The 88,776-nt window shown below is 52.8% G+C and carries 98 protein-coding genes and 1 tRNA gene; 68 read left to right on the forward strand and 31 right to left on the reverse strand.

Translation table 11 applies throughout. The features are described 5' to 3' along the window. The first annotated feature begins 292 nt into the window (after positions 1-292). Positions 293-1,234: an AEC family transporter gene (locus BLR50_RS03620; protein WP_092638663.1), complete on the forward strand. Its 942-nt coding sequence runs from the start codon at positions 293-295 to the stop codon at positions 1,232-1,234. A 52-nt stretch (positions 1,235-1,286) separates the two neighbouring features. Here the strand turns inward: BLR50_RS03620 and BLR50_RS03625 are convergent, their stop codons facing one another. The 3 genes from BLR50_RS03625 to BLR50_RS03635 all read right to left on the reverse strand — a co-directional run bounded on the left by BLR50_RS03625 (position 1,287) and on the right by BLR50_RS03635 (position 4,429). Then, positions 1,287-1,916 carry a class I SAM-dependent methyltransferase gene (locus tag BLR50_RS03625; RefSeq protein WP_092638664.1) on the reverse strand — a complete coding sequence of 210 codons (630 nt, stop codon included), beginning with the start codon at positions 1,914-1,916 and terminating at the stop codon, positions 1,287-1,289. A gap of 26 nt (positions 1,917-1,942) precedes the next feature. Further along, positions 1,943-2,791: a CPBP family intramembrane glutamic endopeptidase gene (locus BLR50_RS03630; protein WP_092638665.1), complete on the reverse strand. Its 849-nt coding sequence runs from the start codon at positions 2,789-2,791 to the stop codon at positions 1,943-1,945. Positions 2,792-2,929: 138 nt separating this feature from the next. Next, positions 2,930-4,429: a hypothetical protein gene (locus tag BLR50_RS03635; protein ID WP_092638666.1), complete on the reverse strand. Its 1,500-nt coding sequence runs from the start codon at positions 4,427-4,429 to the stop codon at positions 2,930-2,932. Positions 4,430-4,759: 330 nt separating this feature from the next. On the opposite strand from BLR50_RS03635, the gene BLR50_RS03640 reads away from it, so the two are divergent. Further along, complete coding sequence (locus BLR50_RS03640) at positions 4,760-5,320, forward strand: RNA polymerase sigma factor (RefSeq protein WP_092638667.1); 561 nt, start codon at positions 4,760-4,762, stop codon at positions 5,318-5,320. Continuing rightward, on the forward strand, positions 5,317-5,901 hold the full coding sequence (locus BLR50_RS03645) for a hypothetical protein (RefSeq protein ID WP_092638668.1): 585 nt from the start codon (positions 5,317-5,319) through the stop codon (positions 5,899-5,901). The genes BLR50_RS03640 and BLR50_RS03645 overlap by 4 nt, the downstream gene beginning before the upstream one ends. A gap of 42 nt (positions 5,902-5,943) precedes the next feature. On the opposite strand, the gene tsaA is transcribed toward BLR50_RS03645, so the two are convergent. Continuing rightward, a complete protein-coding gene (tsaA, locus tag BLR50_RS03650; RefSeq protein ID WP_092638669.1) occupies positions 5,944-6,399 on the reverse strand; it encodes a tRNA (N6-threonylcarbamoyladenosine(37)-N6)-methyltransferase TrmO in 456 nt (151 codons plus the stop codon). A 201-nt stretch (positions 6,400-6,600) separates the two neighbouring features. Here tsaA and BLR50_RS03655 point away from each other — a divergent pair, with 201 nt between their 5' ends. Further along, complete coding sequence (locus BLR50_RS03655) at positions 6,601-7,101, forward strand: flavodoxin domain-containing protein (RefSeq protein WP_092638675.1); 501 nt, start codon at positions 6,601-6,603, stop codon at positions 7,099-7,101. Between the two features lie 155 nt (positions 7,102-7,256). On the opposite strand, the gene BLR50_RS03660 is transcribed toward BLR50_RS03655, so the two are convergent. The 3 genes from BLR50_RS03660 to BLR50_RS03670 form a co-directional block, all read right to left on the reverse strand. Further along, complete coding sequence (locus BLR50_RS03660; protein WP_092638677.1) at positions 7,257-7,523, reverse strand: DUF2935 domain-containing protein; 267 nt, start codon at positions 7,521-7,523, stop codon at positions 7,257-7,259. Positions 7,524-7,681: 158 nt separating this feature from the next. Then, the gene (locus BLR50_RS03665; protein ID WP_143008035.1) at positions 7,682-8,542 is read right to left on the reverse strand and encodes a transglutaminase-like domain-containing protein; all 861 of its coding nucleotides are present in this window, start codon (positions 8,540-8,542) and stop codon (positions 7,682-7,684) included. A gap of 107 nt (positions 8,543-8,649) precedes the next feature. Further along, positions 8,650-8,725, reverse strand: a tRNA-Pro gene (locus tag BLR50_RS03670). Between the two features lie 432 nt (positions 8,726-9,157). Here BLR50_RS03670 and BLR50_RS03675 point away from each other — a divergent pair. The 3 genes from BLR50_RS03675 to BLR50_RS03685 all read left to right on the forward strand — a co-directional run bounded on the left by BLR50_RS03675 (position 9,158) and on the right by BLR50_RS03685 (position 10,709). Then, entirely contained in the window at positions 9,158-9,577 is a 420-nt protein-coding gene (locus tag BLR50_RS03675; protein ID WP_242871686.1) for a MarR family winged helix-turn-helix transcriptional regulator, read from the forward strand. A 15-nt stretch (positions 9,578-9,592) separates the two neighbouring features. Further along, positions 9,593-10,015, forward strand: coding sequence for a pyridoxamine 5'-phosphate oxidase family protein (locus BLR50_RS03680; protein ID WP_092638689.1), 423 nt, complete (start codon positions 9,593-9,595; stop codon positions 10,013-10,015). A 154-nt stretch (positions 10,016-10,169) separates the two neighbouring features. Further along, positions 10,170-10,709, forward strand: coding sequence for a nitroreductase family protein (locus tag BLR50_RS03685; protein ID WP_092638691.1), 540 nt, complete (start codon positions 10,170-10,172; stop codon positions 10,707-10,709). A gap of 73 nt (positions 10,710-10,782) precedes the next feature. Here the strand turns inward: BLR50_RS03685 and BLR50_RS03690 are convergent, their stop codons facing one another. Together BLR50_RS03690 and BLR50_RS03695 are read right to left on the reverse strand one after the other, a co-directional pair. Then, positions 10,783-11,964: an acyltransferase family protein gene (locus BLR50_RS03690; protein WP_092638693.1), complete on the reverse strand. Its 1,182-nt coding sequence runs from the start codon at positions 11,962-11,964 to the stop codon at positions 10,783-10,785. Positions 11,965-12,120: 156 nt separating this feature from the next. After that, positions 12,121-12,402 carry a hypothetical protein gene (locus tag BLR50_RS03695; protein WP_092638695.1) on the reverse strand — a complete coding sequence of 94 codons (282 nt, stop codon included), beginning with the start codon at positions 12,400-12,402 and terminating at the stop codon, positions 12,121-12,123. Positions 12,403-12,615: 213 nt separating this feature from the next. Between BLR50_RS03695 and BLR50_RS03700 the strand changes: the two genes are divergently transcribed. Continuing rightward, positions 12,616-13,995 (forward strand): glycine--tRNA ligase, encoded by a 1,380-nt coding sequence (locus BLR50_RS03700; RefSeq protein WP_092638697.1) that lies wholly within the window; start codon positions 12,616-12,618, stop codon positions 13,993-13,995. Positions 13,996-14,083: 88 nt separating this feature from the next. On the opposite strand, the gene BLR50_RS03705 is transcribed toward BLR50_RS03700, so the two are convergent. Further along, positions 14,084-14,899, reverse strand: a complete 816-nt coding sequence (locus BLR50_RS03705) for a hypothetical protein (RefSeq protein WP_143008036.1) — start codon at positions 14,897-14,899, stop codon at positions 14,084-14,086. Positions 14,900-14,927: 28 nt separating this feature from the next. Further along, positions 14,928-15,719, reverse strand: coding sequence for a hypothetical protein (locus BLR50_RS03710; RefSeq protein ID WP_092638701.1), 792 nt, complete (start codon positions 15,717-15,719; stop codon positions 14,928-14,930). Between the two features lie 237 nt (positions 15,720-15,956). Between BLR50_RS03710 and BLR50_RS03715 the strand changes: the two genes are divergently transcribed. The 14 genes from BLR50_RS03715 to BLR50_RS03775 all read left to right on the forward strand — a co-directional run bounded on the left by BLR50_RS03715 (position 15,957) and on the right by BLR50_RS03775 (position 28,297). Further along, positions 15,957-16,949, forward strand: coding sequence for a hypothetical protein (locus BLR50_RS03715; RefSeq protein ID WP_092638703.1), 993 nt, complete (start codon positions 15,957-15,959; stop codon positions 16,947-16,949). A gap of 439 nt (positions 16,950-17,388) precedes the next feature. Then, a complete protein-coding gene (locus BLR50_RS03720; RefSeq protein ID WP_242871687.1) occupies positions 17,389-17,826 on the forward strand; it encodes a NusG domain II-containing protein in 438 nt (145 codons plus the stop codon). A 109-nt stretch (positions 17,827-17,935) separates the two neighbouring features. After that, positions 17,936-19,402, forward strand: a complete 1,467-nt coding sequence (gene rsxC, locus BLR50_RS03725) for an electron transport complex subunit RsxC (protein WP_092638706.1) — start codon at positions 17,936-17,938, stop codon at positions 19,400-19,402. Beyond that, positions 19,392-20,321, forward strand: a complete 930-nt coding sequence (locus BLR50_RS03730) for an RnfABCDGE type electron transport complex subunit D (protein WP_092638708.1) — start codon at positions 19,392-19,394, stop codon at positions 20,319-20,321. The genes rsxC and BLR50_RS03730 overlap by 11 nt, the downstream gene beginning before the upstream one ends. Continuing rightward, positions 20,318-20,455 (forward strand): hypothetical protein, encoded by a 138-nt coding sequence (locus BLR50_RS14405; protein WP_162840308.1) that lies wholly within the window; start codon positions 20,318-20,320, stop codon positions 20,453-20,455. The genes BLR50_RS03730 and BLR50_RS14405 overlap by 4 nt, the downstream gene beginning before the upstream one ends. Further along, positions 20,452-21,030, forward strand: coding sequence for an RnfABCDGE type electron transport complex subunit G (locus tag BLR50_RS03735; protein WP_162840309.1), 579 nt, complete (start codon positions 20,452-20,454; stop codon positions 21,028-21,030). Before BLR50_RS14405 ends, BLR50_RS03735 begins: the two co-directional genes overlap by 4 nt. A gap of 1 nt (position 21,031) precedes the next feature. Continuing rightward, on the forward strand, positions 21,032-21,727 hold the full coding sequence (gene rsxE / locus BLR50_RS03740; RefSeq protein ID WP_092638712.1) for an electron transport complex subunit RsxE: 696 nt from the start codon (positions 21,032-21,034) through the stop codon (positions 21,725-21,727). A gap of 3 nt (positions 21,728-21,730) precedes the next feature. After that, the gene (locus tag BLR50_RS03745) at positions 21,731-22,321 is read left to right on the forward strand and encodes an electron transport complex protein RnfA (protein WP_092638714.1); all 591 of its coding nucleotides are present in this window, start codon (positions 21,731-21,733) and stop codon (positions 22,319-22,321) included. A 77-nt stretch (positions 22,322-22,398) separates the two neighbouring features. Then, positions 22,399-23,268 carry an RnfABCDGE type electron transport complex subunit B gene (locus tag BLR50_RS03750; RefSeq protein ID WP_162840310.1) on the forward strand — a complete coding sequence of 290 codons (870 nt, stop codon included), beginning with the start codon at positions 22,399-22,401 and terminating at the stop codon, positions 23,266-23,268. 114 nt (positions 23,269-23,382) lie between these two features. Next, on the forward strand, positions 23,383-23,574 hold the full coding sequence (locus tag BLR50_RS03755) for a hypothetical protein (RefSeq protein WP_092638718.1): 192 nt from the start codon (positions 23,383-23,385) through the stop codon (positions 23,572-23,574). 503 nt (positions 23,575-24,077) lie between these two features. Continuing rightward, the gene (gene alr / locus BLR50_RS03760) at positions 24,078-25,265 is read left to right on the forward strand and encodes an alanine racemase (protein WP_092638720.1); all 1,188 of its coding nucleotides are present in this window, start codon (positions 24,078-24,080) and stop codon (positions 25,263-25,265) included. A gap of 733 nt (positions 25,266-25,998) precedes the next feature. Then, positions 25,999-26,736, forward strand: a complete 738-nt coding sequence (locus BLR50_RS03765) for a MerR family transcriptional regulator (RefSeq protein ID WP_092638722.1) — start codon at positions 25,999-26,001, stop codon at positions 26,734-26,736. 125 nt (positions 26,737-26,861) lie between these two features. Continuing rightward, complete coding sequence (locus BLR50_RS03770) at positions 26,862-27,065, forward strand: hypothetical protein (RefSeq protein WP_092638724.1); 204 nt, start codon at positions 26,862-26,864, stop codon at positions 27,063-27,065. A gap of 377 nt (positions 27,066-27,442) precedes the next feature. Next, on the forward strand, positions 27,443-28,297 hold the full coding sequence (locus tag BLR50_RS03775; RefSeq protein WP_092638726.1) for a radical SAM protein: 855 nt from the start codon (positions 27,443-27,445) through the stop codon (positions 28,295-28,297). A 74-nt stretch (positions 28,298-28,371) separates the two neighbouring features. On the opposite strand, the gene BLR50_RS03780 is transcribed toward BLR50_RS03775, so the two are convergent. The 10 genes from BLR50_RS03780 to BLR50_RS03825 all read right to left on the reverse strand — a co-directional run bounded on the left by BLR50_RS03780 (position 28,372) and on the right by BLR50_RS03825 (position 36,640). Continuing rightward, the gene (locus BLR50_RS03780) at positions 28,372-29,694 is read right to left on the reverse strand and encodes a hypothetical protein (protein WP_092638728.1); all 1,323 of its coding nucleotides are present in this window, start codon (positions 29,692-29,694) and stop codon (positions 28,372-28,374) included. Between the two features lie 31 nt (positions 29,695-29,725). Further along, complete coding sequence (locus BLR50_RS03785) at positions 29,726-31,003, reverse strand: glycosyltransferase (RefSeq protein ID WP_092638735.1); 1,278 nt, start codon at positions 31,001-31,003, stop codon at positions 29,726-29,728. Between the two features lie 197 nt (positions 31,004-31,200). After that, on the reverse strand, positions 31,201-31,482 hold the full coding sequence (locus tag BLR50_RS03790; protein ID WP_092638738.1) for a DUF503 domain-containing protein: 282 nt from the start codon (positions 31,480-31,482) through the stop codon (positions 31,201-31,203). Between the two features lie 42 nt (positions 31,483-31,524). Then, positions 31,525-32,583 carry an ACR3 family arsenite efflux transporter gene (gene arsB / locus BLR50_RS03795; RefSeq protein WP_092638740.1) on the reverse strand — a complete coding sequence of 353 codons (1,059 nt, stop codon included), beginning with the start codon at positions 32,581-32,583 and terminating at the stop codon, positions 31,525-31,527. 24 nt (positions 32,584-32,607) lie between these two features. Further along, positions 32,608-33,309: a cytochrome c biogenesis CcdA family protein gene (locus BLR50_RS03800; RefSeq protein WP_092638744.1), complete on the reverse strand. Its 702-nt coding sequence runs from the start codon at positions 33,307-33,309 to the stop codon at positions 32,608-32,610. Next, positions 33,306-33,926, reverse strand: coding sequence for a thioredoxin family protein (locus BLR50_RS03805; RefSeq protein WP_092638746.1), 621 nt, complete (start codon positions 33,924-33,926; stop codon positions 33,306-33,308). The genes BLR50_RS03800 and BLR50_RS03805 overlap by 4 nt, the downstream gene beginning before the upstream one ends. An 18-nt stretch (positions 33,927-33,944) precedes the next feature. Then, positions 33,945-34,238 carry a 4Fe-4S binding protein gene (locus tag BLR50_RS03810; protein ID WP_092638752.1) on the reverse strand — a complete coding sequence of 98 codons (294 nt, stop codon included), beginning with the start codon at positions 34,236-34,238 and terminating at the stop codon, positions 33,945-33,947. 20 nt (positions 34,239-34,258) lie between these two features. After that, positions 34,259-35,263: a permease gene (locus tag BLR50_RS03815; protein WP_092638753.1), complete on the reverse strand. Its 1,005-nt coding sequence runs from the start codon at positions 35,261-35,263 to the stop codon at positions 34,259-34,261. Between the two features lie 44 nt (positions 35,264-35,307). Then, positions 35,308-35,682, reverse strand: a complete 375-nt coding sequence (locus BLR50_RS03820) for an ArsR/SmtB family transcription factor (RefSeq protein WP_092638754.1) — start codon at positions 35,680-35,682, stop codon at positions 35,308-35,310. A gap of 532 nt (positions 35,683-36,214) precedes the next feature. Beyond that, positions 36,215-36,640 (reverse strand): cytidine deaminase, encoded by a 426-nt coding sequence (locus BLR50_RS03825; protein WP_092638758.1) that lies wholly within the window; start codon positions 36,638-36,640, stop codon positions 36,215-36,217. A 122-nt stretch (positions 36,641-36,762) separates the two neighbouring features. On the opposite strand from BLR50_RS03825, the gene BLR50_RS03830 reads away from it, so the two are divergent. Then, the gene (locus tag BLR50_RS03830) at positions 36,763-37,185 is read left to right on the forward strand and encodes a DUF3237 domain-containing protein (protein WP_092638759.1); all 423 of its coding nucleotides are present in this window, start codon (positions 36,763-36,765) and stop codon (positions 37,183-37,185) included. A 697-nt stretch (positions 37,186-37,882) separates the two neighbouring features. On the opposite strand, the gene BLR50_RS03835 is transcribed toward BLR50_RS03830, so the two are convergent. The 8 genes from BLR50_RS03835 to BLR50_RS14670 all read right to left on the reverse strand — a co-directional run bounded on the left by BLR50_RS03835 (position 37,883) and on the right by BLR50_RS14670 (position 57,510). Further along, a complete protein-coding gene (locus BLR50_RS03835; RefSeq protein WP_092638862.1) occupies positions 37,883-39,049 on the reverse strand; it encodes a phosphopentomutase in 1,167 nt (388 codons plus the stop codon). Between the two features lie 36 nt (positions 39,050-39,085). Next, positions 39,086-39,799 carry a purine-nucleoside phosphorylase gene (deoD, locus tag BLR50_RS03840; protein ID WP_092638760.1) on the reverse strand — a complete coding sequence of 238 codons (714 nt, stop codon included), beginning with the start codon at positions 39,797-39,799 and terminating at the stop codon, positions 39,086-39,088. Positions 39,800-39,841: 42 nt separating this feature from the next. Continuing rightward, on the reverse strand, positions 39,842-40,507 hold the full coding sequence (gene deoC / locus BLR50_RS03845) for a deoxyribose-phosphate aldolase (RefSeq protein ID WP_092638761.1): 666 nt from the start codon (positions 40,505-40,507) through the stop codon (positions 39,842-39,844). Between the two features lie 70 nt (positions 40,508-40,577). Then, positions 40,578-41,546 (reverse strand): PLC family EF-hand domain-containing protein, encoded by a 969-nt coding sequence (locus tag BLR50_RS03850; protein WP_092638762.1) that lies wholly within the window; start codon positions 41,544-41,546, stop codon positions 40,578-40,580. Positions 41,547-41,584: 38 nt separating this feature from the next. Further along, complete coding sequence (locus tag BLR50_RS03855) at positions 41,585-42,649, reverse strand: hypothetical protein (RefSeq protein WP_092638763.1); 1,065 nt, start codon at positions 42,647-42,649, stop codon at positions 41,585-41,587. Positions 42,650-43,039: 390 nt separating this feature from the next. Next, positions 43,040-46,747: a lectin like domain-containing protein gene (locus BLR50_RS03865; protein WP_092638765.1), complete on the reverse strand. Its 3,708-nt coding sequence runs from the start codon at positions 46,745-46,747 to the stop codon at positions 43,040-43,042. A 167-nt stretch (positions 46,748-46,914) separates the two neighbouring features. Continuing rightward, positions 46,915-50,760 (reverse strand): lectin like domain-containing protein, encoded by a 3,846-nt coding sequence (locus BLR50_RS14245; protein WP_143008038.1) that lies wholly within the window; start codon positions 50,758-50,760, stop codon positions 46,915-46,917. 117 nt (positions 50,761-50,877) lie between these two features. Then, positions 50,878-57,510, reverse strand: coding sequence for an Ig-like domain-containing protein (locus tag BLR50_RS14670; RefSeq protein ID WP_092638767.1), 6,633 nt, complete (start codon positions 57,508-57,510; stop codon positions 50,878-50,880). Between the two features lie 679 nt (positions 57,511-58,189). Between BLR50_RS14670 and BLR50_RS03880 the strand changes: the two genes are divergently transcribed. The 13 genes from BLR50_RS03880 (at position 58,190) to BLR50_RS03940 (ending at position 69,914) form a co-directional block, all read left to right on the forward strand. After that, positions 58,190-59,263 carry an ABC transporter substrate-binding protein gene (locus BLR50_RS03880; RefSeq protein ID WP_092638769.1) on the forward strand — a complete coding sequence of 358 codons (1,074 nt, stop codon included), beginning with the start codon at positions 58,190-58,192 and terminating at the stop codon, positions 59,261-59,263. A gap of 800 nt (positions 59,264-60,063) precedes the next feature. Continuing rightward, positions 60,064-61,005 carry an ABC transporter permease gene (locus tag BLR50_RS03885; protein ID WP_092638771.1) on the forward strand — a complete coding sequence of 314 codons (942 nt, stop codon included), beginning with the start codon at positions 60,064-60,066 and terminating at the stop codon, positions 61,003-61,005. Beyond that, entirely contained in the window at positions 60,998-61,771 is a 774-nt protein-coding gene (locus BLR50_RS03890) for an ABC transporter ATP-binding protein (RefSeq protein ID WP_092638773.1), read from the forward strand. Before BLR50_RS03885 ends, BLR50_RS03890 begins: the two co-directional genes overlap by 8 nt. A 249-nt stretch (positions 61,772-62,020) precedes the next feature. Next, a complete protein-coding gene (locus tag BLR50_RS03895; RefSeq protein ID WP_092638775.1) occupies positions 62,021-62,731 on the forward strand; it encodes a LytR/AlgR family response regulator transcription factor in 711 nt (236 codons plus the stop codon). Between the two features lie 61 nt (positions 62,732-62,792). Further along, the gene (locus BLR50_RS03900; RefSeq protein ID WP_092638777.1) at positions 62,793-64,076 is read left to right on the forward strand and encodes an ATP-binding protein; all 1,284 of its coding nucleotides are present in this window, start codon (positions 62,793-62,795) and stop codon (positions 64,074-64,076) included. A 581-nt stretch (positions 64,077-64,657) separates the two neighbouring features. Beyond that, on the forward strand, positions 64,658-64,903 hold the full coding sequence (locus BLR50_RS03905; RefSeq protein ID WP_092638779.1) for a hypothetical protein: 246 nt from the start codon (positions 64,658-64,660) through the stop codon (positions 64,901-64,903). Positions 64,904-64,948: 45 nt separating this feature from the next. Then, positions 64,949-65,476, forward strand: a complete 528-nt coding sequence (locus tag BLR50_RS03910; RefSeq protein ID WP_092638781.1) for a DUF6512 family protein — start codon at positions 64,949-64,951, stop codon at positions 65,474-65,476. Between the two features lie 72 nt (positions 65,477-65,548). After that, on the forward strand, positions 65,549-66,142 hold the full coding sequence (locus BLR50_RS03915; RefSeq protein ID WP_092638783.1) for a TetR/AcrR family transcriptional regulator: 594 nt from the start codon (positions 65,549-65,551) through the stop codon (positions 66,140-66,142). A gap of 79 nt (positions 66,143-66,221) precedes the next feature. After that, the gene (locus BLR50_RS03920) at positions 66,222-67,076 is read left to right on the forward strand and encodes an ABC transporter ATP-binding protein (RefSeq protein WP_092638785.1); all 855 of its coding nucleotides are present in this window, start codon (positions 66,222-66,224) and stop codon (positions 67,074-67,076) included. Continuing rightward, on the forward strand, positions 67,073-67,774 hold the full coding sequence (locus tag BLR50_RS03925) for an ABC transporter permease (protein WP_092638787.1): 702 nt from the start codon (positions 67,073-67,075) through the stop codon (positions 67,772-67,774). Before BLR50_RS03920 ends, BLR50_RS03925 begins: the two co-directional genes overlap by 4 nt. Then, a complete protein-coding gene (locus BLR50_RS03930; protein WP_092638789.1) occupies positions 67,771-68,472 on the forward strand; it encodes a hypothetical protein in 702 nt (233 codons plus the stop codon). The genes BLR50_RS03925 and BLR50_RS03930 overlap by 4 nt, the downstream gene beginning before the upstream one ends. Before the next feature lie 30 nt (positions 68,473-68,502). Beyond that, positions 68,503-68,877, forward strand: a complete 375-nt coding sequence (locus BLR50_RS03935; RefSeq protein WP_092638791.1) for a hypothetical protein — start codon at positions 68,503-68,505, stop codon at positions 68,875-68,877. An 83-nt stretch (positions 68,878-68,960) separates the two neighbouring features. After that, a complete protein-coding gene (locus BLR50_RS03940; RefSeq protein ID WP_162840311.1) occupies positions 68,961-69,914 on the forward strand; it encodes an alpha/beta hydrolase in 954 nt (317 codons plus the stop codon). 98 nt (positions 69,915-70,012) lie between these two features. Here BLR50_RS03940 and BLR50_RS03945 read toward each other — a convergent pair whose 3' ends face one another. Next, positions 70,013-70,840, reverse strand: coding sequence for a DNA-formamidopyrimidine glycosylase family protein (locus tag BLR50_RS03945; protein ID WP_092638795.1), 828 nt, complete (start codon positions 70,838-70,840; stop codon positions 70,013-70,015). 220 nt (positions 70,841-71,060) lie between these two features. Continuing rightward, a complete protein-coding gene (locus BLR50_RS03950) occupies positions 71,061-72,179 on the reverse strand; it encodes a DUF4349 domain-containing protein (protein WP_092638797.1) in 1,119 nt (372 codons plus the stop codon). A 752-nt stretch (positions 72,180-72,931) separates the two neighbouring features. On the opposite strand from BLR50_RS03950, the gene rpsJ reads away from it, so the two are divergent. The 32 genes from rpsJ (at position 72,932) to rplQ (ending at position 88,646) form a co-directional block, all read left to right on the forward strand. Next, on the forward strand, positions 72,932-73,243 hold the full coding sequence (gene rpsJ, locus BLR50_RS03955; protein ID WP_092638799.1) for a 30S ribosomal protein S10: 312 nt from the start codon (positions 72,932-72,934) through the stop codon (positions 73,241-73,243). Positions 73,244-73,337: 94 nt separating this feature from the next. Continuing rightward, a complete protein-coding gene (rplC, locus tag BLR50_RS03960) occupies positions 73,338-73,973 on the forward strand; it encodes a 50S ribosomal protein L3 (protein WP_092638801.1) in 636 nt (211 codons plus the stop codon). A gap of 15 nt (positions 73,974-73,988) precedes the next feature. Continuing rightward, a complete protein-coding gene (rplD, locus tag BLR50_RS03965; RefSeq protein WP_092638803.1) occupies positions 73,989-74,612 on the forward strand; it encodes a 50S ribosomal protein L4 in 624 nt (207 codons plus the stop codon). Continuing rightward, a complete protein-coding gene (gene rplW, locus BLR50_RS03970) occupies positions 74,612-74,908 on the forward strand; it encodes a 50S ribosomal protein L23 (protein WP_092638805.1) in 297 nt (98 codons plus the stop codon). Before rplD ends, rplW begins: the two co-directional genes overlap by 1 nt. A gap of 260 nt (positions 74,909-75,168) precedes the next feature. Next, positions 75,169-76,002 (forward strand): 50S ribosomal protein L2, encoded by an 834-nt coding sequence (gene rplB / locus BLR50_RS03975; protein WP_092638807.1) that lies wholly within the window; start codon positions 75,169-75,171, stop codon positions 76,000-76,002. A 26-nt stretch (positions 76,003-76,028) separates the two neighbouring features. Beyond that, positions 76,029-76,310 (forward strand): 30S ribosomal protein S19, encoded by a 282-nt coding sequence (gene rpsS, locus BLR50_RS03980; RefSeq protein ID WP_092638809.1) that lies wholly within the window; start codon positions 76,029-76,031, stop codon positions 76,308-76,310. Between the two features lie 22 nt (positions 76,311-76,332). After that, positions 76,333-76,668, forward strand: coding sequence for a 50S ribosomal protein L22 (gene rplV / locus BLR50_RS03985; protein ID WP_092638811.1), 336 nt, complete (start codon positions 76,333-76,335; stop codon positions 76,666-76,668). A gap of 20 nt (positions 76,669-76,688) precedes the next feature. After that, complete coding sequence (rpsC, locus tag BLR50_RS03990; RefSeq protein WP_092638813.1) at positions 76,689-77,372, forward strand: 30S ribosomal protein S3; 684 nt, start codon at positions 76,689-76,691, stop codon at positions 77,370-77,372. After that, positions 77,372-77,797 (forward strand): 50S ribosomal protein L16, encoded by a 426-nt coding sequence (rplP, locus tag BLR50_RS03995; RefSeq protein ID WP_092638815.1) that lies wholly within the window; start codon positions 77,372-77,374, stop codon positions 77,795-77,797. The genes rpsC and rplP overlap by 1 nt, the downstream gene beginning before the upstream one ends. Further along, entirely contained in the window at positions 77,797-77,997 is a 201-nt protein-coding gene (rpmC, locus tag BLR50_RS04000) for a 50S ribosomal protein L29 (RefSeq protein ID WP_092638817.1), read from the forward strand. The genes rplP and rpmC overlap by 1 nt, the downstream gene beginning before the upstream one ends. 19 nt (positions 77,998-78,016) lie before the next feature. Next, the gene (rpsQ, locus tag BLR50_RS04005; protein ID WP_092638819.1) at positions 78,017-78,274 is read left to right on the forward strand and encodes a 30S ribosomal protein S17; all 258 of its coding nucleotides are present in this window, start codon (positions 78,017-78,019) and stop codon (positions 78,272-78,274) included. 51 nt (positions 78,275-78,325) lie between these two features. Continuing rightward, positions 78,326-78,694 carry a 50S ribosomal protein L14 gene (gene rplN / locus BLR50_RS04010; RefSeq protein WP_092638821.1) on the forward strand — a complete coding sequence of 123 codons (369 nt, stop codon included), beginning with the start codon at positions 78,326-78,328 and terminating at the stop codon, positions 78,692-78,694. 17 nt (positions 78,695-78,711) lie between these two features. Continuing rightward, a complete protein-coding gene (gene rplX / locus BLR50_RS04015) occupies positions 78,712-79,029 on the forward strand; it encodes a 50S ribosomal protein L24 (RefSeq protein ID WP_092638823.1) in 318 nt (105 codons plus the stop codon). A 16-nt stretch (positions 79,030-79,045) separates the two neighbouring features. Further along, positions 79,046-79,585, forward strand: a complete 540-nt coding sequence (gene rplE, locus BLR50_RS04020) for a 50S ribosomal protein L5 (protein WP_092638825.1) — start codon at positions 79,046-79,048, stop codon at positions 79,583-79,585. 15 nt (positions 79,586-79,600) lie between these two features. Next, positions 79,601-79,786, forward strand: a complete 186-nt coding sequence (locus tag BLR50_RS04025) for a type Z 30S ribosomal protein S14 (RefSeq protein WP_092638827.1) — start codon at positions 79,601-79,603, stop codon at positions 79,784-79,786. Between the two features lie 18 nt (positions 79,787-79,804). Further along, positions 79,805-80,203 carry a 30S ribosomal protein S8 gene (gene rpsH, locus BLR50_RS04030; RefSeq protein WP_092638829.1) on the forward strand — a complete coding sequence of 133 codons (399 nt, stop codon included), beginning with the start codon at positions 79,805-79,807 and terminating at the stop codon, positions 80,201-80,203. A 15-nt stretch (positions 80,204-80,218) separates the two neighbouring features. Beyond that, positions 80,219-80,767, forward strand: a complete 549-nt coding sequence (gene rplF / locus BLR50_RS04035; RefSeq protein WP_092638831.1) for a 50S ribosomal protein L6 — start codon at positions 80,219-80,221, stop codon at positions 80,765-80,767. Positions 80,768-80,784: 17 nt separating this feature from the next. Continuing rightward, the gene (gene rplR, locus BLR50_RS04040; protein WP_092638833.1) at positions 80,785-81,144 is read left to right on the forward strand and encodes a 50S ribosomal protein L18; all 360 of its coding nucleotides are present in this window, start codon (positions 80,785-80,787) and stop codon (positions 81,142-81,144) included. A gap of 18 nt (positions 81,145-81,162) precedes the next feature. Further along, a complete protein-coding gene (gene rpsE / locus BLR50_RS04045) occupies positions 81,163-81,663 on the forward strand; it encodes a 30S ribosomal protein S5 (protein ID WP_092638835.1) in 501 nt (166 codons plus the stop codon). Between the two features lie 16 nt (positions 81,664-81,679). Beyond that, complete coding sequence (rpmD, locus tag BLR50_RS04050; protein WP_092638837.1) at positions 81,680-81,859, forward strand: 50S ribosomal protein L30; 180 nt, start codon at positions 81,680-81,682, stop codon at positions 81,857-81,859. A gap of 20 nt (positions 81,860-81,879) precedes the next feature. After that, positions 81,880-82,320: a 50S ribosomal protein L15 gene (gene rplO / locus BLR50_RS04055; RefSeq protein WP_092638839.1), complete on the forward strand. Its 441-nt coding sequence runs from the start codon at positions 81,880-81,882 to the stop codon at positions 82,318-82,320. A 1-nt stretch (position 82,321) separates the two neighbouring features. Next, entirely contained in the window at positions 82,322-83,617 is a 1,296-nt protein-coding gene (secY, locus tag BLR50_RS04060; RefSeq protein WP_092638841.1) for a preprotein translocase subunit SecY, read from the forward strand. A 39-nt stretch (positions 83,618-83,656) separates the two neighbouring features. After that, complete coding sequence (locus BLR50_RS04065; protein ID WP_092638843.1) at positions 83,657-84,289, forward strand: adenylate kinase; 633 nt, start codon at positions 83,657-83,659, stop codon at positions 84,287-84,289. A gap of 3 nt (positions 84,290-84,292) precedes the next feature. Then, positions 84,293-85,039: a type I methionyl aminopeptidase gene (gene map / locus BLR50_RS04070; protein WP_092638845.1), complete on the forward strand. Its 747-nt coding sequence runs from the start codon at positions 84,293-84,295 to the stop codon at positions 85,037-85,039. A gap of 15 nt (positions 85,040-85,054) precedes the next feature. After that, the gene (locus BLR50_RS04075) at positions 85,055-85,318 is read left to right on the forward strand and encodes a KOW domain-containing RNA-binding protein (protein WP_092638847.1); all 264 of its coding nucleotides are present in this window, start codon (positions 85,055-85,057) and stop codon (positions 85,316-85,318) included. A gap of 12 nt (positions 85,319-85,330) precedes the next feature. Beyond that, positions 85,331-85,549 carry a translation initiation factor IF-1 gene (infA, locus tag BLR50_RS04080; protein WP_092638849.1) on the forward strand — a complete coding sequence of 73 codons (219 nt, stop codon included), beginning with the start codon at positions 85,331-85,333 and terminating at the stop codon, positions 85,547-85,549. Positions 85,550-85,637: 88 nt separating this feature from the next. Continuing rightward, positions 85,638-85,751 carry a 50S ribosomal protein L36 gene (rpmJ, locus tag BLR50_RS04085; protein ID WP_092638851.1) on the forward strand — a complete coding sequence of 38 codons (114 nt, stop codon included), beginning with the start codon at positions 85,638-85,640 and terminating at the stop codon, positions 85,749-85,751. Between the two features lie 34 nt (positions 85,752-85,785). Next, a complete protein-coding gene (gene rpsM / locus BLR50_RS04090) occupies positions 85,786-86,154 on the forward strand; it encodes a 30S ribosomal protein S13 (RefSeq protein WP_092638853.1) in 369 nt (122 codons plus the stop codon). Between the two features lie 19 nt (positions 86,155-86,173). Further along, positions 86,174-86,578 (forward strand): 30S ribosomal protein S11, encoded by a 405-nt coding sequence (gene rpsK / locus BLR50_RS04095; RefSeq protein ID WP_092638855.1) that lies wholly within the window; start codon positions 86,174-86,176, stop codon positions 86,576-86,578. Between the two features lie 24 nt (positions 86,579-86,602). Continuing rightward, on the forward strand, positions 86,603-87,229 hold the full coding sequence (rpsD, locus tag BLR50_RS04100) for a 30S ribosomal protein S4 (RefSeq protein WP_092638857.1): 627 nt from the start codon (positions 86,603-86,605) through the stop codon (positions 87,227-87,229). Positions 87,230-87,301: 72 nt separating this feature from the next. Next, positions 87,302-88,252 carry a DNA-directed RNA polymerase subunit alpha gene (locus BLR50_RS04105; protein ID WP_092638859.1) on the forward strand — a complete coding sequence of 317 codons (951 nt, stop codon included), beginning with the start codon at positions 87,302-87,304 and terminating at the stop codon, positions 88,250-88,252. 52 nt (positions 88,253-88,304) lie between these two features. Further along, a complete protein-coding gene (gene rplQ / locus BLR50_RS04110; RefSeq protein ID WP_092638861.1) occupies positions 88,305-88,646 on the forward strand; it encodes a 50S ribosomal protein L17 in 342 nt (113 codons plus the stop codon). Positions 88,647-88,776: the final 130 nt, after the last annotated feature.

The raw sequence follows: 88,776 nt of genomic DNA on the forward strand, positions 1-88,776 counted from the left end.
ATACCGCGGGCGATTGATAATCGCCCCTACAACCCACCTAAGGCATGGCGCATAAACCGCGGGAGACCGCAGGTCTTTCCTACAGCAAAACCCTTCAACGCGCGGGTTGACTGCGGGGCGTAGGGGACGCCGCCCCCTACGCTTCTTTGTAGGGCGCACATTGCGCGTCCGCGGCTTTATCCGGCGGCTGTTTGGATACTGCGGACGGCCGATGGCCGCACCCTGCATAAAACGGCAGCTGTGCGCTGCCGTTTTTAGTACCCGAATATTTAAAGATAGGTATGGTAAACCGATGAACCAAACACTCGCAGTTATACAGATGGTTCTGCCGGTGCTGCTGATGATCGGCCTTGGGCTTTTGTGCCGCAGAACGGGGCTTGTCAGCATGCAGGGGCTTTCGGGCATCAAGGCGGTGGTGGCGAACATCACGCTGCCGGTGGTGCTGTTTAAGGCGTTCTACTCCGCACAGTATAACCTTAACTCGCTGCTAACCTTTGCGGTAATCTTTATCTCCTGCTCGGTGGCGCTGGCGCTGGGCTTTGTGCTGCGCAGGCTGGTGGGCGAAAGGTATAAGAAGTTCATGCCCTTTCTGCTCTCGGGCTTTGAGGTGGGCATGCTGGGCTACGCGCTGTTCTCGATGCTGGCGGGGGATGAAAACCTGCATGTGCTCGCCTCGCTTGACCTTGGGCAGGTGCTGTTTGCCTACACCGTTTACCTGTCGCTGCTCGGTATTACCTCGGGCAACAAGCCAACGCCCAAGGGGGTTGTGCTGAACATCTTTAAAAACCCCGCCTGCATTGGCATGCTGCTGGGCATTATCGTGGGTGCTACGGGCTTGGGAAGCGTGATAACCGGCTCGGCAATCGGGGGCATCTTTACCCAGGCAATATCCTTTATTGCCGCGCCCACCGCGGGCATGATTCTGATTATCGTAGGCTACGAGCTGTCGCTTTCTAAAAAACTGTTAAAGCCCGTATTCATCACCATCGGCCTGCGCCTTGCGGTGATGGCCTTGCTGCTGCTGGCGGCAAGCGCCCTGCTGTTTGCGATACTGCCCTTTGACAAAACGCTGTTTATGGCACTGCTGCTGATCTTCTCGCTGCCAGCACCCTTTGTCATCCCCATCTTTGCCGACGTACAGGAGCACGGCGAGTATATCTCCACCACCGTATCGGTGAACACGCTGGTGACGGTGCTGATCTTTGCGGGGATTGCGGTTTACGCGATCAGCTAAAGGCGCTCCCCTAGTCAATGATATAGTGAAATAGGAAAGCACCCGCGCGGCTTTAGGGCTGTGCGGGTGCTTTTTTGCACGCATGGCACAGAAACAGCGAATACAAAACCTGCTTCTCCCCCATCGGCTTTACACCGGAATAGATGGTTTGAAAGGCTGCCGCGGGAAAGCCGCACTGCGCAAGCAGAAGGCCCAGCTCCTGACGGTCAAAGCCGTGGTGGCCGTTGAAGGTGGGGTCGTCACTGTGAAAGGTGCCGTCGTCGGTATCCAGGTCGATGATAATCAGGTGCCCGCCTGGTTTAAGCATTTTACGCAGCAGCAAAAGTTCCTCTTTAATATCCACGATATGGTGGAACACCATCGCGCTGTATGCAACGTCAAAGGTGCCGAAATACTCCTGTTGTGAAAGCAGGGAGGTATCATTGGGAAGGATGTTTTGTATGCCGCTTTGCCGAAGCTTTTCGTTGAGCACGGCCCGCATCCCCTCGGAGGGCTCGGCACAATAGATTTTGCTGAAATAATCCTTCAGCTCAAAGGCCAGCAGCCCTGTGCCGCAGCCGATCTCCAGCGCGGTAAGATTATCGGGGCGGCCAAGCTCCTTCTTTATAAAGCCTGCCTGAGCCTTGGCGCGTTCGATACGCCGGGGGGTATCCCACTGCGCGGATTTTTCATCGAAATACATACCGCTTCACCTTTTTTCTTTTATGGTTAAACCGCTTCGGCGGTTCTTTTGGTTTTCTTTTTGCGAAGGTATAAAACCGTTACCAGCGCAAGTGCCAGCAGCTGTGCAATCAGTGTGCGGACAATCTGCAGCTCGTCGGTGCCCGAGGCGGTGGTAACGTGCAGGGTGTTGAGGATGGTGTTGTTAAAGAAGTGGTCGGCAAGGCCGATCCAGAGAACACCCGACATCTCAAACAGCATGCCCCACAAAAGGCTGATACTTCCCGAAAGGAGGATATAGCCCAAAGCGTAGAGTAACATAACCCCAAGCGGCATGGCGCCGTCAAGATAGCTGCGGATGGGCATGGCGATATGCCACAGGCCGAAAAACAGCGCGGCAATCAGGTTTGCGGCGGCGAAGCGGTGCTTTCTTTGGGCAAGCCGGATAAACAGGCCGCGGAAGATGCCCTCCTCCATGATGGCGTTGAGGATATTAAAGCCGATAATCAGCAGAAAAGCGTAGGCGGGCAGGCGCAGCTGCTCCCCCGTAAGGGAGAAGCCGCTGGCATAAAACTCGAAGGACGGGCTTTTGCCCTGTGCGGCAAGGATAAGGCATTCGGCGCCGTAGCCGACGGCAAAGCGCCCCGCCCCCAAGGCTAAGCCCAGCAGGGTGGGCAGAAAAAAGCGGCTGAAGTCAAAGCCGATATCCTTTTGTGAGAGCGAGAACCAGCGCAACGCGGCGGCCAGTATGGCGATACCCAGCAGCTTATGGATAAAGTTTTCGTTGATAAAGGTTTCATCCAGGCGCAGGCCCAAAACCTCGATAAGCCGTATAACGAAGCAGAGGAGGAATAGTACAGCGATGAGGGCAACCGGTTGCTGTTTGGTTGTTTTCATAGTCGTTTCTCCAAAAGCAGCTTTAATTCTTTTAACCCTATTATACTACCACAATTATACACATAAGTCGATTGGTTAGCCCCCGCCCTCGGCGTGAAGCTTCGGGCGGGGGCTGCCTTATGTTTAGGCTGCCAAGCCTTAATAAATCTGAACGGTAACATTGGTAAGGCCCTTTACTACCTGCACAAGATGTACCTGCAGCGTGTAGCGGCCCATGGTGAAGACGAACGCGCCCTCCAAGGCGTCGGAGTTAATGTGTTCCTTGAAGTTGTCGTAGCCGGAAAGCGCTTTGCGGTAGGGGGGAATCAGCTCGTCGAAGTCTTCCAGTTCTGCATATTCCGTGGTATAGAGCTTAAAGAACTGGGTACCCGCGGTTGGGGTGGTAAGGTAGCCGTCGTCTGCCGAGAAATTGACGGTGGGGATTAAGCCCTCGGGGTACCACGCGGGGACCGCTCGATCGGCATCGACGTTACCTTTCAGCTTCTCGGCAAGTGCCATGATCTTTTCCATATCCTCTGGGTTTTTAGGGTCCAGGCCCTTGAACGCGGAATAGTCTTCCGCAGTACCAACCTTTTGGCGGCTGATGCAGGAGAATATCCGCATGGTTTTATCCGCCTCGTTCTGCAAAGCGGCCGGGGCATCGCTGCACAGCCTGCCGAAGAAGACAACCCCCTGGCCCGCCGGCTCTAATAGGGCCTGCTGACCGTCGAGCAGCACAATATAGTTTTCGCCGCCCGCCTTGATAACGCCCATCTGCGTAAAGGTATCGCTGAGCTTGCCGCCTGCCTCTTTGTACGCCGCGGCGTCGAATGCATTGAGGGTGAAGGTGACCGTTTCATCGGCGGCTTTGAGAGTATCTCCGCTGCCCATAACGGTGAGCTTGCCAAAGTAGCTCTTATCCGTTTTCTGCGAGGCTAACAGGATGGCGGTATAGTCGCCGCTACCGCCGCTTACGGCATCCGACCACAGGCTGTTGATGTAGAGGGTGCCCGCCGGGGCTGCGGTATCGGCAGAAGGCGGTACGGTATTTGTTACGCTGCCCTCGAACACAAGGGTTGCTTTATCGTGCAGCTTTACCGTAAGGGTGGCCTTCTCCCCCATAAGCTGCAGCAGCACGGGGGTATCCTTGAGTTGGGCGGAGCCCTCCTTGTGGTTTACCATGCGTATGGGGGCATCTGTTCCCATTAGGGTTTGCATATCCTTATCCTCGAGCAATTCGCAGGTGAGGGTGAGCTTCTGCTCCTTTCCCGGCTCGGCGCGCAGCAGACCGGTGCGGTATATATACTGCTGGTTCAGGATGCAGGATTTATCGGGGATGCTGATGTTTCGCGTAATGGTGCCGTGCCCCTCGTAGACATTCGGCGCGGTTTGGATAAGGGTGAGGTCGATGACATCGGTGGAGCCCTTGGCATTCATCGTGGCCGCCTGCGGGTCGTCGATGGTCTGCTTAAAGACAATGCCTTTCACCGCTGCCGTGGTTTCGGGTGCAGAGGAGCTTTCAGCCGCAAAGGAGGCGCTGCTTACCGCGGTGCTCTGCGCGGAGGACGGGCTGCTGACCGCCCTGCTGCCGCCGCAGGAGGCGCACAGGATACAAATGCTCAGTATCAGCGAAAGGGAAAGAATAGACTTTTGCTTCATGATTTTTAGCCTTCTTTGATAAGTGTTTGTTTTTGAGACACAACGAACCTATTTTACAGGTCTATTTTCTTACCATAGGGGGAAAAAGTCTATTCATTAGTTTAAATTAATGGGCGGGGATGGGGGGGGTAAGACGGGAAATTTGCGAGCCGAATATTGTTTCGGCTAAACTGATATTATCTTCTAAAATGTACTTCTTGTAACAATCTGGTATAATAAAATCGTCTCTTTTGAATGATGATTCTAGAAAATTTTAATAATCCCTGCAACTTTAAATCATTTTTGTGGTGTATTAGGGTGAAAGGCCTTATCAAGGAAGGAGTGATGTAAGTGGAAGACAGCGAAATTGTTGAGCTGTACTGGGAGCGTTGCGAAACGGCGATTACCCAAACCGCCAGCAAATACGGGGAATACTGCCGGTACATATCCTACAGTATACTGCATAACCGCGAGGATGCCGAGGAATGTGTAAGCGACACCTACCTGCGGGCATGGAATGCGATGCCTCAGCACAGGCCGAACTGTTTGTCTGCTTTTTTAGGAAAGATAACACGCAACCTAGCGTTTAACAGGTATAAGGGCTATTCAGCCGAAAAACGCGGGAAAGGCCAAATACCGCTGGTGCTATCGGAACTGGAGGACTGCCTGCCGTCGCTTTCCGGTATGGAACAGGCAATTGACGAAAGGGCTTTGTCGGAGGCTATAAACCGTTTTCTTTCTGTTATGCCGCAGCGCAATCGAATGCTGTTCATACGCCGCTACTGGTATACCAGCCCGTTAAAGGAGATAGCACAGGAATACGGCATGAACGAGAACAGCGTAAAATCCATCCTGTTTCGGGAGAGGTACAGGCTGAAGTCGTTTCTTGAGAAAGAAGGTATTGAATTATGAAAACCGAAAAGCTCTTTCAGGCGATAGGAACGGTAAATGATGAATACATCCTTGAAGCGGCACCGAAGGCGCGTGAAAACAAACCGCCCCAAAAGAGATGGGTAAGGTGGCAGATAGCGGCGGCATTGATTGCGTGCCTGATTGTGGGAACCGCGATTACCGCCTATGCCGTTGAGACCCACCGGTTTAATGCCGCGGTGACATACTTAACATCGCTTGGTATTAAGGCCGAGGACCTGAGCGATTACTCGCGGCAGCAGATCTATCAGGCCGTGGAGGTGCTAAAGGCAGGCACTTATAATGAGCTGACGCAGAAAATGCTGGCCAATGCAAGCCAGTCTACCGCAGCCGAAGCACCGGCGCAGGTTACTTCAGAACAGATTAGGAAGCTAACCCCGACCATGACCTACAAAGAGGTTATCAGCAGTTTAGGTGTAACGCAGGATATCGGCTCGGGGATTTACATTTTAGTCTATGAGGTAGACGGAAAATACCTAGTGAATATCCCCTTTGCATCACAAGACGCACAGCTGGGGGTTACAGGGGATAAACTGCTAAAGGCATTAAAGCCGAAGCAATAGGGATATCTGTGGGCGTGAACTCTGTAACAATCACTGTATACCCTAAAAATACTCCCTCATAATAACCTCCACCCATTCCGGGGTTTTGGCATTTCCCCGGCAATCAAACTGCGGGAAATAGGGCTTGATATCTAATATGGGCGTGCCGTCGATGGCGTCTAGCCCCTTGACGGTGACGATGTTTTTCTCAACACTCAGAATTTCCACCGCTGTAATACCGATGGGGTTGGGGCGGTCTTTGGCTCTTTGAGAGAAGATGCCCACCATGGGGAGCTCTTCCCTTCCCTGCGGGTGCCTTACAAGATGGCGCTGCGGCTCAAACTTAGCCTCGTTTAGATAGGTGAGGACGATGAGGTGCGAAAACCCGTCCAGACCGGTTAAGCCCCTGCTGAGCTCTTGGTTGATGACAAGGCGGGAGATATCCTCACCCCAGCGGGTGTCTTTCTTTTCGGTAACCTTATTTTCAACATAGCCGATGGGTTCAAAGCTGATCGTCATGTGCAACACTGTCCTTCTTGTTAATATGGTATAAAAAACGGGATAACAGCCGTACTGGCTTTGTTTTTGACTATTATACTACGGACCGATTTTCTTATTGATGACGGTTTACGATTGTACAGCAGATAAAAACGGCCTCATAGATTTGGTCATCGCGCATGTGGAGCAATTCGGCCGGCAATATGCCACGGAGGGGTTAAAATGAACACATTGATTTTATACGCTACGAAATACGGGGCGACAAAGCAGATCGCTGATCAGTTGGCGAGGGAATTAGGCGGTAATGTTACCATAAATAATATTCATGATGGTAAACCCGGCATTGAAGCATTTGATACTGTCATCGTCGGCGGGTCTGTTTACATGAACAAAATCCAGCATGGCATCACCTCTTTTTTAAAGGCGAACGAAAAACAGCTAATCAAAAAGCGCCTTGGTCTGTTCATCGGCTGCTATACACCGCCGGAAACGGAAGGCTATCTGGAGCAGTTCTTTTCAACGGCCCTGCTGGCCCATGCTCAGGCAAAGGATATGCTGGGCGGCCTGATGCAATATGACAAGATGAACCCCGTCTACCGAAAAATTTTCATGTCGCTTAAAAAAATTGACGACTTTAATAAGAATTTCATTGAGCCGAAAATTGAAACCGAACGCATCCGCGCTTTTGCCGAACGGATGCAAACGGAGACAATGCGATGTTAACACAGAAAGCTTAACCATGTGACTTGAAGCACATTCTTGATTTGCAGTTTATTGCTGCTCTATATTGTTATGGCAGACAGCAAATAGAGCTAAAAAGAGTAAAAAAGAGAGCATATTTGTGGAAAAACCGATAGAATGGAATTGCTTAGAAACCATCATCGGAGGTACACAATATGCTCTCTACTACTATTACAGAAAAACTGCCGGGATTCCAGGGTTTCCTTTGGAAGAACACCGCCCGCAAGGCGAACAGCCTCGCTTAAAAAGCGGGTGAACTGCCGCCTGAAGTCCTCCGCCTGTGCCGCAAGGGCGGCCTGCGGTGGCGGGAGGGCGCTTTGGATGAAAATGGCATGCTCCTTCATAATCCTTGCCCAAAACAGATAGGTGCTAACCGATTCGGAAACAACCTGTTCAACTGTCACCCTTACCCCACCCTTTTGCTTTACTTAATTCATTCTATGAGGCAGGAGCGGGGTTCATGATGGGTAGGATGAATAATACTAATAATCGCATGATTACGGGGCAATCAGGGTAGAAAAACAGAACTTACACTCGCTAGGTAAACGTTCTAACCGTAAATCTATTCTTTCCAAAAATCATGTTCAGAGGTCATAAAACACTTTTGTGTTTGTTCTTCGAAATTCTTCGCTTCGTTTTGACTATATTTCTTAGGAATTAGTATGACTAATCCATCGTCTTCATCGCTGCCATATCGCTCAACTGTTCCGCGTTCCAGCCTGATAAGATTTTTCGCCATATACTCACGGTATTCGCTGAGGTTCATTTTTTGATTATGATAACCCGCTTCATCATTTGCGATTAGCTCTTCGCCCTTGATTAAAATATCACGAAGCTCTTTTATTCCTATTATTTCGTTCGACTTGTTCTTTAAATAAAGGTTGTATGTCGGGTCAAGCATGATCCACCTGTTTAAACTGGCGCAAAAAACGCTTACAACGACATGGCAATCATCAAAAGGTTCTTCATAAGGCATACATGTTATGTGAAACGCCTTTATATTGTATGCCCGTATCAACTGTGACAAGATAAGCGAAAGCCCTCGGCAATTTGTGGTTTGATCGTTATTGTCGGCAAACTCCATTAATGCCTGTGGCGTTCTGGTTTTTGCCAACCCTCCGGGGGGATTACCATGTTTATAGCGCTCGCACAACCAATTCATTAAAGCGATAGAAGTTTCGACATCACTTTTCCCCTCAACTAACTTGTCGAGGTTATTTGCCTTAATAATATCAAGCATATTTTCGCGCTCATCAAATTTATATTCAAACTCTACATTATAGTTATCTGTGCTGTATTGAGAGTATTCTTTTAAAAGCTCTACCTTGCTTGAGCTTTTCGGCTCTACTATGTATTGAGGTTGATTGCACCCGGTAAAAATAAAAGCGGCAATGATGAATAAGAGCGTTTGTTTTAGCTTCACAAATTGTCCCCCCTTTATTCTAACTGTGTGCATCTCTGGCAGTATAAATAATGTTATATATAACAAAAAAGCATATCCTTCCCTTGGCGGAACGATATGTTTTTTGATGGTCGAGGTGACAGGATTCGAACCTGCGGCATCTTGCTCCCAAAGCAAGCGCGCTACCATCTGCGCTACACCTCGATATTCACTTTATCCTATGCCGCTCGTTTTGCGCGCAACACAACCGATGCAAAGAATATTATAGTTTTTTTAAGCCGCCGTGTCAACCGAAAATGTTTGTATAAGGGCGCGGAGATCTTTGAAGGGATAGTTTTTGCTTGACATTAGTACGATGTCGTACTAATATAGTCCTATATCGTACTGTTTTGTATAAGACTTACGAAACGGTCAAGACTGTTCCACGGTAAATATGCGGTTGCGTTTGGAGCCGCGGACGCGCAATGCGCGCCCCTACATCTCCATCGCGGATTCAGTTGTAGACTGCGGGGCGTCGAGGACGCAGCCCCCTGCGAGATGACAGAAATCAGAGGGCAGAGGATAGAAAGGTATGCGGGAAAATGATGTGCGGGAGGGGATACTATCATACGCGAAGGCGGATTTTTAGTTTCAAAGGTGAATCAGGTTTCGGGGCGCGTGTTTGACAAGCTGCTGCGGGAGTATGAGATTACCGACCTTAACTCTGCGCAGGGGCGCATACTGTTTGTGCTGTGGCAGAGCGGCAGCCAGCCCATCAGCGAGCTTGCGAGGAAAACGGCGCTGAGCAAAACCACCCTTACCAGTATGCTGGAGCGGCTGGAGCAGGCGGGGCATATCCTGCGGCAGGTGAATGAGGCCGACAAGCGCGAGACCATCGTCTCCCTTACCGAAAAAAGCGTGGCGCTGCAAGGGCGGTATGACGCGGTATCGGCAGAGATGCTGCGCCTTTACTACGACGGCCTGCCGGAGCAGGAGATTGACCGCTTTGAGCACATCCTGCGGCATATCCTGAAAAACCTGACCGAATACGAGCAAAAGAATAAAGACGGCAATTAGAGGAGGAAACATAATATGAGCAGAAACCTGATTAATACGGCGGACGGCCTGATTAAGAGAAGCAAGATGGTAATGGTAGGCTCGGTGGGCGAGGACGGCTTCCCCTACCAGAAGATGATGTACAACGCGCGGGTGCGCGAGGGGGTTAAAACCTTCTACCTTACCACTAACACCTCCAGCCTGCGCGTGCGTCAGTACCGCAAGAACCCTGCCGCCAGCCTGTATTTTGCCGATAAGCGGTTTTTTAACGGGCTGATGCTGCTGGGCACGATGGAGGTGCTGGAGGATGCCGAAAGCAAGGAGCTCATCTGGCAGCCGGGCGACACCCTGTATTACCCCTTAGGCGTGACCGACCCCGACTACTGCGTGCTGCGGTTTACCGCGAAGAGCGGGCGGTTTTATTCAAACTTCCACTCGGAGGATTTTGAGATAGAGTAAGCGCGGCAGCGGCTGATACCTTCATCTCTTTCCCGTTAAGCAACGTAAATCGTAAATTGACGATTTACAACAGGATATAAAGCGGGTATACTATTAAAAAAGCGCCCGATAGGGGGTTATCCGTTGGCGCAGGTGGGAAAGGGAGGACAGCTGTATGTTAAAGGAGATTCAAACCCGCAAAAGTACCCGAAGCTTTGCCGACAGGCCGGTTTCGGACGAACAGGTGCTTGACCTGCTGGAGGCCGCGCGTTTGGCCCCCTCGGGGAGCAACACCCAGCCGTGGCAGTTTATTGTAGCGCGATCTGAAGAGGCTCGCGGCAAAATCTGCGCGGCGAACCACCACCAGCAGTGGATGATGCAGGCGCCGGTGCACATCGCGTGCGTGGCGGATATCCGTTCGCGCGTTCCCGTAGAGGTGCCGATTACAGTGGACGAAAACAGCCCGCAGGAGGAGCTTAAGCAGATTATCCGCGATACCGCCATCGCCGCCGAGCATATCGTGCTGGAGGCCGAGGCGCTGGGGCTTGCCTCCTGCTGGACGGCGTGGTATACCCAAAGTGACATGCGCGAAGCGCTGGGCGTTCCCGCCGATAAATATGTGGTAGGCGTAATTGTAGTGGGCTACCCCGATAAGCCCGCGGGTTCCCCGAAAAAGAGGGGCTTGGATACCATGATTCACTATGAGCAGTGGTAGGGTAACTTAAAACGTTAAAGCGGCTTCAGGGGCTTTCCCCGAGAGCCGCTTTTATGATTTTTCGCCTACGCGATTATTTCGCCGTGATTTTCAGCAGCCTGCTTTTTATGGCTGAGTACGCGCAGCACAGCAGGTAGCATAGTGCAATACCGATTACGGTAGTGAAAAGGAATTTCAGCATCGGGTGCAGGGGCAGATTGATGATAGCTGCCTCAATCGGAATGATAATCAGCGGGTGCAGAAGATACACGCCGAACGAGTTCTTGGCCGCCAGCTTCAATAGCTTATTGGTGCGGTTGAATTTCTGCCTAAAGAGGATTGGCAGGCTGACGCACAGCCCCACGCAGAGGAAGGTCTCCCAGGCGGAGACAATCAGCGAATTGAAGGTAAACCCTTTGGCCCAGATGGCATAGCCGCCGAGCAGAAATAGAATGATGGGGGGCGCCAGCAGTATCACAACGACAGAAACGATGCCCCACAAAACCCCGACAGATACGGGGAGCCTTTCGAACCACTGCTTTTCATACGCCAGAATACCGAAGCCGAACAGGGCAAGATAGGTGAGGATTCTTGCGGGCTCAAGGGCGTGCAGCGGTATCCAGTAGCCGGGTTGAAAGAAAATTCTTACTGCAAAGGTAACAAGCGTAAGGCTAAGCGCAAACAACAGGATCTGGAGGTTATTCAGGCAGGGGGCGTTCTTGGGCTGGCGGTGCGGTTCTAAGCCGCTGTTTTTCGGCTGCCGCCGTAGTTTGGTAAACAGTATATAGAGGCCCGTGAAGAAAAGCAGAACGAACAAAAACCATGTATGCCCCAGATTGATATCGCCGCCGGGAACGGGCAGGTATCGGCGCACCAGAAAATCTGCAAAGGTCATTCCCCTGCCATACAGCAGAAAACCGGTGACGGGAAAAATGAAGAGAGTGAACACAACAATCGGAAGGCCAAGCTTCCTTACGCGGTTCCAAAGAAAGGCGGGGGCCGGTTTAAACGCAAGGGAACGCGGAATGAAATAGGCGGATATCATGAAGAAGAGCGCCATGAAAAAGGCGTTGTTGACAGACAGAAACCACCCGATGATTCTGTCGTTAATCTCCGGGAGGTTGGTCTGCTGCACGGCCCAGCCCGTATCTATGGTTGTATAGCCCTGACTGGCGTGATGTGCCACGACCAGACAGGTAAGCGCCGTTTTCAGGTTGTCGAGATAATACAAGCGTGTTGAAGGCTGCTCTGTATGAGCTGCGGCGGTGCTTATCATTCACTCATTCCCCTCTTTGGTAATCCGGAAGGTAATATGTAAACAATATTATTATATAATTTTTGTAAATGCAACCGTTTTTAGAAAAAACGAAGCGGCTTTCGGGGCTTGCCCGAGAGCCGCTATTCTGTGCTTTTTTGCCAAAGGAGGACGGGGCTAACCCTTTGCCGCCTGCTCCGCCTTCTTTTCGTAGTGGCGGTTGCGGTAGTAGAGGAGGATATCGGTCGTCACCATGGCGATATTCAATAGATACAGCCCCAGCACCAGATCGGGGCTGTACAAGAGCTTATGGATGATGCCAAAGATATACCCCACGATTACCACATAAAGAAAGAATACGCTCTTGCCCTTGGTGGAACGCGAGGTGACAGACTTATAGATGTTCACCGGCCAGGCCAAGCCAAAGCAGATGAGCATGCCCGCTTCAAAGATACTCATAACAGATTTCCCTTTCCCAAACCAATGTATGCGGTATAGTTGTATACGCTTTATAAAGCATACTGCTAACGGGCATCAAATACAAGCGGGGCAATTCATTCAACAACTGTATGTTTTGCCGAATCTTCTTGACATCCACCCCCCGCTGTCATAAAATTAACTATGTGAATCTTCCAAAAATTTATGGTAATGAAACGGAATGGTGGTTGCGGTATGCTTTCGAACGAGCAGAAGACGATGGAAAAGATTGTGGCCCTGTGCAAAAACAGGGGCTTTGTATATGCGGGCAGCGAGATTTACGGCGGCCTTGCAAACTCTTGGGACTACGGCCCGCTTGGCGTGGAGTTTAAAAACAACGTAAAGCGCGCGTGGATGAGGAAGTTTGTGCAGGAATCGAAGTACAACGTGGGCCTCGACAGCGCCATTTTAATGAACCCCGAAACGTGGGTGGCCTCCGGCCATGTGGGCGGCTTTTCCGACCCCTTGATGGACTGCCGCGACTGCAAAACCCGTCACCGCGCCGACAAGCTGGTGGAGGACTTTACCGGCGAGAGCGCCGACGGCTGGGATAACGAGCAGCTGCAGCACTTTATTGCCGAGCATGGTATCGCTTGCCCCAACTGCGGCGGCAAGAACTTTACCGACATCCGCAAGTTTAACCTGATGTTCAAAACCTTTCAGGGCATTACCGAGGACAGCAAGAACGAGATCTACCTCCGCCCCGAAACGGCGCAGGGCATCTTCGTAAACTTCGCCAACATCCAGCGCACCACCCGCCGCAAGGTTCCCTTCGGCGTGGCGCAGGTGGGCAAGAGCTTTAGAAACGAGATCACCCCCGGCAACTTCATCTTCCGTATTCGCGAGTTTGAGCAGATGGAGCTGGAGTTTTTCTGCAAGCCCGGCACCGACCTTGAGTGGTTCAGCTACTGGAAGGACTACTGCAAGAACTGGCTCTTAAACCTTGGGCTTAAAGAGGAGAACCTGCGCCTGCGCGACCACAAGCCGGAGGAGCTGTCGTTCTACTCCAAGGCGACCACCGACTTTGAGTTCCTCTTCCCGTTCGGCTGGGGCGAGCTGTGGGGCATTGCCGACCGCACCGACTACGACCTCAAGCAGCATCAGGAGCATTCCGGCAAGAGCCTTGAATACTTCGACCCCGAAACCAACGAGAAGTATATCCCCTATGTAATAGAGCCGTCTCTGGGCGCCGACCGCGTGGTGCTCGCCTTTTTGTGCGATGCCTACGACGAGGAGCAGCTGGACGAGAAGGATACCCGCGTGGTGCTAAGGCTGCATCCGGCACTCGCCCCCATCAAGGCGTGCGTGCTGCCGCTTTCCAAGAAATTAAACGATGCCGCCGAGCAGGTGCGCGAGCTGCTTGCCAAGAACTTTATGACCGACTACGACGACGCGGGTTCCATCGGCAAGCGTTACCGCAGGCAGGATGAGATCGGCACGCCGTTCTGCATCACCTACGACTTTGAGAGCGAAACCGACCACTGCGTAACCGTGCGCGACCGCGACACCATGGCGCAGGAGCGCGTGGCGATTGATAAGCTGGTGGAGTATATCAGCGAGCGGCTGGTTTTCTGATTTTATTGCTTATACTATATTTATAGAGAGAAAGAGGGCGGAAAACCGCCCTCTTTTTGCGCTTAATGATTGATTTCTCACCCCAACATTACGGGTTCTGCTGAAAATCCCCATATGCTGTTGGAATAATATGTTGCTCACCAGTCATCGCATTATAATAATAAATGAAAGTTCTTGGCATATTCATGGCGCCTTCAACATCGTTTGTTTCATTGTAATAGTTAATCCACTCTGGATTATCTTTTTCAAACTGTATTTCTATATTTGAAATTGGTTTGTAGGCGACTATATCATCATTGTGATAAATTACATCCAAGGTTTGGGTTGGAATATATAAACGGTAAATAGTTTTATTCGCAAAGTAAAATATGAGTTCGGATGAACTTATTAAATTGGATATTGGTTCTTTGGCTTCGAATACTAAGCCGAGCTTATTACCTTCCATATCATATTGAATGATCTGCGCTTTATTAACTACACATAGGATTGTTCCGTTTTTATAAAAGCAAAAGCTGGAGACTTCATCCGATATTACCGCTTCATACTTTCCTGAATCTATTTCCTGTCGGCAGAGATAGTTTTCTCTAATGTCTTTATGATGAATATATGCTTCGCTGTTGATATAATAGGCGTATTTATCGTATTCCTTTGATTGCGTTTCTGATTTAAACTTCCTAGTCTTTGAGAAATATTCTTGATAGCTGAGGGGTTCAGGCACCATTTCGGAAGCCGCAGATGATTGCGGTACAGATCCCGCCACAGGCTCAGATTCGATTTCGATTACGCTTACGGTAGATTCTGCCGCCGTTGTGGCTGATTCTGATGAAGTATTCGTATTGATATTGCTTTGACAGGAGCAGAGAAGGATTACGGATATAAGGATAAGAGCGGATAAACGTTTCATAAAAAGCATTCTCTTCTTCTCCATGAATTCACCAATAGGCAGGCGGAATAATCTTCTCTTCTTTTGTAAGCGAATTATAAATAGAAGAAACTTTTCTGGGGATATTGGGAGCATTATCGCTATCGTGAGTTTTGTCGTAATATTTCAGCCAGTCAGGGTTATCCTTCTCCCATTTTATTGCTACGTTAGAAAGCGGTTCATAATCGGCAAGATCGTTATTATGATATATTTCGTCTATCGTCTGTGTGGGACGATACATACGGCAAACAGTCTTATTCCTAAGGAAAAAGATCAGCTCAGCATTGGCTCGCAGGCTTGAAATGGATTCAGCAGCTTCATAGATAACTTTTCTGTTTTTTCCTTCGAGATCAATTTGAATAATTTGCTTACTATTAACAATGCACAGAAGTTTACTATCAGAGACGGCAATACTATCTACCGGCTCTTCTAAAATAACTTCTACTGCACCGGAACGCATATTCTTTCTGCACAAATAGTCACTACCAAGCTCCCTTTGATATAAAACCGACACATCGTTTTTATTTATAAAATACAGATAGTCTTTATATTTTTTCGGCTCGGATTCAGTTTTAAACTCCCTTTCCTGCGAAAAGTATTCCTTGTAACTCAACGGTTTCGTCTTTACCTCGGAAGCCGCAGATGATTGCGGCACAGATTCCGCCATAGGTTCAGATTCAATTTCGATTACGCTTACGGTGGATTCTGCCGCCGTTGAAGCCGGTTCTGATGAATTATTGATACTGCTCTGGCAGGAGCAGAGTAAAAATATAGATATGAAAAGAGCAGATAAACGTTTCATAAAAAACATCCCCTAATATAAAACTGCTGCTTAACCCGAAGGAATTACACAATAAAGTACTTATACCATATTATAGGTTTTCTGTAAACACTATTTCTCAAAATAGTTATATAGCAAAGGGCATACTTCCTGCCCTATATTTTTTGCTACGGTTATACTTCTTGATATTAATAAAGACTTAGCATATAATTACATAAACTGGGCGAGTATCAAGATTTTATATTGCGAGGAGAACATATGAAACGGTTGTTCAGGCTGCTTCCCCTGTTTTTGTTATTAATAATGACTTCCTGTACCGTTAGCCCTTCCCCTGCCTCAAGCGGCAATCAAAAAGAGCAGGCTTCGGTTACTTCGGTTTTTGTGGGGGACAGTGCCGATATTTCTTCGGAAATAATCAGCAGCGGCGCTTCGGGTGACTTGGTAGACAAGCCTTCTATCAATGAAGAGCTGGCGAAAGAATATGCGGGGAAAACGGTGGAGCAGATTGTAAGCGGGTGGGGAAAAGGAAACTATGTGACCTATAACGGGTGGGGTCAAACCCAAAACCTGCCTCTGCTTGAAAATTGGATTGAAAAATACCGCAAGGGAGAAAAAGCTACGGTGAATATCTGCCATGACGGCGGTGGATTTGGGTCGAGTGTTTACATTCTGATAGCTGATGGAACACAAAAATACAAAGTCGCCAGCTACTATGACGATGGAGAATGGGAGTTTTGCGAATCGTCTGTGGTAATAAAGCGTGAAATGGATTATATTTTTGCATCCGACGTTCCCGCGAAAGAATGGTATGATAAGTGGCAGGGTATGGTTATTACCCATACGCCAATAGTGCCAAAAGAAATAGAATATGACATTAAGGCGGCTGCTCCGCTGGGTGAAATTACACCGAAGGAAGCGGGAGAGATAGCGGTAAAACGTTTTGCGCAGTTTTATACCTATGCTGAAGACAGCGATGGGTCGTTCTATGCAGGAGGGCAGTATTTCCCCCTGAATTTAGAGCCTTCTCCGGCACATCTGAAAGGAGTGCATCCTGTTCTACACGGTGCGGCCATGATGAACGGACACCCCTGCTATATTATCGGGATTGCCACAACCGATACCGATACGGGGGAAGCAATTTTGGAGGTCATCAATGCCGACGGCGGGAACCTGAATGTGAGTATCAGTGCAGAGGACGGGTCGTACACCCTATTTGCCGATTCAAAACAGGAGTTTATTAAACCGGTATAGCTTTAACTTAATTAAGAGTAAATACATCCAAGTGATGGAGGACGGCCTTCCCTACCCTCTTTTTGTTATTCTTTTGCAGCTGCCCCCCCTAATCCTTAGCGGCCGTTTTCAAACAGCAAATTATCATAAAATAACATTTGAATTCCCTGTGCGTTTATAGTACAATATAGCATGGTATAACAGTAAACCATTTTTATAAAGCCGGTGAAATCATTCCGTGAACAGTCGTAACACGAGTTGTAACAACCATATAATGTCAGCCAAAGAGAACGGGTTTCCGTTCTCTTTTTTCTTGTTACTCTTTTAACACAGAGCACTATTTTCTAGCGTTTTGTGCATGAAATTCTATTTGAATTTTGTATGCAATAATAGTACAATGTAATTTGGCATGAAAAGGCATATGCAGGGTTTTCGGGAGCTTTTAGGGAATGCCGCGGTATTGCCAAAGACAGGTTTCACCAAAGCAAAGGAGGGACTGCCCGTGGAACAGACGCAGCGCCGCTTTTTTGCAAAGCGCGACCTTGTTGTGATCCTGGTGCTGCTGCTTGTTGCGGGGGGCATCGCCTGCTTTAAGCTTTTTGCCGTGCCAAGCGGCGGGGGCATCGCGCAGGTGTATGTGGGCAACACCCTTACCCGGGAAATAGACCTTTCCCGCGTTACCCAAACCGAGATTGTTGAGATTGACGCGCGGCTGAGGGTGAAGCTGGAGGTTTCGCCCGGCGCGATACGGTTTATTGAATCTGAGTGCCCCGATAAGCTGTGCGTGAAAACCGGCACGCTGAAAAACCCGGGAGAATATGCGGCCTGCCTACCGGCGGGGGTGGCGGTGAAGATCGTTTCAAAAACCGGAGCGGGTGTAGACGCCGTGGCGGGCTAAGGCCCGGTATTAGGGGTTTGTTTGGGGTTATCCCTTTATTATAGATGGTGTATAGGTGTATGGCGTTTTGCGCTTTTAGTACAGACGCCGGAAAGGATGATATATAAGTATGAATGCTACAAGCTTCGGCAAACGTTCACACGGCGGGGCAAGGCTTCCCCACCGCAAGCATACGGCAGAGCTTGAAACGGTTGCAATGCCGGCGCCGCAGTCGGTTACCATCCTGATGAGCCAGCATATCGGCGTGCCCTGCAAGCCGGTGGTTAAGGTTGGCGACATGGTGAAAACCGGGCAGCTGATCGGGCAGAGCGATAAGCTGATCTCCGCACCCATCTACTCCAGCATCACCGGCAAGGTGAAGGCGATTACCGAGGTGGTGGCGGATAACGGCTCTACGGTTGAGGCCGTAGTGATTGCCGCGGAGGGGGAGGAAACCCTCGCCGACGGGATTGCGCCCCCCAAGATTGACACATTGCCCGACTTTATTGCCGCGGTAAAGGCCTCTGGTCTTACCGGCCTTGGCGGAGCGGGCTTTCCGGCACATGTAAAGCTTAACCCCTCCAATCTCAGCGAGATTGAGTTTTTGATTATCAACGCGGCGGAGTGTGAGCCGTATATCACCGCCGACTACCGCACGCTGATGGAGGATACCGACGACGTAATGGGCGGCATCCTGCTGGTGAAGGAAAAGCTGGGCATTCAGAATGTATTTATCGGCATTGAGGATAACAAGCCAAAGGCCATTGAGCTTTATACCAAGCTGTGTGCTGACAAGGCGGGCGTTTCGGTGGCTGCACTGCGCTCCCGCTACCCGCAGGGCGCGGAAAAAACCCTTATCTATGAAACCACCGGCCGCGTGGTGGAAGAGGGCAAGCTCCCCTCCTCGGTGGGCTGCATCGTGATGAACGTTTCCTCGGTAGCGTTTTTGAACAGCTACATACGCACCGGGGTTCCGCTCATCAAGCGCCGCCTTACCGTAGACGGCGGAGCGGTGAACGAGCCGAAGAACCTGATAGCCCCCATCGGCACCTCGGTAAAGGACATCATCGACTTCTGCGGCGGCTATAAGGAAGCACCCAAGAAGCTGCTTATGGGCGGCCCGATGATGGGCCTGGCCCTGCCCGACGACAGCTACCCCACCAAGAAGAGCACCAACGCCATACTGGCGTTTACCGAGAAGGAATGCCGCGAGGCCCCCATGACCAACTGCATCCGCTGCGCGCGGTGTGTGTTTGTGTGCCCCATGAGCCTGATGCCGGTGGGCATTGAGAAGGCATATGAGGCAAGGGATGTGCAGACGCTTAAGGAGCTGAAAACCAACCTGTGCATCGAATGCGGCTCCTGCTCCTATGTCTGCCCCGCCAAGCGCAAGCTGGTGCAGTCCATCAAGCTTGGCAAGGCGCTGATTCTGGAGGACGCCAAGAAGAAATCCGCCCAGAAGCCCGCCGAAAAGGCTGATCAAAAAGCGGCAGCTGAGCCTGAAAAGGCTGCAAAGACAGAGAAAAAGGCCGATGGCCCAAAGAAGGCCGCAGTAAAAGAAGAAGCTGTAAAGGAAGGTACCGACAATGGAAAGTAAGCTTCTTGTAACCGTTTCTCCGCATATCAAAAGCCCCATGACCACCCAGAAGGTAATGCTCAATGTGCTGATTGCACTTGTTCCGGCGGCAATCGCCTCGGTGATTCTGTTTGGGTGGCGCTCGCTTTTGCTGATTGCGGTAACCAATATCTCCTGTGTGCTGTTTGAGACACTGTTTAACATGGTGACCAAGCGCCCCAATACGGTTGCTGACCTGAGCGCGCTTGTAACCGGAACCCTGCTTGCCATGAACCTGCCCGTTACCCTGCCGCTGTGGATGGCGGTAGTGGGCGCGTTTGTAGCGATTGTGATTGCCAAGATGCTGTTTGGCGGGCTGGGGCAGAACTTTGCAAACCCCGCGATTCTTGCGCGTATTGTGCTGCTGATTTCGTTTTCCACCGCGATGACCACCTGGGCAAAGCCCCTGCAGTGGCTCTACGGCGAGGCGAACACCGGCGCAACCCCTTTGGCGAGCGCAAGCGTAATGGCGCAAACCAGCTACCTTGACCTGTTTTTAGGCAACAAGGGCGGGTGCTTAGGCGAGGTGAGCGTGCTGGCACTGCTTATCGGCGGGCTGTTTTTGATTTTTAGGGGAATTATCACCCCCACCATTCCGTTTACCTACATCGCTACGATGTTTGTGTTCAGCTGGCTGTTCGGCGCCGACCCGGTGGCGGAGATCCTTTCGGGCGGCCTGATGATCGGTGCGTTCTTTATGGCTACCGACTACACCACCTCCCCCTTCACCGAAAAGGGCAAGATTATCTTTGGTGTGGGCCTTGGGCTGATTACCGCGGTAATACGCGCGTTCGGCTCTTACCCCGAGGGTGTTTCGTTCTCGATACTGCTGATGAACATTTTGGTGCCCTATATCGATAAGCTCACCCGAACCAAACCGTTTGGGAGGGTAAAGGTTTGAAAATAGAATTTTCAAACCATTTAAAAATTGCTGTCGGAGCAAAGCTCCTCCTGCGGCAAAGCCGCATCGCAATTTTTGAGGGTGTTTGTGCCTTTTCGGCGCAGACGCCGAAAAGGAGATGGTTAAAAGCATGAGTAAGAACACTGTAAAAGAAATCATCATTCCCGCCGTGGTGCTTACGGGCATCGCGCTGGTGGTAACGGCGCTGCTGGCCTTTACTAACGCCCTTACCCTGCCGGTGATTGAGCAGAACGATAAAAAGAACGCGGACCTTGCGCGCAAGGAGCTGCTGGCCGACGCCGACAGCTTTACACAGGTGCAGATTACCGACGAGTGGGCCACCAAATACGGCTGCCTTGACGCCTACACCGCAAATAACGGCGCGGGCGCTGTAATTACCGTAACCGAAAAGGGCTACGGCGGCAACTTTACCCTGCTGGTGGGCATTAACAAGGACGGCGCCATTGTATCCTACAAAGCGCTGAAGCAGCAGGAGACTGCGGGGCTTGGCTCTAACGGCTTTATCTCGCCGTTTGCCGACCAGTTCAAGGGCAAAACCCCGGGCGAGCTGGCGGTGGTAAAGGGCGGCGCGGGCAAGGATAACGAGATTTCGGCCATGACAGGCGCAACCATCACCTCCAAGGCCGTAACCAAGGCCGTGAACAACGCGGGCGCGGTATTTACGGCCATCCAAAAGGGGGCAAAGTAATATGAAACAATCCAAAAGCTTAGGCGTATTACTTAACGGTATTATAAAAGAGAACCCCACGCTGGTGCTGGTGCTGGGCACCTGCCCCACCCTTGCCACCACCACCTCGGTGAGCACGGGTGTTGGCATGGGCATTGCCGCCATGGCGGTGCTCATCGGCTCTAACCTTGTTATCTCGCTGATTAAGGGTATCGTACCAAAAAAGGTGCGCATCCCCGCATATGTTATGGTTATCGCGGGCTTTGTAACCATCGTGAGCATGCTGCTGAAGGCCTACGCGCCTGACCTGAATAACGCGCTGGGCATCTTTTTGCCGCTGATTGTTGTAAACTGCATCATCCTGGCGCGCGCCGAGGCGTTTGCCAGCAAGAACAGCCCGTGGCTTTCGGTAATGGACGGCATTGGTATGGGCCTGGGCTTTACCCTTGCGTTGTTCTTAATCGGCTCGGTGCGTGAGCTGCTTGGCGCAGGCACCTGGTTCGGGCTGCAGATTATCCCTAAAGGCGTTACGCCGATGGCAATCTTTGCGCAGGCGCCCGGCGGCTTCTTTGTATTTGGTGTAGTAATGGCAGCGGTAGGCGCCATTTTGAAAAAGGTTGGCAGAAAGCCGGTGCAGAACCCCTGCGAGAACTGCCCCTCCCACGCCCTGTGCGGCGCAGCCGGTGAGTGCCCTTCTGAAGTAAAGGAGGAAAAGTAAGCCATGAAAGAGATGCTGATTATCCTTCTGAGTGCGATACTGGTTGATAACTTTGTACTGAAAAAGTTCCTTGGCATCTGCCCGTTTCTGGGGGTTTCCAAGAAGCTGGATTCGGCGTTTGGCATGAGCGTGGCCGTTACCTTTGTAATGGTGCTTTCCACCGCCGTTACCTACCCCATCTATATGGGGCTGCTGGTGCCCAACAGCTTAGGCTTTTTGCAGACCATTGTGTTTATTCTGGTAATTGCGGCGCTGGTTCAGCTGGTGGAGATCATCCTGAAAAAGTATGTGCCGTCGCTTTATAAGGCGCTGGGTATCTACCTGCCGCTGATTACCACCAACTGCGCGGTGCTGGGCGTAACGATTTTAAACATCGACAGCAAGTACACCTTTGCACAGTCGCTGGTAAACTCGCTGGGCGCGGGGCTTGGCTTTATGCTGGCGATGGTGCTGTTCGCGGGTGTGCGCTCGCGCATTGAGGCGGCGAATATCCCCGAGGCGTTTAGGGGCCTGCCCATTACGCTGGCGGCGGCCTCGGTGGTATCGGTGGCGTTCGGGGGCTTCTCGGGCGTAATCGAGGGCATCTTCCGCTAAACGTTTGCTTTAGCCAGAGTATACAGTGCTGATACCCTTAAATGAGCATTAGCACCAATGGAAGGAATGGATTGGCTATGAATATAACAACGATTTTGCTGCCTACCGTTATCGTAGCGGCAATCGGTTTGGTGTGCGGGCTGGGGCTTGCGTTTGCCTCCAAGTTCTTCGGCGTGAAGGAGGACGAGCGCATCGAGCTTGTCCGTGAGGTGCTGCCCGGCGCCAACTGCGGCGCGTGCGGCTTTGCGGGCTGCGACGACTACGCCAAGGCGGTTTGCGAGGGCAATGCGCAGCCCAACCAGTGTGTGCCCGGCGGGGCTTCGGCGCTGAAGGGTATTAACGGGATCTTAGGCACCAACGCGGCGGCGGGCCAGAAGATGGCGGCCATAGTGGCCTGCACCGGAAAGAACACCGTAACCGGCAAGCGGTATGAATACCTTGGCATTGACACCTGCAAGGCGGCGAACATGCTGTACGGCGGCGGCGGAAAGTGCCAGTTCGGCTGCATCGGCCTGGGCGACTGCGTGCGCGGCTGCCAGTTTGGCGCGATTGATATCATCAACGGCGTTGCGATGGTAAACCGCGCTATCTGCATGGGCTGCGGCGTGTGCCGCGACACCTGCCCCAAGGCGCTTATCAGCCTGATACCCGACGACGACTCGGTGTTTGTAACCTGCTCGAACAAGAGCAAGGGCGCTGTTGCCATGAAGGTGTGCGAGGAGAGCTGTATTGCCTGCAGACGCTGCGAAAAGGCATGTGATTCCGACGCCATTAAGGTAAACGACAACCTTGCGTTTATTGATACCGATAAGTGCACCAACTGCGGTGCTTGCATCGCCGTGTGCCCCAGAAAGACGATCTCGTTTATCTCGCGCCAAACCGGCAAGGTGATGCTCAGCAGCGAGCTGGTGGCTCCGCCCGAAACGGCGGCGAGCAGTGAGGAATAAGACCTTTTATAAAAATTGCAGCGTAATAGAAAAGCAAAACGGTTAAAACCGTTTTGTACATTGCATATATTAATACCATGGTGTGTAATTAACACCAAAAAGGAGGCACCCGGTATGAGCAAGGAGGAAACCCGTTCGGTAAAATGGGGCAAGCGCCTGCTGGTTACCGGTGTTGCACTGCTGGCAGCGGGGATTGTGCTGCTGATGCTTGCGCCGCCCTTTTTTGCGGTGTGGGCGCTGCTGCTTTCGGTGTTGGTAAACGCCGCGGGCGGCTATCTGCTGGTGTTCGGACGGAAAAAGGGGTAGGGATTGCGGAATGCCGCAGGGGTGAACGCTGTTTGCCCGCGGTTTGAACGGCGGGCGTATGGATTTTGCGGGAGGCCAATGGCCTTTCCTGCAATCTCCCTTGGAGGGCAAAAGGAGCGGTCATTATTTGTCTGTGGTATTGATTAAGCCTTGAGGGGAGACCGCGGGCGCTTACTAAGCGCCCCTGCATTCCCGTTGTGGATTTAAGAATGAACCGCGGGGCGCAGGGGGCGCCGCCCCCTACATAATGACGCAGACGTCGGTAGGCATGTGGGCGATTGTGTGTGCGAGATCTCGCGTGTCGCCCTGTATTCAGGTGGGCGTTGCCTATAGAATATGTACGATTATACGGGGCAGACCGAGTGTCTGCCCTAAAACATATAACCACAGTGGCACAGGGTTGTTTATAATTCTTGACAAAGCATACTGTATAAAACTATAGTAAGTAGTATATAATTCGAGGAATCCCTTTTCAGGGTATCCCCTGTTAGGAAGGCGATAGCATGATCAATTATCTGCGGCGCACCTGGGCGACCGTGAATTTGAATAACCTGGATTACAATATCCGCGAGATTCAGCGCATGGTGAAGCCGGGCTGCGAGATTATGGGTGTGGTAAAGGCCGACGCTTACGGCCACGGCGACGCGATGGTGGCTAAAAGGCTTGTGGCAAACGGCATCAACTGGTTCGGCGTTTCGAATATTGAGGAAGCGCTCTCGCTGCGGGAGAAGGGAATAGACAAGGATATCCTGATCTTTGGCGATACCCCCTATTCGCTTGCCAGGGTGCTGGCGGCACAGCATATTACCCAGACGGTGTACTCCGCCGAATATGCGCGGCAGTTAAGCCAAGCCGCGCAGGAGCAGGGTGTGGTGGTGGATGTACATATCAAGGTGGATACCGGTATGGGGCGCATCGGCTTTCTGTGCTACGACGACATCCCTGCCGCCGCTGACGCGGTTGAGGCAGCAGTGCTGCTGCCCTCGCTTAACGCCACGGGTATCTTCACCCACTTTTCCTGTGCCGACGAGGTTTCGCAGAGCTCTAAAGACTATACTCGCCTGCAGTATGACCGTTTTATAAAGGTATGCGACCTGCTGAAAGCACGCGGGATCACCTTCCGCCACCGCCACTGCTGCAACAGCGGGGGGTTGGTGTGCTACCCCGAGATGCACCTGGATATGGTACGCCCGGGCATCATCCTTTACGGGCACACCCCCAGCGCCGAGATTGCCGACCGGATACACTTTAAGCCGCTGATGGAGCTGAAATCGGTGGTTTCGCTGGTGAAGGAGGTTGACGAGAGCAGAAGCATCAGCTACGGGCGCATCTATACAACACCGAAAGCCCGTACCCTTGCCACTGTGTGCCTCGGCTATGCCGACGGCTACACCCGCAGCCTTTCGGGCCGCGCGAATATGGTGGTAAACGGCAGTCTTGCCAGGGTGGTGGGGCGCGTTTGCATGGACCAGGTGGTGCTGGACGTTACCGGCATTGACGTAAAGCCCGGGGACGTGGTTACGGTATTTGGCAGCGACGGGCAGAACACCGTAACCGTGGAGGAGCTTGCCGAGCTTACGGGCAGCTTTAACTACGAGATGATCTGCCTTGTGGGCAGGCGTGTGCCGCGTGTTTACCTGGAGGACGGCAACGAGATTGCGGTGGTGGATTATATCCGGCAGAGGCTATGAATGCTCTGTATAAAATACGGTTTGCACGTTTGAAATTAATGATTTGTTAATAGGTATGTAACAGATATAGTTTATAGTAATGATGTACCAAGTTGTTGGTATAGAATTACTCTCCTCCTCATATACGTCCTGCGGAGAAACGCTCTGCGGGTACGGCGGGCTGTGAATCCCCTCACAGCCCGCCGGTTTCTTTTTTGTTTGATTTGGCGGATGACTGGCGCAGACACATAGGTGGCCCTATGAGATTTCAATCGCGGTGATGGGAATGCCGCGGACGCGCAATGCGCGCCCCTACATCCCCATCGTGAGCCTGATAAGAATCCGCGGGCGATTGCTGAGGCGATTTTTGCGTGCGAAATTCGCTTATTGCCCCTACGCCTCTACCACAGAATTGATGATAAAATGCGGGGTGTCGAGGACGTCGCCCCCTACATTCCCGCCGCAGGGCGGCGAATATGGGGGAACCGTTCGGGGGCGCCTGCCCCCGAACAATTATCCGCCTCCCGCATGAAGAATTGTTGGATAATTTGCGCCCAAGATGCGGGAGGGGGTTGGGAGTAGGCTTCGTAATGCTCTAATTCCTATTAGTTCTGAAAACAGGGTTGCTCTTAAGTATAAATTTTTAAAACGCTTCTTGACTCTTACGTTGCGTTATAGTTTATAGTATAATCAAAGGAGAGGTAAACGTATTGTAAAACCTTACGCTTACACTAAACACGAGAGGAAAGTGGCTATGAACAAAACCGTAAACGAGGTGGCAAGGGTTGCAAATGTGAGTGTGCGCACACTGCATTACTACGACGAAATCGGCCTGCTGCGCCCCAGCGCGCTCACCGATTCTGGCTACCGGCTGTATGACGAGCAGGCGCTTGAGCGGCTGCAGCAGATTCTGTTTTTCAGAGAGCTTGACTTTCCGCTCTGCGATATTAAGCGTATTTTAGAAAACCCCTCCTTTAACCGCCGCGAGGCGCTGGAAAAGCACCGCAGCCTGCTGATGCTGAAACGCAAGCGGCTGGATGCACTGATCGGCCTTGTGGACGACAGCTTAAAAGGAGAGAAGACTATGAGCTTTAAAGAATTTGATACGACCGAGATTGAGAACGCGCAAAAGCAGTATGCCGAGGAGGTAAAGGAGCGCTGGGGCAGCACCGACGCCTATACAGAAAGTACAAAGCGTACCGGCAACTACAATAAGGAGGACTGGGCGCGCATTACCGCCGAAGGCGATGCCATCTTCAAGGCGTTTTCGCAGCACCTTGGAGAAGACTCTGCCTCCCCTGCCGTGCAAAAGCTGGTGGGTGACTGGCAGAACCATATCACTAAGTACTATTACAGCTGTACCAAGGAGATTTTGGCGGGCCTTGGTGAGATGTACACCGCCGACGAGCGCTTTACCAAGAACATGGATAAATACGGCGCGGGTACGGCTAAGCTGATGAGCGAGGCTATCAGGGTATACTGCGCCGAATAACAACGCCCTTCTGCGATTACAAACAGTAATATCCCGCTTGCTTTTTATCAAACGCCATGCTATAATCATGGGGCTGTGACAGAAATTGCAGCAGCCCCATATTTTTTTGAAAAAGGATGAGCGAGATGCAAAAGTTTGTACCGTTTGAGAAGCTCTCCAAAAAGGAGCGCGAAAAGCTCAACAAGGCGCGGCGCGGTAGCTGGGGCGCACTGAACCCGGTAACGCGCAGGCCAGAAAACCCGAAGGCGTATAACCGCAAAAAGCTTCAAAAAGGAGAGGACCTCCGATTTGAAGCTTTTTTTGTATCTGATTTTTGCGATGCTCGCTGATTTTTTTGTAGGGGGTGGCGTCCCCGACGCCCCGTGGTCTACAACCAAATCCACGACGGGAATGTAGGGGCGCTTAGTAAGCGCCCGCGATTCCAGCATAACCGCAGATAATACCACGGAACGGTCAAGACCGTTCCCTACACAGATAAACGCACCCACCCCTACCCCCTCCCGTTTGTTGGGTGGGGCGAGAGTTTTTAGCGCACCACAACGGGAGGGGCAATGATGCGGCGGGGGCTTCGCCCCCGCCGCGTTAGCCCCCTTTTTTCTTATACAGGCAGCCGACCACTTAACCTGTTCTGGTATGCGGGTGGTTGATTGTTCCGGCGAACTGTGGTAAAATATGCCGAAGCGACAACAAAAGGAGCGGACACTGTATGGAGATTAAGGAAAGCATTATTGAGGTGAAGGACTACCTGACCAAATCGAACCTGCCCGCGTGCGACTATGTCATCAACCCCTATGTGGGGTGCCCGCATGCCTGCCGGTATTGCTACGCCTGCTTTATGAAGCGGTTTACGGGGCACGCGGAGGAATGGGGTACCTTTATCGACGTGAAGCTGTGCGATAAACCCATCAGCCTGAAAAAGCTTGCGGGGAAGTCGGTTTTCCTCTCGTCGGTGACCGATTGCTACAACCGTTTTGAGGAGAAATACCGTATTACCCGGGGAATATTGGAGCGGCTGGTGGACGCCGACTGTTCGGTGGGGATCTCCACTAAGTCGAAGCTCATCCTGCGGGATATCGACCTGTTAAAGCGGTTTCGCAGCCTGAGGGTGTCGATGTCAATCAACACGCTGGACGAGGGCTTTAAGAACGATATGGATAACGCAAGCGCTATTGCCGAACGGCTGGAGGCGCTTAAAAAGCTGCATGAAAACGGCATCTATACTATCCTGTTTATGTCGCCTATCTTCCCCTGCATCACCGACTTTAAGGCGATTATCGAGCAGACGCGGGGCTGCATTGACGAATACTGGTTTGAGAATTTGAACCTGCGCGGCGCGTACAAGCAGCGGATTTTGGATTATATCGACGAAAAATACCCGCAGTATAGTGCGGAATACGAACGCATCTACAATAAGGGCGACAAAACCTATTGGGCGCTGCTGGCCAAGGAGATAGACGAGTACTGTATTAGCCGGCAGATTCGGTATAAGAACTACTTCTATCATGAGCAGCTGGTGAAGGAGAAGCTGCAAAACGGGTTGAAAAAAGAGTTGACGATATAAAAAGAGGCTGCTATACAAATTGTATGACAGCTCTTTTTGTGGTTTATATAAAGAACAGAAACAGATGATTATTTCTACTCCAAGGTGATTTGCTTTTCAAAGTTATCGCGTAAAATGAGGTACTCAGCCTCTCTTGGGCTAGTGGGATCGTTGACAAAAATCGCGCCGCCGCTGGCAGGTTCCACGCCAATCTTCCGATGATCGATGCCGTTTCGGAAGGTGTCAAACACATAGCATAAAACGCCGTTAATAAATTCTGCGCCGCGAAGCCGAATAGTTATTTGAACGTCTGTATTATCGGCATCTTGTTCTATTATAAGTAGTTCTGATAGGCCTTCTTTGGCGACGGTATTCGCGGCTTGGGTAGACAGTCCCGGAAGAGAGGTTTGGGGCGGTATGCAGAGCTCGCACAGTTCGCAATCAAAATTGTCCGATTGATAAAGTGATTCCTCAACCTCAAAGCAAACTCCAAGTACATCCTTCTGGTTCTCCAATACGGTTTTAGCCAGCGAGTATAACACCGCCTGCTCCTGCCCCTTGGCAAGCCCCTTTACCGGTGCACAATCGCGGGCAAAGCTGATAAAGACCAAATCGCCGTCCTGCACAATACGGCGGATTTGCAGCTTGAAAGGAAGGGTTTCTTCTATCGGTGCAAAGAAATCACGTATGGTAGTGATAGATTTGGAATCAACGTGCTTTTTAGTATAAGTTTTTACGTTGGTATCGTAGATATAACAGCAGAATGGTTCTGTTTTCAGGTTGGCTGTGGCAAAGGTTGCGACGGCGTTCTCATAGCGTTTTACATGATAAACCTCGTTAAAGTCGTAACCCTTTCGGATGGTAAATGGCATCTGTTCATCCTGCGTAATATCGCTGCCGAAGATATAATCAATAGTGCGTTCGGTGATTACAGAGGATTTAAACTGCAGGGTAGGTGATGAGTTGCCGTATCTTGTTATGGTATACTCCGCTGTACCGTTTGAGGTAAGTACATAGAAATATGCATCCATTCGGCCCCGGTAAAAGATTACGACTTCGCTGGGGATGCCGCACTTGTAGCAGTTTATCCAGTCGGCAAGCGGCTGAAAGTTTGCGGTCGCTCCTTCTACTGATGACAACACATACCCGTACTTTGAGCGATAAACCATGTAATCTTCAAGGTCTCTTAAAAGTTCCTTGGCCATTTCCTCGGTAAGGTTTTTTGTGTTAATGGTTTTTGAAGAGCCGGATTTCTCTGCTGCCGCCGAAGAAACGCCGGAATCCTTTGCTGTAAGTACTTTCGAGTTTGCAGCCGATGAAACCGCGCTTTCCGTAGATGAAACGGTTTGAACCCCAGGTGCCGTACAGGCGCAAAGGAAGCACAACAGGCACAAGAATAACGCTGTTAATCTTTTCATGACGGTTAACCTCACGAGCAAAGGAGGGTTCTTACTCCCCAATTTTAATTGCTTTGCAGCTCGAACAGGATTGTAGCTCCTGCTCGATAATCTTCACGGCGTTGCCCACGCCGTCTTCTTCGCGCAGGCGCTTCCCCAGCCTTTTGGCGTTTTTAAGGATGGTTTCATCCCCGACGGCCTGCAGGATGGCGTCGCTCAGGCGCTGTGCGGTGAGCTTCTTGCGCGGGATCGGCATGGGGCCGACACCTAGGGCGTGTACACGGTTGCCCCAGTAGGGCTGGTCGCCGCCGAACGGCACAACGATGGTGGGCAGCCCCGCGCGCAGGCCTGCCGCGGTGGTACCCGCGCCGCCGTGGTGAACTACCGCCGCAACGCGCTCGAACAGCCACGAGTGCGGCACAAACCCCACCTGATGAACCGTGTCGGGCAGCTGCTGCTCCTTTAAATCGCCCCAGCCGGAGGACAGGATGGCGCGCTGGTTGGTTTTGCGCAGGCTTTCTAAAACAATGTCCAGCACCTGCTGAAACGAGCCGCCCACCATGCTGCCGAAGCCGATATAGAGCGGCTTAGGGCCGGAGGCTAAAAAGCGGGCAAGGGCTTCGTCCGGCTGCCAGTCGGTTTTGGCCTCGCGCACCCAGTAGCCGGTGAGGTGCAGGTTTTCATCCCACCCCGAGGGCTTGGGCGCCACCAGCGGGCTGTAGGCGTAGAGCGTGGGAACCGGCCTGCCGTGCAGGGTGCGGTACGGGAAGGCAAACGGGCGTATCGGCGTGAGGCCCATATCCCGGCGCCAGCCGTTTAGCAGCTTGCGGGTGGAACGTGTCCAGAGGATATCCCCGCAGCGGAAGGTAAAGCGGTTGTAGGGCGCGCCGAGCGGGAGAATCGGCGCTGTCATTGCTGGGAAGTCGCCCGTAGGGTCGGCGGGGCAGAAAAACGCGCGGAAGCAGGGAATCCCCAGCTTATCCGCCGCGTGCCACGCTACGCTGCCGAGGATGGAGTACAGAATTGCGTCGGCCCCCTCGCAGGCGGAGAATACATCCGCAAGGAACTGATCCCGGATGGGGTTTAGCAATACCGAAAGGTTGTGAAAGTACTCGTTCGGGCGCACATCCTCGCCGATGAGCAGCCGGATAACCTCTACCGCGTCGCCGGTAAGCGGCGCGTAGTCAAAGCCCTCTGATTTTATGTAGGCCTCAAACTTGCGAAAGGCGGCTATTTTTACATCGTGGCCGTTTTGCTGCAGACGCTTGCCAAGGGCGATAAAGGGTTCGGTATCCCCCTGCGAGCCGATGGTGATGATGCTGAATTTCATAATGATTCCTCGTTATAAGTCTTTTGTGTGGGGTAATCTGTTTTTTGTTTTCACCGTTGTGGATGATTGTTACAATACATCTATATTTTACAGAAAATCCTTATAAAATGCAATGACAAAGAGAGAAGCACAGAGCAGGCGATATAATTCGCTGCGCTGTGCTTTGGCTTAGGATAAACTTATTTAAAATGAAATAATTATCGGGTTTCGAACAATACGTCGGTGACCTGCGCCTCGGTGTTCTGTTCAATAAAGGCGACGGCGGCTTGCAGCTCGCTTTCGGCAAGCAGAAGGGTGTTTGCCGCGCAGGCAAGGCCCAGCACGATGGTTTGGTGGGTATCCTGCTCCCCCGCTTCTATTGCCGACACGTTGAAGCGGTTTTTGACCTTTGCAAGCAGGCTTTTTACCTCCATGCGCTTTTCCTTGAGCGAATGCACCCACGGGGCGTAAAGGCGTATCTCGGCGGTTTTTACAACCATGCGCGGCTCTCCTTTATTACGGAATAACCCGAATAGAAAGCATCAATGCTCTTCAGGCGCGGGGAACCATGCGGCGGTGCGGTTGGCAAGCTTCACCAGCGAAAGCATTACCGGCACCTCCACCAGCACGCCCACAATGGTGGCGAGCGCAACGGGGGAAGCTGCACCGAACAGCGAGATGGCTACCGCCACCGACAGCTCGAAGAAGTTGGAGGCACCGATCATCCCGGCGGGCGCCGCGATGTTGTACGGCAGCTTGAGCAGCCTGGAGGCAAGGTAGGCGATGAAGAAGATAAGGTAGGTTTGCAGCACAAGGGGTACGGCAATCAGCAGGATGTGCAGCGGGTTTTGCAGGATAACCTTGCCCTGAAACGAGAAGATGATTACCAGGGTGAGCAGAAGCCCTGCGATGGTGACTCCATTGAATTTAGGCACGAAGGAGGTGTTGAAGTACTCCTCCCCTTTTCGGCGGATAACCCATATACGGGTTAGGATGCCCCCGAGCAGCGGAATTACCACAAAAAGCACCACCGAAAGGATGAGGGTATCCCACGGAACCTTCACCCCGCTAACCCCCAGCAAAAACGCTACGATGGGGGTAAAGGCGACGAGAATAATCAGGTCGTTGGTGGCAACCTGAACCACCGTATAGGCGGGGTTGCCCTTGGTAAGGTGGCTCCACACAAACACCATGGCGGTGCAGGGCGCGGCGCCCAGCAGTACCGCTCCGGCCAGATAGTCCTTCGCTAAGTTCGGCGGGATGATGGCTTTGAACACCACATAGAAAAACAGCGCGGCGATGCCGTACATGGTAAACGGCTTAATCAGCCAGTTGGTAACCCAGGTGACAAACAGCCCCTTGGGGTTTTTGCCGACATTCTTAATGCTTTGGAAATCCACCTTCATCATCATGGGGTAGATCATTACCCAGATGAGGATGGCAATGGGAACGGATACGCTTGCGTATTCAAACCGCCCCAGAAATTCGGGAATAACCGGCAGAAACTGCCCGATCAGCACCCCTGCCGCCATGCAGAGGATGACCCAGACGGTAAGATATCGTTCAAAAAAGCCGATGCCGGATGTGCCTTTTCTGTCCATAGAACGAAACCCCTTTTATTCAGATTAAAACCCAAGATAAAACATATAAAACGCCAGCAGTACCATTAGTATGCCCAATACGATTTTCAGAACCCGGCTGAACACGCCGTAGCGGCCGCTGGACGAAAGCTTCTGCACCAGCCCCACCGAGGTGCCGGCGGCAATCACCAGCACACCGTGCCCCAGCGAGTAGAGCAGCAGCAATAAAACACCCCACGCAAGGCTGCCGTTCTTTGCCACCAGCGCCAGCAGCACCACCAGCACGGGTGTGGCGCAGGGGGAGGAGAACAGCCCGCCCAGAATGCCCGCGAGCAGCGCGCCAAGGTAGCCCCGGCGCTTATTCCTGCTTAGTGCATAGGTGGAGGGGATGAAGCTAAACAGCTCCCACGTTTGCAGCGCCATCAGCAGCATGAGCACCCCCAGCAGGATATACCACCAGCGCCCTGCGCCGGTAAACAGCCTGCCCAAGAGCGACGCCGCCGTGCCCAGCGCCGTAAAGGTGACGGCCATACCCGCCGTAAAGGTGAGCGACAGCAGAAACGAGCGCCCGGTGTCTTTTTCACCTGTGCCGCCCACATAGCCGATAACCAGCGGAACAGTGGAAAGCGAGCAGGGGGTAAAGGCGGTGAGCACCCCCGCCAGCAGTGCCAGCAGAGGCGCGAGCCAGCCGCTTGCGGTGATGGCGGCGGAGAGTGACTCCAGCCAAAGGTTAATCACATCGTTCATTCCTGCATCCCCATTTCGGTAAGGATAGCCAGCAGGTCTTCCTTAGAGATTATCCCCTCGTGGGTAGTAAACACATGCTCACCTGTAGCCTTGGTTTGATACAGTTTCAGGCCAAGGCCGCGATCCTCCTTAGGGGTGTAGGGCTTGCCTTCGGCATCGATAAACAGCTGGGTGGGGATGACGGTAAGCGGGTAGCCCTCGGCGTATTCGGGGTTTGCCCACACATCCACAAACTTTACGATTGCCCTGCCCTGCAGCTCCTTGTTCAGCGCCTCGATAATGGGCGCCATCTGCCGGCAGGGGTCGCAGCCATCCGAGCCGAATTCGATCAGGATAGGCAGCTTGTGGCTTTTTAGCTGCTCCAGATCAAGCGCGGCAGTGACGGTAAGCGCGAAGTCGGGGCTGTTTTGTGCCGAGGAGGTAATGGAGGATGCCGCCGTGCCGCCGGGGGGCTGTGTTGTGCAGGAGGAATCGAGCAAGCCGGAGGAAGCAGCAAAGGAATCCTTCGGCAGATTTTTAAACAGCCAGAGCGCAAAGACAGCCAGCACAAGAACAACTAAAACGATAATCTTAACGGAAAGCGGGACCTTTTTGTAGCTTTTTTGTGGACTGTCCATACAATTACCTCATCTTTCTTAGCTGCAGCTGCAGCCGCTGCCGCTATCACAGCCGCAGCCGCAATCCGGTGCCTTTTCAATCGGCTTGCCGTGCGGGGGAACCCAGCCGGTGTTTTCACCTATATAGGTGATGGCGCCGCTTTGGCAGATATTGCCGCAGCCGTGGCAGCCCTGCACGCAGTCCTGGGGGTTTACCACTACCGGAGTGGGGGCTTTCTCCTTGTTGTATACGCCGTGGGGACATTTTCTCACGCACGCGCCGCAGGCGACGCACCTTTCATAATCGACAACGGGGTACCATGTTTTAGACATTTTACTTCAGTCCTTTTCTTTTAAAGTAATAGATAACCAAACGCGTTGAACGCGTAACCGATAATCATAATGCCCACCATAACCAAGCCCGCAAAGATGAGCAGCAGCTTGGTTTTTACCACCTTTTTAAGCAGGATCATCGAGGGCAGCGAAAGCGCCGTTACCGCCATCATGAACGAAAGCGCGGTGCCAAGCCCTACCCCCTTCCCCACCAGCGCCTCGGCGATGGGCAGGGTGCCGAAGATATCGGCATACATGGGTACGCCCACAAGGGTGGCCAGCAGCACCGAGTACCATTTATCCTGGCCCAGCACAGCGGCAATCACCCGCTCGGGAATGACGTTGTGTATCGCCGCGCCGATACCTACGCCGACGAGGATATACGGCCACACCTTTTTAACGATAGAGAGCACCTGGTCGCGGGAGAAAATAAGCCGGTCGCGCACCGAGGGCTTCTGCTGCTCGGTTTGCGCCATGGCGGCGCTGTATACAAAGGGCTCCACGTATTTTTCCAGCTTCAGTGCGCTGATGGTGCTGCCGCCGACCACCGCTAGGATGACGCCTACCACCACATATGCAAGCGCGATGCGCCAGTTGAAGATGCTGGCTAACAGCAGCACCGAGGCTAAATCCACCAGCGGTGAGGAGATTAAAAACGAGAAGGTGACGCCGATGGGCAGCCCCGCGTTGGTAAACCCGATGAACAGTGGGATGGACGAGCAGGAGCAGAACGGGGTGACGGTGCCCAGCAGCGCACCCAGCAGGTTTGCCCCGATGCCCTTGTGTTTGCCCAGGATTTCGCGGGTACGCTCGGGCGGAAAGAAGCTTTGGATGTAGGAGATGGTGAAGATGAGCACCGAGAGCAGGATGAAGATTTTAATCACATCGTAGATGAAGAAGTGGATGCTGCCGCCCAGCCACTCGGTAACGGGCAGGCCGAACACGCCTTCCACCAGCAGACGGATGAGGTCGCTTAACCACTGCATTTTTAGCAGCTGGTTGTTCAAAAAATCTAATACTGGCATGAATAGGCCCCTTTCTAAGAATCAAAATAACATCAAAGAGTGCATCAAACGGTTTGTAAAGGTTCGTCGGGAGCGCAGCAGTGGGTTTCTGCGGCGGCCTTGGAATACTCCTCGCAGCAGGGAACCTGCTTTGCGGTTGCGGCGGCCTGATGGAGCGCGCCCATCAGACGCTCTGCCTTCTCGAAGGTTTCGCGGTTGAGGGAATACCATATCCACGCGCCCTCGCGCGCGCCGTTTACCAAGCCTGCGGCGGTGAGGATGCGCATATGGTAGGAGAGGGTGGGCTGTGTAAAGTTAAACTTCTCCAGGATTTTGCAGGCGCACATCTCGCCCTGGCTGAGCATTTTTATAATCTCAAAACGGGTTTCGTCGGCCATGGCTTTGAAAATAACTACGGCGAAAGCGGTATCGTCGTACATTTTTACATTCAGTCCTTTCTTAAAGACTACTGATTATAGAGGTTTATCTATGACATAGAAAATGTTCTATATGTAATATACACCTATAAAATAGATTTGTCAACAGATAAGCGCCGAGTTTTTCGCGGGGCGGGGATAACGTTCTCTGCGCCGCTTTGTAGGGGCGCATTGCGCGCCCGCGGCGCTATCCGGCGGCTGTTTGAATACCGCGGGAGGCCAATGGCCTTTCCTGCAATTCTTCTTCGGTGACATGCAGGTGTGAAACGCGAAATTCGCCTCAGTAATCGACGGTAGATTATTTGTGATTGCGTTAGCGCCGTGGGCGCTTAGCAAGCGCCTCTACATTACACCGAAGGCCTGATGAAATGCTGCGGGCGATTGATAATCGCCCCTACATTCCCACCGCGGATTTGATGATAAACCGTGGGGCGCCGGAAACGCCGCCCCTACAACGAGAAACCCCCGCGCTGTTATGCACGGGGGCTGTTGCCGATGTCTAATTCTATCCGTATCGTATATTTAATTCATTTGGTTAGCCGTTTGTCAGGCTTGCGTTGCCAAACCCGTCGGGCAGCAGCTCGCGCAGGGTGCGCACCTGGTATTCGTCACGGCCGCGCGCGGTGATGATGCGGAAGCTATCCGGCTCGCAGAATTCGGCCATCACCTGCCTGCACACGCCGCAGGGGTAGAAGTAGGTGTATTGCTCGGGGGCGGCATTCTTGTGCGCACCGACAATCGCGATGGCGGCAAAATCGCGCTCGCCCTCGGAGATTGCCTTGAAGAAGGCGGTGCGCTCGGCGCAGTTGGTGGGGGAATAGGCGGCGTTTTCGATGTTGCAGCCGTGGTACACCCGCCCGCTTTTGGTAAGCAGCGCGGCACCCACCTTGTAGCCGGAATAGGGTGCGTAGGCGTTTTCGCGGGCGTTGAAGGCTTCAAAAACAAGTTCGTTATCGTCCATAGGGTCAGGCTCCCTTCTGCCGGTGCTTGGAATAATCTTTTACCTCAGGCTTTGCCCAAGGTGTGAAAGGCCGTGGAGTATGATATAATTGGGTTAACAAACAAGTAAAGGATGGGTAGGTTATGTGTAAGCTGGACGCGGAGCATGTGCTGCATATTCTGGTGAAGTGCCCGGAGGCTCTTCGGGTGGGCGATTCGAAGGAAGGCTTTTTGCAGGTGATTCCGATTGACGGCGGATACTTTGAAGGCGAAAGGCTTCGCGGTAGCGTAGTGCCCGGCGGTGCGGACTGGAATACGACCATGCAGCACAAGCTTTCTCATGTGTATGCTAAGTATCTGCTTAAAACGGAGGACGGCGAATACATAGAGATTGAAAACGAGGGCTATATTCAAGATTACACCGCGCGCATAAAAACACAGCCCAGATTCCATGCGCGAAACGACGGCCCGTATAGCTGGCTTAACAGCGGGGTTTATGCGGGGGAACTGTTGCCCGCCGCAAATTCGGAGTATGCGGTGGAGATTAACATCTATAGGCTGTTATAGAGGTAACTGTATTCGACGGGGTAGGCGCTCTCTAATGAGTATTGGATAAATAATCGGATTGTCGGCACCCGCGCCGACAGGCGGCATCCTTTTTGGGTGCGTCAAAAAGGATGCAAAAACCGCTTTAGCTTGTGCATCGGCACAAATCACTCGGCGGGAAGATTAGCGCTTTTAACATAGATTCGCTCAAAACAACACAGAACTCGCCGCGGCTCAAACAACTGTGTTGTTTTGTCGCGCTGAGGCGCGACCGCTCACGGTTCTACCGTAACAATGCGTACGCCTCGCGACCCCTACGGGGAAGTGCCGGCGCAGGGAAGATTATTGCTAATCTTCAGTAGAGAACGGCGCGGGAGGACAGGCGATAAGCAAAACAAAAGGGATACCCCGAGGGAATAAAACGCGTAGCGTTTTACGAACGGCGACACCCTGAGCCTGAAATGCCAATGAAATTGGCTATGCGAATCGTGCGCCGCGAGCCGAGGGTGCAAAAGTGATGCACAAATCTTCCCGCCTGTTTGACCAAACCGCTTTCTGCCCAAGATGAGCAGTACAAGTACCGTTAGCAGTAATTATGCGGTTGTGTTTAGAACCGAAGGCCTGATGAAATTCTGCGGGCGATTGATAATGCCGCTGCCCGCCATGGGCTGATTAAAATTCGCGGGGCGTCGAGGACGCCGTCCCCTACAATCTTATGCTACACCAGCAGTTCCCCCGCATGGGAGGTGCCGGAGATATGGGCCTCTACCCCCAACAGCGCCGCTGCCGTTTTGCCGATATCGGCGAAGGTGGGGCGCGTTTTTAGGTTTAAGCCTGCCTGAATACGCTTGCCATAGATGAGCCACGGCGTGTATTCGCGCGAATGGTCGGTGCTTTCGGTGGAGGGGTCGCAGCCATGGTCGGCGGTAATCATCAGCACATCGTTGTCACCCAGCAGCCCGATGAGTGCGCCAAGCTGCTCGTCGGCGCGGTTGAGCGCCTGCGTATAGCCTGCCACATCGTTACGGTGGCCGTAGACCATGTCAAAGTCGACCAGGTTTACAAAGCACAGGCCGTTAAAATCCTTTTTGGCGTAGGCGAGGGTTTTCTGCATGCCGTCGTCGTTAGAGACGGTGCGCACGCTCTCGGAAATACCCTTGCCCGCGAAGATATCGACAATCTTGCCCACCGAAACAGTGGCAAGCCTCGCCGCCTGAAGGTCGTCTAGAAAGGTGTTGCCGGGCGGCTTTAAAGAGAAATCATGGCGGTTGGCGGTGCGCCTGTAGTTCGGGTATTCCCCCTCAAACGGGCGGGCAATTACGCGCCCTACCCCGTGCTCTCCGGTTAGGATTTCCCGGGCAATCTCGCAGTAGCGGTACAGCTCCTTGGGCGGCACCAGCCGCTCATGCGCGGCTATCTGGAACACGCTGTCGGCGGAGGTGTATACAATCAGCGCGCCGGTTTGCTCGTGCTCTTTGCCGTAGTCGAGTATTACCTGCGTGCCGGAATAGGGCTTGTTGCAGAGGACCTTTCTGCCCGTGCGCTGTTCAAACGCGGCAAGCACCTCGGGCGGAAAGCCGTTGGGGTATACCGGAAGGGGCTTGGGCGAGATAATGCCCGCAATCTCCCAGTGGCCGATGGTGGTATCCTTGCCCGCCGAGGCCTCGCGCATTCTGGCGCAGGCGCCGAGCGGGTTTTTTACCGCCTGCCCGCAGCCGATGCCCTCGATATTATAAAGCCCGAGCTTTTGCAGGTTGGGCAGCTTGAGCTTACCCGTATTATAACAGGCGCGCAGGGTGTGGCTGCCCACATCGCCGTAATCGGCGGCGTCCGGCTCTTCGCCGATGCCCACGCTGTCGAGTACGATTAAAAACACACGTTTGATTCTTTCCAACACGTAACCCTCCCAAAAGCTAAAAGCTTAAATCAGCTCCAGCGCAACCTTCATCATGTCGGTAAACGAGTTCTGCCGCGCCTGTGCGGGAAGCGAAAGCCCCTTGAACGGGCAGTCGGAGATGGTGAGGATGCACAGGGCGTTCTTCCCTGCCCTTGCGGCGTTCATATAGAGCGCGGCGGCCTCCATCTCTACCGCCAGCACGCCCATGCGCTTCCACTTGGCGAGTGCTTCGGCGTCATCGTCGTAAAAGGTGTCGCTTGAAAGGATATTGCCTACCTGACAGGATAAGCCCAATCCTTCGGAGGCGTCTATCGCCCGTTTCATCAGCGGGTAGCTTGCTATCGGCGCGAAGGTGCCGGGCAGGCTGTACTGCCGCGCGAAATTGGAGTTGGTGCACGCGCCCATGCCGATGACAAGGTCGCCGGGGTTCAGGCCGTCGCTGATTGCCCCCGCCGTGCCGATGCGGATGATATTCTCTACCCCATAAAAGTTGTACAGCTCGTAGGAGTAGATGCCGATCGAGGGCATACCCATGCCGCTGCCCTGCACCGAAACGCGCCTGCCCTTATACTCTCCCGTAAAGCCGTACATACCGCGGATGTTGTTATACTTTACCGCACCCTGCAGGAAGGTTTCGGCCACCACCTGCGCGCGCAGCGGGTCGCCCGGCATCAGCACCGTTTTGGCAATCTCGCTTTCGTTGCACGCGCCGATGTGCGGGGTTGGGATATTCGACATAGTAACAACTCCTTTTAGCAGTGTCTTAAATGTTATGGTTATTTAGTAGCCGCCGGCCTCGCCGCCGCTGAGCAGCGCCACCGCCGAGCTGGTGCCGATACGGTCGCAGCCCGCGTTTAAAAAGGCCTCGAGGTCTTGCTTGGTTTTTATGCCGCCCGCGGCTTTTATCTTCACGTTTTTGCCGATATGCTGTTTAAACAGCTCGATATCCTCAAGCTTTGCCCCTGCCGAGCCGAAGCCGGTGGAGGTTTTGATATAGTCTGCCTTGGCCTTGGTAACGCAGGCGCACAGCCGGATCTTTTCCTCCTGCGTGAGGCAGCAGGTTTCGATAATCACCTTTAAAACCTTCTCCCCCACTGCCTTGCGCACAAGGGCAATCTCGGCGGTAACCTTATCGAAGCAGCCGTTCTTGACATCGCCGAGGTTGATGACCATGTCTACCTCATCGGCGCCCAGGCTGACGGCGTCTACGGCTTCAAAGGCCTTGGCCTGTGCGGTGGCATAACCGAGCGGGAAGCCGATAACGGTGCATATCGTTAGCGTGTCCCCGTATTTTTCGCGTATACGCTCGATATAGGCGGGCGGTACGCACACCGAGGCGGTGTGAAAGCGGATGGCCTCGTCGCAGAGCTTTTGTATCTGCTCCCAGGTGCAGTCGGGCTTTAACAGGGTGTGGTCGATGTGCGGAAAGATGGCTTCGTTTTGCATGTTATCATTCCTTCGCAGAGGTTTTTGGGTAAGAATAAGGGCGCACAAGTGCGCCCCAAATTAACAAGGGTTATTGTTTCTTCGCGGCTGCCTTTGTATACAGTATAATCCCTCCCGCCGCCGCAAGCAAGAGAAACGCGAGCATCAGCACCGGCAGATGGAAGTGCGGTGTGCCTGCGCCTGTGTTAAAGCCGCCGGTGGGCGGAGCGGGGTTGCCGTCGTCGATATACGAGCTGCCCGGGATGGCGCTCTCCCCTACCGTGGAGGCTCCGGCGGGCAGCTGCTGGCTAGGAAGCGGCTCCTGCTGAGCGATGAGCTCGCTTAAGGAGGCCAGCTTTTTGCACAGCTCGGTGCGCGAGATAATTCGGGTATCGGTAAGCCCCAGCAGGTCGCGGATGCGGTTGTTATCCAGCGGCATCAGCCAGGAATCGGCGGTATCGGTAAGCAGAAAGGCGTAGCCGATACTCTCTTTTAGGTTTACCAGCCGCACCTGCAGCTTTGATTGATCCAGCCCGGTTTGGGGCAGCAGGCTTTCAAGCTCTGTTTGATTCTGCCTCAGGTCGAAACTCTTGAGGGTGTCGGGGCCAAGTTCGGTAATCTCCAGACGGTCTGCCATCTGTTCGTTGTAAAACAGGACAAAGCGCTCGTCCTGCGCGGCGCGCTCCTTGATAAACTCGCTGTCGGGGGTGTAGTAGTTGTATTGCAGCAGCGCGTAACCCTGCGCGCTGCCGGCGCTGTTTTGCAGCACCGCCGCATAGGGCTGCTGCGCAAGCGGCTGCTCGGTGAGCGGCCGGTTATCGTAGCCCGAAAGCTGCGCATCGGTGAGGGTGAACACAGGGGCTAGGGTTGTAAGGTCTACACGGCTGCCCGTTTCGGCAAGCTGCTGCTGAGAAAGCCCCGAAAGCGCCGCGGCCTGTGCCTCTTTGTCGGCGGTGTAAAACCCGTAATCCGCCGTTGGCTCCTGTGCCGATACGGTTAGCGGCAGGCTGAAGGTTAGGCAGATTGTTATTAAACCAAGAAAAATTCTTATACTTTTCAAGTGGATGATTCAGCCCTTTCGTAAAGTAACGTAAGCGTCTATCTTAGGGCGCGTGCCGCGGCATCGGTTACAACCGTCTGTTGAATGGCCGTGGTCTTGCCGCCGGGGCTTTCGCAGTACATACGCAGCACGTCCCCCTTCTTCAGGTGAAAGTTGAAAAACTGATAGAAGCGGTTGTGCTCATCCGCTCGCACGGCATACCAGCCGCCGTTGTTTACGCTGGTGTAGATGATGTAGTTATACGGCGCCTTGCCTGTTACCGCGCAGTTGCCCGTAAAGGAGAGGTCGGGCGCAAAGTCAGAGAGCGAGCCGTAATCCTGTGTGATACCGGTGGGCACCGCGTCGTAGCTCTTGGCGGAATAATCCACCTTCTTGGGCGGTTTTTTCGGGTTGACGATGTAGTATACCCAGCTGATGGAATCGGTGCCTACCGAGGATTTAAAGCCGTCGGTGAGCAGCTTTTGCTTGGTGGTGTAGATGGTTTCGCCGTTCCACACATCATAGACGGTAAAGCGGTCGGCGGCGCGGTCGTAGCCTTGGATTACCACCGAATGCCCGATGCCTGTCTCCCACAGGTTGCCGATTAGGTACAGCCCTGAATTGAGCGCCGCGTCGGGATATTCCCATACGGAACGCAGTACACTTGCGTCGTAGTACAGCCCCTCTGATTTGGGCTCTGCCTGAAAGTTTGTGACGTAGCGCATGGCCTCGAAGGTTTGAGATTTTGTGCCGGGGTTGTTGACGTCTTTCCCCTCAAATATATACTTTACAATGGCCTGCTGCCCTGCATCGATGGTGGGTTTGCCGTCGATGGTATAGCCGATGGCGTCGCTTTTTAATCCGGAAAGATTTGAAGGTATCACCGCGCCGCTGGGTAGAAAGCTTGGGTTCTTATAAAGGCTGTTATACCGCATGCCCACCATCTTGGCGCAGGTTGCCCAGCACCAGCTGGTGCGGTTTTGTATGAAGGGCTTGGGGGCGCGCGGTGTGGTATCGGCATAGGCGGTGAAGCCCTCGAATACCAGCAGAAGGGTTGCCGCGGCCGTCATGACTGCGGCGGCTATGCGCAGCCGGAAGGCGGCTTTTTTAGAGAGTGTGTTCATACGAGAAGCTTCCTTTCTGCTTTAGTGGGGGGATTGTATAGGTGGCCGTTCGTGGGGGAATTGTAGGGGCAATAGGCGAATTTCGCACGCAAAAATCGCCTCAGCAATCGCCCGCCGGATACATATGGCATCCAGTGAGACTGCGGGCGCTTAGTAAGCGCCCCTACGTTCTCCACGTGGATTTGGATGATAAACCGCGGGGCGTCGAGGACGCCGCTCCCTACATTCCGCCGCAGGGTGGCGAATATATGGGGGCACCCGAACATTTTCCCCCTCCCGCATGGGGTTGCCCTGGATTTTTCGCCTGCCCCGTTGCGGGAGGGGGCTGGGGGTGGGTACATAGTTGCTAGAGATTAGTTGTTAGTAGAGAGAACCCCCAAGCGGAGAGAATTATGGATTAATCTCCCGCAGCCCCGCCTGATACTGCCTTAGAGTAAGCAGGTCGGAAAGGTTGACATCGCTGCTTTGTGCGGAGTAAGCGGTGGCGGAGGAACGGTTGATATCGTAGAGGTAGTAATCGTCCAGCGGGCCCTTGCCCGTAAGGAAGTTTAACAGCCTTGTTATCGCCTCAGCGGCATCCACCGTGCCGTTTTTGTCTACATCGGCCTTCTTATCATCCAGAATGACGGAGCTGCCGCCGGTGCAGCCGTGAGGGTGGTTCAGCATAAGGTCAACCACTCCGCGGTAGGCGGCGCCGGGGATCAGATTGCCGGCGGCATCCACCGTAAACGCATCGGCGGGCTCGAAGCTGACGGAGATGGCCTGCGGAGGGGCGTAGGCGGGGAGCAGCTCGAAGTGGAGAGGCGTTTTGGTGCCGCGGTAGATTTTGCCCGGCATATCGCTGGCAAGCATCAGGAAGTCCAGCCCCACGATGGGGGTTTTATGGATGGGGAACCCGCCGTTTTGGAAGGCGGAGGTAGCCCAGGTAGTTGTAAAGTCCCAGCCGGTGTACCTGGCCGGGTTTTGCATATCCGCTGCGTAAAGCCCTGTAAGGCAGCCCGCTGCGGTGCCTAGGCCGTTTAAATACATGCTGTTTTTAGTGCTGAGGTTATAGTAGCAGTTCGTAAGAGCGGTATCGTAGCCGTAATAACCGAAGAACGCACCCTTGGTGGTGGCGGGCCCGCTGATTTTTGTGGATGCATAACAGTCTTGAAAGCTGCATCCGCCCGGAAGTACCGTCATGCCGGCAGCGTAGCTGAACTGAGGCAGGTTTGCGGCAGTGATGGTGCTTACCGCGTAGCTGTTACTTACTGTTGTCTGCTGCAGCTCGTCGGCAAGACCGCTTTGGCTGGTGAGCTTACCGCCCGTCTGCCCCTTGGAGGAGAGTGCTGCAATGGCAAAGCTCTCGTCTATCGTACTGATGCTTGCGTAGCTGAGCAGGCCGCCGTTGCTGCACCAGTTGCCGCCTGACTGTGAAATATCACCCATAAAGCCACAGCGGGAGAGATTGGCTTTTATGGCGTAGCCAATAAGACCGCCGGAGTAGGTATAGGCCTTCATGCTGCCGGTGAGCGTTACCCTGACACTGCCCCTTACAAAGCAGTTCTGCACCGTGGCGCTGTCCGCGCGCGCGGCAAGCCCGCCGATGATATAGTTGCCTTCATTCTGCAAGGCGGAAACGGTGATGCTGACGTTATTGAGGATCACGTTCTTTACGGTGCCGTTTTCAATGCAGTTGAACAGCCCCAAGCCCGTGTTTTCGCTGATGGGCTGGGTGGCGTTGACGGTGAGGTTGCTGATGACATAGCTGTTGCCGTCGTAGTTGGCCTCAAACGCATACCCTATGTAGTAGGTGGCGATCGGCGTCCAGTTCGGGATGCCGGAAAGGTCGATATCGGCATTTTGCTTAAAGTATTTGCCGCAGTATTCTTTGCCCGTAAAGCCGCCGAGCAGCAGCAGATCTGTGGGGGAATCGACAATGTAGGGGTTTGATAGGCTGCCGTCGCCGGAGCCGTAATCCCCCACCACGATATTGATGTCGGCGGCCGCGACGGGCACCGACGGGCTTTTGTAGGTGACAATGCAGCGCACCTGCGCGATCCCCTGCGCACCCGCAACCGGCTTAACCGTGCAGGCGGAGCCGCTGGGAGCAAGGGTGACGAAGGACGAGCCGTTGGTGATGTCCCAGTCGTAGGAGAGCACATCCTCGGGCTTGACGGCCAATGCGGTTACCGTGATGCCCGCTGTATTGGTATTTTTAAGGTAGTCTACCGTCTTTATAAGGGTGACATTGCCGATAAAGCTCTTTTTGCTGCGCATGTAGGTGCTTTCCGCCGAGGCCATGGCCGCGAATGTCCAGCACGCGCCCACGTCGCGCTGGTTTTTTACCGAGGTGACCTCGCCGGTGCTGCGCAGGTCGTAGGTTGAGGGCAGCGAACCGCCGGTAGCGGGTTCGGCGCCGTTAGAGAAGTACAGGGTGTTCGGGTCGAGCAGCACACCGGGGGTAAAGGCGCCCGATTCCGAGCCGCCCACAAGGGGCTGCTCCGGCAGCGGGATAGGCTTCTGCTCAGCAACCTCAACCGCAAATCGGCTTGAAGAGGCAGGATTGCTCTCTGCGGGGGCTTCGGCGGCTCCCGTAACGGGCTCGCTTGTGCCGGGTACGGCTTCGCTTTCACCCACAACCGGCGCGCTTTCGCCCGGCAGCGGGGTTGCGGTGCTTTCTGCGGGGGCAGGCGGCGCAGCTGGTTCACTGCCGCCCAATACCGGTTCATTAGCTCCGCCGGTTGTGCCGTTCACAGTAAAAGCCTTGATGCAGAGGTTGCCCTTAATATTGCTATAGTCCGAGCCGGTCAGGTCATCCCAGCCGCCGTTATAGAGATAGCTTTGCTCCGGGGCCATGGTAAGGTTGAGCTGTACCTTCTGCTGTGTGCCTGCGTAATACTGCTGCTGCTCGATGCAAACCGCATAGCCGGTTGTGTTGGATATTATAAGAATTACCGCAAACCGCTGCCCCTGTGCAACCGCAACCGGCGTAGTCAGCGAAACGGTGTGATAGCCCGCATAGGGCTGTGTGCCGCTTGCGTTGGGGGTGGCTTCGCTCAGGGCGACGGCAGAGGGCAGAGTATCTCCGGTAGCCACATATACCGAATAGTTGACATTGGGGGAGGTTGTATAGAACGACACCGCCTTCACCGTTTCGTTGCCGCCGGCGGTAAACTTGTTGGCAAGGGTGTAGGAGGTTAAAGTATTACCGCTGGGGTCAGAAAGCCTGAAGGCGCTGGTATAGCCGTATGGGTCGTGCTGATAGTTATGGTCGTAGCTTTCGGCATTGGCGTCCCCCGTTTTAAATACGGCGGTAGCGTTGGAATATTGTTTACCGTCGATTACAATCGGTTTACCGAGGCATTGGTCGTTATACGAAAGGTAGAAGTACCCGCCCAGCGCGCCGCCGGTGCCGTAGCTGTTTTTGATGAGGAACGCGCCGGGGGCAGAGGGCCGGTTGCTCGCGGAGAAGTTGGTAACGGCGTAGTTATCGTCCCACCCTACCACCGTAACCGCGTGGCCGTAGTTGGCAAGCAGTTGGACAGACGGCGGCAGATAGTAGGCGGCGGTGGTGCTGGTGGTGTTCATGTACTCTGACAGGTATTGCATTGAGATGTACGCAGCGCCGTTATCATATACCGCCTGCTTGATGGCGGCAATATCGGTTGTGTTATCGCTGTCGGTATGCGGGATCATCAGCACATCGGAGATGCGCGTTACGGGAGAGTAGCCGGTGATAAGCTTATAGTTGTAGTAGGGGTCGTCGCCCTCGTTGATGGGGCCGCCCCAGCGCGCGAAATAGGCCGCCGCCATATTCGCCGTGCCGCCGGTGTTTACCCCGCCGTAATAGCCGTAGGGCGCGCCGGAATAGAAGGCAGACATCAGCAGATTGTTTTCGGAAAAATCCACAACATCCCCGCCGCCGGTGGAGGGCTGTTCCGCCGCAGCACCGTTTTTATCGGCATGACCAAGCCCGCCTTCCCTTTCGGGAGGGGCGGCGTTGGTGATTACGGGAGATGCTGAGCCATCCTCTGCGGTAATGGTGGTAATGGGACAGAGGGCGAGCACCAGTGCCATGGCCAGAATGAGAGTGAATAGTTTAGTAAATCTTTTCATAACGTTCTCTTTCTTTTTACGGTGAATGGTATGTATAGATAGGGGCTGTTAAAAAGGCAGTTCTTCCCGCGGTTGCGGGAAGAACCTAAGATGTCGTTATTGAAAGTGAAAGCCCGCAGATTAATAGGACTTGCCGACAGTCTGGAAGATACCACGAAGGGACTTAATCATCCGGCGGTATCATCGGGATTAACGCCTGCGTTGGATTGCTGCATTTTAAGCAGGTCGGTAAGCGAGAGGTCTTCTTGAACGATGTTATAGTTATCTGAGACCGTCGTTTTGCCGTCTTTATCCTTATGGTCGGCGTTGAGTACGTATGGGTCGGTTACTGTGGGGGTTTTGCCCGTAAGCCAGTTAAGAAGTGCCGTTACTGCCTGGCTGTATTCACACTTGCCATCAAAGTTTACGTCGCCAATGCGCGTAAATATTTGCATATTGTGCGGTGAAGAAGGAACCCCGGTGACAGACACGGTAGCTGCGCCGTATTTGCCCGCCTTAAGCAAGCCGGCATCAAAGGTTACAACTTTTGAATCACTCACGGTGATATCCAACGGCCTTGGCCACGCATACTCAGGGAAAAACCTACCGCAAAGCGGTGTGGCTTGTGAGCTGAAAAGAGTTTTACACACTCTGCTGCTAAATTCAAACTGATCAACTTCGCCGATTGGATTACGCAGCACCGGCACATAGCTGATTGGGCCGGGGGCCATTACCCAGTTTGTGGTAAAGTTAAAGCCGGTAAACGACGTTTGCTGCGCCATCTGCTGGGCGGTAAGGCCCTTTGGCGCGCTGGTGAAGGTTCCGAGTACTACCCCGTCCCCCGCCGCGGTTTTATCGTAGTAGCAGTTGGAAAGCTTTTGAGTACCGCTGCACCACGCGGCGATAGCGCCCTTTCGGCTGCCGGATTCTGTGAAGCTCTTGTCGTAGTTAACGCTTGTATAGCAGTTTGTAAAGGAACACTGATTTCGGGCTTCGCGCGTGATTCCGCCCGCACATACGCCGATTGCACTGCCTAGGGTAGAAAAGGTTCCCGTTGCATAGCAATCGGTAATATTTGCTTTATCGGCAAACCCGGCAAGCCCGCCAAAGGAGGATTCTTTGCCGCCGTGTGCGTTAAGGTTAGCAAAGGAATTGGAAACGGTGGCATTTGTTGCACGGCCAATCAGCCCGCCGATTGTAATTTTTTTGGTTGACGTCATATGAATTGAACCGGAGAAGCTGCAGTGCTTTACCACAGTATTGTCCTTTGCATCGCCAATCAGCCCGCCTACACTCGGTTCGGTGGCATTGTCTTGTGAAAGTGTAAAGCCGTACTCGCCAGAAACAGCACAGTTTTGTATGGTGGAGTTCTGTGCACGCCCGGCAATGCCGCCAACATAGCATTCGCCGACAAAATAGCTGGGAGATGCTTCGATATCTGCGTCGTAAAGTATTATGTTTTCGATGGTGCCGCCGTTTACACAGCCGAAGAGCCCTGCGGGTTCAAACGAGAAAAGCGTGATAAGATTAAACCCATTAATTTTAAATCCGCCGCCGTTAAAGGAGCCCATGAAGGGGTTGGCTGCATCACCGATGGGGTGCCAGTAATCGGTGAGGGTGATGTCGTTTGTTTGGGTAAAGTTAAGCCCCTGTGAAGGTTTGCCCTTAAAGCAGTCGATGAGCTGGAGGCCCATGGGGGTGCTTACTTCGAAGGGCTTGGCTTCAGTACCATCACCTGAACCATAGTTGGTAACGGGAATGCGGAAGGTGCAAACGTAGGTGTCACCGTTGGTGTAAGCAACCTTGCCCTCAACCTTCAACTCGGTTTCAGGCGCTCCCGCTTTGTAGTTAAAGGTAACGGATTTGTTGGTTAAAGATGTATTGGTTACGGCAATGTCACCGGATTTTATCGTCCAGCTGTAAGAGGACACCAAAGAGGCCGGGGCAACGGCGGTTAATGTAATACTGCTGCCGGTGGAGTTTTTTAAATAACGAGACGACTGACTGAACTTTGCGTCTGTCTTAGAATTATCCAATCCGTTCTCGGTTAGGTAAGCACTCTCTATGGAAGACATGGTTGCGAAGGTCCAACAGGCGCCGTAATTCCCTTGATTCTTTACAGAGGTAACACGTCCCAGGGGCAACAGGGAGTATTTTGCAGCGAAGTTGCCGCCTGTAGAAATTTCGCCCATATCCGCAAGGGTTCTTCCGTTAAAGAAATCGTATGGTGCGGGGATTTCACCGAAGGCGCGCCCGGCTTCACCACTGCCGCCAACAGCGGGGGGTTCCCCGAGCTGCTTAAGAGCGCCCTTAAATGCGTCCCGTGGCTCCGGAATCACGGTGGAGAATTCCACGCTGCCGGTTACAGGCTCGTTGACCGCCGAAGCTCCGGGAGCAGTTTGCTCGGAGCCGCCCGGAACGGGAGGTTCGGATTGTCCCGGAACCGGTTGTGAATCCCCCACTGTCGGAGGATCTCCCGCGATATTCGAGCTGCCGATAGCCGGCGAAGAACCGGGCGTAACAACATCGGATTGACCGGCGACAGGGGAGCTGCCGGGCGTTGCCGGTTCTGTGCCGGAGCCTCCGACAACAGGCGGATTGCCGTTGTGCGAAGAACCGTCCATTCCTGCCCCGGCTACAAAAGCTTTTACACAGACATTCATAGGAACGTAACTTCCATTTGAGGTTAGCAAAGAAGTGGTGTCTCTCCATACCCCATTGACAAAAACGTAGCTCTGCCCAGCACCGATCGTCGCTTTGGAGTTGTATCCGCTCTCCTTTACCTCAAGCGGAATACCAACCACACCGGCAGTGGGGTTTTGTACGGCGATGATTACCTCAAAGTCTTTGCCGGCGGGGATGGTCACGTTCTGCAACAGATTAATGGTATGATAGCCCGGATAATAAGCCGTTCCCACTGCGCTGGGTGCAGGCAGTCCGGTAGTAGATGTAGGAATTGATAAGCCACCGCCGGAGGACAGGGGGTGTACATAGATACGGTAACTGTCGTTATAGCTATAGGTATAAAACGATACGGCGGCGATATCTTTTTGCGTAGTGGTGTTAAACTTGTTGGCATAGAAAACATAGTTTGGGGTTGTTACCCCATGTACATATACCGCGCCGTAGTCATCATAGCTGAACACGCCGGAATAGTTATTGGTGTTCTCCACCTTGGTAAAAAAGGTTGCCGAATCGCTGGAATACCTTACCTGATCGTTTGAATAGTAGCCCTCAACTGCCGATACTAAAAATCTGTCATAATAAGAAACATAATAGTACCCGCTTTGCCCGGCGCTTGTACCCCAGCTGTTTTTAATAATAAATGCACCCTTCCCCGGAGGGGTAACTTTAGCCGGACAGCCGGAGAAGTTGGAAGCAAGGTAATCATCGTCCCAGCCTACAATGGTAATGGCGTGCCCTCCGCCATAAGTTATGTTTGTAGCGGCGTTTTTGGGGAAATAATAGGTGCCCTTTGTCTGGTTTTCACATCGCCCATCCCACCAAAGAGAGGCATACGCCGCGCCGTGGTCCATAATAGCCTGCTTTACCGCATCATTGGCAAGCGGCTGATTATAAGGCTTTTTGGGGATGGAGATAATCTCCTGCACGCGCTTTGCTGTTTGCGCGCTGCTGTTTATTACAATATTACTATCGGATAACGTTCCGGCATAATCCGGGTAGGGATTGTCGGCTTCGTTTACAGGGTCGGCCCAGCGGGTTAAGAAGGAGGTGGCCATTTCAGCGTTGCCGCCGGAACCAAGCCCCAGATCGTAGCTAAAGGGCTGATCCGGGCGGGTACCCCCCGCAAACAGGTGCATCTCTGATAGGTCAATATAATCAGCCGCCCCCGTTGCGGGTTCGCTTGCGCCTTCAAGCTGCGGCTCTACCGTGATATACTGCCCCGGCAGGGCGCTGTCGCCCGGGGCGGCACTGTCGGCGCCCGTTCCCTCCGCCGCAAGGCTTGCGGGAAGCAGAGAAAGCGCCATAAGCACCGTAAGCACCAAGGAAACCAGCTTTTTGCATCTTTTCATTGTATTTTCCCCCTTATGTCACACGGGCGACGGAATGAACGCCCGCACTAAAAATCCTGTTTTCGGGTATATTGCCGCCGCCCCTGCCCTTTTGCAAGGGGCGGCGGTATTTGGGGCTCAGGTGATGGCGTTCTTTTTCACCTCGAAGTTTACGGTGGCCAGCGCGCCGCCGCCATCGGCCGCCTTGGCGGTTACCGTGGCGGTGCCGGTGCCCACAAACGTTACCTTGCCGGTATTGTCTACCGTAACCACCGAGGTTTTGCTAGACGACCACACCACATTGCGGTTGTCGGCGGGTGTGGTGCCGTCTTCAAGGAAGCAGTCGGCCGAAAGGCGCAGGGTGCTTTTGTTGGCAAGGCCGGTAATGGTGGAGTTGGTGACATTGTTTGCGCCGTTTTTAATCTTTACCGAGCGGGCAAGCTTCTGGCCGGTTACCGTAACGGGGATGGAAACAACGTGCTTGGCGGGGTCGTTGATCAGGGTGGCGGTAATGGTTACCTTGATTTCGCCGGGGATATACTTGGCAACGGTGATCTCGCCAAAAGAATCCACCTGCACCAGCGGGCTGCTGGAGGTGTAGGTGCAGCAATCCTCGGCGTAGCCGAGAGAGCCGCCCCACCCGCTCTTGCCGGTGGCGGGCAGCAGGCGCACATGCGGACGGGTGATGATATCGCTGCAGTCTTCCGCACAGATTTTGCTGTAAACAATGCCGCCCGCATTCGACGAATACAGCGAGCCCACAAGCGGGCCGGTAAGCGGCTGCAGATTGGTGCCGTCGGCATTTTTATACCACGGGTAGTATACGTTTACGGCGTAGCTTGCCGTCATGCCGCCGAGGGCGACGTTTAGCCTGTAGTTGCCCGCATTATACACCATAAGCGTAAAGCAGCCGGTTTTGGGATCAAGCGCAACGTCCAGGCTGTAAGCTGGCGTAGTGGTTGTGGTGTTGTTAAGACGCTCGATGGAGATAACCGCATCGGTGCCCGGGGCAACCTGGCCGTTTGTTAAGGTTTTTTGAAGATAGAACTGGTAGGAGTACAGGCGACAGAGGTTTAGAGTGCCTGAAAGCTTTTTGGTGGTGGGCGCGCCGTTTTGCGTCTCATACATCGTGATGGCTTTTGCCGACACCGAGGTTTTGGCCACCACCTGAATGGGGATATTCACGGTAATCTTGTTGCCCGCGGCGGCGGTTGTGCCGTAAGAATTGTCGGTATAGTCCAGCCCGTCACGAAAACGCTCGTATTGTATAGATGAGTCATATACATAAATCTTGTTTGTTTTTAAGTGGATGATTGCAGTAATACCGGATATATCACCCAACCCGGCTTTTACGGTCAACCTTCCGGTTTTTTGGTCGATTGTAACATCGCCCTTCGTTGGAACATTGACCAGTTCATATTCAGAGATGTAGTAGTCGCCTGCCGTGCCGGTATTCAGTTTATAAGGAATGGTATAGCTGCCGCCCGCAACGATGGTAACCGTTTCGGGGGTGCCGTCGGGCTTGCGGGGCACATCGTTGAGCACCCTTGGCCTGTTGTTTACACGGATGACCACCATATCCTTTACCGCGGAGCCGTCTTTCGCGGCGGCGGTAATCAATGCGGTGCCCTTGCCGCGCACGGTTACGGTGCCGTTTGCGTCTACGCTGGCCACACTGTTGTTGGAGGAGGCCCACGATACCATGGAGGAATCGGTGAGAGCAGTAACGGTATTATCCGTTCTGGTTACCTTGGCGCCAAGGTTGAACACCCGCTGGGCGGAGGGGTCGCCGATATCGGTGTAGATGGTCTTGTTGATTGCATTGTTGTTGTAATCTAAAAGCGAGCTGTAGTTTACCTTCTTTAAGAAGTCGGTGCCGCCGTCGCGCTGGCCGATCAGCAGCGAACTGGCCGAAACGCCGGGCGTAACCTTAAAGGTGATCGAGCCCTTGCGGGGGTTCGGCTCGCCCTTAATAGCCGCCGTTACGGTTACGTTCACGGGGCTTGTGATGGTATTGAGGTTGCGGGTGTATAGCTTGCCGTCAGCGGTTACCACCAGCAGGTTGGGGTTGGAGGAGGTAAACGTGAGGTATTTGGGGATATTGTTGCCGACGATAGCGAGCAGGTTTTTTTTGCTCTTATCCTGCAGGAATACCGAAAGTTCCTGCTCGCCGCCGCCGTAGCACACCGTAGAATCCAGCATTACAGAGCGAGTGGAATCGGCCGGTATGACGGAAAGGGCGGTGCCGTTTGTGTTGAACTGATAGATATTAAAGGTTTCGGCATAGGTGGAACCGGCCACCGAGATGAACACCTTGGCTGTGCCGGGCTTTTTGGGGGTTACCGTTAGAGAATAGCCCTTTTTGGTGGTTCCATAATTGTATTTTGGTTCGGGGGTAACGGTGCCAAAAGAAAGGAGCTCACCGTTGCTGGTGGCGATTTTTATATCGTTTATGTTTGTTGCATCAGTTCGGAAATAGAGGGTGGCGGTGCTGGGAACGGGGTTTTGCAGGGTATCCATTACATACAGGGTAGAGGCGGAAACGTTCGCCGCCCTTTCTACGGTGTTTTGATTCTGCACAAAAATCTTGCAGGAAGCGACAATTGCGGCGGAGGTGGCATAAATGGTTGCGGTGTCGCCTGCGGCGCACCCCTTCTTTACAGTAACCCTGCCGGTTTTGGCGTCTACTGTAACGTTAGGGTTGTCAGTGCACGTCCATGTTACCCCACAGTTTGCCGGAGTGGTAGTGGCCTTAAGGGTAAAGCTAACGTCTGAGGTGGGGTTAGGCTTCATGGTATAGATGTCCTGGCTGAGGGTAATGGCGGTGCAGGGCTGGTTGACAGTAAGCGCCAATGTCGCGGAGGGCGCCGTTTCTCCTGCAGCATAAGTTCCTGCAGCCTGCGCTGCGGTTATGTTAAAGGCAGTGGGACTGCTTTTGCCTGTAAGGGTGACAATTCCCTTGGCATTTACTGTGGCGATGCCGGTATTTGCGCTTGCAAAGGAAAGCCCCGCAAGCACCGCTTCGTATTCGGCGCCGCTAGAAAGGAAAACGTCGCCTGCAGCCAGAGCACAAAGGGTTTTAGCGTCTTCCGGTGCAAGGAAAACCTTTGTGCCGTCCCTGCGGGTTTCGACGATAATAAGATTATATAATTTGTCGATATCACTATTCAGGTCGACGGTTATGCTGCCGCTGCCGATGGCAACGGGCTGCTTACTCTGGTTAAAGATATCCACGGAGGATATAGTTTTCGGCAGGATTTTCGGCGTTACGGTGATGGTTTTGGTGGCTTTGCGGTTATAGGGGTCGTCTTTAATGGAGGCGGTGAGGGTTACATTCACGTTGCCGGAAAGGTTTGCCGCCTGTGCCGCGTTAACGGTTACCACGCCCGCATCGGAGATGCTTACAAGGTTGGGCATGGAGGAGGTGAAGTCGCAGATTGCCGCGGAAAGCTCCTTTTTGGTGCCGGGAGCAGGGCCGTAGGTGGAATACAGGGACAGATTGGTGGTGGTGTAACGGTCAAACAGCTTGTAATCCGTTGAACCGGAAGCCTTCTCAAGCGTCAGCTTTGCAGATTGCTGCGATTCTTCATTGTAAACCGTGATGGGAATGGAAAGAGTCTTGCCCATGTAGCTGGCAAAAATCGTTCTCCTGCCCGGCGTTGAACCTGCCGCGGTAAGGTCTATACCCATATTGGGAGCGGTGGCAGGATCAAATGTCATGGAGATGGACGCTTCGGTACCGATCGACCATTGAACATTTGCATAGTCGGTAAACGCTTTATTGTTTACCTTTACATTCACCGTATCACCGATCTTCAGCGTCGGTGAGCTGGCAACAAGACCGGTAAAGGCGGAAAGCTGTGAGTTAGTGGCGTCTACTACGGTAACAGTGAATTTTTCAGTAATCAGATCATCATCATATTTAAATACACCAGAGTCGTAATAGGTTTCCGGCAAGACAGCATAGACCATTATTTTGCTGCCGAAAGGAGCATTGGCATCGGCAGTGATAGTGCCGGTTTTATAATCAAACTTAAAGGGAACGGTTGATAAGTCGGTTATAAGCGCTTTGGTTGATGCATCTCGCAACTGCCAAACAAGGCCTTTCATAGCCTTGTTCGTTGCATCCGCGGGATAGGCTGAGCTGATTTTGAATTGAATCTTGCCGCTGCGGGTAATGTTGTTTTCGAGAGCATTTGCAGATAGTAAGCGCTCAACCTGCTTATGCGAAACCACCTTCACGCGGTCGAACACGTTGGAGCCGTCGGTGGCGGTGGCGGTGATGTAGCACTCGCCGTAGCCCTTTACCGAAACTACCCCGGTATCCGAAACCGCGGCGACGCTGCCGTTGCTGGTGGTAAACTTTACAAGACTTTTGTTGGCGGAGGAGATAACCATTTTGCCGCCCGGGAACTGGTCGCCCAAAACGCTGGTTTCAAGCTGCGCCTCTGCGGGCAGGGAGGTGGCGTTGAGCGTAAAAGCATAGCCGTCGCCGCCTGCATCCTTATGCGCAAGGGGGGAAACGGACATATTGGTGATGGAAACGCCCACATGGCGCTCGGTGGGGTAGATGGTATAGGTGGCGGTGGCCTTGTGCTTCTGCGGGTCGTCCTTCAACTCGGCGGTAACGGTTACCTTGGTGGGGGCGGTGACAAACCGCGCGCCATCGCATAGTGTTACCGTGGCCTGTGTTGTACTGGTGGCCGAAACCGTGAGCAGGGTGGAGTTGCTGCTGGAGAGAATGCAGTCGTTGGGGTTGACCGGCATGCTCGATTTGTTTGCGGCGTCGGAAAGCGAGAGGGAGAAGAGCGTTGACTTGTTGGAGGAGAAGTCAAGGCCGGAGGACTCCTGATTGATGGCCATTTTGGTGAGTGCGGTGTTGTAGTTTGTAACGTTAAAGGACATTGTGGCGGTAACATCGCCGCAGGAAACGAAGGCATCACAGATGCCATTGGATTTAAGAACCGATGTAAGTACCATGGTATAATCGTAGTAATAGGTTGTCTTGCCAAGAACGGTAACCGGGCGAGGGTCCTTATAGGAGACCGCGGAGTCAGTCAATATGCCCGTATTACGCGAGCCGCCGGTAACCTCAATGCCATTGTTTTTAAAGTCGGTTAAGGTAGGAGCTCCGCCGGACGTGATTGGCTGCTGAGTGTGAATGGCCCCGTATACGGTGACCGATTTAGAGGGATCGCTTAATAGATTGGTCTGATTATTTTCAGCCTTTATGGTAATGTCAAGCACCTTCACGGGGCTTTTAATAGTAAGTGCTGCATGCGCTCTTGTGAGACCATTCGTAAAAGTTGCGGCGGTTTCGGCAGTGATGGTGTAGTTTTTTGGGGCGGTAGCGGTGAACTTGACGGGGGCTGGAGAATCCTGCTGCCAGCTGTAGATATAATTGCCGTTGCCGTCGCCGGTACCGGCGATATCCTGGTTGTTTACCTTCACAAAGTTATCGTTTGCGCTGCCTTTCCACGTTACCTTCCAGACGAGCTTTTTGTCGCCGGCCGGAAGCCCTGCGGTGCCAACAGCGGGAACAAGGGTGGGGGTAACGGTGTAGGTTTCGCCTATGTAGGTGTTGCCGGTTAAGGCCAGATTCAAGCCGGTTACGCGCGGGTTAACGGTTACCTTGCCGGTAGCGGTATTGCCCGCTATGTCGGTGGCCGAGATGGTATAGGTGCCAGGCTCGGTAAGCTCAAACGCTACCTGGCTTCCGCTTGGGTCGGTATCGGTAACGTTATAAGCGGCGGGGCCTTTTAAAACGCTGAATTTCGCGATGTCGCCGTATTGGTTAATAATTTTAACTGACGCGAACGGGTCAACCGAAACAGCGGTGCTTGTAAGCGGCACTTCAATCGATTGGTTGGCAAGCACGTCGCTTTTTTTATCGGTTACCGTTATTTTAGGCGGGAGGGAATCAAAATCAACCTTATCAATATTGCTGCTGGGGTCATTAGTGGTAATGGCGCCGTCATCCCCCACATAATCAAACTCGCTGCTTACATTCATGGCAACCTGGCCGTATTCTCCGCTGCCGTTATACTTCAGCTGCGCGGTGGCAAGCAGGCCGTCGGCGGCAAGTAGCGCGGCTTCATTCAGTGCCTCGACCTTGTTGTTCCGGAACGCCGAGAAGACGGCAACCATATTTAATGTATGGTTTGCAGCGTCGCTGTTCTTTTCAAAAAGAGCATACGGGGTGGTGGCAGTGGTGAATTTTGAGACGGGGGTTCCGTAAAGCTCAAAGGTGGGGTACCATAACAATGAAATTTTGTAGGCACCGATGCCCTTTTCCACCGTTTTGCCGTTTACTGTGGTGGTTCCGTGCAGACGGTCGTCGTCTGTATAATTTATAATCTTGAACAGCAGGGTGACAATATCCCCCTGCTTTACATAAGTCTTTCCATTGGGGTAGTTTACCACAACCTGCAGCGCGGCGTTTTGCCCGCTGCCGGTGGCGGGTTCGTCGCCTATGGCGGAACCGCCCGGTACAAGCGGCAGGGTAAACAGAACCTCATTCTCGCCGCCCGTAGGCGCCTGAGCAATCGGTTCGTTGGGTATTACCGGCAGCTGCTGTGCAGTTTCGGATGCGCCCGCGGGATTTTCCTCTGCGGGGGAATTGCCGGTAACGGCGGGGGCGCTTGCCGCAGGCTCACTTGATTCCTGCGAAACGCTTGCCGTGGTTTCGGCATAAACAGGCAGTACAGTGTAAGAGACGAGCATTGCAAGTGTAACCAGCAGGCACAGCGCCCTTGTAAAGGATTTTTTCATGAACATTTGTCCCCCTCTTTTTTCTTCCGCGCCTTAAAACAAACACTTGAAGCCGCGAGTAAAATACTGCAGATACAAAGCAAAACCGAAACTAATAGCTATATTCGTAGAAGATTCTATAATTATTGATATTATACCATAATCATTAACCTTTTGTATATATAATTTGGGTAGAAACCTACTAATATAAACTAATAATGGATAATTATACAGAATAATGCGGCTGAATATTTGTAAAAACTAAAATAAAGGTATTGACAAAACCCCGACTGCGGCATAAAATGAAATAAATTCATAAACCACAAACCGATGAGTAAGAGTAGTAGGTACAGTGTTAGGGTTTTAAGAGAGCCGCAGGCGGTGGGATTGCGGCAGCACGGCTGTAGTGAATGGGCTTACGAGGGCAATCCGAGACGCGATGCGTTTAGGTGCGACGGGATTTCCGCCCGTTACAAAGGGAATGCATATGATGGTATGCAGAGCGAGTGCGTCCGGTTAGTACGGGCGAATTTGGGTGGTATCGCAGGAGAATAACTCTTGTCCCTGTTTTTGGGGATAAGGGTTTTTTTATTTCCCCCGAAAGGATGACGGATATGATCATTTTGAATAGGCGATGGCGGCGTTTGTATTGATACAGCCGGAAAATTTATCATAATTATTTAAGGAGAGATTGATTATTATGAAAAAAGCATTTAAAATAGGCTCTGTAGTGTTAAGCGTTCTTTTAACGGCGGCTATGTTTACCGCCTGCGCCTCTACCGCACCCGCCGCGTCGTCTTCTTCAGCGGCCTCTGAGGCTTCTGCCGCTTCCTCCGAAGCTGCTTCCCCGGCTCAGCCCGCCGCAGGCGAGAAGCTGAAGATCGGCGTGATTCAGTACGCTACCCATCCGTCGCTTGATAACTGCTACACCGGCTTTGTAAAGGGCTTAGAGGAAGCAGGCTTTAAGAACGGCGAGAATATAGAGATCGACTTCCAAAACGCCATGGCGCAGATGGAAACCTCCGATCAGATTGCCAAGACCATGGCCTCTAAGGGCTACAATTTGATTATGGGTATTGCTACCCCCTCGGCTGTTTCCGCATTCTCCGCCACCCGCGGCACCGACATTCCCGTTGTGTTCTGCGCGGTAAGCGACCCTGTTGCAGCCGGCCTTGTAAAGTCCACCGAGGCTCCCGGCGCCAACTGCACCGGTACCTCTGACGTGCTGAACCTGGACGCGCAGCTTAAGCTCATCCGTGCGCTGCAGCCCAACGCCAAGAAGGTAGGCATCCTTTACACCACCAGCGAGGCAAACTCCGTTTCTCAGCTGGCTGAGATTAAAAAGCTTGCCCCGACCTATAATTTTGAGATTGTTGAGCAGGGCGTTCAGAGCGCTTCGGATATCCCGCAATCGGCTGCCTCCCTTGCCGCGAAGGTAGACTGCATCAACAACTTTACCGATAACAACGTGGTGGAGAACCTTTCCGTTTTGCTGCAGCAGGCAAAGGCCAACAACATCCCCGTTTACGGCTCGGAGATTGAGCAGGTAAAGAACGGGTGCCTTGCCGCCGAGAGCATTGACTACGTGGCGCTGGGCAGCCAGACCGGCAAGATGGCCGCACGCATCCTGAAGGGTGAAAAGGCCGAGACCATCGCGGTTGAAAAGGTGAAGGACACCAAGCCGGTAGTGAACACCGCTGTACTGGACAGCTTTAAGATTACCCTGCCCGAGGCTTACAAGAGCGCGGAGCAGGTTACTACAACGGCAAAATAATCACAGCTTATTTCTAATAATTCGATACGGGTTACATGCATCATTCCGCAGGGGCAGGCAACTGTTGCTGCGGTTTGGTGTGTTAGGGCGGATATACTATGTAGGGGCGGGCATTCGGCAGGATTGTAGGGGCGAACTGTGTTCGCCCGTGGTCTCACCGAACGCTGTATGAATACCGCGGGCGATTGATAATCGCCCCTACAAGCGCCTGCGGTCTTAACAAGCGCCGCATAATACCGCGACAGGCCAATGGCCTCCCCTACAAGCGCCTGTGATCTCGCCGTATAATGGCCACGGAAAGACCGCGGACGGCCGATGGCCGCCCCTACGAATGCCCGGAGTCTAACCGAGCGCCGCATAATACCGCGGGAGGCCAATGGCCTCCCCTACAAGCGCCGCGCATGGAATCGCATAAAGGGGCGTCGAGGACGCCGCCCCTACAATTTACCGTTACCGTACCGTAGGGGCGGGGTTCCCGCCCGCGGTTCAAAATTTGCGTGATTTCGGAACGGCACAGGGGCCGCTTCCTACCAATAACGGGGAATGCAGGCAGGGGCGAAGCCCCTGCCGAATATCCCACTTAAGCGAAAATAGGCCTTATACCGATGCTGCCCGATGCGCGGGAGGGGGTTGGGGGTGGGTTTTCGCAAGGCCGGTAAGAATCTAGGCGGAACCGTCAAGACCGTTCCCTACAGGCGCGAAATTCAAGTTTCTCAGGGCAGACACACGGGTCTGCCCCTACATCATTATCTTGCTCCTGATTCTCCCCTCTCACTTCTGCAAGGAAAGGTCGTTTTGCCATGACTGAGCTGCTCAACATTCTGAAGGTCACGCTGGAGGAGGGCTTTATGTATGCCCTGCTTGCCCTCGGCGTGTACATTACCTACAGCATCCTGGACTTCCCCGATCTTTCGGTGGACGGCACCGTGCCGTTTGGCGCAGTGATTACCGGCGTGCTGATTACGATGGGGGTAAACCCCTGGCTGTGCGTGCTGATCTCGTTTTTGGCGGGGGCACTGGCGGGCAGCGTTACGGGGCTTTTGCATGTAAAGCTTAAGATACGCCCGCTTTTATGCGGCATTCTGGTGATGACGGCGCTTTTATCCATCAACCTTGTTATTCTGATGGCGGGCACCGGCGGCAAGACGATTGTATCGTTCTTTAACCTGCCCACCATCTTCAGCGACCTGCCCGCGAGCCTGATTCCCCAGAAGATTCTGGGCTTTCAGCTGACGGCGCTCTTTGTTACTCTGCTGCTGGCGCTCATCAGCAAGCTGGGGCTGGATGCCTACCTTTCCACCAAGTCGGGCCTGCTGCTTCGGGCCACCGGCAGCAACCAGCAGTATGTTACCATGCTGGCGCGCGACCCCGGACGCATGAAGGTGCTCGGCCTTGCCATCGGCAACGGCTTTGCGGGGCTTGCAGGCTCGGTAATTGCACAGCAGAAGGGCTCGGCAGACCTTTCGATGGGCCCGGGCATGGTGGTAATAGGCTTGGCCTCGGTAATCATCGGGTTAAGCTTGTTTAAAAAGGTGCGCTTTTTAAAGGCGACCACCAAGGTGCTGTTCGGTGCGCTGCTCTACAAGGCCTGCCTTTCGGCGGCGCTGGCGCTGGGGCTGCCCACGCAGTACCTTAAGCTGTTGATGGCGGTTATCTTCACCATCGCACTGGTTAGCAGCAACATTTTAAAGAAGGGCGCACGCAGAGCGGCCCTCACGGAAGGGAGTATCGCAGATGCTTGAGTTTGAAAAAATCGTGAAGCTCTTTAACGCCGGTACCCCCGACGAGGTGGCGCTGTTTGACGGCTTTGATTTTAGGGTGGAAAAGGGCGAGTTTGTGTCGATTATCGGCTCCAACGGCTCGGGCAAGACTACGCTTTTAAACCTTGCCTGCGGCTCGCTGCCGATAGACGGCGGCAGCATACGCTTTAACGGCAGGGATATTACCCGGGAAAGTGAGCACAGGCGCGCTCAGTTCATCGGGCGCGTGTTTCAAGACCCGCAGAAGGGCTCGTGCGGCGACCTTACCATTTTAGAGAACATGGCGCTTGCCGACAACAAAAAGGGCGTGTATGCCCTGGGGCGCGCCATTAACCGCAGGCGTATCGATTACTACCGCAGCCTGCTGGAGCCCTGCGGCATGGGGCTGGAGAACCGCTTAAACGTGCCGGCTTCTACCCTTTCGGGCGGGCAGCGTCAGGCGCTTGCGCTGGTGATTGCGGGCATGACCGATATCGAGCTGCTGATCTTAGACGAGCACACCGCGGCGCTCGACCCCAAGTCGTCTGAAACGGTGATGGAGCTTACCGACAAGCTGGTGAAGGAGAAGAAGGTTACCACGCTGATGGTGACGCATAATCTGCGCTTTGCCTTAAACTACGGCACCCGCCTGGTGATGATGCACGAGGGCCACTGTGTGATGGATGTAAGCGGCACCGCGAAGCAGGCGACCTCGATTGACGCGGTGCTCAAGGTGTTTAATGAGATTAGCATTGAGTGCGGGAACTAGGCAAGCTTAAAAAACGGCATCGCGTATGAACTGCGCGGTGCTTTTTTGATTTTTCGACAAGAAATGCCACAATTTCCCGCTTTACTGTTGAAAAGCGTCAGCGTTAGTGCTAATATTATACTGGTATATCTTTATGATGTGGGGGAACAGCCCAAAACATATCCTCTATAAGTATCAGCAGCCCCCGGCCGGCAGGAACTCGTTTGTGAAAGGTAATTGCATTATTGAGCATTACAGAGGTGACTTTAAGTGATTACCATATTATGCTGTGACGATAACGCAGAGCAGCTGAAGCTGTTAGAGGCCGAGCTTTCTGCACTGGATATAGGAGAGCCGATAAATCCGTACTATTTTACAACCGGAGAGGAACTGCTGGATTACGCGGCACACCACGGAAACGCCGTGGATATGGTTATCTGCGATATCCTTTTAGACGAAAAAAACGGCATTAAGCTTGCGGGCTTAATCAAGCAGCAGTTTCCGCACATACAGGTAATCTTCATGTCGTCGTTTGACCAGCTGATTGAGGATACCTACCATGTGGACCATATCTCGTTTTTAAAGAAGCCGGTTCGGCGGGAGCGGCTGATGTTATCGATAAAAAAGGCCGCGGCTGCGGCGAAGGCCAAGCGAGGGCTATTTATAACGGTGCGCTGCAAGGGGGCAGTAAAGAAGCTGGATATCTCGAAAATTCTGTATGTGGAGGCTCACCTGCGGGAGGTAAGGATTGTAACCGAGGTGGAGAGTGTGGTTGCGAACAACCGTTTTTCGGAGGTAAGCGCCATGCTGGATAACCGGTTTATCAACTGCCACAAAAGCTATCTGGTAAATATCGATAAGGTAAGCCAGATTTACCGCCTGCAGTTTATTTTAAAGAATGATATGGTTATTCCCATCGCCATGGCACGCTATGATGAGGTGCGCAAGCAGTACATGACCTACCTTGGAGCGGAGCTGTAGGCCTTAAAAACTGAACAAACAGTTATTATCGGATAAATGCGCAGCGTTGGAGGGAAACCCATTGAATGCGGACGAGGTTGCCTGGATTGTTGCCCTTGCCGTGCTGTCGGGAGTTCTGCGTGTATGCCTCTATAACCGCGTCTTTATCCCACGCTTCGGGCGGCTGAACTACCTTGCGGGCTGCCTGATTGCGGTGGGCTTTGCCCTGTTGCGCCTTTACACCAATGCGTCCGGTGCTGCCAGCATGGCTTTAAGCCTTTGCGTAATGGCAGCGATATTTGCCATTTACCAAAGTAAGCCTGCGGTATTTGTTATTGTTCATTTCGGTTTAATAATGTTTCAGCTGCTGGTTTTCAGCTTATTAACCATAAGCCCGTGGCATAGCAGGTATATCAATCATCTGTGGCTGCTGCGCATTTTGCTCGTGGCTGAAATTATACCGATAGCCTGCTGCATAGCGGCAGGACCAAGACTTCTTTCCTACATAAAAGGGATAGACGAAGCGGCGGCGAAAATAGCATTGGTGTTGCCGCTGTTTTCGCTGTTTCTGTTTTCGGGGGCATACTTGATGGGAATAATCGACCTTCTTAACGATCAGCAGAAGGGCTACGGCATACTGATAGCGCTTTCCATAGCGGGGATACTGCAGATTATTGCGATTGTGCTGTTTTACCAAAACCGGCTGCGCAGGCAGCGTATTGCGTTCATGCAACAGCAGCTTGCCCTGCAGCAGGCACATTATCGCAGCCTGTATAGCTGCCTTAACGATCTGGGGAGTATCCGCATGAAGTCCTGCGAGCTGATTGCGCAGCTATCCCGGCAGCTTGATGAGGGCAGCTATGACGAGGCATTGGCGGTTGTTGAAGAAATCTCGAGTGGAATTGAACTGTCCGGAAGCATGCAGGTGTGCCGAAACAAAATGATCAATGCGCTGCTTTCGCACAAGTTTGGCGAGGCAAAACGGCAGGGCATTACCTGTGAGTTTGAGGTGACGCTCAACGAGAGCACCGGTGTGGATGATATCAGCCTGTGCAGCATCTTCGGAAATATTATGGATAACGCGATTCGGGCCTGTGGCATGCTGAAAGCCGGAGAGCCGAAAGTTATCACGCTTAAATGTGCGGAGATTGCCGGGATGTTGATTATCAAGCAGGAGAACCCGCTGCCCGAGGGGTTTACCTTAACTGGCAGCGCCCCCGAGACCACCAAGCCGGATAAGCAAAAGCACGGCATCGGCACCAAGATACTTTCCCGTGTTGCCGCGCGGTATGACGGGACGGTAGATTTTAGCGTAAAAGACAACCGGTTCTGCGTGACGGTGATGCTGATTCCGAAGCGGGATTGAAAAGAAGTGCCCTGCCCGGGGGGCATTGTTATGAGTATGATTCTGCGCGCTTGAAAGAAGCCAACCGCTGAAAAACTTGATGGACGGAGGCAGGTTTTTTATTCTCTGTTTTTGTGGGGGTATCACTAATCTGCTTTTTTGTGCAAAAAATGTGTGAAATACGCCCTTTTTGGATAGGCGGCAGTTGACATTACCGGTAACTTGGCTGTAATATAGAATATACGGTCGACAACCGGGAATATAACCTTTTTTGACACAACACAAATACCGTTTTATTAAACTTAGGCATATCCTATCGCTGAACTGTAGCATAGTCGATTATGAAAAGAGGTATTGTGATGAAGCTAGTGCCAAATGATTGTATGCGTTGCCGCTGTAACAGTTGCGTATTTCTTGAAGTATGCCCTGACATACCGGAGGCGGATGTGAAAACAAAAAGATCGCCTTGTTCGGATTGCAAACAGGGTGAAAGATATAAGCCGACTGAAAAGGCGCCCTGCCCCAATTATAAGCGGGCGGAATGACGCTTGATGCAAACCCTATCTTTGTAGCCGGTACATAGTAAGGTGCAGGCTTAAACGATGAAGGAGCTTGTGGGCGGGCTGCGGCTTGAGGACGGAAGCGGCACGCCGAAAACGGAGGGCTCCCTCGTCTATGAAGACGAGCTTCACCAGTGCCCGGCAGCTTACGCATTGATAACCGGAGCGATGAAATCAGGAGCAGGTACCGGCCGTTATGGTTGGTACCTGCTCGTTTTTAACCCGTTTCTATCAGCAGCTGCCGGCCGCAGATACTTTTATGCCTGCCCTTGCTGCGGGGACGGCTGATTCTTAATCTTTTGGCTGACGCATATAATTTCTAAGGTGATAATTATGCGTTGGTTGACGGTTATAGCTTTAGAGATTGCGGGTTTTGTGTTTGTAGTTATTACAGGAACGCTGCTGCATTTTGCGTATCGGTGGCTGGGCGAAAGCCCTGTGGCGGGTGCGTTTTGCCCGGTGAACGAAAGCGTGTGGGAACACCTGAAGCTGCTGTTTTTCCCCATGCTTTTCTATTCCGTGGCGGAGTACCTTTCATTCGGAAGGCATGTTGAAAGCTTTATCGGAGCCAAGACGGTAGGCATCCTTGTGGGGATGATTACGATTGTTGCGGTGTTCTACACCTACAGCGGCATTGCGGGAACACACTACCTGTGGGCGGATATACTGACCTTTATTATCGGGGTGGCTGCGGCGTATTTCATCAGCTTTATAATCCTGAAGAAGGGGTATGTGATACCTGACTGTGTGGGCGTGGCGTTGATTGCGGCTGCCGCCTGCTTTGTGGTGTTTACCTTTTTTCCGCCGCCGCTTGCGCTGTTTCGCGACCCCATAACAGGGGGATACGGGAGGGTTTTATAAGGTAAAGGCGGGCAAATTGTCTTGACATCACGGCGCAAACGTGCTAATTTATAAATGAGCAGGTGATTACTTATGCAGTACAAAAAAGAGGAACTGATGGCGGTGATTTTGCAAAACGCCGAGCGGGAGTTCATGCACAAGGGGTATCAGAATGCGTCGCTGCGGGTGATTGCGAAGAACTCCGGCACCACCATCGGGAACCTGTACCACTACTTTGAGAACAAAGAGGCGCTGTTTGAAACACTGGTGAAACCGGAGTATGACGCGTTTATCTATTTGATTCAAAACCATTCGGGCGAGATGATTCCAGAGGAGATTGTACAGAGCCGTGATGTGCGGGTGTGGAGGGCCTTTTTGCGGGAGTGGATGCAGTCGGTTGCACTGGTGTTCACCAACCGGTTTTATATCCTGCTGCAAAAGAGCGAGGGCAGCCGGTTTGCGAAAACGAGAGCGGAGTTTATGAAGGTGCTGACGGAGCATTTTATCGAGCATCTTAAAGAGACCGATATCCCGATTGCCCCCGAGATGGGCGCGGTAATTGCCGAGCAGCTTTTGAGCGGGGTGCTGTATGTAATTGCGCATTACGACGACCCCGAAACGCAGCTGACCTTAATCTGCGACACCTTTTTGTTTGTGGTGGCAGGGGTAATCAGGCTGCTGGAATAGTTTTGGAAACCGACCTTTGTGTTCATTAAAAAATGAGCGGCTGCTCATTTAATAAACATTATGAAATGAGTTGACAGTGATGCTGACGGCAGAAAACCTTGAATACACCTATGCGGGCAGCAAGGCGCCCGCACTGAAGAAGATCAGCTTTGCCATTGAAAAGGGGGAGATCTTTGGGTTTTTAGGCCCGAGCGGTTCGGGCAAAACCACCACGCAGCGCACCATCATCGGGCTGCTGCGCGGCTACAAGGGCAGCGTGCGGGTGTTCGGGCGCGAACGCAGCGAGTATGGGCGCGAGTTCTTTGAGCGTATCGGGGTGGCGTTTGACTTCCCCAACCTCTATAACAAGCTGACGGCGGCCGAGAACCTGAAGCTGCTGGGGGGCTACTACCAAAACACCGCGAAGGACACCGACGCGCTGCTGGAGCGGGTGGGCCTGCTTTCTGACCGCGACAAGCGGGTGGAGGGCTTTTCGAAGGGGATGAAGATGCGGTTAAACTTTGTGCGCAGTATTATGCACAACCCCGACTTTCTGTTCTTTGACGAGCCGACCTCGGGCTTAGACCCGGTGAACGCGCGCATCATCAAGGATATTATCCTGCAGCTGAAAAACGAGGGCAAGACGGTATTCTTAACCACCCACAACATGACGGTGGCCGAGGAGCTGTGCGACCGGGTAGCCTTTCTCTGCGACGGGCAGATTACGCTGTGTGATACCCCTGCCAACCTGAAGGTGAACTTCGGCAGGCGCATGGTGAAGGTGGCCTACCGCGACGGCGACGGCGTTGTGTGCGAGGAGTTCTCGCTCGATACGCTGGGCAGGGAAAAGCGGCTGTATGAGCTTTTGCAAACCAGAGAGATTCAAACCATCCACAGCGAGGACGCCTCTCTTGAGGAGATTTTCATCAAGGTGACGGGGAGGATGCTGGAATGAGGCTTAAAAACGCGCTGAGGAGCGATATTCAATTCCAGTTCAGGCAGGGCCTTTACCTGTTGTATATTCTGGTGACGGCGGTGTATATCATCGTGCTGCAGAAGCTGCCCGGCGGGGAGGTGCGGCAGTACCTTGCGGCGCTGACCATCTATACCGACCCGGCGATTGTGGGGTTCTTTTTCATCGGAGGCATCGTGATGCTGGAAAAGCAACAGGGGGTGTTGGATTGCCTGGCCGTTACCCCGCTTTCGCCTGCGGAGTACCTGTTTTCCAAGGCTATCTCGTTTGGGATGCTCTCGCTGTTTGCAACCGTGGTGATTGTATTTGCGGCGGTTGGGGCAGAGGGCAACCTTTTGCTGCTGCTTATCTCGGTGGGGGTAAGCTCGGTGTGCTTTACCTTCTTCGGGTTTTTGGCGGCGGGGAGCTGCCGCACGGTAAACCAGTATTTTGTGCGCGCGGTGCCGATGATGCTTGCAGCCATTCTTCCCTGCTTTTCGATTATCGGGTTTCCGTTTTCGTGGCTGTTCCGTGCGCTGCCGAGCGTTGCGGGGCTGCACCTTGCCATAGGGGCCTTCAGGGGAATCGACCCGCTGAACGCGCTGGCGGATATGCTGGTGCTGGCGGCTTGGACGGTGCTGCTGTTTTTTGCGGCATTAAGGGTTTACGATAAAGGTGTGTTGGGAGGGCAGGGCGAATGAACGGTCATGCTTTAGTAAGCGATTGCAAAAAGCTGTTGCGCGAGCCGCTGATGCTGTTGTTTATGGCGGTGCCCTTTCTGGCGATTGCCGCGGTAAAGGCGCTTGCTGTATTCGGCTTTCCGCTGCTGCTGCGCTGCACGGGGTTTGACATTACGCCTTACCTCGGGTACATCGAGGGGTTTATGGTGCTGCTTTCGCCCGGTATGCTGGGCGCGGTGACCGCGTTTATGATGATTGACGAGCGGGACGACGGCATCTATACCCTGATGAGCGTAACCCCGCTGGGCTTTCGGGGGTATATTGCAAACCGCCTGATAATGCCGTTTGTGCTGAGCATGGCATACACGCTGGTTTCGCATTTGCTATTAAACCTGGTAACGGTTCATCCCCTGAGCCTGACGGTGGTGCTGGCGGTATCGGGTATGCAGGGGATATCCACCGCGCTGATACTGTTTACCATCGCAGACGACAAGGTGAAAGGGCTGACCCTTGCGAAGCTGCTGGATTCCTTAATGATCACCAGTGCGGGTGATCTGCTGGGTATTCCGTGGGTGAGCGTTGTTTGCGGCGCGCTGCCGTTTTACTGGACTACCAAGCTGATGCTTGCGCCGCCCGCCGCAGGTGTTATAATAGTATCGTTGGGTGTAAACGCCATTTGGGTGCTGATTGCGCTGGTGCTTGCGGAGAAAAGGCGCTAAAAACGCGAATGCTTAAGGGACGGGGTACTGATGACAAAGCAGATGAAGCAGTATATCGAACAGACCGAGGCGGTTTTAAACGGCGACGGCGAGGCGGTGGACTGGGAGGAACAGATAAAGCACCACCTGGTAATGACGGGCTTTTTTCAGCACGAGCGCCTTGTGCACCTGCTGATTACCGTGCTGTTTTCGCTGCTGGGCGCGGGGTTTGTGCTCTATGCCGCGGCGTCGGGCAATATCCTAGCCTGCGCGCTGGCGGGGATTACGCTGGTGCTGCTGGTATTTTATATCCGCCACTATTTCTTTTTGGAAAACCGCGTGCAGCAGCTTTACAGGCTGTACGAGCGGATGCGGGAGCGGGCGAGGGGAAAAGACCGCAGATCAGACCGCTCATTTTTAAGATGAGGACTGCTTAAAAGAGATTCTGTATATAGCCAGCGGAGTTAGCAGCTTAAACTGACATTTTGAGAGATAGCAGGATGGACATTATGAGAAAAAGACTTATTATTCTAGTGGCTGTGACGTTATTTTTGTGCTCATGCAGAGCCGGTGGTGTAACTGAAAAGTCAGGGCAGATATCTGTAGTACCAGCTTCGTCGGTATCGGCGGCTGAATCGGGGCCCTCGTCTTCTGACGAATCGCTGTCTGTGGAATCCGCGCCCGCGGTTCAGACAAATACTATCCAGCAGTTTGTTGACAGTAAACTGCTGAATAAGCGGATGGCGATTAACGTTTACCTGCCGAAAGGGTATACGGATAAAGAAAAACATCCGGTGCTTTATCTTCTTCATGGTGAAGGAGCTACCAGCGATGATGAGATGTTTTCGCTGCTGGGAATAGACGACGCGGCGGAAAGGCTGATTGATGCGGGAAAGATAAAACCGCTGATCATCGCATCTGTGCAGATTGACCGAAGCTATGGCGTAGATTCAGCGGAGAAGCCGGGCGTAGTAAAGATAGGCGGCGAAGACATGAATATAGGGCCGTATGAAAGCTATGTAACCAAGGAGGCTGTGCCGTTCATCGATGCGAATTACAGCACGGTTTTGTCCAAGGAAGGCCGGTATATTGCGGGGATATCCATGGCGGGCTTTGCGGCTTTGCACATTGGCTTTAGAAACACGGAGCTGTTTGGCAAGGTGGGCGGACACAGCCCGTCTGTTGAAGCAAAGCTGATCCCCTACAGCCTTCTGTTCCCAACCGTTGAGGACATTGAAGCGGGAGACCCCAATAAACTGGCACAGACGAAGGATTTATCGGGGTTGAAGATTTGGCTGGACTGCGGTGACAAGGACCCTTATTGCCAAAGCGGTACTAAAACATTGCAGAAGCTTTTAACAGATAAGGGTTGGGCTGTGGAATACTGCGTTGGCAGTGGGGAGCATAATAACGACTACTGGCAGTCTAACCTTGACAAGTATCTGGCTTTTTATAATTCATAAGGGCAGCCGATTGGGTGTAACCTGTACTTCTGTGATAACATAACGAGTAAAAACCTCCGTATGGGGTTTTTGCTCGTTTTTTGCTGCCTTCAATTTATCTAAAGCTTCTGGCAGCCCTCGCAGTAGTAGACGCTGCCGCCGAGGTAGGCCTCTTTTTTGATGCCTGAGCCGCATTTGAGGCAGGGCATAGCCGCGGTGTTTTTGCTTAAGACGCAGGCGTACCCGCCCGGGTTGCCGAACAGGTCGTGCTCGATGTCGCGCCCACCTGCCTGCGCCATGGCGGCTAAAGTGCCCTTTAAAGAGCGGTACATACCTGCAAGCTCTGATTCGGAGAGCGTACCCATCTTGCGCTTGGGGTGGATGCCCGCGTTCCACAGGATATCCTGCAGCACGCCGTTGCCAAGACCGGGGATGCGCTGCTCGGTGGCTAAGAACGCCTTGGCCGAAAGCTTGGCAAAATTCTTGCATTCGCACAGGGAGGCAAAGTATGCCTCGTTAAACGCATCGGTGAGCGGGGAGGGCTTCTCCTTCGCCACAAGGTAGTAGGGGTTCTGGTTCTCGCCGTCTATAAACGCGCTGATGCCGCCGTACATCTGCACAACACCCACCAGCGCGGAGCCGTCTTCAAACTGCAGGTGCAGCTGGTGCCTTGGGGGGAGCTTTTGGTCGGGGGTAAGGTAACGCAGGCTGACGCCGTCCTGCAAAAGCAGCCGTGCGTCGCCCATCAGCAGCTCGACATTTCCGGCTACGGCATGGGCACCGTCTACCCGTCTGCCCGCAAGCAGGGTGTTATAAGCGGCAGGGTCGCCGAAATACCAGGTGAGCTTGTGCGGCGAGGTGTTCGCGGCGGCGGATGCTATTACCTTTCCGGTAAGCGTTTGGGAAAGCTGGCTGGCCATGACGGCAGCTTCGGGGAGTTCGAGCATAGGGGTCGGCCTCCTTAATTGTTATAATTCGCCAATCGGTATAACCTAAGTATAGCATAGCACAGTAAATATGACAGCCCCCGTCAGATTTATGCCGTTGGGCAAAAAGTTGACGAGTGGAAAAATGATGATATTATTGAATTGGTATACAATACAACTTGAATATCGAGTAAAAACAAGGAGCGCACCGCATGGGTACGCTCCTTACAATTATAATAGATTATTTATTCTCGTCCTTGTGCTCGGGATTGGTCGTGTTCTGCACAGGCGGTACAAAGCCCTGCGGCGCCTGCGGGTAAAGGGGGTAGCGGGGTGCTGCTGCCTGCTTGGCGCGGCTCTTTTTGATGCCGCGGCGGATGAGGAAGATAACCAGCACAACGAAAGCCGCGAAGATTAGAATGTAGGGAAGGTCTACCACAAACCATACAAGGAAGTCGCCTGCGCCGTCGCGGATATCAAGCCAGGTCTCCTGCAGGCCGATGGTGATGCGTTCGCCAATGCCCTGCTTCTCGCTCTGTTGCGGGGTGAAGCGCTTTACCTCGTTGATATTGACGGTAACGGTGCTAAAGTCTACAAGGCTGTCGTAGCGGCGAAGCTCGCTTGAGTAGTTATCGAGCTGGTAGCGCACCTCGGAGAGGCGGGATTCCAGCGCAACCACGCTATCTAGGCTTTCGGCCTTCTCCAGCAGGGCCATCAGGCGTTCATACTCCACCTGCAGCGCCTTTTTGCGCGCCTCGGTGTCGGCGTATGTAAGGGTGATGTCCTGGCTGTTTTCGTCCTTCTGGGTAACGTTGCCCAGGGTGCCGACCAGTGCGGTGAACTCGCCCAGCTTATCGGTGGGGATTCTTACGGTGATATAGCCGTTGCGCCCGGGGGCGTTGGGCTCGTCAAGCTTCTGGTTGATGCCAAGGCCGCTTACCGACGAGGACTCTACAAAGCCGCCGAACTTCTGGGTGTTCTGCTGCAGCGAGGAGATGAGCTTATCAAACTCCTGCGTTTCTATTATCATGTTGACGGTTTTGATAATCTTGCGGTTTAAGGAGCTGCCCGCGGTGGCCTGGGCCTCTTTTTCAAGGGAGGCTTCATCCTTGGGGGCCGCAATGCCGCCTTTTTCCGCTCCGGCAGCCTGAGCGGTTGCGGTTGCTTCGGGCGATTGGGGTACAGCCATATCAGCGGCGCCGTTTATTTCCTTGCCATCGTGGGAGGGGGCCACCGCAGCGGTTGAAGCGGCAGAGGTTTCGGAACTGCTTCTTGCGGCGCATCCGGCCGCCATGAGCAGGCAGATGGCGATTGCTAAGGTAATGCATAGAACGTTTAACAGCTTGCCGATATGCTTCATGACAAATCACTTTCCTTCCTGATTTTAAACGGTAGTGTGTTTAAGCTTTGCCGGTATCTTCAATTTTTGCGTTTGTGTAACGGATCGGTTGTTTTCCGAAACAGCCTTTTAAGACGCTGTACAGTGTTTCCGTTTAGATAGTGGCGAAAAAGGGGTGGTTTACTGCACGCCGGAAAAAAAGTACCCAAGAAAACGGTGGTAAAAACTTGGGTTGCCGTATTGCTCGGTATCCTGTATAATTACGGTTGGCCTGTGCCATATTAATAAGTATAGCATAGACTGCATTGAAAAAACAGCGAAGCAGATTTGTAGGTATTGCACAATTGTGTGGGAGATATATTTTGGAAACTGTGTAATACGTAGAAATTGCAAAAATAGGTTCTGCGGCGGGGAAACAGCGAAAAAAAGGCTTGCAATCGCGGCCCGCGTATAGTATTATAATTAAGCGTGACTGCACAGATATGCGATGAAGCGAGAGGTTGCCGCACCCAGTGCGGGTAATTTTCGCTGAGTATGTCCGATTTTAAACCGGGCGACACGAATATGGAACACACTGCCCGCTTGCGGGGCTGCTATGGGTCGTTCTCATAGCTTCTGGTGTTTTTATGACTTTAACAGGTCGTGTCCGGATAAACTTGAGCGTCAAGTTTACCGGATTTTTAAATGCCCAGTCGCGATACACACGGCTCGGTGTTCCGTTTTTTCATGGCGTCGCTCCCAACGGGAAACAAAAGCTATAGGAGGCGATGGTAATGGCAGTCAAGGAAAAAATCAGGGTTAGAATCAAGGGTTACGATCATCAGCTCGTAGACCAGGCCGCGGAAAAGATTGTTGAAACCGCAAAGCGCACAGGTGCTCAGGTTTCCGGTCCCATCCCGCTGCCCACCGAGAAGGAGATTGTTACCATCCTGCGCGCGGTTCACAAGTATAAGGACAGCCGTGAGCAGTTTGAACAAAGAACCCACAAGAGACTCATCGATATCCTGCGCCCTTCCAACCAAACCGTGAAGGTGCTTATGGATCTCGAGCTCCCTGCCGGCGTGGATATCGAGCTTAAGCTGTAACAGTTCGCTGTAATTGGTTTAAGAAAACGATGTTTTCCGTGCAGGTCAAGTTGAAGGAAATGCCTTCAACCAATAACCGTAGGAGGTAGGAAAAATGGTAAAAGCAATTATCGGCAAGAAGATTGGCATGACCCAGATCTTCGACGAAAACGGCAATGTAATTCCCGTTACCGTCGTAGCCGCGGGCCCCTGTGTTGTGGTTCAGAAGAAGACCGTTCAGAACGACGGCTATGCCGCTGTTCAGGTTGGCTTCGGCGATGTTTCCGCAACCAAGGTAAACAAGCCAAGCAAAGGTCACTTTGACAAAGCAGATGTCGCGCCCAAGAGACATCTCAAGGAATTCAAGTTTGATGATCCGGATGCTCTTAATGTAGGCGACCTGATCAAAGCTGACACATTCGAACAAGGTGACAAGGTAGACGTTTCCGGTATCAGCAAAGGTAAAGGCTACGCGGGTACCATCAAACGTTACGGGCATCATAGATTGAAGGAAACCCACGGTACCGGCCCTGTTCACAGACATGCCGGCTCCAACGGTGCCAACAGTGACCCTTCGAGAGTAATGAAGGGCAAGAAGCTGCCCGGCCACATGGGTGCCGAGAACGTAACCGTTCAGAACCTTATTGTGGTTAAGGTAGACGCAGAAAACAACCTCATTGCGCTTAAAGGTGCGGTACCCGGGCCGAAGAACGGCATTGTGTACATCACCGACAGCGTGAAAAAGGCGTAAAGGAGGAGAAGTACAATGCCAAAGGTTGCAGTATATGACATGGCCGGCAAGAAAAAAGGCGAAATGGAGCTTTCTGACGCCATTTTCGGCATAGAGCCTAACAAATCGGTTATGCACGCGGCGGTTGTAAACTATCTTGCCAACCAACGCCAAGGCACACAGTCAACCCTCACTCGTACCGAGGTACGCGGCGGCGGCCGTAAGCCTTGGCGCCAGAAGGGCACGGGCCACGCAAGACAGGGCTCCATCCGCGCTCCCCAGTGGAGACACGGCGGCATCGCTCTTGGCCCCAAGCCGCGCGACTACAGCTATTCACTGAACAAAAAGGTGAAGAGACTGGCACTCAAATCGGCATTCTCGAGCAAGGTGCTTGAGCAGAACCTGATTGTGGTAGACGCGATTTCGCTTTCCGAGATTAAAACCAAGAGCATGGTAAGCATGCTTAAGGCGCTGGGTGCCGAGAAGAAGGCCCTCATCGTTATGCCGGCTACCGACATGACGGTTGTAAAGAGCGCAAGGAATATCCCGGGTGTGAAAACCGCTCTTGTAAACACACTCAACGTTTACGACGTACTGAACTGCGACAAGTTCATTGTTGCTAAGGACGCCGTTGCGAAGATTGAGGAGGTGTACGCTTAATGGAAAAGACCGCACACGACATTATCCTCCGCCCGGTAATCACCGAGTCGAGCATGGCAGGCATCAACGATAAAAAGTATACCTTTGAGGTTTTAAAAACCGCAAACAAGTTTGAAATTGCAAAGGCCGTTGAACAGCTTTTCGGCGTGCAGGTTGCAAAAGTAAACACCATGAACGTAAACGGAAGGCTTAAGAGGATGGGCGCTCACGCGGGCTATACCCCCAGCTGGAAGAAAGCCATCGTAACCCTTACCGAGAAGAGCAAGGGCATCGAGTTCTTCGAGAGCATGATGTAAAAACGATTGAAAGCGTGGCTTTCAATCGTCTATGGAAAATTGCTGTCGGTGTACTACACCTCCTGCCACAGCTTCGCTGCGGCACCGCAATTTTCTTGCTTCTTTAAGCTGATGAACAATCTTCTTTAAGAATTACGTTTTCATGGATTGCCGCTTTCCGAAGCATAGACGCAAGCTTTAAACGCAAACGTCTGGAAATGCAGGCACAGTATGGGGCCTAAGAGCCTCGCAAAGCCAAACACAAGGAGAGTGAAACCGAAATGGCTATAAAAAGCTACAAACCGACAACCGCCGGCAGACGTAAGATGACTGTCATCGATTACTCGGTATTGTCGAAGGTGGAGCCGGAGAAGAGCCTTGTTACCACCCTAAAAAAGAATTCCGGCAGAAACAGCTATGGCCGCATTACCGTTCGTCATCGCGGCGGCGGTTCGCGCAGGAAGTACCGTATTATCGATTTCAAGCGTGACAAGATCGGCATGCCCGCTCAGGTGCTCACGCTGGAGTACGATCCCAACCGTTCCGCTCATATTGCACTGCTGCAGTATGAAGACGGCGAGAAGCGCTACATCCTCGCACCCAACGGCTTAAAGGTTGGCGACACCGTTATGAGCGGCCCGAACGCCGACATTATCCCCGGCAACGCACTTCCTTTGGCAAACATCCCGGTAGGTACCTTTATTCACAACGTTGAGCTCTATGCGGGCAAGGGCGGGCAGCTTGCGCGTGCCGCCGGCATTATGGCTCAGCTGATGGCGAAGGAAGGCAACTACGCTATGATTCGTCTGCCCTCGGGCGAGCTTCGCAAGGTTCCTGTGGATTGCATGGCAACCATAGGCCAGGTGGGCAACATCGACCACGAGAACGTAAACTACGGCAAGGCAGGCCGCAAGCGTCACATGGGCTGGCGCCCGACCGTACGCGGTTCCGTAATGAACCCGAACGACCATCCGCACGGCGGTGGTGAGGGCAAGTCGCCTATCGGCCGTCCCGGCCCTGTTACCCCGTGGGGCAAGCCCGCGCTCGGTTACAAGACCCGCGCGAAGCACAACAGCTCCGATAAGTTTATCGTGAAGCGCAGAAATGCCAAATAGGTACTGCGAAAGGAGGCAGATGAATAATGGGTAGAAGTATTAAAAAAGGGCCTTTTGTTCAACCGGTGCTTTTAAAGCGCGTAGTTGCAATGAATGATGCCGGAGAGAAAAAGGTTTTAAAAACCTGGAGCCGGGCCTCCACAATCTTCCCGGAATTCGTAGGGCATACAATAGCGGTGCACGACGGTAAAAAGCACGTGCCCGTATATGTTACCGAAGACATGGTTGGTCACAAGCTTGGTGAATTTGCCCCCACAAGAACCTTCAAGGGCCATGCGGGTTCAAAAACCACAGCGGCCAAGAAGTAATTGAGGGGAAGGAGGATTACAAATGGAAGCAAAGGCTTATCTGAGATATGCCCGAGTATCCCCCCGCAAGTTTAAGATTGTGCTGGATATGATTCGTAACCAGCCCACGGATATGGCGATGGCTATTTTACGCAACACCCCCAAGGCGGTTTGCGAACCCCTTGAGAAGCTGTTAAAATCGGCTGTTGCAAATGCGGAGAACAACTTCGGCATGGATAAAAACAACCTTATTGTATCGGAATGCTTCGTTTGTCCCGGACCTACCTTAAAGAGGATCAGTCCCCGGGCGCAGGGCAGAGCGTTCCGCATACTCAAGAGAACATCACACGTAACAATCGCTGTGAAGGAAAAGGAATAAGCTGAAAGAGGAGGTAAACTATGGGCCAGAAAGTTCATCCACACGGCCTCAGGGTCGGTGTAATTAAGGATTGGGATTCCCGCTGGTTTGCTAAGGACAACGCTTTCGGCGATATCCTCGTTGAGGATTACAAGCTGCGCAAGTTCTTAAAACAGAACCTGTTTTTAGCCGGCGTTCCGCGCATCGAGATCGAGCGTAACGCCAATAAAGTGAGAATCAACATCCACTGCGCAAAGCCCGGCATGGTTATCGGCAAGGGCGGGGCAGGCATTGACAAGCTCCGTGCTGACTGCGAGAACCTGATTAACAAGGGCAAGAAGGAAAAGAATACGGTGGCGCTCAATATCGTGGAGGTTAAACAACCCGATTTGAACGCACAGCTGGTAGCCGAGAACATCGCTTCCCAGCTCGAGCGCCGTGTATCGTTCCGCCGCGCGCTGAAGCAGTCGATCGGCAATGCCATGAAGAGAGGCGCGAAGGGTATTAAAACCGCAGTGTCCGGCCGTTTGGGCGGTGCTGAAATCGCGCGTACCGAGCATTATCACGAGGGTACTATCCCTCTGCAGACCATTCGTGCCGATATCGACTACGGCTTTGCCGAGGCACACACCACCTACGGCCGCATCGGCGTAAAGGTTTGGATTTACAGGGGCGAGGTTCTTCATGATGTGAAAAGGCCCCGGAGGGAAGGAGGTAGCAAGTAATGCTTCTACCGAAACGTGTAAAATACCGTCGTGTTCACAGAGGCCGTTTAACCGGCAGAGCTCTGCGCGGCAATACGGTTTCCAACGGCGAATACGGCTTACAGGCCTTAGAGCCGGCATGGATCACTTCCAACCAGATTGAGGCGGCCCGTATTGCAATGACCCGTTACATCAAGCGTGGCGGCCAGGTATGGATAAAGATATTCCCCCACAAGCCGGTAACAGAGAAGCCGGCTGAAACCCGAATGGGTTCCGGTAAGGGCAGCCCCGAGTATTGGGTTGCCGTTGTAAAGCCCGGCAGAGTAATGTTTGAAATCGGCGGAGTGACGGAGGATATTGCGAAGGAAGCAATGCGTCTTGCCAGCCACAAGCTGCCTATCAAATGCAAGTTTGTTACCAAGGAAGGAATGGGTGGTGAGCAATAATGAAGGCTGTTGAGATTCGCAAACTTTCCGAAAACGAACTCGGCGCAAAGCTTATTGACCTGAAGGCCGAGCTGTTCAACCTTCGCTTTCAGCACGCCATCAACCAGCTTGATAATCCGCAGCGCATTAAAGCAGTAAAACGTGATATTGCCCGCATTAAAACCATTATCAAGCAGAATGCCCAAAATGGTGTGCAGTAATGGAAGGGAGGATTAAGCTGTGAGCGAGAGAAACCTCAGAAAAACAAGGGTTGGCAAGGTTGTAAGCAACAAGATGGACAAAACCATCGTCGTTGCCATTGAGGACAATGTCAGACACCCCCTTTACAAAAAGATTATCAAGCGCACTGTGAAGCTGAAGGCCCATGACGAGCAGAATGCTTGCGGCATCGGCGACAGGGTGGAGATTATGGAGACCCGCCCCCTCTCTAAGGATAAAAGATGGAGGCTTGTCGAGATAATCGAGAAGGCCAAATAAGAGACCGACTATATTTAAGAATCACTTCATAGTTGGAAGGAGGAACGCACTGTGATACAGATGCAGACCTATCTCAAGGTGGCCGACAACACCGGTGCCAAGGAGCTTATGTGCATCCGTGTGTTGGGCGGCTCCCGCAGGAGATATGCCAATATCGGTGATGTTGTGGTGGCTTCCGTTAAAAAGGCTGCCCCCGGCGGAATCGTAAAAAAGGGCGATGTAGTGAAAGCGGTAATCGTTCGCTCGGCAAAAGGCGTTAGACGCAACGACGGAAGCTATATCCGTTTTGATGAAAACGCCGCCGTTATTATTAAGGAAGATAAAACCCCGAGGGGGACTCGTATCTTTGGGCCGGTAGCTCGTGAGCTTCGCGAGAGAGAATACCTGAAGATATTAAGCCTTGCCCCCGAAGTGCTGTAATGGGAGGTGCTCTGAGAATGAATCAGGTTCACGTTAAAAAAGGTGACACAGTTATGATTATTTCAGGCAAAGACCGCGGCCAGAAGGGTAAAGTGCTTGAAGTAAGCCCCAAGGAAGGCAAAGTAATTGTTGAAGGGCGCAACATCGCCACGAAACATTTAAAGCCTCGCCAGATGGGCCAGGCGGGCGGCATCGTTAAGGTGGAGTCTCCGCTGTACGCCAGCAAGGTAATGCTTGTTTGCCCCAAGTGCGGCAAACAGACCAGACTTGCTCACAAGATTTTTGAGGACGGCACAAAAGCCCGTCTTTGCAAAAACTGCGGCGAAACTTTTTAAGTAAGGAGGAAGAATCATGGCAAGGCTTAACGAATACTACAAAAAAGAAGTAGCACCGGCTTTAATGAAGAAGTTCGGCTACAAAAGCGTCATGCAGATCCCTAAGCTTGAAAAGGTCGTTATCAATGTTGGCTGCGGCGAAGCCCGTGACAACGCTAAAATGATCGAGGCAATCGTATCGGATTTAGGCAAGATCACCGGCCAGAAGGCTATCGTTTGCAAGGCAAAGAAATCTGTCGCCAACTTCAAGCTCCGCGCGGGCATGAATATCGGCGCCAAGGTGACCTTAAGATCGGATAGAATGTACGAATTTGTTGACCGGTTTTTCAATGTGACGCTTCCCCGCGTTAGAGACTTCAGAGGTATCAGCGCAAACTCGTTTGACGGCCGCGGCAACTACTCCGTTGGTCTCAAAGAGCAGCTCATTTTCCCTGAAATAGAGTACGATAAGATCGATAAGGTTAGAGGTATGGACATCTGTTTTGTCACTACCGCAAAGACCGACGAGGAAGCCCGTGAGCTGTTAGCATTAATGGGCGCCCCGTTTGCGAAGTAAGGAGGGGTATTTTCAATGGCTAAGACGTCAATGAAAGTCAAGCAGCAGAGAGCACCCAAGTTCTCGACCAGAGCATATAACCGGTGCAAGATCTGCGGCAGACCGCACGCTTACCTTCGCAAGTTCGGTGTTTGCCGTATTTGCTTCAGGGAGCTTGCACACAAGGGCGAGATTCCGGGCGTTAAAAAGGCTAGCTGGTAAGCAAAGGAGGTTGAAGGCATGCAAATCACCGATCCTATCGCCGATATGCTAACGCGCATCAGAAACGCGTGCACGGCAAAGCATGACACGGTGGAGATCCCCGCATCGAACATGAAAAAGTCGATTGCCCAGATTCTTCTGGAAGAGGGATACATCAAGAGCTATAATGTTACCGATGACGGTAAGCAAGGCATCATCCGTATTGTATTAAAGTACGGTGAAAACAAGTCTCAGGTTATTAAAGGGCTTCGCAGGGTTTCTAAGCCCGGCCTGCGCATATACACCAGCTGCGAGGACATGCCTAAGGTTTTAAAGGGCCTTGGCATTGCGATTATGTCTACATCCAGAGGCGTAATGACCGATAAAAAGGCACGCGCCGAAAAGGTAGGCGGAGAAGTCCTTGCGTATATTTGGTAAGGAGGTGTACCGCGAATGTCTCGTATAGGTAGAAAAGAAATCGTCATCCCCCAGGGGGTAGACGTAAAGGTTGCAGGCAGCACGGTTACCGTGAAGGGCCCGAAGGGAACACTCGAAAACACCTTCAATCCCGCTATCTCTTTTGAGGTGAAGGACGGCAAGATTCACGTAACACGCGCAAGCGACAGCAAGGAGCATAAGTCTTTACACGGCTTAACCAGAACACTGGTTGCCAACATGGTAAAGGGCACCCACGAGGGCTTCTCTAAGGAGCTTGAGATTAACGGTGTAGGTTACCGTGCCGCAAAGCAGGGCAAGAACCTTGTGCTCACCCTCGGTTATTCCCATCAGGTGATTGTTGCCGAGGAAAACGGCATTACCATTGATGTTCCCGCCCCCAATAAGGTGATTGTAAACGGCGCCGACAAGCAGGCTGTAGGCCAGTTTGCAGCCGAGATTCGTGAGAAGCGTCCGCCGGAGCCTTACAAGGGCAAGGGCATTAAGTACGTAAACGAAGTAATCATCCGCAAGGAAGGCAAGGCCGGCAAGGGCGGCAAGAAGTAAGAAAGGAATGAGTAAGCATGGTAACGAAGCAGGATTCCAATCTTGCAAGGCTTAAAAGGCACCGCAGAGTTCGTGCCAAAATCAGCGGCACGGCACAGCGCCCACGCCTGACTGTATTCCGCTCTTCTAAGCACATCTATGCCCAGCTGATCGATGACATTAACGGCGCTACCTTAGTTTCCGCCTCTACACTCGACAAGGAGTTTGAGGGTAACGGCAGCAACAAGGACGCAGCGAAGAAAATCGGCGAGCTGCTTGCGAAAAAAGCAACCGGCAAGGGCATTGAAAATGTTGTATTCGACAGAAGCGGATACATTTATCACGGCCGCGTGAAAGAGCTGGCTGAAGGAGCCCGCGAAGGCGGCCTCAAGTTCTAAAGGATAGGAGGTATACTTTTGGCTAGAATAGACGCTTCAACGCTTGACCTTAAGGAAAAGGTCGTTGCCATTAACCGTGTATCCAAGACGGTAAAGGGCGGTCGTATCTTCAAGTTTGCAGCCCTGGTAGTTGTAGGTGACGGCAACGGCACCATAGGCTTCGGGCTTGGCAAGGCCTCCGAGGTACCCGATGCAATCCGCAAGGGAATTGAGGACGCAAAGAAAAACCTCATCAAGGTTTCTTTAAAGGGCACCAGCATACCGCATGAGGTTATTGGTGAGTTCGGCGCAGGCCGTGTTCTGATGAAGCCCGCTGCACCCGGTACCGGTGTTATTGCCGGCGGCCCCGTGCGTGCTGTGGTTGAGACCGTAGGCATTAAGGATATCAGAACCAAGTCGCTCCGTTCAAACAACCCCTGCAACGTAGTAAGCGCTACCATCAATGGTCTGGCTTCGCTGCGCAATGCAGACGAGATTGCTGCTGTACGCGGCAAATCCGCAAAAGAAATTATAGGCTAAGGGAGGAAAGAGTTTTATGGCAAGTCTTAAGATAACGCTTGTGAAAAGCCTTGTTGGCAGAAAAGACGATCAGATTGCCACAGCTCATTCGCTCGGTCTTCGTAAAATCGGAGATGTTACCGAGCAGCCCGATAATGAGCCTACCAAGGGTAAGATCACAAAAATATCCCACCTCGTCGAGGTAACCGAAGCGTAAAGCAAGGAGGTGCGAGCACAATGAAACTACACGAGCTTTCACCGGCTCCCGGCTCTACGAAAGAAGCCTTTCGTAAGGGCAGAGGCGCCGGTTCGGGTAACGGCAAAACCGCGGGTAAAGGCCATAAGGGCCAGAATGCGCGTTCGGGCGGCGGCGTAAGGCCGGGCTTTGAAGGCGGCCAGATGCCCCTTGCAAGGCGTCTGCCCAAGAGAGGTTTTGTGAATATCTTTGCCACAACGTATGCAACCATCAATGTTTCCGATCTTGATAAGTTTGAAAACGGCGCGGTTGTAGACGCAGCGGCATTAAAAGAAGCAGGTCTTTTAAAGAAGTCTCTGGACGGTGTTAAAATCCTTGGCAACGGTGAAGTAACCAAGAAGCTTACCGTTAAGGCTGCCGCTTTCTCTGCGTCTGCAAAAGAAAAGATTGAGAAGGCAGGCGGAAAGGCCGAGGTGATTTAGGATGTTTGAAACCTTAAAGAATGCGTGGAAAATCGTCGATTTAAGAAAAAAGATCCTATTCACACTCTTCATCTTAGTAATTTATCGTTTGGGCTGCGCGATTCCGGTACCGTTTATCGATCCCTCTGTTCTTCAGAACATGATGGGTGAGGATACGGTGTTCGGATTTCTGAACGCCGTAAGCGGCGGTGCCTTTGAGGACGCAACCGTTTTGGCACTGGGCGTTATCCCCTATATTAACGCACAGATTATCATACAGCTGCTGACTATCGCTATTCCCGCCCTTGAAAGGCTTGCCAAAGAGGGCGAAGACGGCCGTAAGAAGCTTAACGCGATTACGCGTTATTCCACCATCGGCCTGGCGATTCTGCAGGGCTTTGGCTACTACCTCGTTCTGAAGAATCAGAAGGGTGCTTTGCTTTATTCCACCGGAGTTTCCGGTGTACTTACAGCGGTTACGCTGGTTGTAATCTTTACAGCGGGCGCAATGCTGGCCATGTGGCTGGGCGATCAAATCACCGACAAGGGTATCGGCAACGGTATTTCCTTCCTGATTTTCGCGAATATTACGGCAAGGCTGCCTACCGAGGTTAGCAAGTTTATTAAATACCTGCAGTTTGCGCAGGAGGGCCAGACACAGTATTTCTTCTATGTGCCGCTTATGATTGTTGTTATGGTGGCGACCATTGTAATGATCATCTTCATGAACAACGCTGAGCGCCGCATTTCCGTGCAGTACGCAAAGCGCGTGGTTGGCCGCAAGATGTACGGCGGGCAGAACACCCATATTCCGATTAAGGTAAATATGTCGGGCGTGCTCCCCATCATCTTCGCAAGCTCATTCTTAGCGCTTCCCGCTACCATTCGCATGTTTGTATCACCCGCGCCCGGTTCGTTCTGGGACCAGTTCTTTAACGCCTTCAGCACCCGGTCGCTGGTTTACGGCATCTTCTACTTCCTGCTGATTATCGCCTTTAACTACTTTTATGTGGCGGTACAGTATAACCCCATCGAGATCGCCAATAATCTACGTAAAAACAACGGCGGCATCCCCGGCATTCGCCCCGGAAAGCCCACCTCCGATTTCATCGGGCGCGTTGTTTCGCGTATCACCTTTATCGGCGCACTCTTCCTTGGTGTTGTAGCGACGCTGCCGATTGCCATCGGCGGTATTACCAACATGAGCGTTTCCCTTACCGGTACCTCCCTCATCATCGTGGTAGGTGTTGCGCTTGAGACGGTGAAGACGCTGGAGTCGCAGATGATGATGCGTCATTACAAGGGGTTCCTTGAGTAAGCGTTTGCAGATAACAGATAAGAAAGGAATGGTTACACGATGAACCTGATACTTCTTGGCGCACCGGGTGCCGGCAAAGGCACACAGGCGGAGATTATCTGTGAGAAGCTGAATATCCCTACCATCAGCACAGGCAACATTATGCGCGAGGCGATTAAAAACCAGACAGAACTGGGGATGAAGGCGAAATCGTTTATTGATTCCGGCGCACTTGTGCCGGATGACATCGTGATTGCCATCATCAAGGAGCGCCTTGCACAGAGTGACTGTAATAACGGTTTTATCCTCGACGGCGTTCCCCGCACCGTGCCTCAGGCCGAAGCGCTTGACCGCATGGGAGTTAGGATTGACAAGGTGGTAGACATCGAGGTAGCCGACGAAAAGATTGAAAAGCGCCTTTCCGGCAGACGCGTATGTGAGCAGTGCGGTTCCTCCTATCACCTGGACTTTAAGCCCTCGGCGAAGGAAGGAATCTGCGACAAGTGCGAGGGGAAGCTGGTAATCCGCAAGGACGACCAGCCCGAAACCGTGCGCGAGCGCCTGCGCGTTTACCATGAGCAGACCGAACCGCTCAAGGACTACTATGCAAAGCAGAATAAGCTTTGTGTAGTGGAGGGACAGGAGGAAGTGGCCGATACCACCGCTCTTGTTCTAAAAGCGCTGGGGAACTGAATCATGGTTGTTTTAAAAAGCAAAGCGGACCTTGAAGCGATGCGGGTTGCGGGAAGAATCTCTGCACAGGCCCTTAAGCTGGGCGGCGAGAGCATTGCCGCCGGCATGACAACGAAGGAGCTGGATAGGATTATCCACCGGTTTATTGTTGCGAGCGGTGCGGTTCCCAGTTTTCTGGGGTATAACGGATTCCCGGCCAGCGCCTGCATCTCGGTGAACAACGAGGTCATTCACGGTATCCCGTCGGACCGTGTCATGAAAGAGGGCGACATCGTAAGCATTGATGTCGGGGCCACAATTGGCGGCTTTCATGGAGACAACGCGGCGACCTTTCCGGTAGGAAAGATAAGCGAATCGGCACAAAAACTGCTTGATGTAACCAAGCAAAGCCTGTATGAGGCGATTAAAGCTGCCAAGCCGGGCGCCAGAATAGGCGATATCGGCAGTACTGTTCAGCAGTATTGCGAAAAGCACGGATACGGTGTGGTGCGCGAGTATGTGGGCCATGGAATAGGATCACACATGCACGAGGCACCCGATGTTCCGAACTACGGCGTCGCAGGCAGAGGAACCCGATTGCTCCCCGGCATGACCATATGCATAGAGCCTATGATTAACGAAAAGGGAGCGGGCATTAAGGTTCTTTCCGACGGCTGGACGGTGGTTACCGCCAGCGGAGGGCTGTCGGCGCACTTTGAACACGCCATCGCCATTACGGATGATGGCCCTGTCATCCTAACCCTGCCCTGACAAGGAGGATGCGGAGTGCTGATCGAAAAAGGAATGATTGTTAAGTCTGTTGCGGGGCACGACCAGAACCGCTTTTATGTGGTGATAAGCGCCGACGGTATAAACGCAAGGATTGCCGACGGTAAGGTTCGCCCCTTAGAAAAGCCAAAAAGCAAGAAGGTAAAGCACCTTGCCGCGACAACCGCGCGGGTGGATGCCGAAGCGATTACGACCAACAGACAGCTCAGACAGGTGCTTGCCGCCTATAACAACGGCAGGCGTGAGGAGAACATCGAGTAAGGAGGTATTTGCTTGTCAAAAGACGACGTAATTGAGGTTGAGGGCACGGTACTTGAGGCGCTCCCGAACGCAATGTTTCAGGTTGAGCTTCAAAACGGGCACAAAATACTGGCCCATATCTCGGGAAAGCTGCGCATGAACTTCATACGCATCCTTCCGGGCGACAAGGTTACGGTCGAAATGTCGCCGTATGACCTTTCGAGAGGACGCATTACATGGCGCTCCAAATGAGCCGCTCGTCAGAGTGGTTCAGTAGAATTAAACAATGCGCGCATCGTGCTTAAATGGGGCGCGGTGTGCATGCAAGGAGGTATTTCACATGAAAGTAAGACCTTCCGTTAAGCCCATTTGCGAGAAATGTAAGATCATCAAGCGCAAGGGACGCATTATGGTAATATGTGTTAACCCCAAGCACAAGCAGCGTCAGGGCTAACATTAAAACCAATATAATGGAGGTGCAACAGTAAATGGCGCGTTTATCCGGTGTTGACCTGCCCAGAGAAAAGCGGGTCGAGGTTGCCCTTACCTACATTTATGGTATTGGGCCGTCGAAAGCTAAGGAGATTATCGCCGCTACGGGTGTCAATCCTGATGTAAGAGTTAAGGATTTAACCGAAGACGATATTTCTAAGCTGCGTGACTATATTGACAAGAATCTTGAGGTTGAAGGCGACCTGCGTCGCAGCGTTGCGCTCAACATCAAGAGATTAATCGAAATTGGCTGCTATCGCGGCGTGCGTCACCGCAAGGGCCTGCCTGTAAGAGGCCAGCGCACCAAGACCAACGCACGTACTCGTAAGGGTCCTGCAAAGACCATAGCCAACAAGAAGAAGTAACTAGGGAGGATTTGATTCGATGGCTAAACAAGCAGTTGCTAAAAAAGCGGCGCCCCGCAGACGCCGTGAGCGCAAGAATATCGAGCGCGGCGCCGTTCATATCCAGTCCACCTTCAACAACACCATTGTTACCATCACCGATGTACAGGGCAATGCCATCTCGTGGGCAAGCTCCGGCGGCTTAGGCTTCAGAGGTTCCAGAAAGTCTACTCCGTTTGCTGCTCAGTCTGCTGCAGAAACCGCTGCCCGTGCCGCGATGGAGCATGGCCTGAAAACCGTAGAGGTTTTTGTGAAGGGCCCTGGTGCCGGCCGTGAGGCTGCTATCCGCGCGCTGCAATCCGCGGGTCTTGAGGTTAGCATGATTAAGGATGTTACCCCCATTCCGCACAACGGCTGCCGCCCGCCAAAGCGCAGACGTGTATAAAGCTTAATCAGGAGGTGTAACCAAATGGCAAGATATACCGACGCAGTATGCAGAATGTGCCGCCGTGAAGGCCAGAAGCTGTTCTTAAAGGGCGAGAGGTGCTATACCGACAAGTGCGCTGTAACCCGCCGCTCCTACGTTCCCGGCCAGCATGGCCAGGCTCGCAAGAAGAGCTCGGAATACGGCATTCAGCTGCGTGCAAAGCAGACTGCCAGACGCTACTATGGCGTATTGGAGAGCCAGTTTAGAAAGTACTTTGAAATGGCCGAGCGCCGTCAGGGAATGACCGGTGAAAACCTGTTAAGGATTCTTGAGAGCCGCCTGGATAACGTTGTTTACAGACTTGGGCTCGCAAGCTCCCGCGCAGAGGCCAGACAGCTTGTGCTGCACGGCCACTACACCGTAAACGGCGACAGGGTGAATATTCCGTCTTATCTTTTAAAGGTTGGCGATGAGATTGCCGTTGCCGAAAAGAGCAAGCAGAGCGATAAGTTCAAGACCATTATTGAGAAGAACGGTGCAAGACCTGTTCCCCAGTGGCTTGATTTAAACCGCGATACGCTCAAGGCAAAGTATGTTACAATGCCCAACCGCGAGGATATCGACCTGGATGTTGCAGAGCATCTTATTGTCGAGCTCTACTCTAAATAACACAAAGATAAAATCGGCAAGGGAAAGCGTATTAACCGGCGGACGATTGTCTGCCTGATAGGAGGGTTTTAGATGATAGAAATCGAAAAGCCAAAAATCGACACGGTTGACCTGCAATCGGACGGAACCTACGGTATGTTCGTTGTTGAGCCGTTGGAACGCGGCTTTGGAACAACCCTTGGGAACAGTCTGAGGCGCGTGCTGCTCTCCTCGCTTCCTGGTGTTGCCGTCACTTCGGTTAAGATTGACGGAATTCAACACGAGTTCTCCACCATTCCCGGCGTCAAGGAAGATGTAACCGAGATTATCCTGAATATCAAGGGGCTTACCGCGAAGCTTTACGGCGACGCACCCACTACGGTTTATATCGACGCAGAAGGCGAATGTGAAGTAACTGCCGGCAGCATTAAAGCAAACTCCGAGGTTGAAATCCTTGACCCTGCGATGCACATTGCGACACTCGCCGCGGGTGCGAAGCTGTATATGGAAATCACCCTCGACAAGGGGCGCGGGTATGTTCCGGCGGAAAGAAACAAGCAGAACCTGCAATCCACAATCGGTGTGATTCCGGTGGATAGCATCTACACACCCGTGTTAAAGGTAAACTACAACGTGGAGAATACCCGTGTAGGCCAGATTACCGACTATGACAAGTTAACGCTTGAGGTATGGACAGACGGAACCATTTCGGCAAAGGAAGCCGTATCTCTCGCAGCCAAGGTCCTCAACGACCATCTCAATCTGTTCGCTGACCTCTCGGATGAGGCTTATCATACCGAGATTATGGTTGAAAAGAGCGATAACGGCATTGAAAAGGTTCTTGAGATGACCATTGAGGAACTTGACCTGTCTGTTCGTTCCTTCAACTGCTTGAAGCGGGCAGGCATAAACACGGTGCAGGATCTCATCAACAAGAGCGAGGAAGATATGATGAAGGTCCGCAACCTTGGTAAAAAGTCGCTTGAAGAGGTTGTGCAAAAGCTTCAGGCGCTCGGGTTTAATCTCAACCGCGAGGACGAGTAGCCCGCACCAAGGCACAACAAACATTCATTAACCAGGTAAAGGAGTGAATTCGATGCCCGGTACCAGAAAACTCGGCAGGACTACTGACCAGAGAAGAGCCATGTTAAGAGCAATGGTCACCTACCTTTTGGAAAACGGCAAGATAGAGACCACTGTAACAAGGGCGAAGGAGGTTAGGGCGGTAGCCGAGAAGTTAATCACTATCGGCAAAACCTCAACCCTCCACTCCAAGCGTCAGGTTTATGCCTTCATCACCAAGGAATCGGTAGCAAAGAAGGTATTTGACGAGATAGCCCCCAAGTATGCTGATAAGAACGGCGGCTATACCCGTATCATCAAAACCGGCCCCCGTCGCGGCGACGCAGCCGAGATGGCGATTATCGAACTGATCTGATTATAACTTCAGATACAAAAAGGAAGCACTCCCGAATGGGGGTGCTTCCAGATTACTGACAAAACCCGCCCTTTTCCGGCGGGTTTTGTGTATGTAGGCAAAAATAGCAGGCAACGTTTTACGGATTGCA

This window comes from Acetanaerobacterium elongatum (genome assembly GCF_900103835.1).
In the GTDB taxonomy this organism is placed as follows: domain Bacteria; phylum Bacillota; class Clostridia; order Oscillospirales; family Ruminococcaceae; genus Acetanaerobacterium; species Acetanaerobacterium elongatum.

Coding starts and splice junctions, on each gene's coding strand:
- BLR50_RS03620 (WP_092638663.1), top strand. CDS start 293: ATGAACCAAACACTCGCAGTTATACAGATGGTTCTGCCGGTGCTGCTG.
- BLR50_RS03625 (WP_092638664.1), bottom strand. CDS start 1,916: ATGTATTTCGATGAAAAATCCGCGCAGTGGGATACCCCCCGGCGTATC.
- BLR50_RS03630 (WP_092638665.1), bottom strand. CDS start 2,791: ATGAAAACAACCAAACAGCAACCGGTTGCCCTCATCGCTGTACTATTC.
- BLR50_RS03635 (WP_092638666.1), bottom strand. CDS start 4,429: ATGAAGCAAAAGTCTATTCTTTCCCTTTCGCTGATACTGAGCATTTGT.
- BLR50_RS03645 (WP_092638668.1), top strand. CDS start 5,317: ATGAAAACCGAAAAGCTCTTTCAGGCGATAGGAACGGTAAATGATGAA.
- tsaA (WP_092638669.1), bottom strand. CDS start 6,399: ATGACGATCAGCTTTGAACCCATCGGCTATGTTGAAAATAAGGTTACC.
- BLR50_RS03655 (WP_092638675.1), top strand. CDS start 6,601: ATGAACACATTGATTTTATACGCTACGAAATACGGGGCGACAAAGCAG.
- BLR50_RS03680 (WP_092638689.1), top strand. CDS start 9,593: ATGAGCAGAAACCTGATTAATACGGCGGACGGCCTGATTAAGAGAAGC.
- BLR50_RS03685 (WP_092638691.1), top strand. CDS start 10,170: ATGTTAAAGGAGATTCAAACCCGCAAAAGTACCCGAAGCTTTGCCGAC.
- BLR50_RS03690 (WP_092638693.1), bottom strand. CDS start 11,964: ATGATAAGCACCGCCGCAGCTCATACAGAGCAGCCTTCAACACGCTTG.
- BLR50_RS03695 (WP_092638695.1), bottom strand. CDS start 12,402: ATGAGTATCTTTGAAGCGGGCATGCTCATCTGCTTTGGCTTGGCCTGG.
- BLR50_RS03700 (WP_092638697.1), top strand. CDS start 12,616: ATGCTTTCGAACGAGCAGAAGACGATGGAAAAGATTGTGGCCCTGTGC.
- BLR50_RS03705 (WP_143008036.1), bottom strand. CDS start 14,899: ATGAAACGTTTATCCGCTCTTATCCTTATATCCGTAATCCTTCTCTGC.
- BLR50_RS03710 (WP_092638701.1), bottom strand. CDS start 15,719: ATGAAACGTTTATCTGCTCTTTTCATATCTATATTTTTACTCTGCTCC.
- BLR50_RS03715 (WP_092638703.1), top strand. CDS start 15,957: ATGAAACGGTTGTTCAGGCTGCTTCCCCTGTTTTTGTTATTAATAATG.
- rsxC (WP_092638706.1), top strand. CDS start 17,936: ATGAATGCTACAAGCTTCGGCAAACGTTCACACGGCGGGGCAAGGCTT.
- BLR50_RS03730 (WP_092638708.1), top strand. CDS start 19,392: ATGGAAAGTAAGCTTCTTGTAACCGTTTCTCCGCATATCAAAAGCCCC.
- BLR50_RS03735 (WP_162840309.1), top strand. CDS start 20,452: ATGAGTAAGAACACTGTAAAAGAAATCATCATTCCCGCCGTGGTGCTT.
- rsxE (WP_092638712.1), top strand. CDS start 21,032: ATGAAACAATCCAAAAGCTTAGGCGTATTACTTAACGGTATTATAAAA.
- BLR50_RS03745 (WP_092638714.1), top strand. CDS start 21,731: ATGAAAGAGATGCTGATTATCCTTCTGAGTGCGATACTGGTTGATAAC.
- BLR50_RS03750 (WP_162840310.1), top strand. CDS start 22,399: ATGAATATAACAACGATTTTGCTGCCTACCGTTATCGTAGCGGCAATC.
- BLR50_RS03755 (WP_092638718.1), top strand. CDS start 23,383: ATGAGCAAGGAGGAAACCCGTTCGGTAAAATGGGGCAAGCGCCTGCTG.
- alr (WP_092638720.1), top strand. CDS start 24,078: ATGATCAATTATCTGCGGCGCACCTGGGCGACCGTGAATTTGAATAAC.
- BLR50_RS03765 (WP_092638722.1), top strand. CDS start 25,999: ATGAACAAAACCGTAAACGAGGTGGCAAGGGTTGCAAATGTGAGTGTG.
- BLR50_RS03770 (WP_092638724.1), top strand. CDS start 26,862: ATGCAAAAGTTTGTACCGTTTGAGAAGCTCTCCAAAAAGGAGCGCGAA.
- BLR50_RS03775 (WP_092638726.1), top strand. CDS start 27,443: ATGGAGATTAAGGAAAGCATTATTGAGGTGAAGGACTACCTGACCAAA.
- BLR50_RS03780 (WP_092638728.1), bottom strand. CDS start 29,694: ATGAAAAGATTAACAGCGTTATTCTTGTGCCTGTTGTGCTTCCTTTGC.
- BLR50_RS03785 (WP_092638735.1), bottom strand. CDS start 31,003: ATGAAATTCAGCATCATCACCATCGGCTCGCAGGGGGATACCGAACCC.
- BLR50_RS03790 (WP_092638738.1), bottom strand. CDS start 31,482: ATGGTTGTAAAAACCGCCGAGATACGCCTTTACGCCCCGTGGGTGCAT.
- arsB (WP_092638740.1), bottom strand. CDS start 32,583: ATGGACAGAAAAGGCACATCCGGCATCGGCTTTTTTGAACGATATCTT.
- BLR50_RS03800 (WP_092638744.1), bottom strand. CDS start 33,309: ATGAACGATGTGATTAACCTTTGGCTGGAGTCACTCTCCGCCGCCATC.
- BLR50_RS03805 (WP_092638746.1), bottom strand. CDS start 33,926: ATGGACAGTCCACAAAAAAGCTACAAAAAGGTCCCGCTTTCCGTTAAG.
- BLR50_RS03810 (WP_092638752.1), bottom strand. CDS start 34,238: ATGTCTAAAACATGGTACCCCGTTGTCGATTATGAAAGGTGCGTCGCC.
- BLR50_RS03815 (WP_092638753.1), bottom strand. CDS start 35,263: ATGCCAGTATTAGATTTTTTGAACAACCAGCTGCTAAAAATGCAGTGG.
- BLR50_RS03820 (WP_092638754.1), bottom strand. CDS start 35,682: ATGTACGACGATACCGCTTTCGCCGTAGTTATTTTCAAAGCCATGGCC.
- BLR50_RS03825 (WP_092638758.1), bottom strand. CDS start 36,640: ATGGACGATAACGAACTTGTTTTTGAAGCCTTCAACGCCCGCGAAAAC.
- BLR50_RS03830 (WP_092638759.1), top strand. CDS start 36,763: ATGTGTAAGCTGGACGCGGAGCATGTGCTGCATATTCTGGTGAAGTGC.
- deoD (WP_092638760.1), bottom strand. CDS start 39,799: ATGTCGAATATCCCAACCCCGCACATCGGCGCGTGCAACGAAAGCGAG.
- deoC (WP_092638761.1), bottom strand. CDS start 40,507: ATGCAAAACGAAGCCATCTTTCCGCACATCGACCACACCCTGTTAAAG.
- BLR50_RS03855 (WP_092638763.1), bottom strand. CDS start 42,649: ATGAACACACTCTCTAAAAAAGCCGCCTTCCGGCTGCGCATAGCCGCC.
- BLR50_RS03865 (WP_092638765.1), bottom strand. CDS start 46,747: ATGAAAAGATTTACTAAACTATTCACTCTCATTCTGGCCATGGCACTG.
- BLR50_RS14245 (WP_143008038.1), bottom strand. CDS start 50,760: ATGAAAAGATGCAAAAAGCTGGTTTCCTTGGTGCTTACGGTGCTTATG.
- BLR50_RS14670 (WP_092638767.1), bottom strand. CDS start 57,510: ATGAAAAAATCCTTTACAAGGGCGCTGTGCCTGCTGGTTACACTTGCA.
- BLR50_RS03880 (WP_092638769.1), top strand. CDS start 58,190: ATGAAAAAAGCATTTAAAATAGGCTCTGTAGTGTTAAGCGTTCTTTTA.
- BLR50_RS03885 (WP_092638771.1), top strand. CDS start 60,064: ATGACTGAGCTGCTCAACATTCTGAAGGTCACGCTGGAGGAGGGCTTT.
- BLR50_RS03890 (WP_092638773.1), top strand. CDS start 60,998: ATGCTTGAGTTTGAAAAAATCGTGAAGCTCTTTAACGCCGGTACCCCC.
- BLR50_RS03905 (WP_092638779.1), top strand. CDS start 64,658: ATGAAGGAGCTTGTGGGCGGGCTGCGGCTTGAGGACGGAAGCGGCACG.
- BLR50_RS03910 (WP_092638781.1), top strand. CDS start 64,949: ATGCGTTGGTTGACGGTTATAGCTTTAGAGATTGCGGGTTTTGTGTTT.
- BLR50_RS03915 (WP_092638783.1), top strand. CDS start 65,549: ATGCAGTACAAAAAAGAGGAACTGATGGCGGTGATTTTGCAAAACGCC.
- BLR50_RS03920 (WP_092638785.1), top strand. CDS start 66,222: ATGCTGACGGCAGAAAACCTTGAATACACCTATGCGGGCAGCAAGGCG.
- BLR50_RS03925 (WP_092638787.1), top strand. CDS start 67,073: ATGAGGCTTAAAAACGCGCTGAGGAGCGATATTCAATTCCAGTTCAGG.
- BLR50_RS03930 (WP_092638789.1), top strand. CDS start 67,771: ATGAACGGTCATGCTTTAGTAAGCGATTGCAAAAAGCTGTTGCGCGAG.
- BLR50_RS03935 (WP_092638791.1), top strand. CDS start 68,503: ATGACAAAGCAGATGAAGCAGTATATCGAACAGACCGAGGCGGTTTTA.
- BLR50_RS03940 (WP_162840311.1), top strand. CDS start 68,961: ATGAGAAAAAGACTTATTATTCTAGTGGCTGTGACGTTATTTTTGTGC.
- BLR50_RS03945 (WP_092638795.1), bottom strand. CDS start 70,840: ATGCTCGAACTCCCCGAAGCTGCCGTCATGGCCAGCCAGCTTTCCCAA.
- BLR50_RS03950 (WP_092638797.1), bottom strand. CDS start 72,179: ATGAAGCATATCGGCAAGCTGTTAAACGTTCTATGCATTACCTTAGCA.
- rpsJ (WP_092638799.1), top strand. CDS start 72,932: ATGGCAGTCAAGGAAAAAATCAGGGTTAGAATCAAGGGTTACGATCAT.
- rplC (WP_092638801.1), top strand. CDS start 73,338: ATGGTAAAAGCAATTATCGGCAAGAAGATTGGCATGACCCAGATCTTC.
- rplD (WP_092638803.1), top strand. CDS start 73,989: ATGCCAAAGGTTGCAGTATATGACATGGCCGGCAAGAAAAAAGGCGAA.
- rplW (WP_092638805.1), top strand. CDS start 74,612: ATGGAAAAGACCGCACACGACATTATCCTCCGCCCGGTAATCACCGAG.
- rplB (WP_092638807.1), top strand. CDS start 75,169: ATGGCTATAAAAAGCTACAAACCGACAACCGCCGGCAGACGTAAGATG.
- rpsS (WP_092638809.1), top strand. CDS start 76,029: ATGGGTAGAAGTATTAAAAAAGGGCCTTTTGTTCAACCGGTGCTTTTA.
- rplV (WP_092638811.1), top strand. CDS start 76,333: ATGGAAGCAAAGGCTTATCTGAGATATGCCCGAGTATCCCCCCGCAAG.
- rpsC (WP_092638813.1), top strand. CDS start 76,689: ATGGGCCAGAAAGTTCATCCACACGGCCTCAGGGTCGGTGTAATTAAG.
- rplP (WP_092638815.1), top strand. CDS start 77,372: ATGCTTCTACCGAAACGTGTAAAATACCGTCGTGTTCACAGAGGCCGT.
- rpmC (WP_092638817.1), top strand. CDS start 77,797: ATGAAGGCTGTTGAGATTCGCAAACTTTCCGAAAACGAACTCGGCGCA.
- rplX (WP_092638823.1), top strand. CDS start 78,712: ATGAATCAGGTTCACGTTAAAAAAGGTGACACAGTTATGATTATTTCA.
- rplE (WP_092638825.1), top strand. CDS start 79,046: ATGGCAAGGCTTAACGAATACTACAAAAAAGAAGTAGCACCGGCTTTA.
- BLR50_RS04025 (WP_092638827.1), top strand. CDS start 79,601: ATGGCTAAGACGTCAATGAAAGTCAAGCAGCAGAGAGCACCCAAGTTC.
- rpsH (WP_092638829.1), top strand. CDS start 79,805: ATGCAAATCACCGATCCTATCGCCGATATGCTAACGCGCATCAGAAAC.
- rplF (WP_092638831.1), top strand. CDS start 80,219: ATGTCTCGTATAGGTAGAAAAGAAATCGTCATCCCCCAGGGGGTAGAC.
- rplR (WP_092638833.1), top strand. CDS start 80,785: ATGGTAACGAAGCAGGATTCCAATCTTGCAAGGCTTAAAAGGCACCGC.
- rpmD (WP_092638837.1), top strand. CDS start 81,680: ATGGCAAGTCTTAAGATAACGCTTGTGAAAAGCCTTGTTGGCAGAAAA.
- rplO (WP_092638839.1), top strand. CDS start 81,880: ATGAAACTACACGAGCTTTCACCGGCTCCCGGCTCTACGAAAGAAGCC.
- secY (WP_092638841.1), top strand. CDS start 82,322: ATGTTTGAAACCTTAAAGAATGCGTGGAAAATCGTCGATTTAAGAAAA.
- BLR50_RS04065 (WP_092638843.1), top strand. CDS start 83,657: ATGAACCTGATACTTCTTGGCGCACCGGGTGCCGGCAAAGGCACACAG.
- map (WP_092638845.1), top strand. CDS start 84,293: ATGGTTGTTTTAAAAAGCAAAGCGGACCTTGAAGCGATGCGGGTTGCG.
- rpmJ (WP_092638851.1), top strand. CDS start 85,638: ATGAAAGTAAGACCTTCCGTTAAGCCCATTTGCGAGAAATGTAAGATC.
- rpsM (WP_092638853.1), top strand. CDS start 85,786: ATGGCGCGTTTATCCGGTGTTGACCTGCCCAGAGAAAAGCGGGTCGAG.
- rpsK (WP_092638855.1), top strand. CDS start 86,174: ATGGCTAAACAAGCAGTTGCTAAAAAAGCGGCGCCCCGCAGACGCCGT.
- rpsD (WP_092638857.1), top strand. CDS start 86,603: ATGGCAAGATATACCGACGCAGTATGCAGAATGTGCCGCCGTGAAGGC.
- BLR50_RS04105 (WP_092638859.1), top strand. CDS start 87,302: ATGATAGAAATCGAAAAGCCAAAAATCGACACGGTTGACCTGCAATCG.
- rplQ (WP_092638861.1), top strand. CDS start 88,305: ATGCCCGGTACCAGAAAACTCGGCAGGACTACTGACCAGAGAAGAGCC.